The organism is Klebsiella sp. HMSC25G12 (assembly GCF_001807705.1).
GTDB lineage: Bacteria > Pseudomonadota > Gammaproteobacteria > Enterobacterales > Enterobacteriaceae > Klebsiella > Klebsiella variicola.
In genome coordinates, this window is the sequence record NZ_KV789778.1 from 54,649 (window position 1) to 166,618 (window position 111,970).

Sequence of the window (111,970 nt, forward strand, 5' to 3'; positions counted from 1 at the left end):
TAACCTTCCAGATCTTTAATCGTTTCTTCCCGCTGGCAGAGCGCCTTCAGGTCGAGATAGTGCTGGTTTTTGTCTTTATATTGCTCCCGACGTTGCGTCAGGGTGGCATTGAGTTTTGCCTGCTCCGTTTGCGCCTGCTGGATGTTCTCGGCGCTCTGCCGCAGGCGTTTGTGCAACTGCTGATGCTGTTCATGCAGGGAGAGCAGCCGCTGGCGCAGCGGCCGCGATTGCGTTTGCTGCGCCATCGCCGCCGCGACTTCCTCTGCGGACAATGACAGGGAGCTGGCCGGCAGAGCGCTTAGTTTCTGGCGCAGCGCGGCCAGGCGGGTGGTCTGAGCCGTTAGCTGCTGTTTATCGCGCGTCAGTTGCGAGAATTGCGCCCGCCAGCCGGCAATCTCCTGTCCCCATAAGCGGAATCGGTCATGGGCCGCCAGCCACTGCGCCAGGTCCGTCAGTTCAGCCTGACGCTGCTGCTGAGCGTGCAGGGCGCTGCGGCGGATGCGCGCGCGCTGCGCGGTGCAGGCAAGTAAGCGAGCATTTACTTCGTTGATCCGTTGCCGGGTTTGCGCCAGACCTGCCACCTGTTCCTGCTGACGCTCCCACAGGGGGCGCAGTTGGGCGGCCGGCTGGGCCAGCTCAAGCTTCGCCAGCGCCGGGGCGGCGTCGGTCAGCGCCTGGCGGGCCTGCTGCTGCCGGCTAACCGCCTGCTGGTGCTGCTGCGCCAGCTCGTCGCAGCGCGTCAGCCACTGAAGCTGCTGTTGCTGGTTTTGCTGCTGCGTTAGCAGGGTTTTTTCTTCGTCAGTGAGTACCTGCAAACTTTCCTGCAGCGCCTGCTGCTGCGCTTCCGTCAGCAGAACGATGCCCGCCGCCTGGGCTTCGAACTTCTCCAGCGCGTGGCGAGCAGCTTTGTGCTGTTCGTAGACCATGGCCGAAATCTGGCCGTAGATTTCCGTGCCGGTCAGCTCCTCCAGCAGCTCCGCGCGATCGCTCGGCTTCGCGTTCAGGAAGGCGGCAAATTGTCCCTGGGAAAGCAGCATCGAGCGGGTGAAACGGCCATAGTCGAGCCCGGTGAGCGTCGCGGTTTGCTCCAGTTTGTCCGAGACCTTATCGGCGAGGATTTTGCCGTCGGCGCAGCGTGCCAGCTCGACGCGGGGCGCCTGCAGATTGCCATCCGGTTGGTTGCGTGCCCGGTTCTGGCTCCAGAAAGCGCGGTAGGCGGTGCCTTTGACTTCAAACTCGACTTCCGCCAGACATTCGGCGGTATCGCGGGTCATCAGGTCATTTTGCGACTGGGAAACTTTATTCAGGCGCGGCGTCTCGTGATAAAGCGCCAGGCAAATGGCATCGAGCAGGGTGGTTTTGCCGGCGCCGGTGGCGCCGGTAATGGCGAACAGGCCGTTGCTGACGAACGGCTCGGCGGTAAAGTCTATCTTCCATTCACCCTTCAGGGAGTTGAGGTTTTTCAGACGCAGACTGAGGATTTTCATGCGTTTTCGTCCTCCGCGGTGAGCGTATGCAGCGTATGGGTGAACAGCTCGTGCAGCCGGGCGCGCTTGTCATCGTCAATCTCGGTCAGCGCCAGCCGGCGCTCGAACACCTCTTCCACCTTCAGTTCGCTGAGGGTCTCCCGCTGGGCGTTGAGCAATATTTTCTCGCGCTGCTCGCGGCTGCGGCGTACCAGCAACACTTCCACCGGCAGATCCTCCGTCAGCGCCTGAATATGACGCTGAATATCGTGCAGGTAGTCCTCGGTGGTGATTTCGATATCCAGCCACACCGGCGGGTCCTGCTCGACGCCGCGCCACTGCTCCAGCTGGGCGGTGATGGCGGCCAGATCGCCTTTGATCACTGCCAGCGGCTGGGTCACGGGCACCTCCAGGGTTTCCACGGCGCTGAGGCACCCGTCGTTAAAACTCACCAGGTGCACCGATTTGGCTTTGCCGGTTTCATCGAAGCTCAGCGGCAGCGGCGAGCCGCTGTAGCGGATGTGCTCGCAGCCACCGACCACCTGCGCCCGATGAATATGGCCCAGCGCAATGTAGTCGGCAGGCGGGAAGTGTTGCGCCGGAAAGGCATCCAGCGTGCCGATGTAAATGTCGCGGACGGCATCGCTTTTGCTGGCGCCGACGGTGGTCAGGTGGCCGCTGGCAATGATGGGCAGCGGCCGATCGCCGCGCAGCGCGCAGGCCTGCTGATACTGCTCCTGATAATAGTCGCTGATGGCCTGCAGTAGCTGTTGCTGTTTTTCCCGACCGGAGTGGCCGGCCTGACTGGTAACCAGCTCGCGGGGGCGTAAAAACGGCACCGGGCAAAAGATGGCGCCAGGGGTGCCGTCGCGCAACGGCAGCTCAATGGGCGCGTAGCCGGCGTTCGCCACCACGGTGGTGTGCAAAAAGGCGAGAATATCGCGGGACTCATTGAGCATCGCCACTGAATCGTGATTGCCCGCCAGCACCACCAGGCGACAGCCGGTCTGCTGCAACTGGACGACAAAACGGTTATACAGCTCGCGGGCATAGCTCGGCGGCGAGCCGGTATCAAAAATATCGCCAGCCACGATAATGGCGTCGACTTCATGCTCCTGCGCGCGGGCCAGCAGCCAGGTAAGAAAAGCGTCGTGTTCTGCCGCGCGGCTTTTGCTGTAAAAATTCTGGCCCAAATGCCAGTCGGAGGTGTGAAGGAGGCGCATAAATCTTCCCTAGCGAAAAAAGCATGGGCGGCAGTATATCATTTGTCGGCGCGGGGTAAGTCCGCGTCATGCTTCAAATTACCCGATCATCAGACCGTCATTTTTTTCATAAATCTGTCACAAAAGTGACGCATAATGACGCCGCACTTCTATACTGATGGCTAAAAAACACAGGGTAAATAATGGCGAGAAGAATTCTGGTCGTTGAAGATGAAGCTCCAATCCGCGAAATGGTCTGCTTTGTTCTGGAGCAAAATGGCTTTCAGCCCGTCGAGGCGGAAGATTATGACAGCGCGGTGAATCAACTCAATGAACCCTGGCCTGATTTGATTCTCCTTGACTGGATGCTGCCGGGTGGTTCGGGGCTGCAGTTTATTAAGTTGCTCAAGCGCGAGGCGATGACGCGGGATATCCCGGTTGTGATGCTGACCGCGCGTGGAGAAGAAGAGGATCGTGTTCGCGGCCTGGAGACCGGCGCGGACGACTATATTACCAAGCCTTTCTCACCGAAAGAGCTGGTGGCGCGGATCAAAGCGGTGATGCGCCGTATTTCGCCGATGGCGGTGGAAGAGGTGATCGAAATGCAGGGTCTGAGCCTCGACCCTTCGTCGCATCGGGTGATGACCGGCGACAGTCCGCTGGACATGGGGCCGACGGAATTTAAATTATTGCACTTCTTTATGACCCATCCTGAGCGAGTGTACAGCCGCGAGCAGTTGCTGAACCACGTCTGGGGAACCAACGTCTATGTGGAAGACCGCACGGTGGACGTCCATATTCGCCGCCTGCGCAAAGCGCTGGAACACAGTGGCCATGATCGCATGGTGCAAACGGTTCGCGGCACGGGGTATCGTTTCTCCGCCCGTTTCTGAATTTTGACAGGAGTGTGACCCGTGCTGGAACGGCTGTCATGGAAAAGGCTGGCGCTGGAGCTCTTTTTAGCGTGTATTCCGGCCCTGATTCTGGGGGCGTTTGTGGGTCATCTGCCGTGGTTTTTACTGGCGGCAGTGACCGGTTTGCTGATCTGGCATTTCTGGAATTTGATGCGCCTGTCGTGGTGGTTGTGGGTGGATCGGAGCATGACTCCTCCGCCTGGACGCGGCAGCTGGGAGCCGCTGCTGTATGGTCTGCATCAGATGCAGATGCGTAATAAAAAGCGTCGACGCGAGCTGGGAAGCCTGATTAAACGCTTTCGCAGCGGGGCGGAATCGCTGCCGGATGCGGTTGTACTGACCACGGAAGAGGGGGCCATTTTCTGGTGTAATGGCCTGGCGCAGCAGATTTTAAACCTGCGCTGGCCGGACGACAGTGGCCAAAATATTCTCAACCTCCTGCGTTATCCCGAGTTCGCCAACTATCTGAAACAGCGTGATTTTTCTAAGCCACTCAACCTGGTGCTGAATAACGCTCGCCATCTGGAAATTCGCGTGATGCCTTACACCGATAAGCAGTGGCTGATGGTGGCGCGCGACGTGACGCAGATGCATCAGCTGGAAGGGGCGCGGCGGAACTTTTTCGCCAACGTCAGCCATGAACTGCGCACCCCGCTGACGGTGCTGCAGGGCTATCTGGAGATGATGCAGGAGCAGGTACTGGAGGGGGCGACGCGGGAAAAAGCCCTGCACACCATGCGAGAGCAAACTCAGCGTATGGAAGGGCTGGTGAAGCAGTTGCTGACGCTGTCGCGCATTGAAGCCGCGCCGGCGCTGGCGATGAATGACCGCATCGACGTGCCGATGATGCTGCGGGTGGTGGAGCGCGAGGCGCAAACTCTCAGCCAGGAGAAACAGACGCTGATCTTCACCGTTGACGAGCAGCTCAAGGTGCTGGGTAATGAGGAGCAACTGCGCAGCGCCATTTCCAATCTGGTCTATAACGCGGTGAACCACACCCCGCCGGGGACCGAAATTCGCGTCAGCTGGCAGCGGACCCCGCAGGGGGCGCTGTTCAGCGTCGAGGATAATGGGCCAGGCATTGCGCCAGAGCATATTCCCCGTTTGACCGAGCGTTTTTATCGGGTGGATAAAGCTCGCTCCCGGCAAACGGGGGGCAGCGGCCTGGGACTGGCGATCGTCAAACACGCGGTCAACCATCATGACAGCCGGCTGGAGATCGACAGCACGGTGGGCAAGGGAACCCGTTTTAGCTTCCTGCTCCCGGAACGATTAATTGCCAGAAACGACGCCTGATCGGCGTGCTGTCAGCTTATCTTGCCAATGACCAGCCCCGGCTGGTCATTTTCGTTGGCATCCCTTTTTTCCTCGCCTATTTAATGAACGCGTGCTGCTTTTTTGTTCGCATGATAAGCCACGGGTTTTCCATCAATATGGTAAATGATTCTGGTGTGGAACTGATAACCAGCATAATCATCTGCTTTTGCGATCGTGCCTTGCTTTAAAACGTTATAAGCGTTTAAATTGCGCCTGCGCAGTCGATGACAGACTGCTTTTGCGTGGTAATACCAAAAACAATTCTTTCCCACGCCGCTTCGGGAGCATATCTCGCTGAGTTTACCGGCAATGGCCGCTGTATCGTCCCTGAGAGGGGAGCGCGGTATTTTTCCATTTTTTACAACACCACATCCACAGGCAGTAATGAATTTATGACCCATCAGTTAAAATCTCGCGACATCATAGCGTTGGGCTTTATGACCTTCGCGTTGTTTGTTGGCGCAGGCAACATAATTTTCCCTCCGATGGTTGGCTTACAGGCGGGCGAGCACGTCTGGACAGCGGCGATCGGCTTCCTGATCACTGCGGTGGGTCTGCCGGTGCTGACGGTGGTGGCGCTGGCGAAAGTCGGCGGCGGCGTTGAAAGCCTGAGCACCCCAATTGGTAAAGTGGCGGGTATCCTGCTGGCGGTGGTGTGTTATCTCGCGGTGGGACCGCTGTTCGCGACCCCGCGCACCGCGACCGTCTCCTTTGAGGTCGGTATTGCGCCGCTGACCGGCGACGGCCCGCTGCCGCTGCTGATCTACAGCGTTATCTATTTCGCGCTGGTGATTCTGGTCTCCCTCTATCCGGGCAAACTGCTGGACACCGTGGGCAACTTCCTTGCGCCGCTGAAAATTATCGCCCTGATTGTGCTGGCGGTCGCGGCCATCATCTGGCCAGCGGGCCCGATCAGCGACGCGCTGGAAGCGTATCGTACGGCGCCATTCTCCAATGGCTTCGTCAACGGCTACCTGACCATGGATACCCTCGGCGCGATGGTGTTCGGGATCGTGATTGTCAATGCGGCACGCTCCCGCGGCGTCAGCGAAGCGCGTCTGTTGACCCGCTACACCGTCTGGGCTGGCCTGATGGCAGGCGTTGGCCTGACGCTGCTGTACCTGGCGTTGTTCCGTCTGGGTTCTGACAGCGCCACTCTCGTGGACCAGTCCGCCAACGGCGCGGCCATTCTGCACTCCTACGTGCAGCACACCTTCGGCGGGGCGGGCAGCTTCCTGCTGGCGGCGCTGATCTTCATCGCTTGTCTGGTGACGGCGGTGGGCCTGACCTGCGCCTGCGCCGAGTTCTTTGCCCAGTATCTGCCGTTCTCCTATCGCACGCTGGTCTTTATCCTTGGCCTGTTCTCGATGGCGGTCTCCAATCTGGGGCTGAGCCATCTGATTCAGGTGTCAATTCCGGTGCTGACCGCTATCTATCCGCCGTGTATCGCACTGGTTGTATTAAGCTTTACCCGCAGTTGGTGGCATAATTCGTCCCGCGTTATCGCGCCGGCCATGTTTATCAGTCTGATGTTTGGTATCATTGACGGGATTAAGTCATCGGCGTTTGCCGCGATTCTGCCGGCCTGGACCGCGCGTCTGCCGCTGGCGGAGCAGGGCCTGGCCTGGCTGATGCCCACCGCCGTGATGGTGTTCCTCGCGGTGATCTGGGATCGCGCAGCCGGACGTCAGGTGACTTCCAGCGCCCATTAACAGGCGTTAAGGAAAAGCGTTTAACCACGGGACTTCGGGTTCCGTGGTTTTTTATTTTTTGTGTTAAACGGCATTGAAAAACCACGATGGAAAGTAGTAACAAGCTTAAGCGCGGGCTAAGCACCCGGCATATCCGCTTTATGGCCCTGGGTTCCGCCATCGGCACCGGGCTTTTTTACGGCTCAGCCGACGCCATTAAAATGGCCGGACCCAGCGTGCTGTTGGCCTACATTATCGGTGGCGTCGCGGCATATATCATTATGCGGGCGCTCGGTGAGATGTCGGTGCATAACCCTGCCGCCAGCTCATTTTCCCGCTATGCCCAGGAAAACCTCGGCGGACTGGCGGGCTATATCACCGGCTGGACCTACTGCTTCGAAATCCTGATCGTCGCCATCGCCGACGTCACCGCCTTCGGTATCTACATGGGCGTCTGGTTCCCGACGGTGCCGCACTGGATCTGGGTGCTCAGCGTGGTACTGATCATCTGCGCCGTCAACCTGATGAGCGTCAAGGTGTTTGGTGAGCTGGAGTTCTGGTTCTCGTTCTTCAAAGTGGCCACCATTATCATCATGATCCTTGCCGGGTTCGGCATTATTATCTGGGGGATCGGCAACGGCGGCCAGCCGACCGGCATTCATAACCTGTGGAGCAACGGCGGCTTCTTCAGCAACGGTTGGCTGGGGATGGTGATGTCGCTGCAGATGGTGATGTTCGCCTACGGCGGCATCGAAATCATCGGTATTACCGCCGGTGAGGCGAAAGACCCGGAGAAATCCATTCCGCGCGCGATCAACTCGGTGCCGATGCGTATTCTGGTGTTCTACGTCGGCACACTGTTCGTCATTATGTCCATCTATCCGTGGAATCAGGTGGGAACCGACGGCAGCCCCTTTGTCCTGACCTTCCAGCATCTGGGCATTACCTTCGCGGCCAGTATTCTTAACTTCGTGGTCCTGACAGCCTCCCTGTCGGCGATTAACTCCGACGTGTTCGGCGTGGGCCGTATGCTGCACGGTATGGCTGAGCAGGGCAGCGCGCCGAAGGTGTTCGCTAAAACGTCGCGCCGCGGTATTCCGTGGGTGACGGTGATGGTGATGACTATTGCGCTATTGTTTGCGGTGTATCTCAATTACATCATGCCGGAAAACGTCTTCCTGGTGATCGCCTCCCTGGCCACCTTCGCCACGGTGTGGGTGTGGATTATGATCCTGTTGTCACAGATTGCCTTCCGCCGCCGTCTGTCGCCCGAAGAGGTCAAGGCGCTGAAATTCAAAGTGCCCGGCGGAGTGGTGACCACGGTAGTCGGCCTGGTGTTCCTGGCCTTTATTATCGCCCTGATCGGCTATCATCCGGATACCCGTATCTCGCTGTATGTCGGTATGGCGTGGATCGGCCTGCTGCTGCTGGGCTGGGTCTTTAAGACCCGTCGCGATCGCCGCCTGGCGCAGGCACAGTAAATGCACCGCCCCGGTCAGCATCACGCGACCGGGGCGGCTTGCAGTCCCGCGTCCTCCCCCGTTATCCTCCCCCAAAAAATCCTGTGATGATGAGTTCTGCGCCTGACGGCTATGGCAAGGTGTGCCCATTCTGCACAATGAGGATTCACGATGTTGAAGGCATGGCACCTTCCGGTTGCACCCTTTATCAAGGTGCAACAGGACCGACTGTTTATTACCCTGTGGTTAAGCGGTGAGTCGCTGCCGCAGCGGATCACGCTGCGCGCGGAAGAGGATAACGAAGAGCTGTCGCTGCCGATGCAGCGGCTCCGTCAGGCGCCGCAGCCAGGCGTGGTGGCATGGCGCGGTGAAATCTCTCTCGCCAGCGGCCAGCCGCGCCGCCGCTACAGCTTTAAGCTGCTGTGGGCCGACCATCAGCGCTGGTTTACGCCACAAGGTTTCACCCGTTTCCCGCCGGCCAGGCTGGAACAGTTTGCCATTGACCTGCCGGACGCCGGCCCGCAGTGGGTGGCCGATCAGGTGTTCTATCAGATTTTCCCCGATCGCTTTGCCCGCAGCGCCGCGCGTGACGCCGACCAGGATGCGGTCTATTACCATCACGCGGCGGGACGGGAGATTGTGCGCAAGGCATGGGACGAACCGCTAACCGGTGAGGCGGGCGGGTCGACGTTCTACGGCGGCGATCTCGACGGCATCAGCGAAAAACTTCCCTACCTGAAGCAACTCGGCGTCACCGCCCTCTATCTGAACCCGGTTTTCGCCGCCCCCAGCGTGCATAAATACGATACCGAGGATTATCGGCGCGTCGATCCGCAGTTTGGCGGCGACGCGGCGCTGCTCCGGCTGCGCCATAATACGCAGCGGGCGGGGATGCGTATGATCCTCGACGGGGTGTTCAACCATACCGGCGATTCCCATCCCTGGTTCGACCGACACCAGCAGGGCAGCGGCGGCGCCGGCCATTACCCGGATTCTCCGTGGCGCGACTGGTTTACCTTCTCAGAGGAGGGGCAGGCGCACAACTGGCTGGGCTATGCCAGTCTGCCGAAGCTCGACTATCGCTCGACCAGCCTGGTCAACGAGATCTATGCCGGCGAGGACAGTATCGTACGCCACTGGCTGAAAGCGCCGTGGAGCATGGACGGCTGGCGTCTGGATGTGGTGCATATGCTGGGCGAAGGCGGCGGGGCGCGGAATAACCTGCAGCATATCGCCGGCATCACTCAGGCGGCAAAACAAACGCAGCCGGAAGCCTTTGTCTTTGGCGAACATTTTGGCGATGCGCGACAATGGCTGCAGGCGGATGCCGAAGATGCGGCGATGAACTATCGCGGCTTTACCTTCCCGATCTGGGGATTCCTCGCCAATACCGATATCTCTTACGATCCGCAGAAGATAGACGCCCAGACCTGCATGGCGTGGATGGATAATTATCGCGCCGGGCTGTCGCATCAGCAGCAGCTGAGGATGTTCAACCAGCTCGACAGCCATGATACGGCGCGCTTTAAATCTCTCCTTGGTAAAGACGTAGCGCGCCTGCCGCTGGCGGTGGTGTGGCTGTTTAGCTGGCCGGGCGTACCGTGCATCTACTACGGCGACGAGGTGGGCGTGGATGGCAACAACGATCCGTTCTGCCGCAAACCGTTCCCGTGGGATCCGGCGCTGCAGGATACCCAGTTGCTGGCGCTGTATCAGCGGATGGCGAAACTGCGTAAGGCCCAGCAGGCGCTGCGCTACGGCGGCTGTCAGGTGATTTACGCCGAGGATAACGTGGTGGTGTTTGTCCGGGTCTACAAACAGCAGCGCGTGCTGGTGGCGATTAACCGCGGGGAAGCTTGCGAGGTGGTTATCGAGGATTCGCCGCTGCTGAACGTGGCCGGGTGGACGCTGCTGGAAGGCGCCGGCGCCTTTCAGGACGGGGTGCTGACCCTCCCGGCCATCTCCGCCAGCGTCTGGTCCGGCCGTTAACGGTAGAGCTGGCTCAGCAGGTCGCCGCGGAGGAGCGCCTCCCGCCACCAGCGCTGAGCCAGCCCGTCATTCCCGCTGCGCCAGGCCATGTAGGTGATATCTTTTTCCCGCCAGCAGGCGACGCTTTTCTCCACCAGACTGCCTTTTTCCAGCCATGGGCGAGCGATATGGCGCGGCAGAAAGCCGCAGCCCAACCCGGCGCACAGCAGTTCGACTTTACTGGCGAAATCATCGACGCCGATTTGCGGCTGCTCGTCGAGGAGATTGCTGTTTAGCGGATGGCAATAACGGGCGCTGTCGCGGATCACGATGGCCCGATGTTGGCTGAGCTGTTTATTGGTCAGTGGCTCCTTCGCCTGAGCCAGCGGGTGGGCGGGGGCAACCACGAAAATATTATCCAGTGCGCCGAGGGTTTGCCATGACCACTCTGCAGAGGTCGGGGGCTCATTGATGGCGCCGAGGATAATATCCGCGCCATGGTGGGTCAGCTCTTCCCACGAACCGGCGAGGGTGTGATGACTGAAGTTCAGGCGCGTCTGCGGATTTTGCGCATAAAACTCGGCGATCAGCGGCAGCAGGGCAGAAAAGGGAAACGAAGCATCGAGAGCGATCGCCAGCTCTCGCTCCCAGCCCGCGCTCAGCTGCTGCGCCTGCTTTTCCAGATCTCTGGCGGCGCTCAACAGCTGCCGTCCCTTCTCCAGCATCAGCCGGCCGGTATCGGTAAACTTCGCCCGGTGGCCAGAGCGATCCAACAGCACAATATCCAGATCGCTCTCCAGCTTCTGGATCATATAGCTCAGGGCGGCGGGGGTTTTATACAGCGACTCCGCGGCGGTGGCGAAGGACCCGTGTCTGTCCAGGGCATCAAGGATCATAAGTACATCAAAATTCACACGCATGGGGGAGCTATCCATTAATTTATTTTCCCTTGTTGTACCTAAGCACAATAATCAATGCCAGTGAATAAATCAGAACAGTTTGGCGTAAAAATTTGATTAATGCGGATGCGAGCAAATCCTTGCTACGGGCAAAAAAATAAACCACAAAAAAACTTTAATAACTTGTTAGAAATAACTGGCTATACTCACCATGCTTTATCAGTCAGGATCCACACGACGCATTAACCATCATGTCATCTTTTTAACTAATTGATTAAGAAGGTATTTAATGTCTATTCGTGAACTGCTCGATCCCACTAATTCCGCACTTATCTTTATTGACCACCAGCCGCAGATGTCATTTGGCGTGGCGAATATCGATCGCCAGACCCTGAAAAATAACACCGTGGCGCTGGCGAAAGCGGGCAAAATTTTTAATGTGCCGGTGATTTATACCTCCGTAGAGACCAAAAGCTTCAGCGGTTATATCTGGCCGGAATTATTGGCCGTGCATCCTGACGTCAAGCCGATTGAACGTACCTCAATGAACTCCTGGGAAGACGACGCGTTTGTGGCGGCGGTGAAAGCGACCGGCCGTAAAAAGCTGGTGATTTCCGCCCTGTGGACCGAAGTCTGCCTGACCTTCCCGGCGTTGATGGCGCTGGAGGCGGGCTACGAGGTCTATGTGGTGACGGATACCTCCGGCGGCACCTCTGTCGACGCCCATGAGCGGTCTATTGATCGGATGGTGCAGGCGGGGGCGGTGCCGGTGACCTGGCAACAGGTGCTGCTGGAGTACCAGCGCGACTGGTCGCGCAAAGCGACCTACGATGCGGTGATGGACCTCGTACGCGAACACAGCGGCGCCTACGGGATGGGCGTGGATTACGCTTATACCATGGTGCATGGCGCGCCGGAGCGTAAAGCGTAAATCACTTCATCCTTCAGGCTGCCTGATCTTCGGCTGCGTTTACCCGTCCCCGGTCGCTGACTTATCTCCGCTCAGGGGGACGTGCCGGCTTGCCGCCTCGACGTAGCATGAATGATGTTGTGTATGGTCATCTGTGGCTAATGGCGGGAACAATCCCGCCATTCCCCTGAAGCAAGGAACTCTCTATGGCGCAGCAAAAATCGGTGACCCTGGTCATCAGCCATCTGCTCGATCCGCAACACGGCCAGCGCTACGAGGAGTGGCTCGGTAAAATTATGCCCATTGCGGCCGAGTTTCCCGGCCATCTCGGCGCGAATGTGATCCGGCCCGCCGCGGGGCAGAATCTGTGGAGCGTCATAATCCGCTTCGATACCCTGGAGCACCTCTACGCCTGGACGCAGTCGGAAACCCGTCGGCAGCTGGTGGCAGAGATTGCGCCGCTGCTGACGGAAGGCGATCGGACGGAGGTGCGGACCGAGCCGGCCTTCTGGTTTACCCCGCCGACGGCGAACGTGCGCCAGCCGCGGCGCTGGAAACAGTTTCTGATCACCCTGCTGGTGATTTTTCCCAGCACCAACCTGGTGCCTGCGGTCACCGGTATGCTGTTGCCGTCGCTCAAAGGGAGCCTGCTGCTGCACCTGATCAATGATGCCTGCGTGGTTGCGCTGGTGGTCTGGTTCTGGATGCCCATCGTGACCCGCCTGTTTGCTGGCTGGTTAAAGAAAAACTGAGTCAGCCTCCTCAAGGAGTGCGTTATGTCGCAAACTGCCACACTGATTCTGACCCACGGTCAGATTCATACCCTCGATCGCGCGAATCCCCTGGCGGAAGCCGTGGCCATCGCCGACGGAAAAATTGTTGCTACCGGAAGCCACGATCGGATCATGAGCTTTGCCGCCGAGGGGACGCAAATCGTCGATCTCAAAGGGCATACGGTGATCCCGGGCCTCAACGATTCTCACCTGCACCTGATCCGCGGCGGGTTGAACTACAACCTTGAGCTCCGCTGGGAGGGCGTTCCCTCGCTGGCCGATGCCCTGCGAATGCTTAAGGATCAGGCGGATCGCACACCCTCTCCGCAGTGGGTGCGGGTGGTCGGCGGCTGGAGCGAATTTCAGTTCGCTGAGCGGCGGATGCCGACCCTGGAAGAGCTGAACGACGCGGCGCCCGATACGCCGGTGTTTGTGCTGCATCTCTACGATCGCGCGCTGCTGAACCGCGCGGCGCTGAAAGCCGTGGGGTATACCAAAGAGACGCCGGATCCGGTGGGCGGAGAGATCGTCCGCGATAGCCGCGGCAACCCGACCGGGATGCTGATCGCCAAACCGAACGCCATGATCCTTTACGCCACGCTGGCCAAAGGGCCGAAGCTGCCGCTGGATCTGCAGGTGAACTCTACCCGCCAGTTTATGCGCGAGCTGAACCGACTGGGGCTGACCAGCGCCATCGACGTCGGGGGCGGCTTCCAGAACTATCCGGAAGATTACGAAATTATCGAACAGCTGCACGCGAAAGATCAGATGACTGTGCGCATCGCCTACAACCTGTTTACCCAGCGGCCGAAGCAGGAGCTGGAGGATTTCGAACGCTGGACCGATATGCTGAAGCCGGGGCAGGGGACCGACTTCTATCGCGCCAACGGCGCCGGCGAGATGCTGGTGTTCTCGGCGGCGGATTTTGAAGATTTCCTGCAGCCGCGGCCGGATCTGCCGCAAGGCATGGAGGATGAGCTGGAGCGGGTGGTGCGCCATCTGGTGGAGCATCGCTGGCCGTTCCGCCTGCATGCCACCTACGACGAGTCTATCAGCCGAATGCTGGACGTGTTTGAGAAGGTGAACCGCGATATCCCGTTTAATGGCCTGCACTGGTTCTTCGATCATGCCGAGACCATTACCGAGCGTAACATTGAGCGGGTGAAGGCGCTGGGGGGCGGTATTGCGGTGCAGCATCGGATGGCCTTCCAGGGCGAATATTTTGTCGATCGCTACGGTAAAGAGGCGGTGAAACATACCCCGCCGGTAGCGAAAATGCTGGAACTGGACGTGCCGGTGGGGCTGGGTACCGATGCCACCCGCGTCGCCAGCTATAACCCGTGGACTGCGCTGTACTGGCTGGTCTCCGGGCGCACCGTTGGCGGGATGGCGATGTATGACGACGACAACCGCCTGCCGCGCGATGTCGCGCTGGAGCTGTGGACGGCGGGCAGCGCCTGGTTCTCCAGCGAGCAGGGCAAGAAAGGCCGTCTGGCCGCCGGTCAGCTTGCCGATCTGGTGGTGCTGTCGAAAGACTACTTCGGCGTCGCGGAGGAGGAGATCAAAGGCATTGAGTCCGTGTTAACGGTGGTTGATGGCAAAGTGGTGTACGCTGCCGGTCACTTTTCGCCGCTGGCGCCGCCGCCCATTCCGGTGCTACCGGAGTGGTCACCGGTGGTGAAGGTCCCGGGCCATTACCGTTCCGCTCCGCCGGCGGCGGCTAAAATCGGCGCCATGGTGCAGATGCACCAGTGCTGCGGCAGCTGCGGCGTTCACGGCCACCAACATGATATTGCGCGCAGGTCGTCGATTCCGGTCTCCGATGAGCAAGCTTTCTGGGGCGTGCTGGGCTGCTCCTGCTTTGCCTTCTGATACCTTGACGCCTCCGCCCCGGCAGCTTCGGGGCGGAGGTTTCAGCCGCAGGCCCGGCGTCAATAGCGCTGCTGTGAGCCAAAAAGCGCCATGCGGCGGGCAATCATCTCACGTACCGGCTGCAGTCCCTGGGTGATGACTTTCCGCGGATCGTTCACATCGTGCCCGGTATCGGCGGCAAAGATCGCTTTCACCTGCTGGCACCAGGCGTACATGTTTTCGGTATTGACGTTAATCTTGGCGGTGCCGCAGGCAATCGCCCGGCGCATATCCTCATCGGCAATACCGGTGCCGCCATGCAGCACCAGCGGGACCTTCACGCGCTCGGCAATGGCTTTCATCTCAGTAAATCCCAGCCGGGCTTTACCTTTATACAGACCATGGGTGGAACCCAGCGCGGCAGCGAGGCAATCCACCTGCGTTTCTGTCACCAGGGTGTAGCACTCTTCAGGATCGGCGTAAATGACCTCGGAGTTAACGATACCATCTTCACTGCCGGCGATGGTCCCCAGTTCGGCTTCCACGGAGATGCCCTTGCTGTGCGCCAGCGCCACCAGGTGGCGGGTGATGGTCAGGTTTTCGCTGAACGGCAGATGTGAACCATCAAACATAATGGAACTGAAGCCGGCAGCGATCGCGGCTTCGCAGGCCTCCTGGGTAGTGCCGTGATCCAGATGCAGAGCCACCGGAATATCAATATGTAAATAATCTATGGCATTAACCACAATATCATGAATACATTTTAACCCGAGCATATGCTTAACCGTGCCGCCGGACACGCCCAGAATAACCGGTGAGCGGCACTGCTGGGCAGTGCTTAATACAGCGCCGACCCATTCCAGATTATTAATGTTGAACTGACCGACGGCGTAACCGTTCTTTAGGGCATGCTGAAGCATGTCCTTCATCGACACTAACATAGTCACCTCTTGATATGTATTAAACGCAGTTATTCTTCAAAATATTGCTTTAAGTTTCTCTCGTAGCTATTTAACGAGTGATGGACGACCGCCAGATCCGGCATCGATTCCCGTACCCCTTTTTTCTCAATAGAAATAGCGGCAGTCAGGCTGGCAAATAAAATAATATTATCAATATGCCACGAATAATGGACGCCATAGGTAAAGGCGCCGTGAAAAACATCCCCGGCGCCGGTGGTATCAACGGCATTGCACAGCCAGGACGGGACGATCTGCAACATACCGCTCTTTAAGAAGGCGCAGCCTTTTTCGCCAAGGGTAATAAACGCCTCACCGCGGCAAATTTTATTCAGCTCAATCAGGGCCGCTTTAATGTCTGCTTCGGTGTTCAGTGAACGATAGCTCATATAATCGCGGGCAAAATGTTCGCTTACGACAAAATAGTCCGTCCAGGCCGCCAGTTTAATATTGCTGGCACGCAGTGACCCGCCGTCCATCACGACTTTGGCGTGAGGCAGTTTCTTGATTAAATATTCACTGATTTCTGCCTCATGGCCGTCAATTAAAATGGTGACCGGCTCCTCGCTGGCAATCAGCCGCTCGGCGAGGTCGTCCAGTTTGAGCTTTTGATCGTAGGTCAGGGAAGGTGGCGTTTGCATCTTGCGGGTAATAATCGTCCGCGAACCCGTTAAGCGATTGACCAGCACCGAGGCCAGCGGAGTGATCATGTCATCGGAAAAAACCACCTGGCTGGTATCCACGCCCGCTTCGGCAAACTCATCGATAATGCGCTGACCGTAAAGGTCCTGATGCAGATGACCAATGTAATAGACTTCCTCACCCCATAATCCCAGCAGCCATGCCGCATTGGCCGCTGGGCCGCCGCCGCTTTCTATAAAATCATGACAAAAGTTTTTGGTATTCTCCTGAGGCCATTCATTGAGAAAGAAAAACTGATCGAAACAAGCAAATCCAATGGACAAAATAGCCATAACCACTCCTGATTATTGGTCAGCGGCGGGAAGCGTGACCTCCCCGCCGGGAAAAATGACGTCGCTTATTCATTTTTCTGCTTCGCCGTGAGCTCCTCATAGCTGAGCGTATCGCCAACCACCCGTACGTGACGGAAACAGAAAGGCGCCAGCAGCGCGACGAGCAGCACCAGACAAATCAGGTAGATAGTGACCTGGCCAAACTGGCTGAAGGCGTTACCGATAATGATGCCCCATACCGCGAAGTCGAAATCGGCGAAGGTGCTGTTTTCAAACCCGAGGTTGCCGAGCGCCGGCAGCAGCATCGCCGGCAGGAAGGCGAGGAAGATCCCCCCGATAAAGGAGGCGATGATACATCCGCGCTTGCCGCCCAGCTTGTCGGCGAAGACGCCGGACGTGCCGCCGCAGAAGAAGTGCGGCACCATGCCGGGAATAATCAGCGCCATGCCCAGCCCGCCGAGCAAGAGCATCCCGACCAGCCCGCCCACGAAGGAGCTGATGAATCCCACCACCACGGCGGTGGGGCTAAAGGTGAAGAATACCGCGCAGTCAACGGCCGGGATGGAGTCCGGGATCAGCTTCTGGCTGATGCCCTGGAATGCCGGCACCAGATCGCCGAGGATCAGCCGCACACCGTTGTACACAATGGCCACGCCAACGGCGAACTGCAGGCCGGTCAGCACCGAGAAGATCAGCATGTTTTGGTCGGTGATGGTGCTCAGGTATGCCGACCCGGCGACAGCGCTGCAGACAAAGTAGATAACAAACATCACGATACCGGTGGTGACGGTGGTATCGCGCAGAAAGCCCCACTTTTCTGAAATTTCGGTATCCGCGAAGGAATTTGCCGGATTGCCGGTCCGGCTGGCGATCCATGCCGAGAGGTAGTAGCCGAGGGAGCCGAAATGACCCATGGCGATCCCACCGTCTTCCGTGACCTGCCTGGTGTAACGCTGACCAATCGCGGGGGAGATGGCCGACCATGACCCCAGCAGGAATCCGCCGATCAGGATCAACATCCAGCCATGGAACTCCGCCGCCTGCAGGACAGCGGAAAACAGGCAGGCGAGGAAGAACGAGTGATGGCCGGTCAGAAAGATATATTTATACTTGGTACAGCGGGCGATAATCAGGTTGAAAATAAAGCCTAACAGCAAAATACTCATGGTTTCCACGCCCAGCATCTTCTGGGCGACGGAGACAATGGCTTCATTGTTTGGAATAACGCCGCGGATATTAAACCCGGCCTCGATAATACCGCCCAGCGGGTTGAGATTGGCAACGATAACGCCTGCGCCAGCGCTCAACATTAAATAGCCTAGAATCGGTTTTAATGTGCCGGTAAGGAGTTTGTTACCGGGGGAGCGCAGCGCCACTAAACCGACAAAAGCAATCAGCCCCATTAAAAAAGCAGGTTGACTGAATATTTCCGCTAAGAAACTAAGAATAGCCTGCATGGTCGTTCCCTCTATGTTAATTAAGAGTGATTCGCCGCAATTTTGGTCAGCGCGTCGGTAATATCCTCGGCGATTTTCGCTTTATGGACATAGCTGCGAATGATGGCGACATGACAGTGGGCTGGAAATTGATTTGCCAGTTCTTTGATCGTGACGTAAAGGTCGGCTTTTTCGCCGACGGCGTTAGCAAAATCGACCGAGGCGACGTCCGCTTTGATACCTAATTCTTCACAGATCTTTTTGACATTATTCGCAGCCATCAATGAACTGCCAATACCGTTACCACAAACTGTTCTGATAACTAACATAATGACTACTCCATTTGTTTTTGGATGAAATGTAAGACTGAATTCACGTCATTTTCCTGCTGAAGGAAGGTCACAATATCTGACTCGATCAGCGAGGCTATCAGTTGGATCATTTTGATATGACTGTCAGCGTCCGCGCCGGCGATAGCGATGATCACGGTAACCGGATCGAACTCATCGTGGCCGAAGGAGATTGGCGTGGCGGTGGTGACAAGCGAAAATCCGGTTTGCAATGCCCCTTTTTCCGGCCGGGCGTGCGGCATGGCAATCCCGTCGTCTATGACGATAGCGGCGCCGAAATCTTCATATACCGTCAGCATCTCGTTGACATATTCGGCGCTGCAAATCTGACGCCTGGCGAGTAATGAACCCGCCAGTTCGATGGCCTCTTCCGCACGGGAAATATTCTGCTTAAGGGCGATTAACGACGGGTCAAAAATAATTTCCATCCTCAGCTCCTGAACGTATTCCTGTTCCTGAGTAAAATCATGACTAAATACATTGATGAAAATGATGGATGAGATCACATCCGGGGTTTTAAATATTGATGGGGATCACATCGACGGCAAAGTACCGGCAGAAAACGATATAAATAATTTATGTATTTTTCAGTGGGTTATGAAGGCTTTGTATTTTGACGCTGAAATTTGACAGAGAAAAAGTGAGAGGTAGGGCGAATTTTTTCGGCAGAAGTGTATCTCTGGTCACAAATATCGGCGGGTCATTTTCTTAAATTTTGACACTGCTAACAAAAAAGGCCCGCCTGAGCGAGCCTTTTATTAAAACGCCTGCCGATTACAGGCTGGAGACGTTTTCGGTCAGGTATTTTGCTACGCCTTCCGGAGAAGCAGCCATACCTTCTTTTCCTTTTTCCCACTGCGCCGGGCAGACTTCGCCGTGCTCTTCGTGGAACTGCAGGGCGTCTACCATACGCAGCATTTCGTCGATGTTACGGCCCAGCGGCAGGTCGTTAACCACCTGGTGGCGTACCACGCCGTTAGCGTCGATCAGGAAAGAGCCGCGCAGCGCTACGCCTTCGTCCGGATGCTCGATACCGTAAGCTTTCTGGATTTCACGTTTGATGTCAGCAACCATCGCGTATTTAACCGGGCCGATACCGCCCTGGTCTACTGGGGTGTTACGCCATGCGTTGTGAACGAACTCGGAGTCGAAGGAAACGCCAACCACTTCCACGCCGCGTTTCTGGAATTCTTCGTAACGTTTGTCGAACGCGATCAGCTCAGACGGGCACACGAAGGTGAAGTCCATCGGCCAGAAGAACAGAACGGTAGGTTTACCGTTGGTGTGCTGTTTGAAATTGAATTTCTCAACGATCTCACCATTACCCAGCACAGCGGCTGCAGTAAAATCCGGCGCTTGACGAGTGACCAGAACCATTTGATTCTCCTGTAATTACTAAGGTTATTTGGAACGCAACGCGGGCAAGTATAGAGCCTGGCCGTTAATAACACAAAGAGGCGCTGACAATCGTTCAGCCAGCTTTTACCTATCAATCACGTGGCTATTACAGCTGTTTGTTTTCTGCCAGGCGCATCATTTGCGGATAAAAGCGCCAGAACTGCCCCTCCAGCTGGTCGTAGTGGGTATCCAGATCCTGCCAGGAATCGCGTAGGGCGTCGAGACGCGGACGGCGGCTGGCCATGCCGTTAAGCACGCGCTGAATAAAATCCATCTCCTGATAGCGCTCCAGCCAGCGCTCCGACCACAGGTACTGATTCAGATTGACGAAGCGTGGCGGCGAGTCGGGCAGGATGGGGACGATCTGCTGCTCGGCGTAGCGCACGAACTCGTCCAGCGGCAGGTCAGGGGAGAGCTGCGCCCAGTGCTGCGACAGGAAATGATCCCACATGACATCGAGGGTGATGGGGGCGACGCGACGGGTCTGCGGGCGAAACCACTCCCGCGCCTCTTTGACTTCCGCCAGGTTGTCAGTCATCACGTCAATCCGGCGATGCATATAGATGCCGTCGATGATCTCCGCCGGATAGTCGCCCTGCGGGTTGCCGCGCACAAAATCGGCCATCAGGTTGCCGGGCAGCGAGCTGTCGGCGAGATGGGCGAGGTGCAGGTGGGCGAGAAAATTCATAAAACGACATCCTTTAAATACGAGCGGGCAGGTGGAATCACCGATGTTGCGCTGAACGGCGCCTCGGTGTCCGCATGGCATGCTGCCTGGCTGCGCGCGGCACCTTTGCCACCGGTAAGGCATTCGGTTGCCGCATGGCGGCATTCGGAATGATTTGGAATATAGATTATGTCATTCATCCGGAGGGGTAAAGGTTGCAGGCGGAACGCCCCGGCACTAGACTACCCGCCTCTTTATTCAGTCTGAGTTACCGTCATGCGCGTTACCGATTTTGCTTTTGAACTACCCGAATCTCTGATCGCCCACTATCCGATGCCTGAGCGCAGCAGCTGCCGCCTGCTCTCCCTGGACGGGCCGACGGGCGCGCTGACGCATGGCACCTTCACCGACATCCTCGATAAGCTCAATCCCGGCGATCTGCTGGTGTTTAACAACACCCGGGTGATCCCGGCGCGTCTGTTCGGCCGTAAGGCCAGCGGCGGCAAGATTGAAGTGCTGGTGGAGCGGATGCTGGATGATAAGCGCATACTGGCCCATATTCGCGCCTCAAAAGCGCCGAAGCCGGGCGCCGAGCTGCTGCTGGGCGATGACGAGAGCATTAAGGCCACGATGCTGGCGCGTCATGGCGCGCTGTTTGAAGTGGAATTTAACGACGAGCGTCCGGTGCTGGAGATCCTCAACGGGATCGGCCATATGCCGCTGCCGCCCTACATTGACCGCCCGGACGAAGACGCTGATCGCGAACTCTATCAAACCGTCTACGGCACCAGGCCGGGCGCGGTAGCCGCCCCGACCGCCGGTCTGCACTTCGACGAACCGCTGCTGGACAAACTGCGCGCTAAAGGCGTTGAGATGGCGTTTGTCACCCTGCACGTGGGGGCGGGGACTTTCCAGCCGGTGCGCGTCGACAGCATTGAAGAGCACACCATGCACTCTGAATATGCGGAAGTGCCACAGGAGGTGGTCGATGCGGTGCTGGCGGCGAAAGCGCGCGGCAACCGCGTGATTGCGGTAGGCACCACCTCGGTACGCTCGCTGGAGAGCGCGGCGCAGGCGGCGAAAGACGCCCTGATCGCGCCGTTCTTCGACGATACGCAGATTTTCATCTACCCGGGTTATCAGTACCAGGTGATCGATGCGCTGGTAACCAACTTCCATCTCCCTGAATCCACACTGATTATGCTGGTGTCGGCGTTTGCGGGTTATCAGCACACCATGAACGCCTATAAGGTGGCGGTGGAGCAGAAATATCGCTTTTTTAGCTACGGGGATGCGATGTTTATCACGTACAATCCGCAGGCTATTTCTGAGCGTCCCTGACAAGGCCGGCCCGCCGGCGTTTTGGACGCCATGACGCATTTTTTAGCCACGGAATCATTCCGTGGCGAGTATGAAAACGTCGGACTGTTTTTCTGACGCAGGAGCAAGCATGAAATTTGAACTGGATACCACCGACGGTCGCGCCCGCCGCGGTCGCCTGGTGTTTGAGCGCGGCGTGGTGGAAACACCGGCCTTTATGCCCGTTGGCACCTACGGCACCGTCAAAGGGATGACGCCGGAAGAAGTGGAAGCCACCGGCGCGCAGATTATTCTCGGCAACACCTTCCACCTGTGGCTGCGCCCGGGTCAGGAGATCATGAAGCTGCATGGCGATCTGCACGATTTTATGCAGTGGAAAGGACCGATCCTTACCGACTCCGGCGGCTTCCAGGTGTTCAGCCTTGGCGATATCCGTAAGATCACCGAGCAGGGCGTCCATTTCCGCAACCCGATCAACGGCGATCCTATTTTCCTCGATCCGGAAAAATCGATGGAGATTCAATACGATCTCGGTTCCGACATCGTGATGATCTTCGACGAATGTACGCCGTACCCGGCAGACTGGGATTACGCCAAGCGCTCGATGGAAATGTCTCTGCGCTGGGCCAAGCGCAGCCGCGACCGTTTCGATAGCCTTGGCAATAAAAATGCGCTGTTCGGCATCATTCAGGGCAGCGTTTACGAAGATTTACGTGATATCTCGGTGAAAGGTCTGGTAGAGATTGGCTTTGATGGCTACGCTGTCGGCGGTTTGGCGGTCGGTGAGCCGAAGGAAGACATGCACCGTATTCTGGAGCACGTCTGCCCGCAGATCCCGGCCGATAAACCACGATACCTGATGGGCGTCGGGAAGCCGGAAGATCTGGTGGAAGGGGTACGTCGCGGTATCGATATGTTCGACTGCGTCATGCCGACGCGCAACGCGCGTAACGGCCACCTGTTCGTCACCGACGGCGTGGTGAAAATCCGCAACGCGAAGCACAAAAGCGATACCGCACCGCTGGACGCCGAGTGTGATTGCTATACATGTCGCAATTATTCACGCGCTTACTTGCATCACCTCGACCGTTGCAACGAAATATTGGGCGCGCGTCTCAATACCATTCATAACCTGCGCTACTATCAGCGTTTAATGGCTGGTTTACGCAAGGCTATCGAAGAGGGTAAATTAGAGAGCTTCGTGACCGATTTTTACCAACGTCAGGGGCGCACCGTGCCTCCTTTGAACGTTGATTAATTTTAATAATGAGGGAATTTCAATGAGCTTTTTTATTTCTGATGCGGTAGCGGCAACGGGTGCACCGGCGCAGGGCAGCCCGATGTCTCTGATTCTGATGCTGGTGGTGTTCGGTCTGATTTTTTACTTCATGATCCTGCGTCCACAGCAGAAGCGCACCAAGGAACACAAGAACCTGATGAACTCCATCGCCAAAGGTGATGAAGTGCTGACCAACGGCGGTCTGGTCGGTCGCGTGACCAAAGTAGCGGAAACTGGCTACATTGCTATCGCGCTGAACGATACCACTGAAGTGGTTATCAAACGTGACTTCGTTGCTGCCGTTCTGCCGAAAGGCACCATGAAGGCGCTGTAATCTAACTTTTCCCAAAGGGAACTGCCGTGTTAAACCGTTATCCTTTGTGGAAGTACGTCATGCTGGTCGTCGTCATTGTCGTCGGCCTGATCTATGCGCTTCCCAACCTGTATGGTGAGGATCCGGCTGTTCAAATCACTGGCGCGCGCGGCGTCGCCGCCAGTGAGCAAACGCTGATCCAGGTCCAGAAAACTTTACAAGAAGAAAAAATAACCGCGAAGTCTGTGGCACTGGAAGAGGGCGCTATTCTTGCGCGCTTCGACACCACTGATACCCAGCTGCGTGCGCGTGAAGCGCTGCTTACCGTGCTGGGTGACAAATACGTCGTGGCGCTAAACCTTGCTCCGGCAACCCCACGCTGGCTGGCGGCACTCTATGCCGAGCCAATGAAGCTGGGTCTTGATCTGCGCGGCGGCGTGCACTTCCTGATGGAAGTCGACATGGACACCGCGTTAGGCAAACTGCAGGAACAGAACATCGACAGCCTGCGCAGCGAACTGCGTGACAAAGGCATTCCTTACGCGACCGTGCGCAAGGAAGACAACTATGGTCTGAGCATCGTCTTCCGCGACAGCGCGGCGCGCGACCAGGCTATCTCTTATCTCAGCCCTCGCCATCGCGATCTGGTTATTTCCTCTCAGGGTGACAACAGCCTGAAAGCGGTGATGACCGATGAGCGCCTGAAAGAAGCCCGTGAGTACGCGGTTCAGCAGAACATTAACATTCTGCGTAACCGTGTGAACCAGCTGGGCGTCGCCGAACCGCTGGTTCAGCGTCAGGGTGCTGACCGCATCGTGGTTGAGCTGCCGGGTATCCAGGATACCGCGCGGGCGAAAGAGATCCTTGGCGCAACCGCGACCCTCGAGTTCCGTCTGGTCAATACCAACGTGGACCAGTCCGCCGCTGCCTCTGGCCGCGTGCCGGGCGACTCGGAAGTGAAAGAGACGCGTGAAGGCCAGCCGGTGGTGCTGTACAAGCGAGTGATCCTGACCGGTGACCATATCACCGACTCGACCTCCAGCATGGATGAGTACAACCAGCCGCAGGTCAACATCTCGCTGGACAGCGCGGGCGGTAATATCATGTCTAACTTCACCAAGGACAATATCGGTAAGCCGATGGCGACCCTGTTCGTGGAGTATAAAGACAGCGGTAAGAAAGACGCTAACGGTCGCGCTATCCTGGCGAAAGAGGAAGAGGTGATTAACATCGCCAACATCCAGTCGCGTCTGGGTAACAGCTTCCGTATCACCGGTATCAGCAACCCGAACGAAGCACGCCAGCTGTCGCTGCTGCTGCGTGCCGGTGCGCTGATTGCCCCGATTCAGATCGTCGAAGAGCGGACTATCGGCCCAACCCTTGGTATGCAGAACATCAAGCAGGGTCTGGAAGCCTGTCTGGCCGGCCTGGTGGTCTCTATCCTGTTCATGATCCTCTTCTATAAGAAGTTCGGTCTGATTGCGACCTCGGCGCTGATTGCCAACCTGGTGCTGATTGTCGGCATTATGTCCCTGATCCCGGGGGCGACGCTGACCATGCCGGGCATCGCGGGTATCGTGTTAACCCTTGCGGTGGCGGTCGATGCTAACGTTCTGATCAACGAGCGTATCAAAGAAGAGCTGAGCAACGGGCGTACCGTTCAGCAGGCGATTGACGAAGGTTATCGCGGCGCGTTCAGCTCGATCTTCGACGCCAACGTGACGACGCTTATCAAAGTGATCATCCTGTACGCGGTCGGTACCGGTGCCATTAAAGGGTTTGCGATTACCACCGGTATCGGTATCGCGACCTCAATGTTTACCGCTATCGTCGGCACCCGTGCCATCGTGAACCTGCTGTACGGCGGCAAGCGCGTTAAAAAGCTGTCTATCTGAGGAGTGCGTTGTGGCACAGGAATATACTGTTGAACAATTGAACCACGGCCGTAAAGTCTGGGACTTTATGCGCTGGGACTACTGGGCCTTCGGCATTTCAGGTTTTCTGCTGATTGTGTCGATCGCCATCATCGGCGTCCGCGGCTTTAACTGGGGGCTCGATTTCACCGGCGGTACGGTGATCGAGATTACCCTTGAGAAGCCGGTCGATCTGGACCAGATGCGCGACTCCCTGCAGAAAGCGGGCTTTGAAGAGCCGCAGGTGCAGAACTTTGGCAGCAGCCGCGACATCATGGTACGTATGCCGCCGGTGCATGACGCCAACGTCAGCCAGGAACTGGGCAGCAAGGTCGTGACGGTGATTAACGAATCGACCAGCCAGAATGCGGCGGTGAAGCGAATTGAGTTTGTCGGCCCGAGCGTCGGCGCGGACCTCGCGCAAACTGGCGCCCTGGCGCTGATTGCCGCGCTGGTCTGTATCCTGATCTACGTCGGCTTCCGCTTCGAATGGCGTCTGGCTGCCGGGGTGGTTATCGCCCTGGCGCACGATGTGGTGATCACCATGGGCGTACTGTCGCTGTTCCATATCGAGATCGACCTGACCATTGTGGCCTCGTTGATGTCGGTTATCGGCTACTCGCTGAACGACAGTATTGTGGTATCGGACCGTATCCGTGAAAACTTCCGTAAGATCCGCCGCGGTACGCCGTACGAGATCTTCAACGTGTCGTTGACCCAGACGCTGCACCGTACCTTGATCACCTCCGGGACCACCCTGATGGTGATCCTGATGCTGTTCCTGTTCGGCGGCCCGATTCTGGAAGGCTTCTCGCTGACCATGCTGATCGGTGTCTCCATCGGTACGGCTTCCTCTATCTACGTCGCCTCTGCGCTGGCGTTGAAACTGGGTATGAAGCGCGAGCATCTGCTGCAGCAGAAGGTCGAAAAAGAAGGGGCGGACCAGCCGTCTATTCTGCCGTAATCCGGTTCAGTTGAGATAAAGCCATCCCGGCCCAGGCGGCCGGGATTTTTTTTGTCCGCGATAAAACCTGCTGACAGTATGCTGTCAGGAGCCCTCCCATACACTCCTTCTGAACTCACTAACGAGCAGGAGGAAGTATGAATAACGTGATTAACTGGTTTGAAATTCCGGTCGTCGATATGGATCGCGCCGTCGCGTTTTATGAGCCGGTGATGCAGGTGACGCTGCGTCGCGAAACCATGGACTGCGCCGAGCTGGCGGTGTTCCCGCATCAGGATCCGGCCCCTGGCGGCGCGTTGGCCAAATTTGAGGGTATCGCCCCTTCAGCGCAGGGCGCTATTATTTACCTGCATACAGACCATCTTGCCGCCACCCTGGACCGCATTGCCTCGGCGGGTGGGGCGTGTGTTTTCGGGCCGCTGACGCTGCCGAATGATATTGGCACCATCGCGCTGTTTACTGACAGCGAGGGCAACCGCGTCGGCCTGCACCAGCCGGCTTAACCTAAACGTTTTGTGAAGTGAGACATGACCCGACGCGCCGACCGTTTATTTCAGATTGTGCAGATCCTGCGCGGCAGGCGGCTCACTACCGCCGCGCTGCTGGCGGAGCGGTTGGGCGTGTCGGAGCGCACCGTGTATCGCGATATTCGCGATCTCTCCCTCTCCGGCGTGCCGGTGGAGGGCGAGGCGGGGAGTGGTTATCGCCTGCTGGCGGGCTACGATCTGCCGCCGCTGATGCTGACCACCAAAGAATCCGAAGCGCTGATCGCCGCGATTCGGTTGCTGAAAACCTGGGGCGGTGAGGCGCTGTCGCAATCGCTGGAATCCGCCCAGGAGAAGATGCTGGCGATCCTGCCGGAGGCGCGCCGGCGCCAGGCGGAGCAGACCCGCCTGTTTGCCCCCGATCTCGGCGCCCATCGTTATGCCAAAACCTATTTTGACGTCATTCATCAGGCGGTCTCCGGCCAGCAGGTGCTGCAGTTGCGCTATCAGGATGAGTCTGGCCGGGTAACCGAGCGCGACGTGCTGCCGCTGGGGCTGTTTTTCTGGGGGGAGCGCTGGCTGCTGGTGGCCTGGTGCGAGCTGCGTAATGATTATCGTAACTTTCGCCTCGACCGTTGTCTGGCGGTCAGGGCGACCGAGCGTCGATTCAGCGAGTGTGCCGATCGCTCGTTAAGCGATTTTCTGCGCAAAGTGCGGTGCGACGTGTGGGAGAAATAAAAACGCCCGGCTGGCCCGGGCGCTGTCTAGCTGTATCCGCAATTAGAAGTTGTAACCGACCACGAAGTAACCACCCCAGCCGGTCGAGCGGACGCTGAAATCGCCATCGCCGAAGTTCAGCTTGGCATCGTCAGCCCACTGGCCGCCGTTATGGAAGTAACGGGCCACCACCGAGTAGTGCCAGTGCGCGTAGTTCAGCGCCAGGATGTGGCTGGAGGCGATGGAGTTGCTGGTGCGCGCGTGCTTCCCGTTCAGATCGTAGAAGTTGTCATCGCCGAGGTCAGAACCCCAGTCGAAGTTGGTGAAACCGATGTAGCTCAGCGAGCCGCCCCACAGGTCGGTCAGCGGCACGAAGTATTTCACTTTGAAGCGGTAGCCGTCCCACTCGTTTTCGTTGGACGCGCCGTAGTTCTGCCACTGGTATTTGGCGTAGACGTTCAGTGACAGGCTCATCGGCAGGCCGGTATCGATATCGGTACCCAGACCCATATACCAGGTGCTCTGCTCCTGAGAGTCGTTACGGCCCATATCGTAGATATAGTTGTTCGCGAAGTACCACTCTTTGAACGGCCCGAAGCTCAGATCGGTATTGGTCAGCTTATCGATAGAGAAACGCGGTTCGATCTCCATAAACAGCGGCGAGCCGTTGTTCCAGATACCTTTTGCCGTGCTGTTGCCGCCGAAGAATACCGGGGCATCGATATAGCCGTAGAAATCAAACCAGTCTTTTTTGGCGAACGCTTCATATTCCAGGTAGGTATCGTTACGGATCTGCGGTCCAAAACGGGTGTGGTAGCTGCCCACCACGTTAACACTCTGGTGCCACCAGTCAGACAGGTACTGCGGTTTATCGTTTTCTGCCGCGCCCGCAGTAAAAAAAGTGGAGAGCGCCACAACCGCACCCGCTGCCAGTAATGTTTTTTTCATAGTAATGCCACTGTTTAAATTGAGCCTGAAGGCGTTAAAAGAAGTGCCGAAGCGTTTCTAAATATTTCGTCTTTCTGTGGGGGTCTATTATAGGAATCATTGCTCACAAAAATACGTGTTGTTTCACATAACCAGAACATGCGTAATCGATTGCGTTCACGATTCTATGCATTTCTTGACAAAATGCTACTGAAAATCGCCATACAGAACGATTTCTAATGAACTCTTGTGAAAAGTTGTAAGTGGATAAGAAAGACGGAGCTGGAGGTAGCCGGGCGGGGCAAGGCCCGGCGTGAAGATTTACTGTGCGGCGGCGGGCTGGATATCGTGGACGCGAATAAAACCGACTTTGTCGGGCGTCACGTTCAGACGCAACAGGATATCCACATCGCTGGGGGCGAGGATGCTGGCCGGGGCGCTAATCAGCTGATCCTGAACATTGACTTCCTGATAGCTGTGGGTGGTGCCGGTGATCTGCCCGGAGGCGACGGTGGCGGTAAAGGCCGGCAGCGGATCGTTGGATTCACCCTGAATGCGTAAAGTCAGGCGTGACCCGTCGCCGTCCGGCGTAATGCTGCCCACCGACATGCGCAGGGTGCCGATCTGGCTCTCCAGCCGCGCCGGGGTTTTGGCCTCCGGCAGCAGATAGACGCCGCGGGTGGATTTGGCGTTCAGCGCGTTTTGTTGGGTGATTTTGATCGTTTGCTGATTGAGCTGGGTCATCTCCTGGCTCAGGGTACTCACGCTCTGGTGCATCTGGCGGATTTCGCTTTGCTGGGCGCAGGCGGTCAGGGTAAACAGGCTGCCCGCGATGGCGAGTTTCAGGTAACGTCTTGTCATGGTCAGGATTCCGTTTGCAGAGGATGCTTAATGGTAGCCAAACCGCCTGCCTCTCTCATAGATCCTTTGTCTCAAAAGCTCTTTCTTTGTAGTCAGGTCACTTCGCGGTAAACTACCCTTCAGTTTAACTACCTGTCAGGACGCGCTATGCATTGCCCTTTCTGTTTCGCCGTGGATACCAAAGTGATCGACTCTCGTCTGGTGGGGGAAGGCTCTTCCGTGCGTCGCCGTCGGCAGTGCCTGGTCTGTAATGAACGCTTTACCACCTTCGAAGTGGCGGAGCTGGTGATGCCCCGGGTGGTGAAGAGTAACGATGTGCGTGAACCCTTCAACGAAGACAAGCTGCGCAGCGGGATGCTGAAAGCGCTGGAGAAACGTCCGGTTAGCGCCGATGACGTGGAAATGGCGGTCAACCATATCAAAACCCATCTGCGCGGCACCGGCGAGCGCGAAGTGGCCAGCAAAATGATTGGCAATCTGGTGATGGAGCAGCTGAAAAAGCTGGATAAAGTCGCCTATATTCGCTTTGCGTCGGTCTATCGCAGCTTCGAAGACATCAAAGAATTCGGCGAAGAGATCGCCCGCTTACAGGACTAAGCCATGCAGGACGAAATGTACATGGCGCGAGCGCTGAAGCTTGCCGCGCGCGGACGCTTTACCACCCATCCTAACCCTAATGTCGGCTGCGTCATTGTGAAAGACGGCGAAATCGTCGGCGAGGGCTTTCACTATCGCGCCGGCGAGCCGCATGCTGAAGTGCACGCGCTCCGCATGGCCGGCGAAAAGGCGCAGGGCGCCACCGCCTACGTCACCCTTGAACCCTGCAGCCACCATGGCCGTACGCCGCCGTGCTGCGATGCGCTGATCGCCGCCGGCGTTAGCCGCGTGGTCGCTGCGATGCAAGACCCAAACCCGCAGGTGGCGGGGCGCGGTCTGTATCGTCTGCAGCAGGCCGGTATTGACGTCAGCCACGGGCTGATGATGAACGAAGCGGAAGCGCTGAATAAGGGCTTCCTGAAGCGGATGCGCACCGGTTTTCCCTGGGTGCAGCTGAAGCTGGGCGCCTCGCTGGACGGCCGCACGGCGATGGCCAGCGGTGAAAGCCAGTGGATCACCTCCCCGCAGGCGCGACGCGACGTGCAGCGTCTGCGCGCCCAAAGTCATGCCATCCTCACCAGCAGCGCCACCGTGCTGGCGGACGATCCGGCGCTGACCGTGCGCTGGCAGGAGCTGAGCGCTGATACTCAGGCGCTGTATCCCGAAGAGAATTTGCGCCAACCGCTGCGCGTCGTCATCGACAGTCAGAACCGCGTCACGCCTGAGCACCGCATTGTGCAGCAGGCAGGAGAAACGCTGTTTGCTCGCCTGCGTGCGGATGAGCGCCAGTGGCCGGAAAGCGTTCGTACGCTGCTGGTGCCGGAATATAACGGCCATCTCGATCTGGTGTTGCTGATGATGCTGCTTGGCAAACAGCAGGTGAACAGCGTCTGGGTGGAGGCGGGAGCGACGCTTGCCGGGGCGCTGCTGCAGGCTGGCCTTGTCGACGAGCTTATCGTCTATATTGCGCCTAAACTGTTAGGCAATGCGGCGCGTGGATTATGCGCGCTGCCGGGGCTTGAAGAACTGAGCCAGGCACCCCATTTCAAATTCAATGAGATACGTCAGGTTGGCCCGGATGTCTGCCTGCATTTAACCACTGCGTGAGGCTTTCCTGATTATTAGGAAGCAGCGCTCAGAATAATATGATAAAATCCGCCCCCCTTGCGGGGCACATGAACCCGAAGGAAGAGTATGAACATTATTGAAGCTAACGTTGCTACCCCGGACGCTCGCGTCGCCATCACCATTGCGCGTTTCAACAACTTTATCAATGACAGCCTGCTGGAAGGTGCGATTGACGCCCTGAAACGCATTGGTCAGGTAAAAGATGAAAACATCACCGTTGTTTGGGTTCCAGGCGCGTATGAGCTGCCGCTGGCGGCTGGCGCACTGGCGAAAACCGGTAAATATGACGCGGTGATCGCGCTGGGTACGGTGATCCGCGGCGGTACTGCCCACTTTGAATATGTGGCTGGCGGTGCCAGCAATGGCCTGGCGCATGTCGCTCAGGACAGCGAAATCCCGGTAGCCTTTGGTGTTCTGACCACTGAAAGTATTGAACAAGCCATCGAGCGCGCTGGCACCAAAGCCGGTAACAAAGGCGCAGAAGCTGCGCTGACCGCGCTGGAAATGATTAACGTATTGAAAGCCATCAAGGCCTGATTTTTGTAAGGGGAATTCCGTGAAACCTGCTGCTCGTCGCCGCGCCCGTGAGTGTGCCGTCCAGGCGCTCTACTCCTGGCAGTTGTCCCACAACGACATCGCTGATGTCGAATACCAGTTCCTGGCGGAACAGGACGTAAAAGATGTAGATGTTCTGTATTTCCGTGAACTGCTGTCCGGAGTGGCGACTAACAGCGCGTACCTCGACGGCCTGATGAAGCCCTACCTGTCCCGTCAGCTGGAAGAGCTGGGCCAGGTGGAAAAAGCGGTGCTGCGTATCGCGCTGTTTGAGCTGTCCAAACGTGACGACGTACCGTATAAAGTGGCCATCAATGAAGCTATCGAACTGGCGAAAACCTTCGGCGCTGAAGATAGCCATAAGTTCGTCAACGGCGTGCTGGACAAAGCGGCTCCGGTAATTCGTCCCCGCAAAAAGTAAACGCCAGGCCGGGCTTTGCAGGATCTGATCCCGCGAACCCGGCCTTATTTTTTTCTTTGCTGAGGCATAACGTATGGCATGCGGCGAATTTTCCCTGATTGCCCGTTATTTTGATCGCGTTAAAAGCGCCCGCCTTGATGTTGAAACCGGCATCGGCGATGACTGCGCGCTCCTGAATATCCCCGAGAAAAAAACGCTGGCAATCAGCACCGACACCCTGGTGGCGGGCAATCACTTCTTACCCGATATCGACCCTGCCGACCTCGCTTATAAAGCGCTGGCGGTGAACCTGAGCGACCTCGCGGCGATGGGCGCAGAACCGGCGTGGCTCACGCTGGCGCTGACTTTGCCGGAGGTGGATGAAACCTGGCTGGAAGCCTTTAGCGACAGCCTGTTTGTCCAGCTGGACTATTACGATATGCAGCTGATTGGCGGTGATACCACCCGTGGCCCGCTCGCCATGACGCTGGGTATTCACGGCTTTGTGCCGCCAGGGCGCGCCATGAAACGCGCTGGCGCGAAGCCGGGGGACTGGATCTATGTCACCGGCACCCCGGGAGACAGCGCCGCCGGCCTGGCGGTGCTGCAGAACCGGCTGACGGTGGATGAACCGTCTGACGCCGACTACCTGCTGGCTCGTCATCTGCGCCCGATGCCGCGCGTGCTGCAGGGCCAGGCGCTGCGTGACCTGGCGACATCGGCTATCGATCTTTCCGACGGCCTGATCTCCGATCTGGGCCATATTCTTAAAGCCAGCGGCTGCGGCGCGCGCATCGATCTCGATGCCATGCCGTATTCCGACGCGATACTGCGCCAGGTGGAGCCCGAGCAGGCGCTGCGCTGGGCGCTCGCTGGCGGGGAAGATTATGAACTGTGCTTTACCGTACCGGAGCTGAACCGCGGGGCGCTGGACGTGGCCCTTGGCCATCTTGGCGCGCGTTTTACCTGTATCGGACAAATTGCGCCGGAGAGCGAAGGGCTGCAATTTATCCGCGATGGTAAGCCGGTCGCGCTTGATTTAAAGGGATACGATCACTTTGCGTAGTCGAGACGAGGCGTTACGCCGCCTGAGCATGCGTAACCCGTGGCATCTGCTGGCGACTGGCTTTGGCAGCGGCTTAAGCCCGGTGGTACCGGGGACGATGGGGTCGCTGGCGGCGATCCCGTTCTGGTATCTGATGACCTTTCTCCCCTGGCAGCTCTACTCGCTGGTGGTGATGATGAGCATCTGTATTGGCGTCTATCTGTGCCATCGCACGGCCAAAGATATGGGCACCCATGACCACGGCAGTATAGTCTGGGATGAGTTTGTCGGGATGTGGATCACCCTGATGGCGTTGCCGACCCTGGACTGGCAGTGGGTGGCCGCTGGCTTCGTGATTTTCCGTATCTTCGATATGTGGAAGCCGTGGCCGATTCGCTGGTTTGACCGCAATATCCACGGCGGAATGGGGATTATGGTCGACGATATCGTCGCCGGCGTGATCTCGGCCGGCGTGCTGTATGTCATTGGCCATCACTGGCCCATCGGTCTGCTTTAATCGTCTCTCCCCGGTAGCATCATGCTGCCGGGGAAACCACACCTGTTACTTAAATCCCACCACCGGATGCGGCTGATACGGCGCCTCCAGCTTGTCGATCTGTTCCGGAGAAAGCGTCAAATCCACCGCCTGCAGCAGGTCGTCGAGCTGTTCCTGACGCGATGGACCGATAATCGGCGCGGCAACGCCAGGTTTACTTAACAGCCAGGCGAGGGCGACCTGGGCACGGCTGGCGTCGAGTTCTTCCGCCACGTCCGCGAGATTCCCGGCGATCTGCGCGTCGTTTTCTTCGCTGGCGCTGTAAAGCGTTTTGCCGAACTCATCCGAAACCAGCCGGGCGGTGGTCTCTCCCCAGGGGCGGGTCAGTCTGCCGCGCGCCAGCGGGCTCCACGGGATCACCGCCACGCCGTTGTGCTGACACAGTGGCAGCATCTCATTCTCTTCTTCCCGGTAAATCAGATTGTAGTGATCCTGCATGGTGACAAAGCGCGCCCAGCCGTTCTGCTGCTGGAGCGTCAGCGCCTGGGCAAACTGTCGGGCATGCATGGACGAGGCGCCGATATAGCGCGCTTTGCCGGCTTTCACCACCTCGTCCAGCGCTTCGAGGGTCTCTTCAATCGGGGTGGTATAGTCCCAGCGGTGGATCTGCAGCAGGTCGACATAGTCCATCCCAAGACGGCGCAGGCTGTCGTCGATGGAGCGCAGGATCTGCGCCCGGGAAAGCCCTTCCGCCAGATCGCCGACCTGGTGATACACTTTGGTGGCGACAACCACCTCATCACGGCGGGCAAAGTCGCGCAGGGCGCGGCCAACGATCTCTTCACTGCTGCCGTCGGAGTAGCTGTTTGCGGTATCGAAGAAGTTGATGCCGCCTTCAATGGCGTGCTGGATAAGCGGGCGGCTGCTCTCTTCCGGAAGCGTCCAGGCGTGTCTGCCGCGGTCCGGCTCGCCGAAGGTCATGCAGCCGAGGCAGAGTCGGGAAACCCGTAAGGCAGTATCACCGAGGGGGATATAGTGCATAGTGCGCTCCTGCTATTCATCAAGGGTATCCCTTAAGCATAGCAGGAGCGGAAGGGGCAATTATGCCAGCCAGTCGCGGATTTTGGCTTCAATACCGGCGGCATCAAGGCCGAGGTCGGCGCGGATCTCTTCCTGAGTGCCCTGAGGAATAAAATAATCCGGCAGGCCAATATTGAGCACCGGTACCGCCCGGCGATGGGCCATCAGCACTTCGTTCACGCCGCTGCCGGCGCCGCCCATGATGGCGTTCTCTTCCAGCGTCACCAGCGCGTCGTGTTCGCCGGCCAGCTGCAGGATCAGCGCCGTATCCAGCGGCTTCACAAAGCGCATATCCACGAGGGTCGCGTTGAGTTTATCCGCTACCGCCGCGGCTTCCGGCAGCAGGGTGCCAAAGTTGAGGATCGCTATTTTCTCGCCCTGACGTTTCACCACCCCTTTGCCGATCGGCAGCGATGCCAGCGGCTCGAGCGTCGCGCCGGTGCCGCTACCGCGCGGATAGCGCACGGCGCAGGGGCCGTCGCTGTAATGGTAGCCGGTATGCAGCATCTGGCGACATTCATTTTCATCGCTCGGGGTCATCACCACCATATCCGGAATACAGCGCAGGAAGGAGAGATCGAACGCTCCCTGATGCGTCTGGCCGTCTGCGCCGACAATCCCGGCGCGGTCGATAGCAAACAGCACCGGCAGCTTCTGGATAGCCACATCGTGGATCACCTGATCGTAGGCTCGCTGCAGGAAGGTGGAGTAGATCGCCACCACCGGCTTGTAGTCGCCAATCGCCAGCCCGGCGGCGAAGGTGACCGCATGCTGCTCGGCAATGGCGACGTCAAAGTACTGATCGGGGAATTTCTTCGAAAACTCCACCATCCCTGAACCTTCGCGCATCGCCGGCGTGATCGCCATCAGCTTGCTGTCTTTGGCCGCCGTTTCGCACAGCCAGTCGCCGAAGATTTTCGAGTAGGAAGGGAGACCGCCGCTGCTTTTGGGCAGTACGCCGCTGGTATGGTCGAATTTTGGCACCGCATGGAAGGTGATCGGGTCTTTCTCGGCAGGCTCATAGCCGCGGCCCTTTTTGGTCATAATATGCAGGAACTGCGGGCCTTTCAGGTCGCGCATGTTCTTCAGCGTGCTGACCAGACCGAGCACATCGTGGCCATCGACCGGCCCGATGTAGTTAAAGCCCAGCTCTTCAAACAGCGTGCCCGGCACCACCATCCCTTTGATATGTTCTTCGGTTCGTTTAAGCAGCTCTTTAATCGGCGGCACCCCGGAGAAGACCTTTTTACCCCCTTCGCGCAGGGTGGAGTAGAGCTTGCCGGAGAGCAGCTGCGCCAGATGATTGTTCAGCGCGCCAACGTTCTCGGAAATCGACATTTCATTGTCATTCAGCACGACCAGCAGGTCGGGTTTGATATCCCCGGCGTGGTTCATCGCTTCAAACGCCATGCCGGCGGTGATCGCCCCGTCGCCAATCACGCACACTGCGCGCCGCTGCTTATCCTCTTTCGCGGCGGCGATAGCCACCCCGATACCGGCTGAAATGGAGGTCGAGGAGTGGCCGACGCTCAGCACGTCATACTCGCTTTCACCGCGCCACGGGAAGGGGTGCAGGCCGCCTTTCTGGCGAATGGTGCCGATTTTGTCCCGGCGGCCGGTCAGAATTTTATGCGGGTAGGCCTGATGGCCGACGTCCCAGATCAGGCGATCGAACGGCGTGTTATACACGTAGTGCAGCGCCACGGTCAGTTCCACCGTGCCGAGGCCAGAGGCAAAGTGACCGCTGGAGCGGCTGACGCTGTCCAGCAGATAGCGCCGCAGCTCATCACACAGCTTCGGCAGGCTCTCTTTAGGCAACAGGCGCAACTCCTGGGTGGAATCTACCAGCGCCAGGGTCGGGTATTTGGCAATATCAAAACTCATCAGAGACTCATTTATTGTTTATTTATCGCGCTGAATAATGTAATTCGCGAGCGCTTCCAGTGCCGAAGTATCCAGAGATTGTGCGGCCAGCTCATCTAACGACCGGCGGGCATCAGCGATCAGGTCGTGCGCTTTCTTCCGGGCTTGCTCAAGACCCAGGAGGGCGGGATAGGTGCTTTTACCCAATTGCTGGTCGGCACCCTGACGTTTGCCAAGGGTCGCAGTATCCCCTACCACGTCGAGAATGTCATCCTGGACCTGGAAGGCAAGACCGATATTTTCCGCATAGCGATCCAGCGCGGGCAGGGCAGCGCGGCCGCGTTCGCCGGCGCTCAGCGCCCCCATCCGGACGGCGGCGCGGATCAACGCGCCCGTTTTGTGGCGATGGATACGCTCCAGCGCCTGCAGATCCACCTGCTGTCCTTCCGCCTCCAGATCCAGCGCCTGGCCGCCGCACATACCCGCCACGCCGCTGGCCTGCGCCAGTTCGGAGACCATCGCCAGCCGGTCCCGATCAGAGACGTCGGCCATCGGCGCATCACTCAGTATAGAGAACGCCAGCGTTTGCAGGGCATCTCCCGCAAGAATTGCGTTGGCTTCGCCAAATTTAATATGACAAGTCGGCAGTCCGCGACGCAGATCGTCATCATCCATCGCCGGCAAATCATCATGCATCAGGGAATAAGCATGAATACATTCGACCGCCGCGGCGGGGGCATCGAGCGTGGTGCGGCTGACGCCGAACATCGCGCCGGTGGCATAGACAAGGAAGGGGCGCAGGCGTTTACCGCCTAAGAGTGCGCCATAATGCATCGCTTCCACCAGCGGAGTGTTCTGAAAGGGCTGCGGCGCGATAAAACGGCGCAATGCCCCATTAGCCTGTTCCACACAGGCCTGCAATTGTTGCGGGAAATCCATTTTATTCAGCGTCCGGCGTAAAAGGCGTGGTCGGGGAATCTTCACTATCCGCCAGCAGGATCTGCACGCGCTGTTCGGCCTTCTGCAGCTGACTTTGCCCCTGGCGCGCCAGCTGTACGCCGCGCTCAAATTCGCTTAGCGCTTCCTCTAACGGCAAATCGCCGCTTTCCAGACGGTTAACGATCTGCTCCAGTTCGCCCAGAGCAGTTTCAAAGCTGGCCGGGGCCTCATTTTTCTTTGGCATAGTGAATGTAGACTCTTGTTATGTCGCGACGGCAATACCGGGTATGGTAACGAAGTCACGCGTGTAAGCAAATAACGCGCAATGGTGATATACTCCGCGCCCAGGATGCAGGCACCGGTGTGCGCTGCTTTACAACTTTTGCTTATAGCCCCGTCGGGCTTGCCAACGAACTATTGTCGCCATGAAGTTTATCATTAAATTGTTCCCGGAAATCACCATCAAAAGCCAATCTGTGCGGTTGCGCTTCATTAAAATCTTAACCGGGAACATTCGTAACGTTCTCAAAAACTATGACGAGACGCTGGCCGTCGTCCGTCATTGGGATCATATCGAAGTTCGCGCGAAAGATGAAAATCAGCGCCCGGCTATTCGCGATGCGCTGACCCGTATCCCCGGCATCCACCATATTCTGGAAGTCGAAGACGTACCGTTCACCTCGCTGCACGATATTTTTGAAAAGACGCTGCCGCTGTGGCGCGAGGCGCTGGAAGGCAAGACCTTCTGCGTGCGTGTGAAGCGTCGCGGCAAACATGAATTCACCTCCATTGAGGTGGAACGCTACGTCGGCGGCGGTCTGAATCAGCATATTGAAACGGCGCGCGTGAAGCTGACCGACCCGGACGTCACCGTCAATCTCGAGATTGAAAACGATCGCCTGCTGCTGGTGAAAGGCCGCTATGAAGGCATCGGCGGCTTCCCGATCGGCACCCAGGAAGATGTGCTGTCGCTGATCTCCGGCGGCTTTGACTCCGGCGTTTCCAGCTATATGCTGATGCGCCGCGGCTGCCGCGTGCACTACTGCTTCTTTAACCTTGGCGGCGCCGCCCATGAGATTGGCGTTCGCCAGGTCGCGCATTACCTGTGGAACCGCTTCGGCAGCTCGCACCGTGTTCGCTTTGTGGCGATTAACTTTGAGCCCGTGGTCGGCGAAATCCTCGAAAAAGTGGACGACGGTCAGATGGGCGTCGTGCTCAAGCGCATGATGGTCCGCGCCGCGTCAAAAGTCGCGGAACGCTACGGCGTGCAGGCGCTGGTCACCGGCGAAGCGCTGGGCCAGGTTTCCAGTCAGACCCTCACTAACCTGCGCCTGATCGACAACGTCTCCGATACTCTGATCCTGCGTCCGCTGATTTCGCACGATAAAGAGCACATCATCGACCTGGCGCGTGAGATCGGCACGGAAGATTTCGCCCGCACCATGCCGGAATATTGCGGCGTGATCTCGAAGAGCCCGACCGTGAAGGCGGTGAAGGCGAAGATTGAAGCAGAAGAAGAACACTTCGATTTCAGCATCCTCGATAAAGTGGTGGAAGAGGCGAGCAATATCGACATTCGCGATATTGCCCAGCAGACGGAAGCCGCCGTGGTTGAAGTGGAAACCGTGACCGGCTTTGGCGCTAACGACGCGATCCTCGACATCCGCTCCATTGACGAGCAGGAAGACAAGCCGCTGAAGGTCGAGGGCGTTGAAGTCGTTTCGCTGCCGTTCTACAAGCTGAGCACCAAATTTGGCGATCTCGATCAGAGCAAAACCTGGCTGCTGTGGTGCGAGCGCGGGGTGATGAGCCGTCTGCAGGCGCTCTATCTGCGCGAGCAGGGCTTCAGCAACGTGAAAGTTTATCGCCCGTAACGGGTTGCCATCCATATTGAAAAAGGCCTTCCCCGATGGAAGGCCTTTTTGTCATCCCCGGGCCAGCGCATTAGCGCAGGGTCATCGCCAGGTCATTCAACTGATCGATGACGATATTCCAGCCCTCAAAAAATCCCATCTGCTCATGCTGCTCGCGAGTTTCATCATCCGCATGCAGCACCGTGGCCGTATAGCGACATCCGTCTTTTTCGTCGGCAAAGGTGATGATGGCCGTCATGGCAAAAGGGGACACGGCAGGACGATAATCCGCCGTCAGCATCGAGGTCATGACGATTTTTTGTTGCGGGATGACCGCAAGAAAACAGCCGGGATTATCGCTGCGTTCACCGTCAGGGCCGTGCATCACGGTATGAAAAGCCCCGCCAGAGCGAAAATCAAAGGCCAGCACCTCAGTAGACCAGGGCTTCGGGCACCACCAGGTTTTGAGTAATGCCGGGTCGGCCCACGCGCGCCACAGGGCAGAGGCTGGCGCGCTGAGCAGGCGGCTGATGACAAGATCGCGAGAATCGGATGCGCTACGGGACATGCTACGACTCCTCAGGAAAAGGGGAGCCAGTCCGCGGCGCGGACCGGCTATCAGGCTTCGTAGTAATTATAGATGCCGGCGGCCATTACCAGCTGCGAGGCGACCTCATACGCTTTCTCGCGACCCACCAACAGGTCAATCATTTTCAGGGCGAAATCAATCGATGTCCCCGGTCCCTGGCTGGTTAACAGATTCACCCGTGGATCCCAGACCACCCGTTTATCCTGCCACTGATCGGCGGGGATATGTTCCTTCAGCGCCGGAAAACCGGTCATGTTACCGATTGGGAACAGCTGATGGGGCACCAGCACGGTCGCCGGGGCGGCGCAGATGGCGGCCACAATGCGGCCTGAGAGGTGGAACTGTCGGACGGTTTCCACCAATAGCGGGCTGTCGCGGAAGCACTCTGCGCCCTTGATGCCGCCCGGGAGGACGATGATATCGAAATCACCATCGGCCACCTCGACCAGCGGCGCATCCGCCAGCAGTTTGACGCCGCGCGAGCAGACGATGGTCAGGCCGCCGTCGCTGGCGACGCTGGCGGTGGTTACCTTCACTCCGCCGCGGACCAGCAGGTCGATAGTGGTGACCGCTTCGGTCTCTTCGCTACCAGGGGCGAGGCAAATCAGTGCCGACGCGCTCATATTCATTCTCCTTACGCTTGATCAATTCAAATAAGCGGGCGTTTTCCGGTACGGCAACGCCGTGGGCGCGGGCGCGGTTGAGCAGAAAACCGGTGATATAGTCGATCTCCGTGTGCCGCTGGGCGCGGATGTCCTGCAGCATGGATGAGATATTTTCTGCCGTACTTTCAATCACCTGTTCGACATAAAATAGCAGGTTTTCCGCCGAGGTATGAATACCTTCGCGCTCCATCACCGCCGCCACTTCCTGGCAAATGGCGGCAACCTCCTGCGGATAGTGGCGCAGATCGCCGTTTTTACATCCTTTGAGGGCGGTCAGAGGATTAATGACGCAGTTTACCGCCAGCTTGCGCCAGGTGGCCGAGTAGATATGGTTGTGCCAGGCGACATCCGGCAGTACGCTTTGCAGGACTTCCGCGAGATAGCTGTAGTCCTCCTCGTAGCTTTTCGCCGGACCGATATGGGTGGTGCCCTGGGCGACGTGGATGATCACATTCCCGTCGCGACGCGCTGCCTGGGTGGTGGAGGCCAGCAGCAAAGGCTGTTTCACGCCGCGCAGCTCCTCGACGGTGCCCATGCCGTTATGCACCAGCACAATTGGCGTAGTGACAGGCAGGATCCCGGCCAGGTGCTTCACCGCATTCGACACCTGCCAGGCCTTTAAGGTGACGATCAGCAGCTCGCTGCTGGCGAGAAAATCGGGGTCGTTGGCCGTCAGTGACTCGTTGAACACCGAGCCGTCGGTTTCAATGACATTGACGCTACAGAATGGCTGCGGTACGCGTAGCCAGCCCTGGACTTCATGTCCCTGTTTGCACAACGCGGTCAGCCATAGTTGTCCCAGTGCACCGCATCCCAGTACGGTTACTTTCATTGTTCCTCCTCATCTGCCGCTACCCCAGGCGCTGATGGCTAAAGTCTATCTCGTCGCTTTTCGCATTGTCGGACGGAAAGGGGGATTCGGCGTCGTCGGGCAGCACGGGGAAATAGCGCGAGCGTTGCGTAATCAGCTAAGCTTCCGGGATAACAAGTTGAGTTATGCCGCGTTGCAGGTATTATGCAACGCAAAAGAAACGGAAGGAGAGGAAAAGATGCCATCTTTCGATATTGTCTCTGAAGTTGATCTTCAGGAAGCCCGTAACGCGGTGGACAACGCGAGCCGCGAAGTCGAGTCGCGTTTTGATTTTCGTGGCGTTGAAGCCACTTTTGAATTAAACGACGCCAACAAAACCATTAAGGTGCTGAGTGAGTCTGACTTCCAGGTGAACCAGCTGCTGGATATCCTGCGCGCTAAGCTGCTTAAGCGCGGCATTGAAGGTACCTCCCTCGACGTGCCGGAAGATATCGTGCACAGCGGTAAAACCTGGTTTGTTGAAGCGAAGCTGAAGCAGGGCATTGAAAGCGCGGTGCAGAAGAAGATCGTCAAACTGATCAAAGACAGCAAGCTGAAAGTGCAGGCGCAGATTCAGGGCGAAGAGATCCGCGTGACCGGTAAGTCCCGCGACGATCTGCAGTCGGTGATGGCGCTGGTGCGCGGCGGCGATCTGGGGCAGCCGTTCCAGTTCAAAAACTTCCGCGACTAACGCGGCGGCAGACAGCAAAAAGCGGGGAATTCCCCGCTTTTTTTATACCCCTTTGATGAGCTGCTCGATCTCGAAGCGGTTGGTGACCTTGCTGTCGATTTTGATATACACCGAGCGCTCCTCAGGTACCACCAGCGCCTGATGAACCCCGTTGGCGTTCAGCAGACGCGTCTGTAGCGCGCTGTCGACCACCACGCCATCCGGCACCTCCACCCGCAGGCTGCTGACGTACGGCGGCTCGCTCATGGTACTGGCCACCAGCAGCCACAGCATTGCCAGCAGGGCGCCCAGCAAGAACACGGTTTGCGAATCAAAGAAACCATCGACCCAGCCGCCAAGCGCGCCGCCAATCGCCACGCCGAGGAACTGGCTGGTGGAGTAGACGCCCATTGCGGTGCCTTTATAGCCCGCTGGCGACTCCTTGCTAATTAACGATGGCAGCAGCGCTTCCAGCAGGTTAAACGCCAGGAAGAAGAGCTGGACGCCCGCCACCAGTTCCCAGAAGTAGCCTCCAGCGCCCCAGAGGACAATTTCCGCAATCAGCAGGATGGCGACGCAGAGCAGGAAGACGCGCTTCATTTTGCGCTTCACTTCGGCATAGATGATAAACGGCACCACCGAGATGAACGAGATAACCATGGTGACCAGGTAAATCTTCCAGTGCTCGGCGGCCGGAAAGCCAGCAGCCTCCAGTTGGCCGGGCAGCGCGACAAAGGTCGACATCAGCATGATGTGCAGGCACATGATGCCAAAGTTGAGCTTCAGCAGGCGTGGTTCCACCAGTACTTTGCTAAAGCAGCCCTTCACCATCCCGGATTCGCGGTTGAGCACGTGGTTATGGCTGTTGGGCACCACCCACAGGGTGAGCAGGATGCCGATGGTCGCCAGAATGGCGATCATCCAGAACAGCGCGTGCAGACCCAGCTGGTGGGTGACAATCGGCCCCAGCACCATGGCGATGGCGAAGGTGACGCCAAAGCTGACGCCGATAAAGGCCATCGCTTTGGTGCGGTTCTGTTCGCGAGTGAGATCGGATAGCAAAGCCATGACCGCGGCGGCGATAGCGCCGGAGCCCTGCAGGGCGCGGCCAAGAATGATGCCCCAGATAGAGTCGGTGAGCGCGGCGATGACGCTGCCGAGTACAAAGATGAGCAGGCCGCCGACGATCAGCGGCTTACGGCCAATACGGTCAGATAACAGTCCGAAGGGGATTTGGAAAATCGCCTGCGCCAGGCCGTAGATACCGATCGCCAGGCCAATCAGCGCTTCACTGGCGCCCTGCAACGCCATGCCATACGTGGTCAGAACCGGCAGGACCATAAACATGCCAAGCATGCGCAGGGAGAATACCGTCCCCAAACCCCAGGTCGCGCGCAGTTCCCCTGGCGTCATTTTGTTATCGTTCATTACCACCTCAATATAAAAACTGCGCCTAGTGTAGCGGCGGGGGGTAAGAAGCGTAAATAAATGTTTGTTTAACAGATATTACGGGGCTGTTGCGCGATGAGACAAGTTGGTAAAAATCAATAAACCAGTGGAGGGGGACTCCACTGGCGAGGGGAAAAATTAAGGTAAAGTAAAGTCAACCCACTGGCTGCCAGCGTCAGCCGATTTGACGCACTGTTCGACCCAATAGACGCCGTGCAGCCCGGCTTCAACGTCCGGATACCAGAAGTCTTGCAGGAAAGCGCGATCGTCACGGTCCGTGGCGTCAATCGCCTGCGCATAGCGGCGATAGAGGTTGGCCCAGGCTTCGAATAGCCCTTCCGGATGGCCGCCGCCGATGCGGTCATCCGCCAGCGCGTTCGGCGACAGGTAGGGCATCCCGCGCTCCAGAATGCGCGCCGGCTCGCCCTGCACCTCATAGCTGAGCTGGTTAGGATGCTCATCCCACCATTCGATACTCGCTTTTTCGCCGACGATACGCACTTTTTGCGAGTGCATGGCGCCGCTGTTGACCGCGCTGGTCCACATCGAGCCAACCGCGCCGTTGTGATATTCCATCAGGACAAAGGCGTTATCTTCCAGCGGCGCGCGGGAGGGGACAAAGCTCTGGCGGGAGCACATCAGCCGTTTGATATTGAGCTGCGGCGCCATGGTTTCGGCGACAAACAGCGGATGGGTGGCCAGATCGCCCAACACATAGCTGGGCCCGGCAAACTTCGGCGTCACGCGCCAGCGGGTGGATTCAGCCTGCAGCTCGACGGCCTGGTTATGAAAGCCGTGGGCGAACTGCATATTGACGATGCGGATCTCGCCGAGCAGTCCATCGGCAATCATCTGCCGCGCCTGCTGGATCATCTGATAGCCGGCATAGCCGTAGGTGACGCCGACGATTTTGTTCTGTTTTTTGCTCAGGTCCACCAGCTCGCGTGCTTCTTCGGCGCTAAAGCAGAGGGGCTTTTCACAGATGACGTGGAGGCCCGCTTCCAGCGCCGCTTTGGTGATGGCGAAATGGGTATTGTTCGGGGTGGTGACCGAGACGACCTCGATGCCGTCAGGGCGCTGCGCCTCTTCACGAAACAGGGTCTGGTAGTCGGCGTAGCAGCGCTCCGGCGCGATGCCCAGTTGCTCGCCGAACGCGCGTCCGCGCTCGGCATCGACGTCAAGCGCGCCGGCCAGCAGGGTATAAACATTGTCACGCAGCGCCGCACAGCGGTGGCTGTAGCCGATTTGACTGGTTCCCCCGCCGCCGACCATGCCCCAACGCAGGGAGCGGGATAAGGGTTTCAGGCCGTTTAACATGGTGCTCTCCTTTTTGAAATCATTCGCACTCTGAGGCGCTCAATGCCGACGCCTGCGGCAACGCGCATCCGGATAGACTGACCTTAACTTAAGGAAATGTTTGTTCTGTTTCAATTGTGTTGTGGAATTTATTTTCCATATATGCGAGGGGGATCGAATTAGCGAAAGTTTCTTTTGGGCTGCGTTGAAAAGATGAGCGAGGGCTTATCGCCTCCCGGAGCAGAGCAGATTCTTGCGGGTGTTTTTCGTTCCGACCAAATATGAAATAAATTTTCTTTTTAGCCGCTGAGCCGGTGCAATCCGCAGATTGCACCGGGGAGCCGATGCCGCTATGACGCTCCGCGCACAGACGCGGGGGAAGGTGAAGCGGTGGGAGGATTACCGGCCGCAAAGATGCCTTTCGCCGCCAGACCTGCGACGGTGAGGGCTGCCGGGATACCGAGGATCAAAAAGACGCTTTCAAAGGGCAGGTTGAGCGCCATCATCTCGGCACCGGCAAAGGCGCTGAGAATGGCGCCGATACGCCCGACGCCATGCATCCAGCTGGATCCCGTCGCCCGCGCCTGCGTAGGATAGTAGCGGGCGGAGAGGGCGTTCATACCGGTATTCGCGCCGTTCAGACAGGCGCCGCTGATAAACGCCAGCATACAGAGCAAGGCAAAGCTGCCCGCGGCGTAGCCCATCGCCATGGTGAACAGGCCGCCAACGGCGTAGATCATCCCCAGCGCGCGATGAGGGTTGATCCTGTCCATCAGCCAGCCGGCAAACAGCGAGCCGAGGGTGCCGCCCGCCTGGTAGATCGCTGTCATGATGGCCGCCTGGCTAACGGTCATTCCCACCGCTTTAACCAGCGTTGGCAGCCAGCTACCGAGGATATAGACCAGGAACAGCCCCATAAAGTAGACCAGCCATAGCATCAGTGAGCCGAAGCCGTACTGGCGGGAGAGCACAATGCGCATCGCGTTGCCGGCCGCCGGCTGCGCCGGCAGGGTAAACGTCACGTTGTCGCTGATTTGTCCGGGATAGAGACGGTTAAGAATGGCGCGAATGCGTGCGGCGGGCGCTTGTTTGATCACCAGAAAACGAACCGACTCCGGCAGCAGCCAGATAAGCAGCGGGGCAAACAGCAGCGGCAGAATGCCGCCGAGCGCCATCAGCGAGTGCCAGCCAAACTGCGGGATCAGCCACGATGCTGAGAATCCTCCTGCCGCCGCGCCGAAGGTGAAGCCGCAAAAGATGACGGTAATAATAAATGAACGCTGGCGTTCCGGAGCGTACTCCGACACCAGCGTCCCGATGTTCGGCATCGCGGCGCCCAACCCCAGGCCGGTCATAAAGCGGAAAAACATCATCTGTTCAATGTTGTGCGAGAAGGCGGTGGCGATGGTCCAGAAGCCGAAGAAAAAGACGCTATTGATAATGATTTTCTTGCGCCCCAGCCAGTCGGCGAGCGGGCCAGAGAAAATCGCGCCCAGCGCGAGGCCGATCAGCGCGGCGCTGATCACCACGCCTAGCTGGTGGTTGCTTACCCCCCATTCCAGCTTTAGCGTCGGGGCGATAAACCCCATGATCGCGATATCAAAACCATCGAGAGCGATAACGCAAAAACCGAGAAAAATGATCTGCTTTTGAAAGCGGCTCAGCGGGTTACGGTTTATTAACTCTCTGACATCCAGGCGTTGAGTCTGTGTCATAGCGTATTCCTTATGCGCAGGAGCGCAGGTAGGGCTGCGCGGCATTGAACAGTAATTGCGCCCGCTGGAGCGGCGGCAAGGCGCCCTGCTCGCCGTCGAGCGGCACTTCGAGGGAGACCGGCAGCGTTGCCGGCAGGGCCGACATTAGACCGTGCAGATCCAGACCGCCTTCCCCTGGCACGTTGCGCGCCGAGCGGGCCTGGCGGATGAGTTCCTGTTCGCTCTCCGGCCTCTGCGCCGCGCCATCGCAGAGCTGCATATAGTTGAGATGATGCGCGGGCAGGCTGGAGAGGGCGGCGAGCGATTCTCCCGCGCGCCAGAAATGAAGGGCGTCCACCAGGATGCCGATATCCTCCCGCCCGCTGGCGGCGATCATCGCCTGCGCATCGGCGATAGTGCGCAGTTGGGTCCAGGGCATCGGCTCAAGGTTCATGGTCAGCCCATAGGGGCGACCGGCCGCGGCGAGGATAGCCAGGTTGTCGGCGCTGCGCTGAAGGTTGTCATCATTGCCGGCGACTAACACCTGTCCGGCGCCAAGACGCGCCGCAGTCTCCATAAACCGCTGCAGCCGATCGTCGAGAGTAAACCCGGGGGTCAGGCGGACGATCTCCACGTCTGAGACGCGGATGCCGGTTTCCATCAGCGCAGACAGCGTCGCGCGGACGGCGGGGGTATCGCCCAGCATGTCGTAGTCCGGGTCGGCCGGTGTGGCGGGAAGCAGCCGCAGACCAACGTGGGTAAAACCGGTTTTGGCCGCTATCCGCACCTGTTCGGGAGGAGGGACATCGAGCAGGGTCAGCGCGGCGAGCGATAGGGTACGCATGTTCATAAAGGGCTCCGGTACAGTTGCAGGTGAAGATAGTTATGGGTATTGCCGTCCCTGGTCGTTTATTGCTTTGTTTTTATTGTTTTTTCCGCCAGATTTTTACCCACCAGATAGCCGAAGGTCATGGCGGGTCCGAGGGTTATCCCTCCGCTGGGGTAATAGCCGCGCATCACGCTCGACATGTCGTTGCCGATGGCGAACAGGCCCGGTATCGGCTGCTGCTGTCCATCCAGCACCCGGGCGTGTTCGTCGGTTTGCAGTCCGCTGAAGGTGCCCAGCGAGCCGGGTAGAATGCGCACCGCGTAAAACGGCCCTTCGCGCAGCGGTCCGAGCGTCACCTGATGGTCACCCTGAGCGCGGTTATAGGCTGATGCCCCGCGGTGAAAATCGACGTCTTCGCCAGTGCTGGCGAAGTGGTTAAAGCGTTCAACGGTTTCCGCCAGCGCATTGGCGTCGATGGCGCACTGCTTCGCCAGCTCTCCCAGCGTGTTTCCCCGCAGCAGGTAACCGGTACGCAGCCAGGCGGTGGGGGTGAACGGGAACGGTCTGGCATGACCCAGACCGTAGCGACGCAGCGCGCGACGATCGGCCAGCAGCCAGGCCTGCGGCGTGTCGCCCGCGGGTGTGGCCGCCAGCAGGGCGGCGATAAAGTCATGATAAGAGTCTGCCTCGTTAACAAAGCGTTTGCCGTTGGGCAGGACAGCGATCACCCCGGGCTTGGCGCGTTCCACCAGGTGGGGAAACATCAGCTGCTGGCCGCTGGCCAGGGTGACGCGGGACACCGGCGCCCAGGCCAGCGGGTGGCGCAGGCGGGTGTCGAACTGGCCGCCGACGGATTCGCCAAGCCTGATCCCCTCGCCCTGATTGTCCGGCGGTGCGGCGGAAAAATGGCCGTAACCCTCCGCCGCGTGGGGCACCACCTGCGCCAGCCGCTGCCGATCGTGGGGAAAACCGCCGCAGGCCAGCACCACGGCCCCTGCTTCGACGTGAATTTCCCCGCTGTCGCTGCGCAGCACCGCGCCGGACACACCCTGCGGACCCTGCAGCAGCCGGACCACCGGGGCATTGAGCTGAAAGCGCACTCCGGCGTCGAGGGCGGATCGCAGCAGACGGGCGACCAGCGCATTGCCATTGACCAGATGCTGCCCTCGTCCGGCGCGCAGCCGCTGCCAGCCGTGGCGCAGCAGGCGGCGGACGGCATACAGCGCGGAGCGCGGCGAGCGGGTGGCATTGAAAAAATGCGCCATATCCGCGCCGCCGGCGATGCCCATCCCGGCAAGGCTGATGGTCTCCAGCGGCGGACGCAGTCGGTGGAGCCAGTCGCCGAGCTGACGGCCATCGTAGGGCTGAGCGGTGACCGACCGCCCACCGCTCGCCGCACCCGGCGACGCGTGAAAGTCCGGCATGGCACTGCCTGAGAGAAACTGCACTGCCGTCCTGTGATGAAAAAAATCCACCATCTCCGGCCCGTGGCGCAGGAAGGTCTGCAGGCGAACGTCGGCGGCTTCGCCCCCCATCTCATGCTGCAGATAGGTCAGCGGGGCGTCAGCCGCTTCGTCGATGCCCTCCGCCCGCGCCAGCGGGTTGCGGGGGATCCACAGCCAGCCGCCGGACCAGGCGCTGGTCCCGCCGAGCACCGACGCTTTCTCCGCCACCATGACGCTGGCGCCGTGCATGGCCGCGGTGACCGCGGCAGAGAGTCCCGCCGCGCCGGAGCCGACCACCAGCACATCCACCTTCACAGGCCTGCTCATGATGCACTCCTTACTGCAATGGTGAAAAAGCGGTGGGGCGCATCAGCACCGACTCCAGGCGTTCAACGGCGGCCAGTTCGCGATTTTTCCGCGAAAAGGTCTGCCAGCGTTCGTCCTGCGCCATTCGCGCGCGGCGCACCAGGCGATCGTCCAGGCTTTCATAAGCCCAGATGTGCACCACCTGATTGACCACGCCGATCTCGGTAAAAAAGAAACCGATCAGTTTGCCGAGATGGTCGGTCTGCACCGCCAGGGCATCGCTTTGGTACAGCGCCAGCCAGTCGGCCATTTTCAACGGATTGATGGTGTACGTGCGTTTTTCGTAGATCATGATGTTTTCCTGATTAGTGGGGGGAGTGTTGTGCCAGATGGCAGGCGGCGAGGTAGCCAAACGTCAGCCCCGGGCCGAGGGTGATGCCGGGACCCGGGTAGGTGCCGGCCATCAGCGAATCCATGTCATTTCCCACCGCGTACAGCCCCGCGATGGGTTTTCCTTCCACGTTGACGACCTGTGCATCGGCGGTGGTGACCAGGCCCCGCGACGTTCCCAGATCGCCGGTATAGAGTTTGATGGCATAGAACGGCGCGCTGAGCAGGGGGGCGTTACAGGCGTCAGGCTGATGACCCGGATCGCCCATCGCCCGGTTATAGCTGTTGCCGCCTTTAGCAAATTCCCGATCCACGCCCTGCGCGGCGTCGCGGTTGTAGCGGGCAACCGTCTCGCTCAGCGTTTGGGCATCCAGACCAAGCTGTTGCGCCAGCGTCTCCAGGGTGTCGGCTTTGTACAGATAGCCGGCGGCGATCAGGGCGTCATTATTGACCGGCGCCGGGCGTGCCAGCCCGAGGCCGTAACGCTTCATCGCCTGGGCGTCGCAGAGTAAAAAGCAGGGGGCATTTTCCGTAGCGCGCTGCATCGCGCTGGCGAAATGGTGATAGGAGTTAGACTCGTTGACGAAGCGTACCGCCCGCTGATTGACGGCAATCACGCCCGGTTTGGCCCGGTCGGTTACCAGATGGGGGAAGCGCTCCTCGCTGCCGTCGGCCCGGGTCAGCACCGATACTGGCGCCCAGAAAAAGTTGGAGGCCCGATCGGCTCCCTCGCGAGCGTTAAGCGCCGCCGCGAGATGCAGCGCGGCGCCATCGTTGGCCGGCGGCGACATGGTGAAGTGTTCGCGGGTGTGTGGCCGATAGCGCGCCGCCAGCGCGCCCGCGGCAAAGCCGCCTGCGGCCAGCACCACCCCGCGGCGGGCGTGCAGCGTCTCTCTTTGCCCCTGATACTCAATCTCCACCCCGCGGACCGCGCCTTGCGCTTCGCACAGCGCCAGAACATTGACATTCAGCCGCAGGTTCATGCCTTTACGCAGCGCCGTTGTCGCCATGCGGGCTATCAGCGCATTGCCCATCGCCAGGCGGGTGCCGCGAGGGTACTTCACCCGGTCGCGGGCGTAGCGCAGCAGTAGCCGGGTGCAATGGGCCAGGGAGCGTAGCGAGCGCCGCATGTCGAGAAAATGTTGAATGTCGACGCGGTTGACCATCATCCCGCCAAACAGCAACATCCCCGGCGGCGGTGAACGCAGGTCGCGAAACGCGTCCCCCAGTTCACGACCGTCATACTCCACCACCTCCAGCGCACGACCGACGTCGACCGCGCCGGGTTCATCCGGATAGTAATCAGGGGAGAGCGGGCGCAGGCTATATTTCACCGCCCCCTCGCGCTCGAGAAAGGCCAGCGCCTCACGCCCGGCGCTAACAAACGCTTCGGCGAGATCTTCACGGTACTGGCTCTCGCCGATAATGGTCCGCAGGTAGGTTTTCATCGCCTCGGCGCTGCCGCTTTTACCCGCCGCACGCGCCTGATCGGTATCGTGCAGCCACACGGCGCCACCGGAGATAGCCGAGGTGCCGCCGAACTGGCCGGCTTTCTCCAGCATCAGCACCGACAGCCCTTTGCAGCTGGCGGTGACCGCGGCGGCAAAGCCAGCGGCGCCGCTGCCGATGACGATCACATCCCAGCTCTTCATGCTGCCGCTCCCTGCGCCGGCGGGATGGCGCCGATAAACTGGCCCATCAGCGTCATCTGCGCCAGCGCCATTTCCGGCCCGGTCTGCACCCGGCAGCCGCGGGCGGCGGCGAAAGTGAGCAACGGCGTCATCACCGGGGCGGTGACAACATCAGCCACGTGGGTGGCGCTGTCGAGCGTATCCAGCAGCGCCTGCGGCAGGGGCAGCTCATCAAATCCGGCCATGCCGGCCGGCGAGCCATTAACCAATAGATCGACGCCGTGAAGGGTGTCCGGCAGCGCGCTCAGTTGTACCGCCGGGAAGGCCTCAGCCAGAAGGTCATGCAGGCGTTGCCGGGTGGTCGGGTTTTGATCGTGCAGGGCCAGCTGACGGATCCCCGCCTCGCACAGTCCCCAGGCGATGGCGCTGCCGACGCCGCCGCAGCCGGAGAGCAGCGCCTGCTTACCTGCCGGCTGAAAACCCTGCGCCTCGGCGGCGAGCTGAAAGCCGACGCCGTCCAGCATATCGCCCTGCAAACGGCCATCCGCCAATTTGCGGATCACATTGATGGCGTTGAGTCGGCGGGCGCGGGGGGTGAGCTCGTCGACCAGCGCGGCGGCGCGCTGCTTATGCGGCACCGTCACCAGCACGCCGGTCATGTTCTGCCAGCCACGCAGAGCGTTGAGGTAGTCGACTACCGCGTCCGGGGCGATATCCACCGGGATCATGACGCTGTCCATGTGCTGTTCAGCAAAGTAGCGGTTGAAGTTATCCGGTGATTTGACCTGGGCGATCGGATGACCAATCACGGCGACAACCTGGGTAGTTCCACTGACCATTTCAAACCTCATTTGTTAAATTAATGTTGTGAAAGTATTTCAGTGGAAGCTGGGAGCGACAACGCAGAATTCGGACATGTCGGTTGTTAATCGCACGATCGCTGCGATAATCGCAGGAAATCGATAATGATGTTGCAAAAATGTGAGCGAATATGCAAAACACCATTCATCCACGCGATCTGATCGTCGGTTTACAAAAAGGGCTGGCGTTAATCCAGCTTTTTTCCAAAACCTGCCCAAAACTCACCGTCGCCCAGGCGGCGAAAATGAGCGGCCTGACGCAAAGCGCCGCGCGGCGTTTTCTGTTGACGCTGCTGCATGAGCGCTATCTGCAAACCGATGGGCGTTATTACTGGCTTACCCCGAAGACGCTGCGGCTTGGTCAGGCCTACGTCGATTCGGCGCAGTTTCCCCGCATGGTGTGGCCAATTGTCGAATACATCGCCAGCCGGACCGAGGAGCACGCCTCGGTAGGGGTGGTGGATGAAGATGAGCTGGTCTATATCGCCCGCAGCCGGCATACGCCATTTAACTCCACGTCGGTTCGGCTTGGGGAGCGGGTGCCCATCTTCTGTACCGCCGGGGGACGGTTATGGCTGGCTTCGCTGCCGGAAGCTGAGTGCGAGGCAGTTCTGCAGCGTATTACCCGGGAACAACGCACGCCCTATACGGTGACCGACGTCGCGTTGCTGATGGAGAAAATCGCCCAGGTGCGGCGCCAGGGTTATGCCACCATTGAACAGGAGTTTGAGATTGGCATGCTGGTGCTGGCGGTGCCGTTAACTGACAGGGAAGGAACCTGGTGGGGCGCGCTGAGTCTGACCAGCCATCAATCGCGCACATCGCTGGAAGCGTTATGTCACGACCATCTCGATCTGCTCTACAGCGCGCAGGCGATGCTGGTGAGCTAAACAGGGCAGCCGATGCGCTGCCCTCAAAGATGTTGCTTACGCCGACGCGTTGTTCAGGAAGCTGTTCCAGTTGCTGGCGGCGTTATCTACGAAGATGTTCCAGTTTTTGCCAGCGGTGAGGACAAAGTTTCCCCAGTTTTCGCTACCAGTGGTCACAAAGGTTTCCCAGTTTGACTGCCCGGTCAGGAAGGAACCAAACGCCATCGCGCTGTCGCCGACGAAGGAGGCAAACGCGCTGCCGGAGGTGAGAACAAAAGAGGTGAAGCCGACGCCCGAGTTGGCAACAAAGCTGGCGAAGCCGCTGGCCGCGCCGAACAGGTTAAAGCCACCGGAGATGTACTCCATTTCGTTTAGTGTTAACTCTTTCATTGCAATTCCTTGTAGTAATGATTTTCCAAATGGGTGGGTAAACCCGGTGCAAAAGGTAGCACTGCTGTCGTGCACAGCGCGAGTCAGGTCCGCTGTGTATTAGCTCATTTTTTCCTCATTTTTTGGCAGGAGAGCAGCGTAAACGGCCGGAAGAGGGGAGGGGAGTATGAAATGAGAAAGAAAGCGGTGAGGAAGCAGAAAAGAAAAAGCCCCGTAAAAACGGGGCTTTATATCGCACTGGAGTGGGAGATTATCTCACGTAAGCCAGCAGGCTATGTGAATCCGGCACCATAAAGTCAACGGACATCATCACGGACAGCGCGGTGATGGCGACGATGGAAAAGACGAACAGCTTACGCGCCCAGACTTTGTCATCGGCCACTTTATAGCCACGCAGCGCCATGCCCAGCCACCAGACGCTGACCGCTGCCGCCACGACCAGGTATTTATACCCGGCGTAGCCGCCCAACGAGAGCATCAGGGTCGCCACGGCAAAGGCAACGATGTACAGCGTAATATGGTTTTTGGCGACCGAAATGCCTTTCACCACCGGCAGCACCGGAATGTTCGCCGCCTGATAATCCTTAAAGCGGAAAATCGCGATGGCGTAGGAGTGAGGCATCTGCCACAGGCTAAAGATAGCCAGCAGGATCGCCGCACCGCTGTCGAAATCACCGGTGACCGCGCAGTAGCCAATCACCGGCGGCGCGGCGCCGGAGAGTGAGCCAATCAGCGTGCCATAGACGGAGTGGCGTTTCATGTACAGGCTGTAGACGCCGACATAAACCACGAACCCCATCACCCCCAGCCAGCAGGCCAGCGGATTTGCGCCGAACCACAGCAGCATGAAGCCAGCAATACCCAGCAAGGTGGCGTACACCAGCGAAGCTTCTGGCGAGATCAGCCCTTTGACCAGCACCCGGTTTTTCGTCCGTTCCATCTTACGATCGATGTCCCGGTCGATGTAGTTGTTGAATACACAACCCGAGGCGACCACCAGGGATACTCCAAGGAGCGTCCAGACGAACAGCGGATAGTCGATGTGGCCTTTGGAGGCCAACAGGAAACCGCCGATCACGGAGATCAGGTTGCCAAAAATAATGCCTGGTTTCGTTACTTGCAGGTATTGCTTAAACATACTCGCCGCTCTTAGTGCATCATCATGTTGTAGTTCAGGTTCCACATAATCCAGATGGAGCCGACAACCACGATCGCAATGATGATTACGGTGAAGATAAATGCGGTCAGGTTCCAGCCTTCATCGGACTTGCTGTTCATATGCAGGAAGTACACGAGGTGTACCACGATCTGCACCACAGCGGTCACCAGAATGGTGCCAAGGATAACCGCATGCGAGGCGGAGCCACTCATCACCATGGCGAACGGAATGACCGTCAGGATGATGGACAGGATAAATCCTGTCATGTAGCTCTTCACGCTGCCGTGAGAAGCGCCGCTATGATCGGTAGAATGACTCATTACATCGCCCCCATCAGATAGACAACCGAGAACACGCAGATCCACACGACGTCCAGGAAGTGCCAGAACAGGCTCAGGCACAGGATACGCGTGCGGTTAGTGCTAGTCAGGCCACGACGTGAAACCTGGAACATCAGCACCGCCATCCAGATAAGGCCAGAGGTCACGTGCAGACCGTGGGTGCCGACCAGCGCGAAGAACGCCGACAGGAAACCGCTACGATCCGGACCGAAGCCTTCCATGATCAGGTGATGGAATTCATAGATTTCCATCCCGATAAAGCCAGCGCCAAACAACCAGGTCAACGCCAGCCAGGAAACCACCTGGCTCTTGTTGTTTTTGTACATGGCGATAGCCGCCATGCCGTAGGTGATGGAGCTGAACAGCAGCAGTGCGGTTTCAACCAGAACGAACGGCAGTTCGAAAATATCTTTGCCCGTCGGTCCGCCGGCTGTGCCGTTCACCAGAACGGCATAGGTAGCAAACAGCGTAGCGAAGATGATGCAGTCGCTCATCAGGTAGATCCAGAAACCGAATACCTTCATCGGTCCTGTATCATGGTGCCCGTGTTCATGCGCGTGGGCAGTATGCGCAAGAGTATCAGTTGCCATTTTTCAGCCCTGCTTTGTTAATCTCATCGAAATGCTGTTTTTCCAGTTTTTCGACTTCTGCAACCGGTACGTAGTAATCCACGTCCTCGTCAAAGCTCTTAATAATCCAGGTCGCTACGATGCCGATGAAGCTGGCAATCGCCATCCACCAGATATGCCAGATCATGGCGAAACCAAATACCGTAGCGAAGGCGGCAATGACGATGCCGGCGCCGCTGTTTTTCGGCATATGAATTTCTTCATAGTGAGCAGGCTGTTTGTACGCTTCACCTTTCTCTTTCATTTCCCAGAAGGCATCACGCTCGTGAACCTGAGGAACGATAGCGAAGTTATAGAACGGCGGTGGAGAAGAGGTTGCCCACTCCAGCGTACGACCACCCCATGGGTCACCGGTCAGGTCACGGTTCTGATCGCGGTCGCGAATAGACACGTAGAACTGAATCAGCTGGCACAGGATACCGCAGGCGATCAGCGCTGCACCGCAAGCTGCAACAACCAGCATCGGGTGGAACTGCGGATCGATCTGCTGGCTCAGACGACGGGTCATACCCATGAAGCCCAGCACGTACAGCGGCATAAACGCCACGAAGAAGCCGATGATCCAGAACCAGAAAGCGCGTTTGCCCCAGGTTTCGTTCAGGGTGAAGCCAAAGGCTTTCGGCCACCAGTAGGTCAGGCCTGCGAAGCAACCGAATACCACGCCGCCGATGATAACGTTATGGAAGTGCGCGATCAGGAACAGGCTGTTGTGCAGAACGAAGTCCGCGCCCGGTACCGCCAGCAGCACGCCGGTCATCCCACCTACGGAGAAGGTCACGATAAAGCCGATAGTCCACATCATCGCCGAGTTGAAGACGATGCGACCCTGATACATGGTGAACAGCCAGTTGAAGATCTTAACCCCGGTCGGGATCGCGATAATCATGGTAGTAATACCGAAGAAGGCGTTTACGTTCGCGCCGGCACCCATGGTGAAGAAGTGGTGCAGCCAAACGATGAACGACAGAACGGTAATACAGACGGTTGCCCACACCAGAGAGGTGTAACCGAACAGACGCTTACGCGAGAAGGTCGCGGCGATTTCGGAGAAGACCCCGAACACCGGCAGAACCAGGATGTACACTTCCGGGTGACCCCAGGCCCAAATCAGGTTGATGTACATCATCATGTTGCCACCCATATCGTTGGTAAAGAAATGGGTGCCCAGGTAACGATCCAGGGTCAGCAGCGCGATGGTGACGGTCAGAATTGGGAAAGAGGCGATAATCAGGATGTTAGCGCACAGAGATGCCCAGGAGAATACCGGCATCTTGAACATGGTCATGCCCGGGGCGCGCATCTTGATAATGGTCACGAAGAAGTTAATACCGGTCAGGGTAGTACCGATACCGGAGAGCTGCAGCGCCCAAATCCAGTAATCGACCCCTACGCCAGGACTGTATTCAATTCCCGACAGCGGCGGATAGGCCAGCCAACCGGTCTGTGCGAACTCACCGACGCCCAGAGACAGGTTAACCAGAATCACGCCCACAACGGTGAACCAGAAGCTCAGGTTGTTGAGGAACGGGAAGGCCACGTCGCGCGCGCCGAGCTGAAGCGGAACCACCAGGTTCATCAGACCGATAACGAACGGCATCGCCACGAAGAAGATCATGATAACGCCGTGGGCGGTAAAGATCTGATCGTAGTGATGAGGTGGCAGGAAGCCTGCTTCCCCGGCCGAGGCCAGCACCTGCTGGCTACGCATCATAACGGCATCAGCAAAGCCACGCAGCAGCATGACGATTGCCACGATAACGTACATGATACCAAGACGTTTGTGGTCGACAGAAGTCAGCCACTCGTTCCACAGGTAGGACCACTTACCGAAGTAAGTGATGGCAGCCAGAAGCGCCAGTCCCCCAATGATAATCGCAGCCACCGTAACCACGATAATGGGTTCGTGGTAGGGCACTGCATCCAGTGTAAGTTTTCCGAACATCGTTTTCTTCCTCGGCCCCTTAGTGAGCGGTTTCCGCGTGGCTCATGTCCATGCCTTCCATCCCGTCGTGAGCAGCGTGCTCGCCTTCAGGTTTGGACATGTTCATGCTCTCGTGAGACATGAATTTGTTCACAACATCTTTGAACAGATCCGGCTTCACGTTAGAGAAGTATTCCACTTTGTTGTATTCGCTAGGCACAGCCACTTTATCGAACGCGGCCATGGAGTCCATGGAGTTCGGCGACTGTTTGGCTTTTTCAACCCACTGATCGAAGGTTGCACGATCCGGAGTAGCAATCGCTTTGAACTTCATACCTGAGAAGCCCGGGCCACTGTAGCTAGCGGAGATACCGTCATAAGTACCAGCTTCGTCAGCAATGAGGTGCAGTTGAGTCTGCATCCCGGCCATTGCGTAAATCTGGCTACCTAAGCGCGGAATGAAGAACGAGTTCATCACCGAGTTAGAGGTCACTTTGAAGTGTACCGGTACGTTCGCCGGGAAGGCGATTTCGTTAACGGTAGCAATACCCTGTTCCGGATAGATAAAGAACCATTTCCAGTCCATCGAAACGACTTCGATGGTGATTGGTTTCTCGTCGTGGGCAAGCGGTTTGCTTGGCTCCAGTGCGTGAGTGGTTTTCCAGGTCAGAACGGCCAGGAACAGGATGATCAGAATAGGTACCGTCCAGACCACAGCTTCCACTTTGTTGGAGTGTGACCAGTTCGGGCTATACTTCGCATCTTTATTGCTCGCGCGATACTTCCAGGCAAATCCTACTGCCATCAAGACGGCGGGAATAACGACAATCATCATCAGGCCGAAGGCCGTCAGAATCAAAGAGCGTTGCTCCAGTCCAATCTGTCCTTTTGGGTCAAGGAGTGCAGAATCACAACCACTGAGTAATACAGTACTTGCGATTAATGACATCCATCCCAAACTTTTATTGTATTTCCTGAGTCTCATTGAACGACCTCAATTCCACGGGATCTGGTGGCGTTTAAAGTGTACGGGCATTTTACGGTAAGGTTGCATTACTGTAAACATGATTGGATCTCTGTCAGTTCTGTGTTAGCGGCTTCTGCTTGGTTTGTCACATATGTTACGTAGTGTTACGTAATCGCTTGCAAAGCCTGATTTTCGTGGGATTGATAACGAAAGGGATAAGAAAAGGAGTACTTAGCGGCGAATGGGCATAACCACCCAAAAATTAGAACAATTGTTTAACATTTAATTATCAAATAAAAGACATTGTGAAAACCTAAAATAAAATCGCCGTAGCTGAATCGGTTAAATTATTTAAAGAATCGAATGAAAACTGTCAATAATTTCCAGAAATCAAAAACGCACAAAACAACAAATAGCGCGGCGGGCAATATAAAAGCGTTAATAAGCCGTTATAATTACGTTTCGTAATTACAACGGCTAATAATGATGCAGCTTCCTTAAATCAGGCGAGTTTTACGCAGCGCCAGGTAGTCGAGCAGACCGCCGAACAAAATACCGCCCACCGCAGTCAGCGCCGCAACCTCCAGCAGACCGGACAGGAAAGAGAAGGCAGTGTAATCCAGGGCGTTCATGATCAGCAGTACCAGCCATACCGCCAGCAGCAGGCAGCCCAGCGCCAGAATCCTTAACGCCAGCGCATAGGCTTGCGGGTATTCGCTTCGCGGCATAAAGCTTGCTGTGCGTTGGGTATGCTCAAGCGTTTGCCGGCACAGCAGCAGCAGGGCAATCCCCGGCACCGCCGCGACGACCGAGAAGAGATAGAACGTCGACCAGCCGTGGGCCTCGACAAACCAGCCGGCGATCGGCCCAACGTACACGCGGCCGACCGCGGACAGCGCAGAGAGCAGCGCGAACTGGGTAGCGGAAAAGGATTTATTGCACAGCGTCATCAGCAGCGCGACAAACGCCGCCGTCCCCATTCCCCCGCACAGGTTTTCAAAGAACACGGCGGTTGCCATGGAATAGAGGTGCTTATCGGTAATCGACAGCAGCCAGTAGCCAGCGTTGGAGACCCCCTGCAGCACACCGAAGATCAGCAGCGCCCGAAACAGCGTCAGCCGCTGCATCAGGACCCCGCCGTACAGGGCGCCGAGAATGGTGGCAAACAGGCCTAAGGTTTTGTTCACCATCCCCACTTCGCCGGCGTCAAAACCGACGCCGCGGATGAGGAAGGTGGTGGTCAGGCTCATGGCAAACGCATCGCCCAGCTTATAAAGGACGATGAGCAGCAGAATCAGCCAGGCGTTATTGCGACCGAAAAAATCGCGCAGCGGTTCGGCGACCGCCTGCTCCAGCGATCTGGGAACCGGGATAACGTCGCTCGGCTCGGGCGCCAGCAGTGTGGCGATGATGCACGGCACCAGCAGCGCCGCCATCAGCCAGTACATCCCCTGCCAGCCGAGATAGCGGTCGGCAAGCCACAGTGCCAGCCCCCCGGATACCAGCATCCCGAGGCGATAACCCAGCACGCTGATCGCGGCGCCAGCGCCGCGCTCTTCCGCTGGCAGAACGTCGGTTTTCCAGGCGTCGAACACAATATCCTGTGACGCCGAGCAGAAGGCGATCACCACCGCCAGCGCCGCCATCCAGCGGAGCTGGGAGACAGGCTCAAGAAAGCCCATCGCCGCGATAGCCAGCAGGAGCAGGACCTGGGTAGTCAGCAGCCAACCGCGACGACGTCCAAGAAACGGCGGCGTATAGCGGTCCATTAGCGGGGACCAGAGAAATTTAAAGACATAGGCCTGGCCGACGAGTGAGAAAAAACCGATCGTTTTCAGATCGATATTTTCCACTGTCATCCAGGCCTGCAGGGTACCGGAGGTGAGGGCCAGCGGCAGGCCTGAGGCGAAACCGAGGATCAGCAAAATCGCTGATTTCGGCTGTTGAAAAATGCGTAAGTAGTGACTGGACATAGCATAAAGCACGAACCCGGCCGCGGCCGGGTTCGTGGTGGCATTAACGCGCGTTTTGCTTGATGAAATCGTGGATGCTGGTGTCCTGCGCCATATCGGCGATGGTATCGGTCAGGACGCTGTTGACGGCATCAGCGATGTTCTTGTTCGAGGCCTGGAAGGCGCCTTCAACGGAATAGCTGGCGCGGTAGTTTTTGGTCATCTTCGTGCCGTTTGCCGCGGTGGCGATGATGGCGATATCGGCTTTCGTGGCGATGTTGTAGCGCACGTTGCCCTGGGAGACGTCAGCGTAGAGTTTATTGACAATAATCTGCAGATCGACCGCACCGTTCGGGCCAATCATGTAGCCGCGAGCGGTCATCTGTTTCTCCAGCACTTCCTGCAGCAGGAAGCGCAGATCGCGCGAGGCGGTGAGGGTGACCTGCTGATTGTCGCGCGTGACTTTCGCCAGCGCCTGGTCCGGACGCTGATCGGCGCCGTTGATGCTGACGGTCACGCCCATCAGGCTCGGATCCTGCTGCGGCAGCGTGATTTTCGGCGATACTTCAATGGTGGTCGGCGGCGTGGCGCATCCTGCCAGCATAAACATGGCGACCAACGGGAAAAGGATCTTCTTAAGCATGTTCAGGTCTCAACGCATGGTGTTGTTATAAGGAAAATTACCGCCATCATAGCATTGCCAACGGCAAGGGGAAGTGGCAACGCGTGTAAATCCATCGCCCTGGCGGTTTTCTGAGCGTCCCGCCACGGTTAATCGCTCTTTCCCCGGCGGATCTGGCGACCAGAGCCAGTAAACGTGATACTTTTGAATGAAAATATCAGAACAATGCTAATTTTTTGTTGTTTTCTCCTAATGGAAGCGGTAAAAGCGGCTAACATTTAAATGGAGTGGCGGCATCTCAGCGTTGTCGGAGGAGAAAATTCATGATGATACGTGAACAGATCGAAGCAAAACTTAGAGCAGCGTTCGACCCGATGTATCTCGAAGTCGTGGATGAAAGTTATCGTCACAACGTCCCAGCGGGCTCTGAAAGTCATTTTAAAGTGGTGTTAGTGAGCGATCGCTTCACTGGCGAGCGTTTCCTCAATCGCCACCGTATGATCTACGGCACGCTAACCGAGGAGCTGTCGAATACGGTGCATGCCCTGGCGCTGCACACCTACACGATAAAAGAGTGGGAAGCATTACAGGATACGGTTTTCGCCTCGCCGCCTTGCCGCGGTGCGGGGAGTATCGCCTAGAAATCCCATTTGCAACCGCTGGCGCTTTTCCAGTATGTTGCTTGCAGATTTAGCAAAAACGGCCTACGGGCCGTTTTGTTTTGCCTGGAAAATGCGCAAAGTGAGCGCTTTTGCGGACAAATTTGACCGGGAAATGTGAAAAATGCCGCAGCAGTGGGCGACAACCGTTCTCGACTCACAAAAGTGATGCCGCTATAATGCCGCGTCTTATATATGAATGTCTTCGGGATGATTCTGACGACAGGGAATGTGTTTCTGATTTGAAGAGGGCATCCCGGTTCTGCGAAGCCACCTACACGCGCTTCCAGAGTTGACCGAGCACTGTGATTTTTTTGAGGTAACAAGATGCAAGTTTCAGTTGAAACCACTCAGGGCCTTGGGCGCCGTGTAACGATTACTATCGCCGCTGACAGCATCGAGAATGCTGTCAAAAGCGAGCTGGTCAACGTAGCGAAAAAAGTTCGCATTGACGGCTTCCGTAAAGGCAAAGTGCCGATGAATGTTGTTGCTCAGCGTTATGGCGCATCCGTTCGCCAGGACGTGCTGGGCGACCTGATGAGCCGTCATTTCGTTGACGCGATCATCAAAGAGAAAATCAATCCGGCCGGTGCGCCGAACTACGTTCCGGGCGAATACAAACTGGGCGAAGACTTCACCTACGCGGTAGAGTTCGAAGTGTATCCGGAAGTTGAACTGCAGGGTCTGGACGCAATCGAAGTTGAAAAACCGGTTGTTGAAGTGACCGACGCTGACGTTGACACCATGCTGGAAACCCTGCGCAAACAGCAGGCGACCTGGAAAGACAAAGACGGCGCCGTTGACGCTGAAGATCGCGTCACTATCGACTTCACCGGTTCCGTAGACGGCGAAGAGTTCGAAGGCGGCAAAGCCTCTGACTTCGTACTGGCGATGGGCCAGGGTCGCATGATCCCGGGCTTCGAAGATGGTATCAAAGGCCACAAAGCGGGCGAAGAGTTCACCATCGACGTGACCTTCCCGGAAGAATACCACGCAGAAAACCTGAAAGGTAAAGCGGCTAAGTTCGTTATCAACCTGAAAAAAGTTGAAGAGCGTGAACTGCCGGAGCTGACTGAAGAATTCATCAAACGTTTCGGCGTGGAAGATGGTTCCGTCGCTGGCCTGCGCGCTGAAGTGCGTAAAAACATGGAGCGCGAGCTGAAAGGCGCTGTGCGTAACCGCGTGAAGTCTCAGGCTATCGAAGGTCTGGTTAAAGCCAACGAGATCGACGTTCCGGCTGCCCTGATTGACAGCGAAATCGACGTGCTGCGTCGTCAGGCTGCTCAGCGTTTCGGTGGCAACGAGAAACAGGCTCTGGAACTGCCGCGCGAGCTGTTCGAAGAGCAGGCTAAACGCCGCGTTGTTGTCGGTCTGCTGCTGGGCGAAGTGATTCGCACCAATGAGCTGAAAGCTGACGAAGAGCGCGTGAAAGGCCTGATCGAAGAGATGGCTTCTGCGTACGAAGATCCGTCAGAAGTGGTTGAGTTCTACAGCAAGAACAAAGAGCTGATGGACAACATGCGCAACGTGGCGCTGGAAGAGCAGGCTGTTGAAGCTGTGCTGGCGAAAGCCAAAGTGTCTGAAAAAGCCACTTCCTTCAACGAACTGATGAACCAGCAGGCGTAATTTCGCCGCGATTGTTTAAGGTTCGAGCAAAAACCCGTTGCCGAAAGGCGGCGGGTTTTTTTTTAAGATAATGATAGCCTCAGGCACGGTGCTAAAACGCATTTACCATGATAGCGTTACAGCAAAAGCTTGTTATGCTTGAAATATGGCAACACCATCCCCATTACCGGGGGAGGCAACTGCATCCGCTATCGCACGCGTGTTGAAGAGGCGGTGACGCGTTCAGCGGATAGAAACTGTGGCTGATAATCCGTCCGTAAGGTTACAATCAGTGCAGCAGGTATTTTAAAATTACTCCAGGAGACGGAAATGTCATACAGTGGCGAACGAGACAACTTTGCACCCCATATGGCCCTGGTGCCGATGGTCATTGAACAGACCTCACGCGGTGAACGTTCTTTTGATATCTACTCCCGTCTGCTTAAGGAACGCGTCATTTTTCTGACCGGCCAGGTCGAAGACCACATGGCAAACCTGATCGTGGCGCAGATGCTGTTTCTGGAAGCGGAAAACCCGGAAAAAGACATTTACCTGTACATTAACTCTCCGGGCGGGGTGATCACCGCCGGGATGTCGATTTATGACACCATGCAGTTCATCAAGCCGGATGTCAGCACCATTTGTATGGGGCAGGCCGCTTCTATGGGCGCGTTTCTGCTGACCGCCGGGGCGAAAGGCAAGCGCTTCTGCCTGCCGAACTCCCGCGTGATGATCCACCAGCCGCTGGGCGGCTATCAGGGACAGGCGACGGATATTGAGATCCACGCCCGTGAAATCCTGAAGGTGAAAGGACGCATGAATGAGCTGATGGCGCATCATACCGGCCAGTCTCTTGAGCAGATTGAGCGTGACACCGAGCGTGACCGCTTCCTCTCCGCTGCGGAAGCCGTGGAGTACGGGCTGGTCGATTCTATTTTGACCCATCGTAATTGATGCCCGAGGCGTAAGGGTGCCGCTTTACGCTTCATCCTTCTCGCCGCGATTTTTCGGGTGGTTGGTATTTTTTCGGACGCTTGCCGGTCAGGCTTGCGGCCGGAGGCTTTGCCACCGCCTCGATGTAGCGCGAAGGATTTTGTGTATATACTAATGAAGGGCGGCACAACGCTATATGGCGGCTTGCGCCTGAGAATGGCATTTGCGTCGTCGTGTGCGGCACAAAGAACTTAAAAAGAGGTTTGGACTCATGACAGATAAACGCAAAGATGGATCGGGCAAATTGTTGTATTGCTCTTTTTGCGGCAAAAGCCAGCATGAAGTGCGTAAGCTGATCGCCGGGCCATCCGTGTATATCTGCGACGAATGCGTTGATTTATGTAACGACATCATTCGCGAAGAGATTAAAGAAGTTGCGCCGCACCGCGAGCGCAGCGCGTTGCCGACGCCGCACGAGATTCGCCACCACCTTGATGACTATGTCATCGGTCAGGAACAGGCGAAGAAAGTGTTGGCGGTCGCGGTATACAACCACTACAAACGTCTGCGCAATGGCGATACCAGCAATGGCGTAGAGCTGGGTAAAAGTAACATTCTGCTGATCGGGCCGACCGGTTCCGGTAAAACGCTGTTGGCGGAAACGCTGGCGCGCCTGCTGGATGTGCCGTTTACCATGGCAGACGCCACCACCCTGACCGAAGCGGGTTATGTGGGTGAGGACGTCGAAAATATCATTCAGAAACTGCTGCAGAAGTGCGACTACGACGTGCAGAAAGCGCAGCGCGGCATCGTTTATATCGACGAAATCGACAAAATTTCGCGTAAATCCGATAACCCGTCGATTACCCGCGACGTCTCCGGCGAAGGCGTACAGCAGGCGTTGCTGAAGCTTATCGAAGGCACCGTCGCCGCCGTTCCACCGCAGGGCGGGCGTAAACATCCGCAGCAAGAGTTCCTGCAGGTTGATACCTCCAAGATCCTGTTTATCTGCGGCGGCGCGTTCGCCGGCCTGGACAAAGTGATTTCCCACCGTGTTGAAACCGGCTCCGGCATTGGTTTTGGCGCGACGGTAAAAGCGAAGTCCGACAAAGCGAGCGAAGGCGAGCTGCTGGCCCAGGTCGAGCCGGAAGATCTGATCAAGTTTGGTCTGATCCCGGAATTCATTGGCCGTCTGCCGGTGGTGGCGACCCTGAATGAGCTGAGCGAAGAAGCCCTGATCCAGATCCTGAAAGAGCCGAAAAATGCCCTGACCAAGCAGTATCAGGCGCTGTTTAGCCTTGAGGGCGCAGAGCTTGAATTCCGCGACGAAGCGCTGGACGCCATCGCCAAGAAAGCGATGGCGCGTAAAACCGGCGCCCGCGGTCTGCGCTCGATTGTGGAAGCGGCGCTGCTGGATACCATGTATGACCTGCCTTCGATGGATGATGTCGAGAAAGTGGTCATTGATGAGTCGGTTATCGAAGGTCAGAGCAAACCGCTGCTGATCTACGGCAAACCGGAAGCCCAACAGGCATCTGGTGAATAATTAACCATTTCACTCAAGCAGTTAACAAAAAGGGGGGATTTTATCTCCCCTTTTATTTTTCCTGCATTCCCGCCGTTGAATGTGTGGAATACATCCCCATATACTGGATTACATATTAACGACGATGCAGTGGAGTATGGCGTCGTCGGCTACCTGGCGGACTTTAAACTAAGAGAGAGCTCTATGAATCCTGAGCGTTCTGAACGCATTGAAATCCCCGTATTGCCATTGCGCGATGTGGTGGTTTATCCGCACATGGTCATACCCCTGTTCGTAGGGCGGGAAAAATCTATTCGTTGCCTCGAAGCGGCCATGGACCATGATAAAAAAATCATGCTGGTTGCGCAGAAAGAAGCGTCGACGGATGAGCCGGGTGTAAACGATCTTTTCACCGTTGGAACCGTGGCGTCTATTTTGCAGATGCTGAAGCTGCCGGACGGCACCGTGAAGGTGCTGGTCGAAGGGCTGCAGCGTGCACGTATTTCTGCGCTGTCTGATAATGGCGAACATTTCTCGGCGAAAGCGGAGTATCTCGACTCGCCGGCGATTGACGAACGCGAGCAGGAAGTGCTGGTTCGCACCGCTATCAGCCAGTTTGAAGGCTATATCAAGCTGAACAAAAAGATCCCACCGGAAGTGCTGACGTCGCTGAACAGCATCGACGATCCGGCACGCCTGGCGGATACCATCGCGGCGCACATGCCGCTGAAGCTGGCTGACAAGCAGTCTGTGCTTGAGATGTCCGACGTCAACGAACGTCTGGAATATCTGATGGCGATGATGGAATCGGAAATCGATCTGCTGCAGGTTGAGAAGCGCATTCGCAACCGCGTCAAAAAGCAGATGGAGAAATCCCAGCGCGAGTACTATCTGAACGAGCAAATGAAAGCGATTCAGAAAGAACTCGGCGAGATGGACGACGCCCCGGACGAAAACGAAGCGCTGAAGCGTAAGATCGACGCGGCGAAAATGCCGAAAGAGGCGAAAGAAAAAACCGAAGCGGAACTGCAGAAGCTGAAGATGATGTCGCCGATGTCTGCGGAAGCGACCGTCGTGCGTGGCTACATCGACTGGATGGTGCAGGTGCCGTGGAACGCGCGCAGTAAGGTCAAAAAAGACCTGCGCCAGGCCCAGGAGATCCTTGATACCGATCACTATGGCCTGGAGCGCGTGAAGGATCGCATCCTTGAATATCTCGCGGTGCAGAGCCGGGTGAACAAAATCAAGGGGCCAATCCTCTGTCTGGTGGGACCGCCGGGGGTAGGTAAAACCTCGTTAGGTCAATCCATCGCCAAAGCAACCGGACGTAAATACGTACGTATGGCGTTAGGTGGCGTGCGCGATGAAGCGGAAATTCGCGGTCATCGTCGGACCTATATTGGCTCGATGCCGGGCAAACTGATCCAGAAAATGGCGAAAGTGGGGGTGAAAAACCCGTTGTTCCTGCTGGATGAGATTGACAAAATGTCTTCCGACATGCGCGGCGACCCGGCTTCTGCGTTGCTTGAGGTGCTGGATCCGGAACAGAACGTGGCCTTTAACGACCACTATCTGGAAGTGGATTACGATCTCAGCGATGTGATGTTCGTGGCGACGTCTAACTCCATGAACATTCCGGCGCCGCTGCTGGACCGTATGGAAGTGATTCGCCTCTCCGGTTACACCGAAGATGAAAAGCTGAACATCGCCAAGCGTCACCTGCTGCCGAAGCAGATCGAACGTAACGCGCTGAAGAAAGGCGAGCTGACCGTCGACGATAGTGCCATTATCGGCATTATTCGTTACTACACGCGTGAAGCGGGGGTTCGTAGCCTGGAGCGTGAAATCTCAAAGCTGTGCCGTAAAGCCGTTAAACAGCTGCTGCTGGATAAATCGCTGAAACACATCGAGATTAACGGTGAGAATCTGCATGATTATCTCGGCGTGCAGCGCTTTGACTATGGCCGTGCCGATAGCGAGAACCGCGTCGGTCAGGTGACCGGTCTGGCGTGGACGGAGGTGGGGGGCGATCTGCTGACCATCGAAACCGCCTGCGTACCAGGCAAAGGCAAGCTGACCTACACCGGTTCGCTGGGTGAGGTAATGCAGGAATCGATTCAGGCTGCGCTGACCGTGGTGCGTTCGCGGGCGGACAAACTGGGCATTAACGCCGACTTCTACGAGAAGCGTGATATTCACGTCCACGTCCCGGAAGGGGCGACGCCGAAGGATGGTCCTAGCGCGGGTATTGCCATGTGTACGGCGCTGGTCTCCTGCCTGACCGGTAACCCGGTACGCGCTGATGTGGCGATGACCGGTGAAATCACTCTGCGTGGTCAGGTGCTGCCGATCGGCGGTCTGAAGGAAAAACTGCTGGCGGCGCATCGCGGCGGCATTAAGACTGTTCTGATTCCTGATGAGAACAAACGCGACCTTGAAGAAATTCCAGATAACGTTATCGCCGATTTGGATATCCATCCGGTGAAACGAATCGAGGAAGTTCTGACACTTGCGCTGCAGAACGAACCGTTCGGCATGCAGGTTGTGACCGCGAAATAGTGATTCTGCGCAAATTGCGCTAATAAAAATAGGGCTGGTAAGTCATTTCGGACTTGCCAGCCTTTTTTTGTGTAGCTAACTTAGATCGCTGGCAGGGGGGTCATCGACAACTGCTGTTGTAAGGGCATGACAGTCCTGATATAACTGCTGCGCGGTCGCACTATGAAGGACTCAGGTGCGATATAAATTATAAAGAGAGGAAGAGAACAGTGAATAAATCTCAACTGATTGACAAAATTGCTGCGGGTGCGGACATTTCTAAAGCTGCAGCTGGACGTGCGTTAGATGCTTTAATCGCTTCTGTTACTGAATCTCTGCAGGCTGGGGATGACGTTGCGCTGGTAGGTTTTGGTACCTTTGCTGTTAAAGAACGTGCCGCCCGTACTGGTCGCAACCCACAAACAGGTAAAGAAATTACTATCGCTGCCGCAAAAGTGCCGGGCTTCCGTGCTGGTAAAGCGCTGAAAGACGCGGTGAACTGATCGGCTTTCCCGTCAGGGAATGTGACGAAGTACAAGGGCGCATCGTGAGATGTGCCTTTTTTATTGCCTTTTCAGACCACTTTATGTGTGTTTATCGCCACTTGTGGGCTGACAATCACCCTGTTTTCTTGTCAAAATACGTCCTCACGCGCGGCGGCCATCACGTGCTATGCTGCGCGAGCTAAAGTCATCTACAGCGGAGCGTTGTTACACCATGATGGACAACCTACGCACGGCCGCCAACAGCGTCGTGCTCAAGATTATTTTCGGTATCATTATCGTCTCGTTCATTTTGACCGGGGTGAGTGGTTACCTGATTGGCGGTGGCAAAAACTATGCCGCAAAAGTGAATGGCCAGGAGATTGGCCGTGGGCAGTTTGAAAATGCCGTCGCCAGCGAACGTAACCGTATGCAGCAGCAGCTTGGCGACCAGTTCTCCGAGCTGGCGGCGAACGAAAACTACATGAAAACCATGCGCCAGCAGGTGCTGAACCGCCTGATCGATGAATCGCTTCTGGATCAGTATGCCCGCGAGCTGGGCCTCAGCATCAGCGATGAGCAGGTGAAGCAGGCGATCTTCCAGACCCAGGCTTTCCAGACGAACGGTAAGTTCGACAACCAGCGTTTCAGCGGTATTGTCGCCCAGATGGGGATGACCACCGATCAGTACGCTCAGGCGCTGCGTAACCAGCTGACCACACAGCAGCTGATTAACGCCATTGCGGGTACCGACTTCATGCTGCCGGGTGAGTCCGATCAGCTGGCGGCGCTGGTGTCTCAGCAGCGTGTCGTCCGCGAAGCGACCATCAACGTGAATGCCCTGGCGGCAAAACAGACGGCCAGCGATGAGGAAATCAACGCTTTCTGGCAGCAGAATCAGGCCCGTTTTATGGCGCCGGAGCAGTTCCGCGTCAGCTATATCAAAATGGATGCCGCCAGCATGCAGGAGAGCGCCTCTGACGAAGAGATTCAGTCATGGTACGACCAGCATAAGGATCAGTTCACTCAGCCGCAGCGCAACCGCTACAGCGTGATTCAGACCAAAACGGAAGCCGATGCGAAAGCGGTGCTGGCCGAGCTGCAAAAAGGGGCAGATTTCGCCACGCTGGCGAAAGAAAAATCGACCGATATTATCTCTGCCCGCAACGGCGGCGATATGGGGTGGATGGAAGAGGCCTCTACGGTGCCAGAGCTGAAAGATGCCGGGCTGAAAGAGAAAGGCCAGCTGTCTGGCGTGATCAAATCCTCGGTTGGCTTCCTGGTGGCCCGTCTGGACGACGTCCAGCCGGCGCAGGTGAAGCCGCTGGCTGACGTGCGTAATGACATTGCGGCGAAAGTGAAGCAGGAAAAAGCGCTGGATGCTTACTACGCGCTGCAGCAGAAGGTGAGCGATGCGGCCAGCAACGATAATGAATCGCTGGCGGGCGCGGCGCAGGTCGCCGGACTGAAGGTGGTGGAAACCGGCTGGTTTGGCCGCGATAACCTGCCGGAAGAGCTGAACTTTAAACCGGTCGCTGACGCTATCTTCAACGGCGGTCTGGTGGGTGAGAACGGCGCGCCGGGCAGCAACTCCGACATCATTACCGTTGACGGCGATCGCGCATTTGTTCTGCGCATCAGCGAGCACAAAGCCGAGGCGGTGAAGCCGCTGGCTGAAGTGAAGGCGCAGGTTAGCGATATCGTTAAGCACAATAAAGCGGAACAGCAGGCGAAACTGGACGCCGACAAGCTGCTGGCGGCGCTGAAAGACGGCAAAGGCGATGAAGCGATGAAGGCGGCTGGCCTGAGCTTTGGCGCGCCGCAGACGCTTTCCCGTACCGGCCAGGATCCGCTGAGCCAGCTGGCATTCACTCTGCCGCTGCCGCAGCAGGGCAAACCGGTCTACGGCGTTGGCAGCAATATGCAAGGCGATGTGGTGCTGGTGGCGCTGGATGAAGTGAAAGCAGGCAACATGCCGGAAGAGCAGAAGAAGGCCATGGTTCAGGGGATTACCCAGAACAATGCCCAAATCGCTTTCGAAGCGCTGATGAGCAACCTGCGCAAGGCGGCGAAAATTAAGCTGGGCGACAGCATCGACCAGCAGCAGTAATTTCGCGTCGTCTCGCAAAAATGAGCAACATGATGTAATCCTCAAGGGCCGCTTTCGCGGCCCTTTCCATTTCTGTGATTTGCCTTTTGTCGGCCATCCGCACTGACGCTATCGTAACCTTGCTGTCTACACACAAGGAGATATCAGCATGAAATATGGAATAAAAACACTGATGGCCGCGGGCGTTCTGGTTTTCGCGGTAGGCGTACAGGGCGCGCTGGCGGCACCCGCCAGCGGTAAAGCGGCGGTGAATAAAGAAAATGTGCAGGCGACCGCTTCGGCGAAGGCGGAAGCGGTGCCCGGCGACACCGACAACGGGGCGACAAAAGTCAGCATTAACCACGCCAGCGCCGAACAGCTGGCGCAGGCGTTGAATGGCGTAGGGTTGAAAAAAGCCCAGGCCATTGTCAGCTACCGCGAAGAGTACGGGCCGTTCAAAACCCTCGATGATCTGAAGCAGGTCCCGGGAATGGGGAGCGCGTTGGTGGAGCGCAATTTAGCCCATCTGACGCTGTAAATTTTATGCCAGACCTTGCACAGCGGTGATTTTTTGCCAGGATAAAGAGGTTGCATCAAGTGGTGTGACCTCTTACCTCACAAACAACAATAACAGAAAGGCATTAGTGCTATGCAGACACAAATTAAAGTTCGCGGCTATCATCTGGACGTCTACCAGCATGTGAACAACGCACGTTACCTGGAGTTCCTTGAGGAAGCCCGCTGGGACGGCCTGGAAAACAGCCCCGCGTTTCAGTGGATGATGGAGAAAAACATCGCCTTCGTGGTGGTGAATATCAATATTAACTACCGTCGTCCGGCGGTGCTGGGCGATGTGCTGACAGTGAGCAGCAAACTGGAGCAACTCAACGGCAAAAGCGGCACCCTTAGTCAGGTGGTCACCCTCAACCCCAATGGCGAAGTGGTAGCCGATGCGCTGATTACCTTTGTCTGTATCGATTTGAAGACCCAGAAGGCGCTGCCACTGGAAGGGGAGTTGCGTGAGAAACTTGACCAGATGAACTTGCGCTAACAACCGACGTGCGAGTGACGGGCCCACGGCAGGTGATGAACCCGTAGCCCCGGTAAGCGTCGCGCTACCGGGGAATTTGAGTCAAAGCTCCGGTAAATCGCGCCCCGGAGGCTATGCCTGTGCCAGCCCGGTTTTTTGCTTCATCACCGCCATTACGCCAACCTTGTCCCCCAGATACTGGTTGAGTCCGTTTGCGCGCAGGTTACAGGCGGCGCACTGGCCGCAGCCATCGCCCTTAATGCCGTTGTAGCAGGTGAGGGTTTCCTGGCGCACCAGATCCAGCTGACCCCAGAAGTCGGCAAGCGCCCAGGTCTCGGCTTTATTCAGCCACATCAGCGGCGTCTCAAAGCGAATGTCTTTCGCCATCCCAAGGCTGACGGCGTGGTGCAGCGCTTTGACAAACTCATCGCGACAGTCCGGGTAGCCGGAGAAGTCGGTCTCGCACACGCCGGTGATGATGGCTTCGGCTTTCACCTGATAGGCGTAGATTGCCGTCAGGGTTAAAAACAGAATATTGCGCCCGGGGACAAAGGTGTTGGGAATGCCCTCGGCATCAGGCTGATAGTCCGGTACCGGAATGTTATCGCGGGTCAGGCTGCTGACTGCCAGTTCGTTGAGCAGAGTGACGTCCAGCACTTTATGCGCGACGGCGCCCAGTTTCAGGGCGAGTTCGCGCGCAACGTCGATTTCCGCGCGGTGGCGTTGGCCATAATCAAAAGTGACGCAATGCACTTCATCATACTGTTGCAGAGCCTGCACCAGACAGGTGGTTGAATCTTGTCCTCCGCTGAAGACAACTACGGCGCGTTTCATGGCAATTCCTGACTAAATGAGTAAAGGCGCTATGGTAGCGCCAGACGCGCGCGGCGACCAGCTCTCTCACGTCAACGAGGCCGGCAGCCAGGCGCTGGCGAAGTCAAACCAGCCCCGGGCGTTGAGGCGCAGGCCATTAACCCCCGGTGGCGCGCTGATCCGATAGTTATACTTGAACAGCGGCGTCATGATGGCGTCTTCCATCAGACTGTTGAACACGTTGCGCAGCGCATCGTTGCGGCTGCGGGCGTCGGGCTGAGACTGCACGGCGTCTAATGTCGCCTGCAGATGGGCATATTGCGCCCCGGTCAGCAAATTAGGCCACAGCATATCGCAGCGCAGCCACTGCTCCAGGGCGTACTCCGGCGCTTCGCCGATCAGTCGGTCTCCCATCATCAGGTCGGCCTGCCCCAGATGCTGACAGCCTTCCCAGTTTTTGGCGTCATGAAAAATGATCGTCAGTTCGCAGCCCAGCAGAGCCAGCCGTTGCCTCAGTTGCTCGGCCATCGCATGAAGCTCGACCGGCAGATGATAGAGCAGAGTGAGCCTGGCCGGCAGCGGCACCGCGTTGTTTTCCGGTCCCTGCGGGATGGACCATCCCGGCAGCACCTCATGGCTTGGCGTAATCAGATCCTCCTCCAGCGGCAGCGTTTCCAGCAGCGACGAGTGATGGATTATCGACACTAGCCGCTGGGCCTGCGTTTTACTAAGACGCGGGCTGTGGCGCAGGGTCAGATAGCAGAAGCCAAGGCTGATACGGTTGCTGACCTGGCGCAGATTGTGGAGCTCTTCGCGATCGCCGATGGTGATCTGCACCGGGTGGCGGCAGCTGGTGCCGAGATCGCGGTCAAAGAGCTGAGGAGTGATCCAGTATTCCACCGCCTGGATCAGCGGATGCTGCAGGTGATACCGGGGATGGTTCTCCAGGCGGACGAGTTCCGGACTAAACCGCTTCAGGCGGAATGGCCCGCAGCCGATGGCCGGATCGTCGGGATGTGCCAGCACGCTGCAGTAGCTGGCCAGGCGGAACGGCAGCCAGTAGTCAGGACGATGCAGCGTGATGGTGAGACACTGGGCGTGAGTGACATCGATACGGCTGATGCTGGCGAAGAGGGTCCGTAAGGCGGGCAGCTCAAGCAGCAACTGTAACCGCTGCCGTAGCTGTGCGGTTTGCACCGCATCGCCATTGTGCCAGTACAGCGTGGAGCGAATGTAAAAATGCCAGCGCAGGCCGTCCGGCGAGACCTGCCAGTGATGCGCCAGATCGCCGATCGGCATATTGTCGCCTTCATCGAAGCGCGTCAGCCCGGCATAGATCTGCCCGGCCAGATGCTGCTCGGCACGTCCGGGGAGAAAGCCAGGACGCAGCGGCTCCAGTGGGCGATAGTAAGGAATACGCAGCGTCGGAGTATTGTTTTGCCACTGACCGCCGAGGAAGGGATGGAGCAGGGCTTTCAGCTCCACCGGGGCCAGCTGCGCCAGCTCCAGCGCGTTTTGCTGCTGACCGTTGTTCAGCGCCTGCTCCATCATCTCGTTGCGCAGACTTTCCGGGGTTTTGTGAAATGAGAGCTGTCCGCGTTTGCCGCGCCCGGAGCTGGCCTGCCAGCTTAGCCACCCCGCCTCCTGCGCCTGACGCAGCAGAGTGCGGACGTGGCGTTCGCTACAAAAACAGCGCTCCGCCAGTTCGCCGACGGTCACCTGCTGCGGCGCCCCGGCTGAGGGTTGCCACAATCGCTGGTATTGATTTAAACGGTGTAAGAGTCGCATGGGGGCCGTCATCCACCGGGCCGCTGTAAACCCGGAACAATTAATAATATCTATTCACTATTACTTCCGTATATCCCAGGTGATACTGCAACACAAGCGAAGCCCATCACACATCGGGGAATACACCATGGCAAAACTGGCCGCATTTGATATGGACGGCACCCTGCTGATGCCGGACCATCGTCTCGGCGAGCAAACGCTCACCGCGCTGAAACGGCTGCGGGAACGTAATATCACCCTGACGTTCGCTACCGGTCGCCATGTGCTGGAGATGCACCATGTGATTGGCGAATTTTCCCTGGACGCATTTCTGATCACCGGCAACGGGACGCGCATCCATTCGCTGGAAGGGGAGGAGCTTTATCGCCAGGATCTCGCTCCCGAGGCGGCGGAAGCGGTGCTGCACAGCAAATGGGATACTCAGGCCAGCATGCATGTGTTTAACGATGGCGGCTGGTTCACCGGTCAGGCAAGGCCTGAATTGTTGCAAGCGCATGTCTTCAGCGGCTTTCACTATCAACTGTGCGATCCGAAACGCATGTCGGCGCAGCATGTCACCAAGATCTGTTTTTGCGGCGATCATGACGATCTCCGCCGCCTGCGGATCCAACTGAATGAGACGCTGGGCGATCGCGCGTTTCTCTGCTTCTCGGCGATGGACTGTCTGGAAGTGCTGCCGGTCGGGTGTAATAAAGGTGCGGCGCTGGCGGTGCTCAGCCAGCACTTAGGCTTCACCCTGCAGGAGTGCATGGCGTTTGGCGATGCGATGAATGACCGCGAGATGCTGGGCAGCGTTGGGCGGGGTTTTATCATGGGCAACGCGATGCCGCAGCTGAAAGCCGAGCTGCCGCATCTTCCGGTTATCGGAGACTGCCGGCATCAGGCGGTCTCCCACTTTTTAACGCATTGGCTGGATAATCCTGATCTTCCTTATTCCCCCGAATAGAGAGACCCTTCCGGCAAGCCAGATAGTTTTCTATCTGGCTTTTTTTATCGCCTGCCGACCAGCGCGGCGATCTCCGCCTGCCTGGGCGCGATATCGCCGATATTGGCGGCCACCCACTGCGGGTTGTAATAGGTTTCCAGGTAGCGCTCACCGCTGTCGCACAACAGCGTGACGATGGAACCCGTTCGCCCTTCCTCGCGCATCCGCGCGGCCAGCTGCAATACGCCCCACATATTGGTGCCGGTAGAAGCGCCGACCTTGCGCCCAAGCTGTGTTTCCAGCCACAGGGCGGTGGCCACGCTCGCCGCATCCGGTACGCGCAGCATCTCGTCGACGACGTCGGGAATAAATGACGGTTCGACGCGTGGGCGGCCGATGCCTTCAATTTTGCTGCCGACCGGGCTGCGCAGGGTGGCGTCGCGGGTCTGCCAGTATTCGAGGAAGACCGAATTCTGCGGATCAACGACCATCAGCTGCGTCTCATGGCCCTGGCTGCGAATATAGCGGCCAATGGTTGCCGAGGTGCCGCCGGTGCCGGCGCTCATGACGATCCATGACGGCTGCGGGTGCGGTTCATGGCTCATCTGACGGAAAATACTGTCGGCGATATTGTTATTGCCGCGCCAGTCGGTGGCCCGCTCGGCAAAGGTGAATTGATCCATATAATGGCCGTTCAGCTCGCGGGCCAGCGTTTCGGAAGCATCGTAGATTTCGCAGGCGCTCTGCACAAAATGGCAGCGTCCGCCGTAAAACTCGATCTGTTCGATCTTACGTTTGGCGGTGCAGGAAGGCATCACGGCGATAAACGGCAGCCCCAGCAGGCGGGCGAAGTAGGCCTCCGAAACGGCGGTTGAACCCGAGGAGGATTCAATAATCGGCGTACCTTCTTTGATCCAGCCGTTGCACAGGCCATAGAGAAACAGCGACCGCGCCAGGCGATGTTTAAGGCTGCCGGTGGGGTGGGTGCTTTCATCTTTCAGATACAGGTGGATGCCCGGAAAAGCGGGCAGCGCCAGACGGATCAGGTGCGTGTCGGCGGAGCGCTGATAGTCGGCGTTGATTTCGCTAATGGCATGTTTAACCCAGGCGCTATTCATCGTGATTTCCTGTTTGTCATTTTGTGCCTAGCTTAGCGGAAAGCGCAGGAAAAATTGTTGCCATTTAGCCTTTGGATTACCATTATGAGAGCAAAATTTTCTCTTCGGATGCCCTATGCTAGATAAAATTGACCGTAAGCTGCTGGCGCTGCTGCAGGAAGATTGCACCCTCTCTTTGCAGGCGCTGGCCGATGCCGTTAATCTGACCACCACGCCCTGCTGGAAGCGCCTGAAACGGCTCGAAGATGAAGGTATTTTGCGCGGGCGCGTCGCCTTACTGGATGCGGAAAAGGTGGGGCTGGGCCTGACGGCGTTTGTCCTGATCAAGACTCAGCATCACAGCAGCGACTGGTATGGCCATTTTGTGAGCGAAGTGACGCAGATGGCGGAGGTGCTCGGCTTCTGGCGGATGGCAGGAGAGTATGATTACCTGCTGCGGGTGCAGGTGGCCGATATGAAACGCTATGACGATTTTTATAAACGTTTAGTGAACAGCGTGCCGGGGCTGTCGGATGTCACTTCGAGTTTTGCCATGGAACAGATAAAATATACCACCGCCTTGCCTGTCGAATAACGGTATTGCGCCGTAACCCATTACAAATCAGGATTTTACTGCTTGCGATTATTTGCTCAACTCAGCTGGTACTTCCGCCGGGAGTGGCGCCGCTATCTTGGCGCGATTGCCCTGCTGGCCATTATTGCCGTCCTGCAGCTTATTCCGCCGAAGGTGGTGGGCATTGTGGTGGACGGCGTGACGCAACAACATTACACCGCAGAGAAGGTGTGGATGTGGATCGGCGCGCTGGTGCTGGTCGCGGTAATGGTTTACCTGCTGCGCTATGTCTGGCGCGTGCTGCTGTTCGGCGCCTCTTACCAGCTGGCGGTCGAACTGCGGGAAGATTTTTACCGGCAACTGAGCCGCCAGCATCCGGCATTCTATTTGCGCCATCGCACTGGCGATCTGATCGCCCGCGCCACCAACGATGTTGACCGGGTGGTATTTGCCGCCGGTGAAGGGGTGTTAACCCTAGTGGATTCGATGGTGATGGGCTGTGCGGTATTGATTGTGATGTCGACGCAGATTAGCTGGCAGCTCACCCTGCTGGCGCTGTTGCCGATGCCGCTGATGGCGCTGGCGATCAAACGCAACGGCGATGCGCTTCACGAACGTTTTCGCGTGGCCCAGGCGGCCTTTTCCAGCCTTAACGATCGCACACAGGAGAGCCTGACCAGCATCCGCATGATTAAGGCTTTTGGGCTGGAGGATCGCCAGTCGGCGCAGTTTGCCGCCGATGCCGCCGATACCGGCGCGAAAAATATGCGCGTGGCACGCATTGAGGCGCGTTTCGACCCCACCATCTATATCGCCATCGGGGCCGCTAACCTGCTGGCTATCGGCGGCGGCAGCTGGATGGTGATCCACGGCAGCCTGACGCTGGGCCAGCTGACCAGCTTTGTGATGTATCTTGGCCTGATGATCTGGCCGATGCTGGCGCTGGCGTGGATGTTTAACATTGTTGAGCGCGGTAGCGCGGCCTATGGCCGTATCCGCACGATGCTCGAAGAGGCGCCAGCGGTAGACGACGGTACTGAAGCAGTGCCGGCAGGCCGCGGTGTCCTGCAGGTTGCCATCCGCAACTTCATCTATCCGCAGGCGAGTAAACCTTCGCTGGAGCAGGTTAATTTTACCCTCCAGCCGGGGCAAATGCTGGGTATCTGCGGGCCGACGGGCGCCGGTAAAAGTACCATTCTGGCGCTGCTGCAACGTCATTTTGACGTCACCAGCGGCGAGATCCGCTTTCACGATCTGCCGCTGCCGCGTCTGCAGCTCGACAGCTGGCGCGCCCGGCTGGCGGTGGTCAATCAGACGCCATTTTTATTCTCCGACACCGTCGCCAATAATATCGCGCTGGGCAAACCGGATGCGACACCGGCGCAGATTGAACGCGTGGCACGGCTGGCCAGCGTGCATGACGACATTCTGCGCCTGCCCCAGGGGTACGATACCGAGGTGGGCGAGCGCGGCGTGATGCTCTCCGGCGGCCAGAAACAACGCATCTCGATTGCCCGCGCTCTGCTGCTGGAGGCTGAAATTTTGATCCTTGATGATGCTTTGTCGGCGGTAGATGGTCGTACGGAGCACCAGATCCTGCACAACCTGCGCCAGTGGGGGGAGGGGCGGACGGTGATTATCAGCGCCCACCGGCTGTCGGCGCTGACCGAGGCCAGTGAAATTCTGGTGTTACAGCATGGGCATATTGCCCAGCGTGGCCGCCATGAGGCGCTGGCCGTGCAGCCAGGCTGGTACCGCGACATGTATCGTTACCAGCAGCTGGAAGCCGCGCTTGACGAGGTTCCGCAGGCGCAAGAGGAGGCCCTGGATGCGTAGCTTTACCGAACTCTGGCCGACGCTTAAACGCCTGCTGGCCTATGGTTCTCCCTGGCGTAAGCCGCTGGCCATTGCGGTGGGGATGATGTGGATCGCGGCGGCGGCGGAAGTGAGCGGCCCGCTGCTCATCAGCTATTTCATCGATAATATGGTGGCGAAGCATACGCTCCCGCTGAAGCTGGTGGCAGGCCTGGCGGTAGCCTATATCGGCCTGCAGCTGCTGGCGGCGTTACTGCACTATAACCAGTCGCTGCTGTTTAACCGCGCCGCGGTCGGCGTCGTCCAGCAGTTGCGTAGCGATGTAATGGATGCCGCCCTGCATCAGCCGCTCAGCGAGTTTGATACCCAGCCGGTTGGGCAGCTTATCTCGCGGGTGACCAACGATACGGAAGTCATTCGCGATCTGTACGTGACGGTGGTGGCGACGGTGCTGCGCAGCGCGGCGCTGATCGGCGCGATGCTGGTGGCGATGTTTAGCCTCGACTGGCGGATGGCGCTGGTGGCGATCGCGATCTTCCCGGCGGTGCTGATCGTGATGATCATCTATCAGCGCTATAGCACGCCGATCGTGCGCCGGGTGCGCGCCTGGCTTGCTGATATCAACGATGGTTTCAACGAAGTGATCAACGGCATGGGGGTGATCCAGCAGTTCCGCCAGCAGGCGCGCTTTGGCGAACGGATGCGCGAGGCCAGCTATGCCCACTATCTGGCGCGGATGCAGACGTTGCGCCTCGACGGTTTTCTGCTGCGCCCGCTGCTGAGCCTTTTTTCCTCGCTGGTGCTGTGCGGGCTGCTGATGCTGTTTGGCTTTAGCGCGGTGGGCACGATCGAGGTCGGGGTCCTGTACGCGTTTATCAGCTATCTCGGACGCCTTAACGAGCCGCTTATTGAGCTGACCACCCAGCAGTCGATGCTGCAGCAGGCGGTGGTCGCCGGCGAACGCGTTTTTGAGCTGATGGATCGCCCGCGCCAGGCGTGGGGCTCGGATGACGCGCCGCTGAGCAGCGGCCGGGTGGAAATTGACCATCTCTCCTTTGCCTACCGGGGGGATCGACTGGTCCTGCAGGATATCAGTCTGGATATTCCCTCCCGCAGCTTCGTGGCGCTGGTCGGGCATACCGGCAGCGGGAAGAGTACTCTCGCGAGTCTGATGATGGGCTATTACCCGTTAACCCACGGGGAGATCCGCATCGATGGCCGGCCGCTTGCTTCCCTCAGCCACAGCGCGTTGCGTCGGGGCATCGCGATGGTGCAACAGGATCCGGTGGTGCTGGCGGATACCTTCTACGCCAACGTCGCGCTGGGTCGGGATATCAGTGAGACGCAGGTCTGGGAAGCGCTGGAGGCGGTGCAACTGGCGGAGGTGGCGCGCAGCATGAGCGATGGCCTGTACACTCAGCTGGGCGAGCAGGGCAATAACCTCTCCGTTGGGCAGAAACAGCTGTTGGCGCTGGCGCGCGTGCTGGTGGAGACCCCGCAGGTATTGATTCTGGATGAGGCGACGGCAAACATCGACTCCGGCACCGAGCAGGCGATCCAGCAGGCTCTGGCGAAAGTCCGCCAGCATACCACCCTCGTGGTTATCGCCCATCGACTGTCAACCATCGTTGAGGCCGATACCATCCTGGTGCTGCATCGCGGTCAGGCTGTCGAGCGGGGCACCCATCAGCAGCTGCTGGCGGCGAAGGGTCGTTACTGGCAGATGTATCAGCTGCAGCTGGCTGGCGAAGAGCTGGCGGCCAGCGCCCGGGAAGAGTCGCTCAGCGCCTGATGCACCACCAGCAGGCAGCGAACAAAGCGTGGCCTGCTGTGGTGCAAAAACGTTACATCAAATGCACTGTTGTGGTGCATTTTTGCGCTGCAAACGCGTTTCAGCAGGCAATTGTCTGACCTGTCCCCTGTTTTTTACCATCAAAGGGCCGCTCTGCGGCCTTTTTTCATTTCTGGCATAGCCCTTGCTTTATATCCATCGTGTTAGCTGCGGCCATTACCGAATACTGCCTGGAGGGGACTTATGAAGCTGGTTACCGTGGTAATCAAACCATTCAAACTGGAAGACGTGCGTGAAGCCTTGTCTTCCATCGGCATTCAGGGCCTGACGGTCACTGAAGTCAAGGGCTTTGGCCGTCAGAAAGGTCATGCGGAGCTCTACCGCGGCGCCGAGTATAGCGTCAACTTTCTGCCAAAAGTGAAGATTGATGTGGCGATTGCCGACGATCAGCTGGATGAAGTCATCGATGTGATCAGCAAAGCGGCTTACACCGGAAAAATTGGCGACGGCAAAATTTTTGTCGCTGAATTGCAGCGCGTCATTCGCATCCGTACCGGCGAAGCTGACGAAGCGGCACTGTAATTTCCAGACCACACAGTGATGGGGAACGAAACAATGAAAATGGCAACAATGAAATCGGGTCTGGGGGCATTAGCCCTTCTTCCGGGACTGGCAATGGCCGCGCCCGCAGTGGCGGACAAAGCCGATAACGCGTTTATGATGATTTGCACCGCGCTGGTTCTGTTTATGACCATCCCGGGGATCGCGCTGTTTTACGGCGGCCTGATCCGCGGCAAAAACGTCCTTTCCATGCTGACTCAGGTGATTGTGACCTTTGGCCTGGTCTGCGTACTGTGGGTGATTTATGGCTATACCCTGGCCTTCGGCACCGGCGGCAGCTTCTTCGGTAGCTTTGACTGGGTGATGCTGAAAAATATTGAACTGAAAGCGCTGATGGGCACCTTCTATCAGTACATCCACGTGGCCTTCCAGGGCTCGTTCGCCTGTATCACCGTCGGGCTGATCGTGGGGGCGCTGGCTGAGCGTATTCGTTTCTCCGCCGTGCTGATTTTCGTGGTGGTGTGGATGACGCTCTCTTATGTTCCGATTGCGCACATGGTCTGGGGCGGCGGTCTGCTGGCGACCCACGGTGCGCTGGACTTCGCGGGCGGCACCGTTGTACACATCAACGCCGCGGTTGCCGGGCTGGTGGGTGCGTACATGATGGGCAAACGTGTGGGCTTCGGCAAAGAAGCGTTCAAACCGCACAATCTGCCGATGGTGTTCACCGGAACCGCCATCCTCTACGTGGGCTGGTTCGGCTTCAACGCCGGCTCCGCCAGCGCAGCGAACGAAATTGCCGCATTGGCTTTCGTCAACACCGTCGTCGCCACAGCGGCTGCCATCCTGGCGTGGACCTTTGGCGAATGGGCCCTGCGCGGTAAACCTTCACTGCTGGGCGCCTGCTCCGGGGCGATTGCCGGTCTGGTTGGCGTCACACCAGCCTGTGGGTATATCGGTGTCGGTGGGGCGTTGATTGTGGGTATCGCATCTGGTCTGGCGGGCATCTGGGGCGTAACGGCGCTGAAACGCTGGCTGCGGGTTGATGACCCTTGCGACGTCTTCGGCGTCCACGGCGTCTGCGGCATCGTCGGCTGTATCCTGACCGGTATCTTCGCGGCCACCTCTCTGGGCGGCGTGGGTTATGCAGAAGGCGTCACCATGGGCCATCAGCTGCTGGTGCAACTCGAGAGTATCGCGATTACCATCGTCTGGTCGGGCGTTGTCGCTTTCATTGGCTACAAAGTGGCGGACATGACCGTGGGGCTGCGCGTACCAGAAGAGCAGGAGCGCGAAGGACTGGACGTCAACAGCCATGGCGAAAACGCCTACAACGCCTGATAGAAAACCCTTCTCCCTGTAGCAAAAAGCCTCCCGTCAGGGAGGCTTTTTTTATGCGTTGCGGTTACGCATCACCCCTTCCTGGACCGTTGAAGCCACCAGCGTTCCATCCTGAGTGTAGAACTCGCCGCGGACGAAGCCACGGGCGCTGGAGGCCGAGGTGCTTTCAACGCTGTATAACAGCCATTCATTGATATTAAACGGCCGGTGGAACCACATTGAGTGGTCGATAGTGGCGACCTGCATGCCAGGCTCAAGGAAGCCGACGCCGTGCGGCTGCAGCGCCACCGGCAGGAAATTAAAGTCCGAGGCATAGCCCAGCAGATATTGATGAATGCGCAGATCGTCGGGAACAGCGCCATTGGCGCGCAGCCACACCTGGCGCACCGGTTCAGCAATATGCCCTTTCATCGGGTTATGAAATTCGACCGGGCGGATCTCCAGCGGTTTATCACAGAGGAATTTATCTTTTACCTGCGGTGGCAGAAGGTGTGCCAGCTTGCGGGCGATATCGGTTTCCGAGTGCAGGCCGTCAGGAGAGGGGGCCGGCGGCATCGCTTTCTGATGCTCATAGCCGTGCTCTGGCGCCTGGAATGAGGCGGTCATATAGAAGATTGGCTTCCCGTTCTGAATGGCGGCCACTCGCCGGGCGCTAAAGCTGTTGCCGTCGCGCAGTACTTCCACATCGTAGACGATCGGTTTCTGGCTGTCGCCGGGGCGCAGAAAGTAGCTGTGAAACGAATGTACCAGACGTTCAACGGGCACGGTCTCTTTTGCCGCATACAGCGCCTGGCCCACCACCTGGCCGCCAAAAACCTGGCGCAATCCCAGGTCTTCGCTCTGTCCGCGGAATAACCCTTCCTCAATTTTTTCCAGATCTAATAATGCCAGCAGGTTAGAGAGTGCCTGACTCATACTTATCCTCAATTAATGATAGCGGCGCAGCGCGGTGCGCGTGATGTGGCAAAGTATAACCTGGAATCGCAAGTGGTCCGATGGGTGTAATAATCTGAATAACGAGGGGGCAACAGGAACAAATCTGAGATCTGTGCCACACTTATTGACGACACGAAAGTTCCTGCCGGCGAAGCGGCGGAACATCCTCCTGGGTATTAAGGGATGATAAGGAGAACATCATGAAATTTGCCTATATGTTTAGTGCCTTAGCCGTCGCCGCGACGCTAACCGCCTGTGCTAATCACCACTCTACCAGTTCTTCGACTCAGGCAGCCGCGCCCGACCCTTATGGCATCGCGACGCTGAGCGTGGCACAGCAGCAGCCGAGCGTTACGGGGACGATTAATATCCGCCAGAGAATCGCTTTACCGCCGGATGCGGTACTGACGGTGACCCTGTCGGATGCTTCTCTGGCAGATGCGCCAGCCCGCGTGTTGTCGCAAAAAGCGGTGCGTACCGAAGGCAAACAGGCGCCATTTAACTTTGCCCTGCCTTACAATCCGGCAGACATTCAGCCGAACGCCCGTATTCTGCTGAGTGCCGCGATCGCGGTGAACGGCCAGCTAATGTTCATTACCGATACCGTGCAGACGGTGATAAACCAGGGTGGGACGCATGCCGACCTGACGCTGGTTCCGGTCACGCAGACCGCCGTCCCCGTTGCGCAATAAGCTCGCCGAGCCCCCTGACGGGGGCTTTTTTTTGTCTTCAGTAAACCCAGCGATAATGCTGGAGATCGATATGGCCGCTGCCGGAGACCTGAACCCCTTCGGCCAGCAACGCCTGGCGCTGTCGCTGAAGATCGGGCCCGGTGAGGGAGATATCGCCATGGCGATTGACCACCCGATGCCAGGGCAGGGTTGACCCTTCCGGCAGGCGCTTCAGTACGCCACCTACCTGGCGCGCGGCGCGCGGTGAACCGGCCAGGCGGGCGACATCGCCGTAGGTGGCGACATAGCCTTCCGGTATCGACGCCACGATATGCCAGACGCGTTGGGGGAATGTGTCGTGCGGATCCATGTTCAGCCCTGTTAACCGGAAAATGCCAGCATAAGCGCTGAGGCGCAGGCTGTACAGCCTGCCTCGGTTCAGGCGGGTTGTTCGACAGTGAAGGTCAGGGCCAGGCCGAGGATCTGCATGCCATGGACATTGTCAGACAGTGAACTGGCGATGAGGCTCTCGAGAAATTTCAACCGCTGCGAAGTGGCGTTAATGATCAGTTTCGCGCGCAGGCCCGGCATGGTCAGCGACGAAATGGGGTACACCACCCGGCCGCTGATGTAGACGGGCAGTTTGCGCAGTTCCACCTGGCGCAGCACGCCGACGGTGGAATAGAGCAGCGCCAGCGGCGTGACCGCCCGCACGGGGGTCTGGCTGATGGTCGCGAAGTCGAGCATTTTTTCCGGGCGCAGATAGTTCACGCCATGAAAGGCGATGGTCATCCCTTCAATAGCGGGTAAAGGCAGAGTGATGGTCTGTGGTGATGAGTCAGTCATTCGATTACCGTCGAGACAAGGTGCTGATGATTAAAGGTGACGTAAGAGGGCTAAGTATGGTGGATAACCCGGCAATGTGCTGAGCGCGTGCTCCCAATCTCACAGCCTGGCCGTGAGTTGTTGGTTTTATTGGCGTATTGTGCAATAAACCAGCAGGCGATCGGGGTGAGCTTGCAATTCACCAGGTCAGCAGGGATAATGCGCCAGCGCGTTGGGTAACTAACGCTCTCAATGGGGGCTCTGTTGGTTCTCCCGCAACGCTACTCTGTTTACCAGGTCAGGTCCGGAAGGAAGCAGCCAGAGCAGACGACGTGTGTGCCGGGATGTAGCTGGCAGGGCCCCCACCCATTTCGCCCTCCTGATATCTCCCTTGTATTTGTCCGGTCTTTATCCCTGCTATAATTAATATCTGATACGGATCACATATTATTTTTTGTTGCTAAAACAACCCGTTTTTATTCCATAATATTTACTTGTCATAAATCTGAAATGCTACTGAAATATTAATGTCATTTGCATGTCATAAATAAAAGGCATCTTATTGATGGGAATTTGTTGCCAGAGCCATGCTATAAAATATATCTCTGGATCAGCATGTTAACTTCGTGTATTAATTATGATGATTTTATTGCACGGGAAGCGTAGCTATGACCACAGTGGTTTTGAATGTAAAAATTGACGCCGAGTTAAAAGAGAAGCTGCGTCATTATGCGGAAGTGAATAACGAGAACCTGGGAACGGCAACGGAAAAGCTGCTGCAGCTGGCTTTTCAGCTGGAGGAATCAGCAGGTGAGGCGGGGGTGACGGAAGAGGACATTGACAGCCAGCATACCGAAGAGGAAGCGACCCCATTAACCCCTAAAGAAATCAAAGCATTAAGAAAACTTCTGAAGAAGAAAAAATGAAACAACAATTCTCTACAGCCAGCAACTATAGCGAAGCCTGCGATATGTTGCGCTCAGGATACGTAAAACACGTGCGCCTGAACTGGAATATCGGTAGTGATGAGTTCTTTCGCATTGCCTCCGACTGGTGTGACACCGGCGCTAAAATTAAAAAAGATGAAGATGGCTTTATTATTTCCCTGAAAGGGTTTCCTATTCCGCGTCAGCATTAATGAAATTGCCTTATTTCTGTCACCGGGATGCCATAACCAGAGGGCAGGATACTCAGGCAATTTTATAAAAACATCTCATATACCTCATGGATGATGGTCATTTGACGGGCTGATGCCAGCCCGTCGATATTTTCTTATATTATTTTCCGCAAACGCGTATTTTCCTTCTGTTCTGCAAGGCTTTGCCACAGCGGTTGTAGCGTGGAGAAGGCCTGGCGCAATGCTTCGTCTGGCAGTGTAAATGGCAGACGCAAATAGCGATCAAAGGCTCCCTCAAGACCAAAGCGCGTGCCGGTGCCGATATGGATCCCCTGACTTTCCGCACGCGCAGAGAACAGCGTGGCCAGCATGTCAGGGAGTTCCACCCAAAAAGAGAGCCCACCTTCCGGCGGCGTAAAGCGCCAGCGGGGAAAATATTCCGCCATTAACGTTTCGCACATGTCCCGGCGCGCCTTCAGCATTTCCCGCCGCGGCGGTAGCAGCGTGGCGGCATTGGCCAGCAGCCAGCTGCAGGCCAGTTGCTCCAGCAGAGGCGTACCCAAATCCAGGGAATCGCGAGCCTGAATAAGGGAGGCGATGGTTCGCGTACTGGCGCGGATCCAGCCGATGCGCAGTCCCCCCCAGAAACTTTTCCCGGCCGAACCAATAGTGATCACCGCGGCATCGGGATTAAAGCAGGCCAGCGGCGGAGGCGGTGGCGCGTTATACCAGAGATCAACCATGGTCTCGTCGATCACCAGCGTCGTCCGCGTCCTGGCGGCGATATCCGCGACCCGCTGGCGGGTGGGAGCATCCATACAGCGCCCGGTGGGATTGTGAAAATCCGGCATCAGCCACGCCAGACGCGGCGCGGTCTGCGCAATAGTCGCCGCGAGTCCATCACAGTCCCATCCCTGCTGTGGAAGCGCGACGCCGACCGGGCGGCAGGAGGCGCCCTGAATGGCGCTAATCGCCATCGGATAGGTGGGGGCGTCGATGACCACCCGGTCACCCGGGCCGGTAAACAGGCGGAGGATCAATGCGAAGGCGCTGAGGGCGCCGTTGACCACAATCACTTCATCGGGCCGCGTCGGCAGACCGCGTTCGCTGTAGCGACGGGCAATCGCCTCCCGCAGTACCGGCAGCCCTTGTTGATCGTAGCCGGTCTGGCCCAGGTAGGGCGGCAGCAGCGTCATGGCATGCTGGAAGGCCTGATGGACTTCCGGCCCGGCGCTGAGGGCGGCGGTAGAGAGATTCAGCGAGGAGGGGATGCCTGAGGGGGGCGGCAGGTCGGCGGGACGCTCTGGCAAGACAATGCGCGAACCGCTTCCCTGACGGCTGTAGAGAAAACCCTCCTCCCGTAACTGGCCGAGCGCGCTGGCGATGGTGGTCCGGCTGACGTTCAGCGCCGCCGCCAGCTCGCGCTCGCCTGGCAGGCGCGTTTGCAGCGTCAGGCGACCGTCGAGGATCAGCAGGCGGAGCGCTTCCGCTAGCTGACGCCATAGCGGCGTGCGTGAAGTGGACTCCTGCCAGTTGCCGAGCAGGCGTACCAGCGATTGTGTTCCAAAGCGTCGGGTTGACATAGCGATCCACTTTTCCAAAACTGGCCATTAATTATCAGTCCATTTTTGCTGATGATAAGGGCATTCGCAATGATGTAGAGGAAAAAATATGCTTCGTCGCCTGCTGCAGTTATATATCGGCCTGGTACTTTATGGCGTGTCCACGGCGCTCTTCGTGCATGCCAATCTTGGCGCCGATCCGTGGGATGTTTTCCATCTCGGGGTGGCTAAACAGCTGGGTATCAGTTTCGGTACGGTGATTATCCTGACCGGCGCGGCGGTGCTGCTGCTGTGGATCCCGATCCGGCAAATGCCGGGGCTCGGCACGGTGAGCAACGTTATCGTGCTGGGGCTGGCGGCGGATGCCACGCTGGCCGTCCTGCCGCCGCTGGAGTCGCTGGTGGCTCGCAGTGTGCTGCTGGTGGGGGCGATTGTGCTGAATGCTATCGCCACCGGGATGTATATCGGCGCGGGCTTTGGCCCCGGGCCGCGTGATGGCCTGATGACTGGTCTGCACGCTCGTACCGGCTGGTCATTACGCGGTATCCGTACGGCTATTGAGCTTACCGTGCTGGTGATTGGCTGGCTGCTGGGCGGTAAGTTTGGCGTCGGCACCGTGATTTACGCGCTGTCGATTGGGCCGCTGATCCAGCTGTGCCTGCCGTGGTTTCGCCAGCCCGTCAGCCGCAAAGCGGTCAGCACTCCGCAGGAGATAGTCTCCTGAATTAACGACTCGCCCTCTCTATCCGCAAGAGGGCGAGCCGACGCTTACAGGCCGCTCAGACCGTGAACCATCATGTAGATCCCCACCACGATAATCAGTAAACCTGAGAACCAGGGCGCCTTGCGCGAGATATCATTAAGCCAGGGCCAGCGGCGGGTGGCCTGTTTAAGACTCAGCGCGGCGATAGCCCCGGAAGCCACCAGCGTCAGCGCCAGACCAACGCTAAAGCCCAGTACCAGCGTGGCGCCAAGCGAAAATTTCTTCAGCTGTAAACAGATAAGCAGCACAGTAATGGACGCCGGACAGGGGATCAGCCCGCCGGTCAGGCCAAACAGTACGATCTGCCCGGTCGTCACCTGACGGCCATCAAAGCGCCGGTTGATCTCCTGAGCATGAGCCCGCTGATGCGCGTCCTGCCACTCCTCCGCCACCAGCGGCGCGGCGGATGAGGACGCATGTTCATAGTAGTGATTATGTTCATGGTGGTGATCATGTTCGTGGTGATGATCATGTTCGTGGTGGTGCTCATGTTCATGGTGGTGATCATGGTGCGTATGGGGCTGCGATTCGCGCCAGGTGCGCCAGAGCATCCAGCAGGCAATCAGTACAATCGCTATCCCCGAGATCAGTTGAAACCAGGGTTCGGAGGTCTGCGCGTTCCAGCCGCGGCCAAACCACAGGCCGGCCATGGCGATCAGCCAGACGACTGCCGTATGGGAAACCGTCGCCGCCAGCCCCAGCAGCACCGCCTGTTTTAACGTTCCCCGTACCGCCACGATAAAGGCGGCCATCATGGTTTTTGAATGGCCCGGTTCAAGGCCGTGCAGGGCACCGAGCAGTATCGCGCTGGGAATAAACAGCCAGGCATTACCTTGCTGCAGAAGGGAAGTGAAATCGTTCATATCGGGATCCTTGCCAAAAGTGCGTTTATCCTACTCCCCCCCAGTAGTAAAATACTACCCCCCAGTAGAAAAAGCGGCTGACAAAAGGGATCATGCTATGCTGGCAGGCGTTACTGATGATGAAGGTCGGTAATCACGGACAGAATGAAACGGTGGATCGTGCAATGTCACATACAGTTCGACACAAAAAAATGTTACTGACCCGACTGAAAAAAATTCAGGGGCAGAGTTCCGCGTTAGAGAAAATGCTCAATCGCGAGCATGAGTGCGCTGAGGTGCTACAGCAGCTGGCGGCGATTCGCGGCGCGGTCAACGGTATGATGCTGCAGGTTATTCAGGGGCATCTGACCGACCATGTGGTGAAAGAGCCTGAAGAGACACAGCGTGAAGCGGATCTGGAGACGGTGATGCAGGTGATCAAATCTTATCTGAAGTAGCGCCCTGGCGCGGGCGGCGAAGTGGCCACACCCGCTGGCATTCTGCTTATTGCTCCTGTTGCTTAATGCACATGGAGGTTATTTTCCGCCCACAGAATAAACTGCTCTTTTGGCAGCGCTTTGCTGTACAGCCATCCCTGGGCGTACTGGACGCCATGCTGTCGTAGCCAGTCGCGCTGGCTTTCGGTTTCCACCCCTTCGGCGACGGTGGCCAGATTGAGCGCCTTGGCCATTTCAATAATGTGCGGCGTCAGCGGCCGGTACTCGAGGGTATCGACAAAAGATTTATCGATTTTCAGCGTATCGACGTCCAGTTTCTGCAGATAGCTCAGGCTGGAGTAGCCGGTGCCAAAGTCATCAATCGAGATACGATGCCCGGCCTGACGGTAGTGAGCGATCACCGGCATGGTGGTCTCCGGATCGACAAATCCGCGCTCGGTGATTTCAAGGATGATCTGTTCGGCGGCGATCCCCCAGTGCTGCAGCTGATCGTGTAACAACTTCGGTAGGGTGGGCGAGCGTAAATCATCTACCGACAGGTTGATGGAGATGTGCACTTCCGGCCGCTGCCGCAGCCAGGGACCGAGATCGGTAAAAATTTTCCTGACGATATCTTCCGTCAACTGCGTAATCAGCCCGGTCTGCTCGGCCAGAGGAATAAAAATATCCGGCGATAAAAAGGTGCCGTCGGGTTGCTGCCAGCGGGCCAGCGCCTCGGCCCCGGCGATTTTCTCATCCTGCAACGAGATTATCGGCTGATAGTAAACCTGAATCGCTTCGGAGTTGAGGGCGTCCAGCATACTGTTGCGTGGTGATCGCAGGTGTCTCAGCAGGCGCAGCAGCAGCCAGGTAGCAAGCAGGCTGGTGAAGATGCCGACAGGGAGCCAGAAGATTAGCTGCTGGCGAATACGCTGCTGCAGCGGCAGCGTCGACGACCAGGTCACGATGCCGGAGCCCAGCTCGGGAATGCGCTGGATCCGATAGACCGTGTTATCCAGCGTCAGCATATTAACATGTGGATCTTTAATACGCTGCCAGACCGTATCCGGCAGCGGTTGGCTGCTGATCACCATTTTCAGGTGATCCAAACCAAACAGCATGGTATGGATCTTCTCCTCGCTGGCAGGAACCACATCGATAAAAGAGATGGGATCGATCATCACCATATGCTGTTGACTGCCCATGGCCGTCATCTGGTGATTAAGGCCGAGATCGTTTATTGAGGTCAGCCAGGTGCGATAGCCGTCAGGGGCAATGTGATCCGGCGGGGGAAAGGTGACCGCGACGCTATGGTCTTCCAGGGAGGAACATTGCGGCACGGACTCACGCAGCCAGAGCACTTCCTGAATGTAGCGATGGGTGTAGGCGATGCGGCGGAGCGTGAGCAGGTGCTCAGGGCTACAGGAGGCGGCGGTGTGTGAGTCGGCCTCACGTAGCGCTTCCCTGGCCTGATCGGCAACCTGCAGCGTGCGGACGACGATACGGTTGGAATAGTCATCCAGTTCACGATAGAACTGCAGCTTGGCCTGCCGCGCTGCCTGCCAGATGCTGAGTGAGATGGGCAGGATGATGGCCAGTATCAGCACCCCTGTAAACAGCGCCACCAGATGCCGGGTCCTCATGCCTGTGTCCTTATCGTTCGCCGGGTGTCATCAGTATATGCGAAAGATAAATCAGGCGCAGCGAGAGAAGTGAGCTGAGGTCGCGAAAAAACCGGCATCGCGAGAGGCTGCGATGCCGGGAGAGAAGGATGATTCCGATGCAGCAGAATAAAAATGAGGGTGTGAATGCCGGGCAGGGTGTATTCCGGCATTCAGTCGCAGCATACACGGCGCAGATGACAGCAATATGTTAGCTAGTGCGCATCCGGCGCCGGGATATCAGCGCTGATACGCAGGTCATTCTCATCAAATACCATGCAGAAGCGCTCATCGAAGGCCAGATTTATTTTCTGCCACGGGCGGAAATGGACGTCGCCGGGCAGCAGGACCTTGACGTTATCGTGGCCGTAGCACTGGCCGAACAGATAGGTATTGTTACCCAGACGCTCCACCACTTCACATTGAAACTCCACCACGGTACCGGTAGTGACGTCGGGCGTGAGATGCTCTGGCCGGATCCCCAGCGTCACCGCGGCGCCGGGCTTCAGCGGCTGGGTAGCGATATTGAGGACCAACTGATGGTCCTGCGCGAGGGTGACCGTTAAGCGTTCCGGCTGCCAGTCGCTGACGATGGCCGGCAAAAAGTTCATCTTCGGCGAGCCGATAAAGCCGGCGACGAATTTGTTGACCGGATTGTAATACAGCGCCATCGGCGAACCCATTTGTTCGACCTTCCCGTAGTTCATGACCACGATTTTATCGGCCAGCGTCATCGCCTCTACCTGATCGTGGGTGACATACACCATGGTGGTCTTCAGCTCCTGGTGCAGACGGGCAATATGCAGGCGCATATCGACGCGCAGCTCCGCATCGAGGTTAGAGAGCGGCTCATCGAACATAAACACCCGGGGATTACGCACGATCGCCCGGCCAATGGCCACGCGCTGCCGCTGGCCGCCAGAGAGCTGCTTCGGTTTACGATCCAGCAGGTGCGAGAGCTGCAGCGTTTTAGCCACCATTTCCACCTGGCGACGGATCTCCGTTTTCGGCACTTTATTCACCTTCAACCCGTAGCCCATGTTCTCTGCCACCGTCATGTGCGGGTAGAGCGCATAGGACTGGAAGACCATCGCCACGCCGCGGCGGGCGGGCACGACATCATTCATCACCTCATCGCCGATCAGCACTTCACCCTCGCTGACCTCTTCCAGACCGGCAATCATGCGCAGCAGCGTCGATTTTCCGCAGCCGGAAGGACCGACGAAAACGGCAAACTCGCCATCTTCAATATCGAGATTGACCTGGTGCAGCGTCACCGTGCTGCCGAACCTTTTGGTGACATTCCTCAGTCGTATATTGGACATCCACATTCCCCGAAGTGAGTAGCTGTTGTTTGCCGTTGCTTTGCCGCTGTGTTTAGTGTGAATTGTATTACGTGTAACAATTCAGCGTGGCGATGTTCAACAGCAGTAAAATCATGTCCTGACTATAACTTCCGCGGTTTTAGCGCCATACAGCGGCGTTTCATTTCTGCAAGGATGATCACACAACTGGCAGTTTATGGTAGTTTTGTCAGCAATCTACGGGTAGCGTATAACAAAAGAGAGCTGGAGCCTTTTTCTCATATAACTCGGCAGTTTGAAGTGATTTATTTTTCTGACTGGCAGAGATAAGCCCAATAAAAACCATTAAATTGTTATACCTTCACATGAGGTTGATAATGAAAAAGAACACGCTTGCTGCACTGATCCTTACCACCCTGGCGGCGGGGCAACTCACCAGCCTGCAGGCGCACGCCGCCGGGCAGCTCAACGTCTGGGAAGACATTAAAAAATCCGCCGGCATCAAAACCGCGGTTAGCGATTTTGAAAAGCAGTACAACGTGAAGGTCAATCTCCAGGAGATGCCTTATGCCCAGCAGCTGGAAAAGCTGCGCCTCGACGGCCCGGCGGGCATTGGGCCGGACGTGCTGGTGATCCCGAATGACCAGCTCGGCGGCGCCGTGGTTCAGGGACTACTCTCGCCGCTCAGTGTCGATCAGGCGAAACAGGATGCCTTTACGCCAGCCTCCATCAATGCCTTCCGCATGGACAACGCGCTGTACGGGATCCCGAAAGCAGTGGAAACCCTGGTGCTTATCTATAACAAGGACCTGATCGACAAGCCACTGGACAGCCTGCAGGCCTGGCTGGACTACTCGAAAACCCAGCGCGAGCAGAACAAATACGGCCTGCTCGCCAAGTTTGACCAGATCTATTACAGCTGGGGGGCGATTGGCCCGATGGGCGGCTATATCTTTGCTAAAAACGACAGCGGTGGCTTTAACCCGCAGCAAGTGGGCCTCAATACCCCCGGCGCCGTCGAAGCCGTCACCTTCCTGAAAAAATTCTATGCCGAGAAGGTCTTTCCAGCGGGGATCCTCGGCGATAACGGGCTGAATGCCATCGATTCCCTGTTTACCGAGAAAAAAGCGGCGGCGGTGATCAACGGCCCCTGGGCCTTCCAGCCGTATGAAGCCGCTGGCATTAACTATGGCGTGGCGCCCCTGCCGACCCTGCCGGACGGCAAGCCGATGAGCTCCTTCCTGGGCGTCAAAGGCTATGTGGTATCGACCTGGAGTAAAGACAAAGCGCTGGCGCAACAATTTATCGAGTTCATCAACCAGCCGCAGTATGTGAAAGCCCGCTATGTCGCCACCGGCGAAATTCCGCCGCTGAAGGCGATGATTGACGATCCGGTGATTAAAAACGACCAAAAGGCCAGTGCCGTCGCCATCCAGTCGGCGCGAGCGGTGGCGATGCCGGGCATTCCGGAGATGGGGGAAGTGTGGGGGCCGGCCAACGCCGCGCTTGAACTGAGCCTCACCGGTAAGCAGGCGCCGCAGGCCGCGCTCGATAACGCGGTGAAACAGATCACGATGCAGATCGAAGCAATGCAGGCCAGCAATCAGTAATTCACCGTCACGTGAAGTCACCGAGCGGGAGGGGGACCTCCCGTTTGTAGAAGGAGTCGAGTGTGAGCATCCATTCCAGCGAAAATTTTAGCGACGCACGCGGGCCCGGCCGCCATGCATGGTGCGGCCTGCTGCTGGCAATCGTGCCGGGTTTCGGTCAGTTTTATCATCGCCAGTGGCTGAAAGGGCTGGTCTTCCTGGTGCTGCTGAGCAGCTTTCTGGGGATTTTTTATGATTTCCTGCGTGAGGGGTTGTGGGGGTTATATACCCTGGGTGAAGAGGTACCGCGGGATAACTCTATCTTCCTGTTAGCGGAGGGGATTATCAGTGTGCTGATCGTCGCCTTTGGCGTGCTGATCTATTTTCTCTCGCTGCGGGATGCGTGGCTGAACGGCAAAAAACGCGATGAGGGGATCGCCCTGAACAGCGTGCGTAAGCAGTACCAGATGCTGCTGAGCGACGGCTTCCCGTACCTGATGATCACCCCGGGCTTTATTCTGCTGGTGTTTGTGGTGATCTTTCCCATTCTGTTCGGTTTCGCCATCGCCTTCACCAACTACAACCTGTACCACACGCCGCCGGCGAAGCTGGTGGACTGGGTGGGGCTGAAAAACTTCGTCAATATTTTCACCCTCTCTATCTGGCGCTCCACCTTCCTGGATGTGCTGCAGTGGACCGTGGTGTGGACGCTGCTGGCGACCACCCTGCAGTGTACGGTGGGCGTGCTGCTGGCGATTCTGGTGAATCAAAAAGATCTGCGCTTTAAGCCGCTGATCCGCACCATCTTTATTTTGCCGTGGGCGGTGCCGGGGTTTGTCACCATCCTCGTCTTTGCCGGTATGTTCAACGATTCATTCGGGGTCATCAACAACGCGATCCTGTCGTTCTTCGGTATCAGCCCGAAGGCATGGCTGACCGACCCGTTCTGGACTAAAACGGCGCTGATCATGATGCAGACCTGGCTTGGCTTCCCGTTTGTCTTTGCCATGACCACCGGCGTGCTGCAGGCGATCCCGGACGATCTGTATGAAGCGGCGACGATGGACGGCGCCAGCGCCTTTACCCGTCTGCGCACCATCACTCTGCCGCTGGTGCTGTACGCGATCGCGCCGATCATCATCACTCAGTACACTTTCAACTTTAATAACTTCAACATCATTTATCTGTTTAACAACGGCGGTCCTGCGGTGGCAGGCTCCAACGCCGGTGGGACGGATATTCTGGTGTCGTGGATCTATAAGCTGACGATGTCCTCGTCGCAGTACGCCATCGCGGCGACCATCACGATCCTGCTGTCGATCTTTGTCGTCGGCCTGGCGCTGTGGCAGTTCCGCGCCACCAAATCCTTCAAAAATGACGACATGGCGTAAGGGAAGCAACATGGCTCAATCACCCAGTATTAAACGCGAAAAGTGGATCCGACTCTCTCTCACCTGGCTGGTGGTTATTCTGGTCTCGGTGGTGATCATCTATCCGCTGGTCTGGACGGTCGGGGCGTCGCTGAACGCCGGCAATAGTCTGCTCAGTACCTCGATCATTCCGGAAAACCTGTCGTTCCAGCACTATGCCGATCTGTTCAATGGCAATGTGAATTACCTCACCTGGTACTGGAACTCGATGAAAATCAGCTTCCTGACCATGGTGCTGACCCTGATTAGCGTCAGCTTTACCGCTTACGCCTTCTCCCGCTTCCGCTTTAAAGGGCGGCAGAACGGGCTGATGCTGTTCCTGCTGCTGCAGATGATCCCGCAGTTTTCCGCGCTGATTGCGATCTTTGTGCTATCGCAACTGCTTGGCCTGATTAATAGCCATCTGGCGCTGGTGCTGATCTACGTCGGGGGGATGATCCCTATGAATACCTGGCTGATGAAGGGGTATCTCGACGCGATCCCCAAAGATCTGGATGAGTCCGCTCGCATGGACGGCGCCAGCAGCTTTCGCATCTTTATCGAGATCATCATGCCGTTGTCGAGGCCGATCCTCGCGGTGGTGGCGCTGTTCTCTTTCACCGGTCCGCTGGGGGATTTCATCCTCTCCAGCACCATCCTGCGTACCCCGGATAAATACACGCTGCCTATTGGTCTGTATAACCTGGTGGCGCAAAAAATGGGTGCCAGCTACACCACCTACGCGGCGGGGGCGGTGCTGATTGCCGTACCGGTGGCGATCCTCTACCTGGCGTTACAAAAATACTTTGTCTCCGGCCTGACCTCGGGCAGTACTAAAGGATAAGCACATGAAAAGATTCACCCCCGCATGGCTTGCGGTTTGTCTGGCATGCAGTTTCTCCACCCCTTCTCTGGCCGCGGACGCGCTTGAAACCCGCGCGTTTCAGGGCATGCCGGCGGACTTTATCAAAGGCGCGGATATCTCCACGCTGCTGGATGCCGAAAAGCACGGGGCGACGTTCTACGACCAGAATAATCAGCGCAAGGATCCGATCGCGATTCTGAAAGAGAACGGCGTCAACTATGTTCGCCTCCGTCTGTGGGTGGATCCGCAATCGGCGAGCGGTGAGGGCTATGGCGGCGGAAATAACGACCTGGCCACCACCCTGACCCTCGCGAAACGGGCGAAAGCCCAGGGGATGAAGCTGCTGCTCGATTTTCATTACAGCGATTTCTGGACCGATCCCGGCAAGCAGTTCAAGCCGAAAGCCTGGGAAAAGATGGATTATCCGCAGCTGAAAACGGCGATTCATGACTATACCCGCGATACCATCGCCCGCTTTAAGCAGGCAGGCGTCCTGCCGGATATGGTGCAGATCGGCAATGAGATCAACGGCGGCATCCTGTGGCCGGAAGGGAAAAGCTGGGGGCAGGGGGGCGGCGAGTTCGACCGGCTGGCCGGGTTGCTGAACGCGGCCATTGATGGCCTGAAGGAGAATCTACGTAACGGCGAGCAAGTGAAAATCATGCTGCATCTGGCCGAAGGGACCAAGAACGATACCTTCCGCTGGTGGTTTGATGAGATTGATAAACGCCATGTACCGTATGACGTGATTGGTCTGTCGATGTACACCTACTGGAATGGCCCGATCAGCGCCCTGAAGGCTAACATGGATGACATCAGCAAACGCTATAACAAAGACGTTATCGTCGTCGAGGCGGCCTATGCCTATACCCTGGCCAACTGCGACAACGCGGAAAATAGTTTCCAGGCGAAAGAGGAAAAGGACGGGGGTTATCCCGCCACCGTGCAGGGGCAATATCACTATATTCACGATCTGATGCAGGCCGTCATAGATGTTCCCGACCAGCGCGGCAAAGGTATTTTTTACTGGGAGCCCACGTGGATTGCCGTGCCGGGAAATACCTGGGCCACCCCGGCGGGGATGAAATATATCCACGACGAGTGGAAAGAAGGCAATGCACGTGAAAATCAGGCGCTATTTGATTGCCAGGGAAAAGTATTGCCGTCGGTAAAAGTTTTTAATTAATTTTTTGTCGTTTTTTTCAGGAAGTTTATTATGAATAAATTTGCACCTTTACATCCGAAGGTTAGTACGCTGCTGCATGGCGCGGATTATAATCCGGAGCAATGGGATAATGCCCCCGATATTATTGATAAAGACATTGCCATGATGCAGCAGGCAAAATGCAATGTGATGTCGGTGGGAATATTTAGCTGGGCGAAACTGGAGCCACGCGAAGGGGTATTTAATTTCGCCTGGCTGGATACTATCCTCGATAAACTGTATGCCGCCGGCATTCATGTTTTTCTGGCCACGCCGAGCGGCGCGCGTCCGGCGTGGATGTCTCAGCGCTATCCGCAGGTTCTGCGGGTGGGACGCGATCGGGTGCCGGCCCTGCACGGCGGCCGTCACAACCACTGTATGTCGTCACCGGTCTATCGCGAGAAAACCCTGGAAATCAATACCCTGCTTGCAGAGCGTTATTCTTCACACCCGGCGGTACTGGGCTGGCATATTTCCAATGAATATGGCGGTGAATGCCATTGCGATCTCTGCCAGAACCGTTTTCGCGACTGGCTGAAGGCGCGTTACCAGACCCTGGAGAACCTCAACCAGGCCTGGTGGAGCACCTTCTGGAGTCATACCTATACCGACTGGTCGCAAATTGAATCACCTGCGCCACAGGGCGAGGTGTCAATTCACGGTCTCAATCTTGACTGGCATCGCTTTAACACCGCTCAGGTGACCGATTTCTGCCGCCATGAAATTGCCCCGCTGAAGGCGGCTAACGCCTCCCTGCCGGTGACCACTAACTTTATGGAGTATTTCTACGATTACGACTACTGGCAACTGGCAGAGGCGCTGGACTTTATCTCGTGGGACAGCTATCCGATGTGGCACCGCGATAAAGACGAAACCGCACTGGCCTGCTACACCGCGATGTATCACGACATGATGCGCAGCCTGAAGGGCGGCAAACCGTTTGTGCTGATGGAGTCCACACCAGGCGCCACCAACTGGCAGCCGACCAGCAAACTGAAGAAGCCGGGAATGCATATTCTCTCCTCGCTGCAGGCGGTGGCGCATGGCGCCGACTCGGTGCAGTATTTCCAGTGGCGGAAAAGCCGCGGTTCGGTTGAGAAATTTCACGGCGCGGTGGTTGACCACGTCGGGCACATTGATACCCGTATTGGTCGTGAAGTCAGCCAGCTCGGCGAGATACTGAGCAAGCTACCGGAGGTCCGGGGTTGTCGCACCGAGGCGAAAGTAGCGATTATCTTCGACCAGCAAAACCGCTGGGCGCTTGATGACGCCCAGGGGCCGCGCAATCTGGGTATGGAGTATGAGAAGACGGTCAACGAACACTACCGTCCGTTCTGGGAACAGGGCATTGCCGTCGATGTGATTGACGCTGATGTCGATTTAACGCCATACCGGTTAGTGATTGCCCCGATGTTATATATGGTGCGCGACGGCTTTGCCGCGCGGGCAGAGGCGTTTGTCGCCAGCGGCGGCCACCTGGTGACCACCTACTGGACCGGCATCGTCAATGAGTCCGATCTCTGCTATCTCGGCGGCTTCCCGGGCCCGCTGCGCAATCTGCTGGGGATCTGGGCGGAAGAGATCGACTGTCTGAATGACGGCGAGTTTAATCTTGTGCAGGGGCTTGCCGGGAATCAGTGCGGTCTGCAGGGTCCCTATCAGGTGCGCCATCTCTGTGAACTAATCCATACCGAGAGCGCTCAGACGCTGGCCACCTACCGGGATGATTTCTATGCCGGACGGCCGGCGGTGACGGTGAACGGTTTCGGGAAAGGTAAAGCCTGGCATGTCGCCTCCCGCAACGATTTAGCCTTCCAGCGCGATTTCTTTGCTGCCCTGAGCAGGGAGCTGGATCTGCCACGAGCGATAGCGGCGGATTTACCGCCTGGCGTAGTGGCTACCGCGCGCACCGACGGTGAGAGCACGTTTGTCTTCCTGCAGAACTACAGCGCGCAAAGTCATACTCTGACTCTGCCGCCGGGGTATTGGGATTGCCTGACCGACGCGGCGGTGTCAGACCCGCTGACACTCTCAGCATGGGATTGCCGTATTCTTCGTCGCCACGCGTAATTTCTTCTTCTCCATGCCTGCTCTGACGAGCAGGCTTTTTTTTATCTTAAACCTGGAGCTTATGATGGTGAGTTTAAAATCCTTTCTGCACTATTTCTCTCCTGCACGTCCGGCACAGCCGTTAAGCGAGGCGGAAAAACAGCAAATCGAGGCGCTTATTCAGGCCTTTGGTGGCGAAGCGAATATTACGCAAGTGGATGCCTGTATTACTCGTCTGCGGGTGACGGTTCGTCACCTTGCGGCCGTGGATACTGACGCATTACAGCAGCAGGGCGCGCTGGGCGTCATTATTCTCGGCCAGCAGGTGCATGCTATTTTCGGTAAGCAGTCCGATGCGCTGCGTCAATTGCTGGATGAGCATTTTGCTACCAGGAAATAAATAAAACGGGATAACCTGAAAACAGGTTATCCCGAAAATAAGACAAAGACAGCAGTGGCAATAATGATTACCGGAGGGTAATTAATGACCTTACAGTTGGAGATATAAATAACGTTTTTGTCTTACCAGCGCGATATTACCACCAGGCCTCAACCTGCACGCCGAAATTCCAGGTATTATTCGCCGTCTGGTCTTCAAACGGTTTACCATCTTCAGAATCATTCAGGTATGAAGCAAAAATGCGTAATTCCGGGCGTGACATAAAGTCCGGCCCGTCCGCGAGGCCCAGCGCAATGGTATATTTCTCACCGGCCTGTTTGTAGCTGGTGCCATTGTTATAGCTGTCTTTCTGATAGAAACCGCCGACTTCGCCAATCAGGCGGACGTAGTCGGTGAACTGATACTGCCCACGGGCAACCAGCGACAGCATCCGCGTTTTGTCGGTGTAGTCGGTAATATCATCCGCCGAGCCCCAGGTCAGGACGTGGTTGATGGAGAACTTTTCGGTAATCGGGATCAGGCCGGTGTTAATCACGCGATAGCCGGTGGCGTCGTTCACGTAGTTCCACATATCGTACCAGCCGCCGCCCTGGGAGACCATGTTCTGCGCCAGCCCTTTGTTGGCATACTGCAGCACGGTTTTGTTATAGCCGCCCAGCATATCCTGACTGATTTCACCGGTCAGCATCACACCATTATCGGCATCGTACAGCCCGCCGTAGCTGTCCTGTTTTTTGGTGGTGTTCGGCATGGCGTAGTCGATGCCGAATTCGGTCCACGAACCCGACCACGGCTTCCAGCCTGCATAGCGTAAATCGATATAGTTAATATTGACGTTGCTGTCGCCATCGACACGATAGTCAACGTCGTTGGCATCGCCGCGGATCCAGGCCAGCGAGACGGCGCCAGGGCCGAGGGTGTAGTTTTCCACCCCGGCCCCGGAGCCGGATATGTTCCAGTATTTGGTATCGATGATGTGCAGATCGTGGCGCTGGTAGTAACGTTTACCCCCCCAAATCACCGCATTCGGATCGCCGGGGATCAGCCCTTTGATCTGCAGGTTCAGCTGACGTAAACCGAACTGTGCATCATCATTCAGCGTGGTTTCATTATCGTTAGAGCCGTCGGAGACCATGCTGACCATGCTGTCGAGATAGAAGCTGACGTCATCTTTCTTGTAGACCTCGGAGCCCAGCTCCAGCTCACCATAGGTATCCGATTCATTACCCAACCGGCCCAGCTTGTTCTTTTGCCATTCCGCTTCACTACCATCGCCGGAGACCCCAACCCCGGCGCGCATATAGCCATGGAAATCGATACTCGGGATTGCGGCGGTCGCCGCAAACGCGGAAGGGGCGATTAGCGCAGCGGCTAACGCGGCGGAAAGGGCGCGCAGTGTCGTATTCATCTCTATCCTCTTATTGTTTTGTATTACGTTCACATAACTGATGTCATAAAATGCCTAAATGTAACTTCAGGCAAACGAGATATGATTATTGTGTGACTAAGTGCAAATAATCATGCTGGTTTTTGTTGTGATGGGTGAGGTGATTCACAATTAACTGTGTTGTGAACGTAATACTTTTTGTGGTGTAATTTTGCGATGAAAGGTGGCGGTGAGCGTTTTTTCAAATGGCCCCTGTTACAATCATGGGATAACAACATAAGGAACCGGACCATGAAGTCTAAAAGCGCTACTCTGGAAGACGTCGCACGCCATGCGGGCGTCTCTTACCAGACCGTGTCCAGGGTACTCAATAAATCTGCCAATGTATCCGAAGCGACGCGCCGCAAGGTGGAGAAATCGATAGAGGCCTTACGCTATGTGCCAAACCGGCTGGCGCAGCAGCTGGTGGGGAAGGAGAGTCAGACGGTCGGGCTGGTGACGATTTCGCTGGCCTGGCATGCGCCTTCCCAGGTGGCGGCGGCGGTAAAACGCTATGCCAATCTGGAAGGTTACCAGGTCCTGATTTCGATGATCGATGAGAGCGTCAACCAAAGTATCCAGGATTCCATCAATGAGCTGAAATCTCAGCGGGTGGATAAAGTCATTATCAACGTGCCGCTGGAGACCGAGCAGGCGCAGAAAATCGCCGCTGACAACGATGATATCGTCTGCCTTTTTCTCGATGTCGACCCCTACAGTTCCGTGTTTAACGTTTCGTTTAATCCGGCAGATGGCACCCGGGCCAGCGTCAAATATCTTTATGAGATGGGGCATCGGGAGATCGCGCTGCTGGCGGGGCCGGACAGCTCCGTCTCGGCCAAACTCCGGCTGAAAAGCTGGCTGGAGACTCTGGAGGGCTACGGCCTGAAGCCGGTGACCGTTCTGCACGGCAACTGGGATGCGCAAAGCGGCTATGCCGGCGCGCTGCAGATGCTGCGCGAAACGCCCAATTTCAGCGCCGTGCTGGTGGGCAATGACCAGATGGCGCTGGGGGTGCTCAGCGCTTTCCATCAGCACCAGGTGGCGGTGCCGGGGGAGAAGTCCGTCATTGGCTATGACGATACCTACGAAAGCTCCTTTTTCTATCCGGCGCTGAGTACGGTGTCGCTGGACCTCGATCTGCAGGGGAAAGAAGCGGTGCGGCGGATCCTCGCCAGCACCAGCGGTGCGCCACATACTTCATCCATCCTGCCGGCGCGCCTGGTGATACGTCATTCCAGCGGCGCCAGAACTGAGCAAGGCAAAGATCTGCAGGCCATCGCGGAACAGCTACGCGCCATCGCCCACCGTCTGGCGCCCTGAAACCTAAGGCGGGGAAACTCGCCTTAGGCCCATTACCCTTAATTTGAAATGGTTGATCTTTGTCGTGGAACGGCGTAATTTAAATGTTATGTTATAACATAATGACGAGGTCATCATGAAAGCCCATATCCATCCCCCCTATCGCACGGTGGTGTTTCACGACACCAGCGTTAATGAGTATTTTAAAGTCGGTTCCACCATCCGCACCGATCGCGTGATTGAACTCGACGGCGAAACTTTTCCGTATGTGACGATCGACGTCTCCTCGAAATCGCATCCGTACTACACCGGCAAACAAAAAACCTTCGCCAGCGAGGGCAGCGCGGCCCGGTTCCGTCAGCGCTTCGGCGGCTTTATTGATGCGAAAAGGAAGGCATGATGCAGGTCGTTAACTCATTACGCAGCGCCAAACAGCGCCACCCGGATTGTCAGCTGGTCAAGCGCAAAGGGCGGCTGTACGTTATCTGTAAGAGCAACCCCCGCTTTAAAGCGGTGCAGGGGCGCAAAAAACGTCGTTAACGGAAACTCTCCAGAGTGCGGCGCTGCTGGCCGTCGGCGGTAAAATTGTCGGCGGCCAGCCATTGCCGCATGGCGTTATCCAGCTGCGGCCATTCGCCGTCTATCACCGAAAACCAGTCCGTATCCCGGTTATGTCCTTTGCTCACCAGTGCCTGACGAAAACGTCCTTCGTACTGAAAACCCAGCCGTCTTGCCGCCCGGCCCGACGGCATATTGAGACTATTACATTTCCATTCATAGCGACGATAACCGAGCGTATCAAACACATACTGCATCAACAGCCAGTGCGCTTCGGTGGCCATAGCCGTTCGGCTCAGCAACGGTGAAAAATGCACATGTCCCACCTCTACCACGCCGTGGGTGGCGTCGATGCGCATTAATGCCAGCGAGCCAACCGCCTTCCCTTGCCGCTGGTCAACGACGGCAAAATGGATCGGGTCTGCCAGCGTGGCGACCTGCTCCACCCAGGCACTGAATTCTGCAAGGTTGCTCTCAGGTTCACGCAGCAGCCACGTCCAGCTGCGGGCGTCTGGCGCCAGCTGGTGAGCAGCAAACAGGTCGCTGGCATGCGCGAGAGTCAGTGGTTCGAGCCGACAGCGGCTGCCCTGTAATACCTGCCGTGCTGGCCATGGACGCGGTTGCCAGTCAGGCAGCGCGGCGCCGAGTTCCTGTCCAAACTGATTGTATTCACGCATTGCGGTTTCCTTAGCGGGGTTTTTCAGGCAGCGTACGCGCTCACTGGTTCCATAAAAAGTGCCACAGGCGTATGTTTTTATAGGGCCACGAGGAGATGAGATGAACATACCGGACGATGGTTTTTTTACGCTGGTGACGCAGGGGATACAGCACCGATCGGATGAAACCCTGCAGCGGGCCCTTTACCACACATTGCGCCATGCCATCCTGCAGGGAACTCTGGCGGCCAACTGCCGTTTGCCCGGATCGCGGGTGATGGCCGGACGGCTGCAGCTGTCGCGAAATACGGTCAATGCTGCCCTGGAGCAGCTGGCGCTGGAGGGATACCTGATGCGGAGCCGTCAGGGAACGCAGGTGGTACCGCTCGCCGCCTGCCGCGAAGAGCCCGTGAAGGTGCCGCCCGTCGTACTGCCTGAACGGCTGCAAGGGCTGCCAGCCGCGATGCGCCGCGACTCTCCGGCGCTGCTGTTTACCCCTGGCATGCCGGCGGTGAACTATTTCCCGTTGCCGCTGTGGCGGCGGCTGATGGATAACGTCTTACGCGACGAGGGCAGCGCACTGCTGGGCTATGGCGAGGCGGCAGGCGACCCCTTGCTGCGGGAGGCTATCGCTCGTCATCTGGCGCTCTCCCGGGGGATCCGTTGCGATATTCGGCAGATTGTCATTACCGAAGGGGCCCTGGAAGGGGTGAACTTATGCGCTTCGCTGTTGACGGATCCTGGCGACAGCGTGTGGGTGGAAGAGCCGGGTTACCTGGGGGCCAGGAGCAGCTTCCAGCGGGCAGGGCTGCGGGTCAGCGGGATGGCGGTCGATGACGAAGGGATGGGGATTGCCAACGGCGTCGCGGAGCCGCCCCGGCTGATCTTCACCTCTCCCTCTCATCAGTATCCCCTCGGGAGCGTCATGAGCGCCGCGCGACGTCTGGCGCTGGTGGAGTACGCCCGCCTGCACGGGGCGTGGATTGTGGAGGATGACTACGACAGCGAGTTTCGCCATAGCGGAGAGCCGATCCCGGCGATGCTGGGGACGGTGCCGGATGCCCCGGTGGTGTATCTCGGTACCTTCAGCAAAACACTCTTTCCGGCGCTGCGTATTGGCTTCATGGTGATGCCGCCTGCGCTGGCGGATGCCGTTCAGTATGTGATTGGCACGTTGCTGCGTGGAGGACACCGCACGGAACAGCGGGCGCTGGCCAGGTTTATTGAGAAGGGGCACTATGCTCGCCATCTGGCGGCCATGCGTCGCCTGTACCGCAAGCGCCAACAACAGCTGCGTGAGGCACTGGCGCAAGAGATAACCGTGCCATGCGAGGTCCTTGGCGGGGAAGGGGGGCTCCATTTGACAGTCGCAATGGAAGGGTTCGATGACCAGGCGATTGCGCAGCAGGCGCGTCAGTTTCAACTGGCGCCTGCCGCGTTACGTCATTTCTATCTCGACCCGCAGCGGGGGCGGAGCGGGCTGGTGCTGGGATATGGTAATACTTCTGCTTCCCGCTATCCGCTGGCGCTGCGGACGCTAAATCGTCTTATTGTGCAGCACCGGCGCGGGTCAGCGTAAAAACGTCGTAGAAGGAGAGCTCGCCTTTGGTGGCGACCATCTTTTTGAGCTGCGCCTTCTGCTCGCTATCGACATCCGGCGACTGAAGAATACGCTCGATCAGCTGCCGGGGAACAAAGCGGGTGTTATACCATTCCCCGTTGTAGCACACGCGAAAGTCGAGGACATCGATATCTTCATAACGATAGCGCGGATAGACGTCAAAGAAGAAAAAGGCGTTGAACAGGATGAACAGCACCACCAGCAACCAGACCGAGTCTACCAGCGTTTCAGAGCGCAGCATGACCACCAGCGTCGCCAGAAACGCGGCATACATGGCAACAAACAGCCCCGGATGGTTGCGGATAAAACTGATGCTAAAACGCGGGCGATTATCGCGTTTTTCCTGAACGTTGAGTTCGTCAATGGTATGAGTTAGCAGGCGTTGTATTTCTGTCATCTTGGTCCCCGAATTCTGCAATGAGCCAGCCGTGCACGCCCGGCGGACCAGGCGTGGCAGGCTTAGCCTGAAGGCTATTTTATGTTGCAATATTCCACGGCGAAAGTAACAGATCAGTTACAGAAAACCATAACAGTTACGGATTTGGTAGCGGAAGGCGCTTAATGATCTGCGCCGGGTTGCCGCCGACAACGGCCCCGGCCGGTACATCTTTGGTGACGACTGCACCGGACGCAATGACCGCATTATCACCAATGGTCACCCCGGGATTGATTACCGCCCGCCCACCAATCCACACATTGTGGCCGATGGTCACTGGTTTGCCATATTCCTGGCCGCTGTTACGCGCTTCGGCATCCAGCGGATGGGTGGCGGTATAAATATGGACGCCCGGCGCCAGCATGCAGTTATCGCCAATATGAATAGGGCAGACGTCCAGCATCACGCAGTCAAAATTGGCGTAAAACGCGTTGCCGAGAAAGATATTGTAGCCGTAGTCGCAGCGAAAGCTTGGCTCGATATACGCATCGCCGGCGCGACCGAACAGCTCGGCCAGAATATGCTGACGTTCTTCCTGCGCATCCGGGGAGGAATGATTATAACGGTGTAACAACTGTCTGGCGCGCAGGCGATCGGCGCGAAGCGTTGGGTCGCCAGATAAATAGAGCTCACCGGCGATCATTTTACGTTTTTCTTCACTCATGGGTCTTCCTTATACCTGACTTTAGATGGCCGTAGCAGTATAAAAAAGAAACCGGTTACAGGGTTGCTGTTAGCTGAATGATGTGATGACTATCACAAAGATACCCTGCGGCGGCTGACGCGTATCGTCCGGTCAGCAGACCACGTTGTGCGCGTCGATTAGCGGATAAACTTCCAGACTGAGGTCGGGATCTTATCGTACAGCTTATTCATGGTCAGTTCAGCCAGACGATGATCGGCGGCTGAGTAAAATACCGCCAGTTCATTATCAGACAGTTCATATTTATTTTTTTCAATGACGCGCTCCAGCGTGTCAATTGTCTGGCAACGACGTAAGCGCATCAAATAGTCTGTTTTAGTTAATGGCTTATCAGACATAATTCCACCTTTTGATTGTAATAATTCTAACACGAGAGACTGGCCGGGTTTTCCCGGCTGGCGTTGACAAAGCAACGAAATAGTCGATTACCGGATTTTTTCCACTTTTGCAAATCCGTTGAGTTAATGCCGTAGTTACTGAACAAGGTAAAAGTATCGTCCAGATATTCGTCAACCTGAGCGACCAGTTTATTATCCTCAGTGTACTTAATTTTATAATTAAGCGCGAATGTGGCAATGTGCTCGATCAATTCATTTAACTGAAGATTGACAGCCGAAGTCGGGTCGTTGACCCAGCCATGGTTGCTCTCTTCCAGGTTTGCAAGGCAGTCATGATACAGCGTTTCGCAGAGAAAGCGTAGCTGTGCAATATCATGTCTTTTTGGCGAGTATTCGTCCATAACGCATCCCCTTTTGAGTGGTTTAAACGACGACTAACAAACACCGTTGTGGGATGAACACGACTAACCGACCTGACACTAACTGAGTAATCCTGCTGATTTAACTATAATCCACTCTCCAACAGATTTCATCGTGCTATTACGAAAAATTACAATTATCAGAGAGAAATTATCTTAAAAATAGACGAATTAATTTCGCAGGCCCTGGCGCACAGCCCGAGAAATAGAGAAGTCTTATCAATCATCGGCTTAAGGCAGGCAGCTGTCGCGTTCAGAAACCGCCGGCCGCGGGCGTTGGTATTAGGATTATTCCTGGTAAATGAGTGTGTAAAGATCATAAGTACCAGGCAATGTGAAAAAATAGCCAGGACCATATCAATATATATTAAATGCAGTGTGAAAAATAAACAATGGCAATATGTGCCCTGTTGCGACGGACAAAAAAAGGGCCGCGAAGGCGGCCCTTTGTTCAAGTGTGACGATTAATGATGCTCAACCTGATGGCTGTGCTCAATATCTTCCGATTTCTTGCTAAAGCGGCGACGAACCACCACGAAGAACACTGGCACGAAGAAGATGGCCAGAATCGTCGCGGTCACCATCCCGCCCATTACGCCAGTACCGACGGCGTTCTGCGCGCCGGAGCCGGCACCCGAGCTGATCACCAGCGGCATAACGCCGAGGATAAACGCCAGGGAGGTCATCAGGATCGGACGCAGACGCATACGCACTGCTTCAAGCGTTGCCTCAATTAGCCCTTTACCCTCTTTCTCCATCAGGTCTTTGGCGAATTCAACGATCAATATCGCGTTCTTCGCCGACAGGCCGATGGTGGTCAACAGGCCCACCTGGAAGTAAACGTCGTTGGTTAAACCGCGGAAGGTAGCGGCTAACAGCGCACCGACCACACCCAGCGGAACGACCAGCATGACCGAGAACGGAATTGACCAGCTCTCATACAGCGCTGCCAGACACAGGAAGACGACAATCAGCGAAATGGCATACAGGGCAGGGGCCTGGTTGCCGGACAGTCGTTCCTGATAAGACATCCCGGTCCAGTCGTAGCCGATACCGGAAGGCAGTTTACCCGCCAGCTCTTCCATCAGGCTCATCGCCTCACCGGTACTCTTGCCTGGCGCTGCCTGGCCGAGAATTTCCAGGGACGGCAGGCCGTTGTAGCGTTCCAGACGCGGCGAACCGTATTCCCAACGCGAAGTAGAGAAGGCGGAGAACGGCACCATCTGACCATCGCTGCCGCGAACATACCACTTGCCGATGTCTTCCGGCAGCATACGGTATTTCGCTTCAGACATGATGTACACTTTCTTCACGCGGCCGCGGTCGATAAAGTCGTTGACATAGCTCCCGCCCCAGGCTGCGCCCAGCGTGGTGTTAATGTCGCTGATGGAGACGCCCAGCGCCTGGGCTTTTTCCTGATCGATATCGACTTTGAACTGCGGTGTATCTTCCAGACCGTTAGGACGCACGCCGGTTAACACGTCAGGATGCTGCGCCACCATGCCAAACAGCTGATTTCGCGCTTGCGTCAGTTTTTCGTGGCCCAGACCGCCCTGGTCAATGAGCTGGAAGTCAAAGCCGGTCGCGGTACCCAGTTCAACGATAGCTGGCAGGTTAAAGGCGAACACCATCGCATCTTTAATCTGCGAGAAGTAGCCCATCGCCCGGCCGGTGATCGCTTCAACTTTGTTTTCCTCACCCGGACGCTGGCTCCAGTCTTTCAGCGAGACGAACGCGATGCCGGTGTTCTGGCCACGACCGGCGAAACCGAAGCCGTTAACCGCAAACACGGATTCCACGTTGTTTTTCTCTTTGGTGAGATAGTAGTCCGTCATCTCATCCAGCACTTTCTGCGTACGCTCCTGGGTGGCGCCGGCAGGCAGCTGCGCCATGCTCAGGAATACCCCCTGGTCCTCGTCCGGCAGGAACGAGCTCGGCAGACGGACGAACAGCCACGCCATGCCCACCACGATGATCAGATACAGCACCAGATAACGACCGGTGCTGCGCAGAATGTTGCCTACGCTGTCGGTGTAGTGGTGCGTGCTCTTATCGAACATGCGGTTAAACCAGCCGAAGAAACCGGTGGTCGCGCCATGGCTGCCTTTCTGAATAGGCTTCAGCATCGTGGCGCACAGCGCTGGCGTCAGGATCAACGCCACCAGTACCGACAGCGCCATCGCAGAAACGATGGTGATGGAGAACTGGCGATAGATGGCCCCGGTTGAACCGCCGAAGAACGCCATCGGGATAAATACCGCCGACAGCACCATGGCGATACCGACCAGCGCGCCCTGAATCTGTCCCATCGATTTACGCGTCGCTTCTTTCGGCGGCAGACCCTCTTCCGCCATCACGCGTTCGACGTTCTCAACTACCACGATGGCGTCATCCACCAACAGGCCGATGGCGAGCACCATCCCGAACATCGTCAGGGTGTTTATCGAGAAGCCAAACGCTGCCAGTACCGCAAAGGTGCCTAACAGGACTACGGGTACGGCGATGGTCGGGATCAGCGTGGCGCGGAAGTTCTGCAGGAACAGATACATAACCAGGAACACCAGGATGATCGCTTCCACCAGCGTTTTAACCACTTCGTGAATAGAGATTTTCACGAACGGGGTGGTGTCATATGGGTAAACGATTTTCAGGCCCGACGGGAAAAACGGCTCCATCTTCGCCAGTTCTGCACGGATAGCGTTGGCGGTATCCAGCGCGTTCGCGCCGGTAGCCAGTTTAATACCCAGACCGGATGCCGGCTGGCCGTTAAACTTCGCCACCACGTCATAGCTTTCGCCGCCCAGTTCAATTTTGGCGACATCGCGCAGACGAACCTGGGAACCGTCCTGGTTCACCTTCAGCAGAATGTTGCCAAACTCTTCGGTATTGGTCAGACGGGTTTGCGCGATGATCGAGGCGTTAAGCTGCTGGCCTTTCACCGGCGGCGTACCGCCTAACTGACCCGCGGCCACCTGGGCGTTCTGCGCTTTCAGGGCGCTGATCACGTCCACCGGCGTCAGCTGGAAGTTGTTCAGTTTGTTCGGATCCATCCAGATACGCATCGCGTACTGGGAACCGAACAGCTGAACGTCGCCGACACCGCTGGTACGGCTGATCGGGTCCTTCATGTTGGCCGCCACGTAGTCCGAAATATCGTCCTGGTTCATGGTGCCGTTGGTGTTAATAACGCCGACAACCATCAGGAAGCTGCTGGACGCTTTCTCAACGCTAATCCCTTGCTGCTGTACTTCTTGCGGCAGCAGAGGCGTCGCCAGCGCCAGCTTGTTCTGAACCTGAACCTGGGCAATATCCGGATCGGTACCGGATTCGAAGGTCAGGGTGATGGTCGCCGTACCGGTGGAGTCGCCATTGGAGGACATGTACATCAGGTGGTCGATACCGTTCATATTCTGTTCGATAACCTGAGTCACGGTGTTCTGCACAGTTTCAGCGTCAGCACCGGGGTACATGGCGGTAATGGAAATTGCTGGCGGCGCAATCGTCGGATATTGCGCTACCGGCAATTTGAGGATCGATAATCCCCCAGCCAGCATGATGATGATGGCGATCACCCATGCAAATATGGGGCGATCGATAAAGAAATTAGGCATGTCTTAACGGCTCCTGTTTAAGTTAAGACTTGGTTTGTTCTGATGGCGCGTTGCCTGTGGCTTGCTGTTTATCATCAGAAGCTACTTCCTGCGCTTTTACCTGCACGCCTGGTTTGATTTTTTGCAGGCCGGTGACGATAACGCGATCGCCAGTTTTCAGACCGTCAGTGACCAGCCATTTATCGCCAATCGCCTGAGAAGCAGTGACCTGGCGGACTTCGACTTTATCGCCTTCCCCGACCACCATGACGCTGGCGTCGCCGCGCGGCGTACGGGTAACACCCTGTTGCGGTACCAGCAGGGCGTCAGGGTTAACCCCTTCTTCCAGACGGGCACGCACAAACATCCCCGGTAGCAGGGTGTGGTCCGGGTTCGGGAAAATCGCGCGCAGCGTGATAGAGCCGGTGGTCTGATCGACGGTGACATCCGAAAATTCCAGCGTGCCGGCCTGCGGATACTTAAGACCGTCATTCGTCACCAGCTCCACTTTCGCTTTGCCGTTTTCCTGTTTCAGGCGGCCATCGGCCAGCTCCTGTTTCAGGCGCAGGAAATCATTGCTCGACTGGGTGACGTCAACATAGATCGGATCCAGCTGCTGAACAGTTGCCAGGGCAGTCGTTTGACCATTCTGCACCAGCGCCCCTTCGGTCACCGCGGATTTACCAATCCGGCCGCTGATCGGCGAGGTGACTTTGGTGTAGGCCAGATTGATGCGCGCGGTTTCCACGGCCGCTTTCGCTGCGACCACGGCCGCATTGCTCTGCTGTGCCGTCGCGACGGCGGTATCGTAGTCTTGTTGACTAATATATTTAGTGCCTAACAGTTTCTGATAACGCTTGACCGTCAGTTGATCCATGTTCGCTGCCGCCTGGGCTTTTGCCAGGTCGCCTTTGGCGCTGTCATAGCTGGCCTGATAGGTGGCGGGATCGATCTGATACAGGGAAACGCCGGCCTGGATGTCGCTACCTTCCACGAAGTTACGTTTTAAAATAATGCCACTGACCTGAGGACGGACTTCCGCAATGCGATAGGCGCTGGTGCGGCCTGGCAGTTCGGTGGTTATTTGTAGAGGTGCGGATTTGAGCGTCACAATACCGACTTCCGGCATGTGCTGGGCTCCTTGTTGAGCCGGTTTATCGTCACATCCTGTTAGCGCTAAGCTGCCTGAGAGCATCAGAACGACCGCCAGAGGCGTTAACCCTCTG

At 57.3% G+C, this 111,970-nt stretch carries 110 protein-coding genes, 1 other RNA gene and 1 pseudogene (2 of these 112 running past the window's edge); 58 read left to right on the forward strand and 54 right to left on the reverse strand.

Annotation, left to right across the window (positions count from 1 at the left end; all coding sequences use genetic code 11):
• Together sbcC and sbcD are read right to left on the reverse strand one after the other, a co-directional pair.
• Nucleotides 1–1,487: the beginning of an exonuclease subunit SbcC gene (sbcC, locus tag HMPREF3096_RS00270; protein ID WP_032729423.1), read on the reverse strand. 1,651 nt of this gene lie to the left of the window's left edge; only the first 1,487 of its 3,138 coding nucleotides appear in the window; it begins with the start codon at nt 1,485–1,487; its stop codon lies off the left edge, out of view.
• Nucleotides 1,484–2,689, reverse strand: coding sequence for an exonuclease subunit SbcD (sbcD, locus tag HMPREF3096_RS00275; RefSeq protein WP_032729425.1), 1,206 nt, complete (start codon nt 2,687–2,689; stop codon nt 1,484–1,486). The genes sbcC and sbcD overlap by 4 nt, the downstream gene beginning before the upstream one ends.
• 182 nt (nt 2,690–2,871) lie before the next feature.
• On the opposite strand from sbcD, the gene phoB reads away from it, so the two are divergent.
• Both phoB and phoR read left to right on the forward strand, forming a co-directional pair.
• A complete protein-coding gene (phoB, locus tag HMPREF3096_RS00280; protein ID WP_002890343.1) occupies nt 2,872–3,561 on the forward strand; it encodes a phosphate response regulator transcription factor PhoB in 690 nt (229 codons plus the stop codon).
• A gap of 21 nt (nt 3,562–3,582) precedes the next feature.
• Complete coding sequence (gene phoR, locus HMPREF3096_RS00285; protein ID WP_012968845.1) at nt 3,583–4,878, forward strand: phosphate regulon sensor histidine kinase PhoR; 1,296 nt, start codon at nt 3,583–3,585, stop codon at nt 4,876–4,878.
• Nucleotides 4,879–4,958: 80 nt separating this feature from the next.
• Here the strand turns inward: phoR and HMPREF3096_RS30695 are convergent, their stop codons facing one another.
• Nucleotides 4,959–5,300: a hypothetical protein gene (locus tag HMPREF3096_RS30695; protein ID WP_153242733.1), complete on the reverse strand. Its 342-nt coding sequence runs from the start codon at nt 5,298–5,300 to the stop codon at nt 4,959–4,961.
• Between HMPREF3096_RS30695 and brnQ the strand changes: the two genes are divergently transcribed.
• From brnQ to malZ, 3 genes are all read left to right on the forward strand, one after another.
• A complete protein-coding gene (gene brnQ, locus HMPREF3096_RS00290; RefSeq protein ID WP_008805357.1) occupies nt 5,292–6,611 on the forward strand; it encodes a branched-chain amino acid transporter carrier protein BrnQ in 1,320 nt (439 codons plus the stop codon). The two genes, HMPREF3096_RS30695 and brnQ, sit on opposite strands and share 9 nt — an antisense overlap.
• An 86-nt stretch (nt 6,612–6,697) precedes the next feature.
• Nucleotides 6,698–8,071 carry a proline-specific permease ProY gene (gene proY / locus HMPREF3096_RS00295; protein ID WP_008805358.1) on the forward strand — a complete coding sequence of 458 codons (1,374 nt, stop codon included), beginning with the start codon at nt 6,698–6,700 and terminating at the stop codon, nt 8,069–8,071.
• Nucleotides 8,072–8,221: 150 nt separating this feature from the next.
• The gene (gene malZ / locus HMPREF3096_RS00300; RefSeq protein ID WP_008805359.1) at nt 8,222–10,039 is read left to right on the forward strand and encodes a maltodextrin glucosidase; all 1,818 of its coding nucleotides are present in this window, start codon (nt 8,222–8,224) and stop codon (nt 10,037–10,039) included.
• Here malZ and HMPREF3096_RS00305 read toward each other — a convergent pair.
• Entirely contained in the window at nt 10,036–10,938 is a 903-nt protein-coding gene (locus HMPREF3096_RS00305) for a LysR substrate-binding domain-containing protein (RefSeq protein ID WP_012968843.1), read from the reverse strand. The genes malZ and HMPREF3096_RS00305 overlap by 4 nt on opposite strands.
• 268 nt (nt 10,939–11,206) lie before the next feature.
• Here HMPREF3096_RS00305 and HMPREF3096_RS00310 point away from each other — a divergent pair, with 268 nt between their 5' ends.
• From HMPREF3096_RS00310 to HMPREF3096_RS00320, 3 genes are all read left to right on the forward strand, one after another.
• A complete protein-coding gene (locus HMPREF3096_RS00310) occupies nt 11,207–11,848 on the forward strand; it encodes a hydrolase (RefSeq protein WP_002890357.1) in 642 nt (213 codons plus the stop codon).
• A gap of 185 nt (nt 11,849–12,033) precedes the next feature.
• Entirely contained in the window at nt 12,034–12,579 is a 546-nt protein-coding gene (locus HMPREF3096_RS00315; protein WP_008805362.1) for an antibiotic biosynthesis monooxygenase, read from the forward strand.
• A 24-nt stretch (nt 12,580–12,603) separates the two neighbouring features.
• Entirely contained in the window at nt 12,604–14,472 is a 1,869-nt protein-coding gene (locus HMPREF3096_RS00320; RefSeq protein ID WP_070544216.1) for an amidohydrolase, read from the forward strand.
• Between the two features lie 59 nt (nt 14,473–14,531).
• On the opposite strand, the gene fba is transcribed toward HMPREF3096_RS00320, so the two are convergent.
• The 5 genes from fba to HMPREF3096_RS00345 form a co-directional block, all read right to left on the reverse strand.
• Nucleotides 14,532–15,386 carry a class II fructose-1,6-bisphosphate aldolase gene (gene fba / locus HMPREF3096_RS00325; protein WP_162822760.1) on the reverse strand — a complete coding sequence of 285 codons (855 nt, stop codon included), beginning with the start codon at nt 15,384–15,386 and terminating at the stop codon, nt 14,532–14,534.
• A 35-nt stretch (nt 15,387–15,421) separates the two neighbouring features.
• On the reverse strand, nt 15,422–16,384 hold the full coding sequence (locus HMPREF3096_RS00330) for a carbohydrate kinase family protein (protein WP_032729427.1): 963 nt from the start codon (nt 16,382–16,384) through the stop codon (nt 15,422–15,424).
• A 65-nt stretch (nt 16,385–16,449) separates the two neighbouring features.
• Nucleotides 16,450–17,841 (reverse strand): PTS ascorbate transporter subunit IIC, encoded by a 1,392-nt coding sequence (locus tag HMPREF3096_RS00335; protein WP_032729429.1) that lies wholly within the window; start codon nt 17,839–17,841, stop codon nt 16,450–16,452.
• Nucleotides 17,842–17,861: 20 nt separating this feature from the next.
• A complete protein-coding gene (locus HMPREF3096_RS00340) occupies nt 17,862–18,149 on the reverse strand; it encodes a PTS sugar transporter subunit IIB (protein WP_012968839.1) in 288 nt (95 codons plus the stop codon).
• Between the two features lie 5 nt (nt 18,150–18,154).
• The gene (locus HMPREF3096_RS00345; RefSeq protein ID WP_012542703.1) at nt 18,155–18,598 is read right to left on the reverse strand and encodes a PTS sugar transporter subunit IIA; all 444 of its coding nucleotides are present in this window, start codon (nt 18,596–18,598) and stop codon (nt 18,155–18,157) included.
• A gap of 55 nt (nt 18,599–18,653) precedes the next feature.
• Here HMPREF3096_RS00345 and HMPREF3096_RS30700 point away from each other — a divergent pair, with 55 nt between their 5' ends.
• A complete protein-coding gene (locus tag HMPREF3096_RS30700; RefSeq protein WP_012542702.1) occupies nt 18,654–18,800 on the forward strand; it encodes a hypothetical protein in 147 nt (48 codons plus the stop codon).
• A 144-nt stretch (nt 18,801–18,944) separates the two neighbouring features.
• On the opposite strand, the gene HMPREF3096_RS00350 is transcribed toward HMPREF3096_RS30700, so the two are convergent.
• Nucleotides 18,945–19,547, reverse strand: a complete 603-nt coding sequence (locus HMPREF3096_RS00350) for a peroxiredoxin (protein ID WP_004178733.1) — start codon at nt 19,545–19,547, stop codon at nt 18,945–18,947.
• Between the two features lie 127 nt (nt 19,548–19,674).
• Nucleotides 19,675–20,256 (reverse strand): ACP phosphodiesterase, encoded by a 582-nt coding sequence (gene acpH / locus HMPREF3096_RS00355; protein ID WP_008805369.1) that lies wholly within the window; start codon nt 20,254–20,256, stop codon nt 19,675–19,677.
• Nucleotides 20,257–20,330: 74 nt separating this feature from the next.
• On the opposite strand from acpH, the gene HMPREF3096_RS30705 reads away from it, so the two are divergent.
• From HMPREF3096_RS30705 to HMPREF3096_RS00390, 8 genes are all read left to right on the forward strand, one after another.
• Nucleotides 20,331–20,447 carry a hypothetical protein gene (locus HMPREF3096_RS30705; protein ID WP_004218831.1) on the forward strand — a complete coding sequence of 39 codons (117 nt, stop codon included), beginning with the start codon at nt 20,331–20,333 and terminating at the stop codon, nt 20,445–20,447.
• Between the two features lie 64 nt (nt 20,448–20,511).
• Entirely contained in the window at nt 20,512–21,576 is a 1,065-nt protein-coding gene (gene queA, locus HMPREF3096_RS00360; protein WP_002890390.1) for a tRNA preQ1(34) S-adenosylmethionine ribosyltransferase-isomerase QueA, read from the forward strand.
• Nucleotides 21,577–21,685: 109 nt separating this feature from the next.
• The gene (gene tgt, locus HMPREF3096_RS00365; RefSeq protein ID WP_002890395.1) at nt 21,686–22,813 is read left to right on the forward strand and encodes a tRNA guanosine(34) transglycosylase Tgt; all 1,128 of its coding nucleotides are present in this window, start codon (nt 21,686–21,688) and stop codon (nt 22,811–22,813) included.
• 22 nt (nt 22,814–22,835) lie between these two features.
• Nucleotides 22,836–23,168, forward strand: coding sequence for a preprotein translocase subunit YajC (gene yajC, locus HMPREF3096_RS00370; protein ID WP_002890398.1), 333 nt, complete (start codon nt 22,836–22,838; stop codon nt 23,166–23,168).
• Between the two features lie 26 nt (nt 23,169–23,194).
• Nucleotides 23,195–25,042, forward strand: a complete 1,848-nt coding sequence (gene secD / locus HMPREF3096_RS00375; protein ID WP_008805370.1) for a protein translocase subunit SecD — start codon at nt 23,195–23,197, stop codon at nt 25,040–25,042.
• Between the two features lie 10 nt (nt 25,043–25,052).
• Nucleotides 25,053–26,024, forward strand: coding sequence for a protein translocase subunit SecF (gene secF, locus HMPREF3096_RS00380; protein ID WP_008805371.1), 972 nt, complete (start codon nt 25,053–25,055; stop codon nt 26,022–26,024).
• Between the two features lie 137 nt (nt 26,025–26,161).
• A complete protein-coding gene (locus tag HMPREF3096_RS00385) occupies nt 26,162–26,527 on the forward strand; it encodes a VOC family protein (protein ID WP_008805372.1) in 366 nt (121 codons plus the stop codon).
• A 24-nt stretch (nt 26,528–26,551) separates the two neighbouring features.
• Nucleotides 26,552–27,247 carry a helix-turn-helix transcriptional regulator gene (locus HMPREF3096_RS00390; RefSeq protein WP_008805373.1) on the forward strand — a complete coding sequence of 232 codons (696 nt, stop codon included), beginning with the start codon at nt 26,552–26,554 and terminating at the stop codon, nt 27,245–27,247.
• Nucleotides 27,248–27,289: 42 nt separating this feature from the next.
• Here the strand turns inward: HMPREF3096_RS00390 and HMPREF3096_RS00395 are convergent, their stop codons facing one another.
• A complete protein-coding gene (locus HMPREF3096_RS00395; RefSeq protein WP_032729431.1) occupies nt 27,290–28,174 on the reverse strand; it encodes a nucleoside-specific channel-forming protein Tsx in 885 nt (294 codons plus the stop codon).
• Nucleotides 28,175–28,474: 300 nt separating this feature from the next.
• Nucleotides 28,475–29,014, reverse strand: coding sequence for a SadB/YajI family lipoprotein (locus HMPREF3096_RS00400; protein ID WP_032729432.1), 540 nt, complete (start codon nt 29,012–29,014; stop codon nt 28,475–28,477).
• A gap of 147 nt (nt 29,015–29,161) precedes the next feature.
• On the opposite strand from HMPREF3096_RS00400, the gene nrdR reads away from it, so the two are divergent.
• From nrdR to pgpA, 6 genes are all read left to right on the forward strand, one after another.
• A complete protein-coding gene (gene nrdR, locus HMPREF3096_RS00405) occupies nt 29,162–29,611 on the forward strand; it encodes a transcriptional regulator NrdR (protein ID WP_002890417.1) in 450 nt (149 codons plus the stop codon).
• A 3-nt stretch (nt 29,612–29,614) separates the two neighbouring features.
• Nucleotides 29,615–30,718 carry a bifunctional diaminohydroxyphosphoribosylaminopyrimidine deaminase/5-amino-6-(5-phosphoribosylamino)uracil reductase RibD gene (gene ribD / locus HMPREF3096_RS00410; RefSeq protein WP_008805375.1) on the forward strand — a complete coding sequence of 368 codons (1,104 nt, stop codon included), beginning with the start codon at nt 29,615–29,617 and terminating at the stop codon, nt 30,716–30,718.
• 87 nt (nt 30,719–30,805) lie between these two features.
• Entirely contained in the window at nt 30,806–31,276 is a 471-nt protein-coding gene (gene ribE / locus HMPREF3096_RS00415; RefSeq protein ID WP_001021161.1) for a 6,7-dimethyl-8-ribityllumazine synthase, read from the forward strand.
• Nucleotides 31,277–31,295: 19 nt separating this feature from the next.
• Complete coding sequence (gene nusB, locus HMPREF3096_RS00420; RefSeq protein WP_008805376.1) at nt 31,296–31,715, forward strand: transcription antitermination factor NusB; 420 nt, start codon at nt 31,296–31,298, stop codon at nt 31,713–31,715.
• A gap of 73 nt (nt 31,716–31,788) precedes the next feature.
• A complete protein-coding gene (thiL, locus tag HMPREF3096_RS00425) occupies nt 31,789–32,760 on the forward strand; it encodes a thiamine-phosphate kinase (RefSeq protein WP_012542699.1) in 972 nt (323 codons plus the stop codon).
• Nucleotides 32,753–33,256 (forward strand): phosphatidylglycerophosphatase A, encoded by a 504-nt coding sequence (gene pgpA / locus HMPREF3096_RS00430; RefSeq protein ID WP_008805378.1) that lies wholly within the window; start codon nt 32,753–32,755, stop codon nt 33,254–33,256. The genes thiL and pgpA overlap by 8 nt, the downstream gene beginning before the upstream one ends.
• 45 nt (nt 33,257–33,301) lie before the next feature.
• Here the strand turns inward: pgpA and HMPREF3096_RS00435 are convergent, their stop codons facing one another.
• From HMPREF3096_RS00435 to xseB, 4 genes are read right to left on the reverse strand one after another with little or no spacing between them, the layout of a single operon-like run.
• Nucleotides 33,302–34,276 (reverse strand): aldo/keto reductase, encoded by a 975-nt coding sequence (locus HMPREF3096_RS00435; protein WP_032729433.1) that lies wholly within the window; start codon nt 34,274–34,276, stop codon nt 33,302–33,304.
• A 60-nt stretch (nt 34,277–34,336) separates the two neighbouring features.
• A complete protein-coding gene (dxs, locus tag HMPREF3096_RS00440; RefSeq protein ID WP_016160374.1) occupies nt 34,337–36,199 on the reverse strand; it encodes a 1-deoxy-D-xylulose-5-phosphate synthase in 1,863 nt (620 codons plus the stop codon).
• Nucleotides 36,200–36,217: 18 nt separating this feature from the next.
• A complete protein-coding gene (ispA, locus tag HMPREF3096_RS00445; RefSeq protein ID WP_008805381.1) occupies nt 36,218–37,117 on the reverse strand; it encodes a (2E,6E)-farnesyl diphosphate synthase in 900 nt (299 codons plus the stop codon).
• Between the two features lies 1 nt (nt 37,118).
• On the reverse strand, nt 37,119–37,361 hold the full coding sequence (xseB, locus tag HMPREF3096_RS00450; protein WP_002891398.1) for an exodeoxyribonuclease VII small subunit: 243 nt from the start codon (nt 37,359–37,361) through the stop codon (nt 37,119–37,121).
• 181 nt (nt 37,362–37,542) lie between these two features.
• Between xseB and thiI the strand changes: the two genes are divergently transcribed.
• Nucleotides 37,543–38,991: a tRNA uracil 4-sulfurtransferase ThiI gene (gene thiI / locus HMPREF3096_RS00455; RefSeq protein ID WP_008805382.1), complete on the forward strand. Its 1,449-nt coding sequence runs from the start codon at nt 37,543–37,545 to the stop codon at nt 38,989–38,991.
• A 70-nt stretch (nt 38,992–39,061) separates the two neighbouring features.
• On the opposite strand, the gene HMPREF3096_RS00460 is transcribed toward thiI, so the two are convergent.
• Genes HMPREF3096_RS00460 through panE form a run of 3 tightly spaced genes read right to left on the reverse strand, consistent with a single transcriptional unit; the run spans nt 39,062 to nt 41,056 of the window.
• Nucleotides 39,062–39,538: an SRPBCC family protein gene (locus HMPREF3096_RS00460; protein ID WP_022066303.1), complete on the reverse strand. Its 477-nt coding sequence runs from the start codon at nt 39,536–39,538 to the stop codon at nt 39,062–39,064.
• 50 nt (nt 39,539–39,588) lie between these two features.
• Nucleotides 39,589–40,182 carry a protein deglycase YajL gene (yajL, locus tag HMPREF3096_RS00465; protein WP_008805384.1) on the reverse strand — a complete coding sequence of 198 codons (594 nt, stop codon included), beginning with the start codon at nt 40,180–40,182 and terminating at the stop codon, nt 39,589–39,591.
• On the reverse strand, nt 40,145–41,056 hold the full coding sequence (gene panE, locus HMPREF3096_RS00470) for a 2-dehydropantoate 2-reductase (RefSeq protein WP_008805385.1): 912 nt from the start codon (nt 41,054–41,056) through the stop codon (nt 40,145–40,147). The genes yajL and panE overlap by 38 nt, the downstream gene beginning before the upstream one ends.
• A gap of 217 nt (nt 41,057–41,273) precedes the next feature.
• Between panE and HMPREF3096_RS00475 the strand changes: the two genes are divergently transcribed.
• Complete coding sequence (locus HMPREF3096_RS00475; RefSeq protein ID WP_002891465.1) at nt 41,274–41,765, forward strand: YajQ family cyclic di-GMP-binding protein; 492 nt, start codon at nt 41,274–41,276, stop codon at nt 41,763–41,765.
• Nucleotides 41,766–41,807: 42 nt separating this feature from the next.
• Here HMPREF3096_RS00475 and HMPREF3096_RS00480 read toward each other — a convergent pair whose 3' ends face one another.
• From HMPREF3096_RS00480 to HMPREF3096_RS00515, 8 genes are all read right to left on the reverse strand, one after another.
• A complete protein-coding gene (locus HMPREF3096_RS00480) occupies nt 41,808–43,172 on the reverse strand; it encodes an MFS transporter (protein ID WP_012542696.1) in 1,365 nt (454 codons plus the stop codon).
• A 159-nt stretch (nt 43,173–43,331) separates the two neighbouring features.
• The gene (locus HMPREF3096_RS00485; protein WP_032729435.1) at nt 43,332–44,510 is read right to left on the reverse strand and encodes a Gfo/Idh/MocA family protein; all 1,179 of its coding nucleotides are present in this window, start codon (nt 44,508–44,510) and stop codon (nt 43,332–43,334) included.
• Between the two features lie 329 nt (nt 44,511–44,839).
• Nucleotides 44,840–46,204, reverse strand: coding sequence for an MFS transporter (locus HMPREF3096_RS00490; protein ID WP_032729437.1), 1,365 nt, complete (start codon nt 46,202–46,204; stop codon nt 44,840–44,842).
• Nucleotides 46,205–46,214: 10 nt separating this feature from the next.
• On the reverse strand, nt 46,215–47,033 hold the full coding sequence (locus HMPREF3096_RS00495) for a sugar phosphate isomerase/epimerase family protein (RefSeq protein ID WP_032729438.1): 819 nt from the start codon (nt 47,031–47,033) through the stop codon (nt 46,215–46,217).
• A 59-nt stretch (nt 47,034–47,092) separates the two neighbouring features.
• Nucleotides 47,093–48,784 carry an FAD-dependent oxidoreductase gene (locus HMPREF3096_RS00500; protein ID WP_032729439.1) on the reverse strand — a complete coding sequence of 564 codons (1,692 nt, stop codon included), beginning with the start codon at nt 48,782–48,784 and terminating at the stop codon, nt 47,093–47,095.
• A gap of 10 nt (nt 48,785–48,794) precedes the next feature.
• Nucleotides 48,795–49,115 (reverse strand): NIPSNAP family protein, encoded by a 321-nt coding sequence (locus HMPREF3096_RS00505; RefSeq protein ID WP_004204812.1) that lies wholly within the window; start codon nt 49,113–49,115, stop codon nt 48,795–48,797.
• A gap of 13 nt (nt 49,116–49,128) precedes the next feature.
• On the reverse strand, nt 49,129–50,805 hold the full coding sequence (locus HMPREF3096_RS00510) for an FAD-dependent oxidoreductase (protein WP_032729440.1): 1,677 nt from the start codon (nt 50,803–50,805) through the stop codon (nt 49,129–49,131).
• Nucleotides 50,802–51,623, reverse strand: a complete 822-nt coding sequence (locus HMPREF3096_RS00515; protein ID WP_012542692.1) for a shikimate dehydrogenase family protein — start codon at nt 51,621–51,623, stop codon at nt 50,802–50,804. The genes HMPREF3096_RS00510 and HMPREF3096_RS00515 overlap by 4 nt, the downstream gene beginning before the upstream one ends.
• A gap of 152 nt (nt 51,624–51,775) precedes the next feature.
• Here HMPREF3096_RS00515 and HMPREF3096_RS00520 point away from each other — a divergent pair, with 152 nt between their 5' ends.
• Nucleotides 51,776–52,534: an IclR family transcriptional regulator domain-containing protein gene (locus tag HMPREF3096_RS00520; protein ID WP_032729441.1), complete on the forward strand. Its 759-nt coding sequence runs from the start codon at nt 51,776–51,778 to the stop codon at nt 52,532–52,534.
• Between the two features lie 36 nt (nt 52,535–52,570).
• Here the strand turns inward: HMPREF3096_RS00520 and HMPREF3096_RS00525 are convergent, their stop codons facing one another.
• From HMPREF3096_RS00525 to HMPREF3096_RS00560, 8 genes are all read right to left on the reverse strand, one after another.
• Complete coding sequence (locus HMPREF3096_RS00525) at nt 52,571–52,903, reverse strand: hypothetical protein (protein WP_004177255.1); 333 nt, start codon at nt 52,901–52,903, stop codon at nt 52,571–52,573.
• 250 nt (nt 52,904–53,153) lie between these two features.
• On the reverse strand, nt 53,154–54,041 hold the full coding sequence (cyoE, locus tag HMPREF3096_RS00530; RefSeq protein WP_002891629.1) for a heme o synthase: 888 nt from the start codon (nt 54,039–54,041) through the stop codon (nt 53,154–53,156).
• 11 nt (nt 54,042–54,052) lie between these two features.
• Nucleotides 54,053–54,382: a cytochrome o ubiquinol oxidase subunit IV gene (locus HMPREF3096_RS00535; RefSeq protein WP_002891634.1), complete on the reverse strand. Its 330-nt coding sequence runs from the start codon at nt 54,380–54,382 to the stop codon at nt 54,053–54,055.
• Nucleotides 54,382–54,993 carry a cytochrome o ubiquinol oxidase subunit III gene (locus HMPREF3096_RS00540; RefSeq protein ID WP_002891635.1) on the reverse strand — a complete coding sequence of 204 codons (612 nt, stop codon included), beginning with the start codon at nt 54,991–54,993 and terminating at the stop codon, nt 54,382–54,384. The genes HMPREF3096_RS00535 and HMPREF3096_RS00540 overlap by 1 nt, the downstream gene beginning before the upstream one ends.
• Nucleotides 54,983–56,974: a cytochrome o ubiquinol oxidase subunit I gene (gene cyoB / locus HMPREF3096_RS00545; RefSeq protein WP_012542690.1), complete on the reverse strand. Its 1,992-nt coding sequence runs from the start codon at nt 56,972–56,974 to the stop codon at nt 54,983–54,985. The genes HMPREF3096_RS00540 and cyoB overlap by 11 nt, the downstream gene beginning before the upstream one ends.
• Nucleotides 56,975–56,993: 19 nt before the next feature.
• The gene (gene cyoA, locus HMPREF3096_RS00550; RefSeq protein ID WP_008805398.1) at nt 56,994–57,938 is read right to left on the reverse strand and encodes a cytochrome o ubiquinol oxidase subunit II; all 945 of its coding nucleotides are present in this window, start codon (nt 57,936–57,938) and stop codon (nt 56,994–56,996) included.
• Between the two features lie 479 nt (nt 57,939–58,417).
• Nucleotides 58,418–59,893 carry a muropeptide MFS transporter AmpG gene (gene ampG, locus HMPREF3096_RS00555; RefSeq protein ID WP_012542689.1) on the reverse strand — a complete coding sequence of 492 codons (1,476 nt, stop codon included), beginning with the start codon at nt 59,891–59,893 and terminating at the stop codon, nt 58,418–58,420.
• 43 nt (nt 59,894–59,936) lie between these two features.
• Nucleotides 59,937–60,515: a lipoprotein gene (locus tag HMPREF3096_RS00560; protein WP_004204800.1), complete on the reverse strand. Its 579-nt coding sequence runs from the start codon at nt 60,513–60,515 to the stop codon at nt 59,937–59,939.
• A gap of 302 nt (nt 60,516–60,817) precedes the next feature.
• Here HMPREF3096_RS00560 and bolA point away from each other — a divergent pair, with 302 nt between their 5' ends.
• From bolA to HMPREF3096_RS00605, 9 genes are all read left to right on the forward strand, one after another.
• The gene (bolA, locus tag HMPREF3096_RS00565) at nt 60,818–61,135 is read left to right on the forward strand and encodes a transcriptional regulator BolA (RefSeq protein WP_002891649.1); all 318 of its coding nucleotides are present in this window, start codon (nt 60,818–60,820) and stop codon (nt 61,133–61,135) included.
• Nucleotides 61,136–61,480: 345 nt separating this feature from the next.
• Nucleotides 61,481–62,779 (forward strand): trigger factor, encoded by a 1,299-nt coding sequence (tig, locus tag HMPREF3096_RS00570; RefSeq protein ID WP_008805401.1) that lies wholly within the window; start codon nt 61,481–61,483, stop codon nt 62,777–62,779.
• A 309-nt stretch (nt 62,780–63,088) separates the two neighbouring features.
• Nucleotides 63,089–63,712, forward strand: coding sequence for an ATP-dependent Clp endopeptidase proteolytic subunit ClpP (clpP, locus tag HMPREF3096_RS00575; RefSeq protein WP_002891804.1), 624 nt, complete (start codon nt 63,089–63,091; stop codon nt 63,710–63,712).
• Between the two features lie 250 nt (nt 63,713–63,962).
• A complete protein-coding gene (gene clpX / locus HMPREF3096_RS00580) occupies nt 63,963–65,237 on the forward strand; it encodes an ATP-dependent protease ATP-binding subunit ClpX (RefSeq protein ID WP_008805402.1) in 1,275 nt (424 codons plus the stop codon).
• A gap of 183 nt (nt 65,238–65,420) precedes the next feature.
• Nucleotides 65,421–67,775 (forward strand): endopeptidase La, encoded by a 2,355-nt coding sequence (gene lon, locus HMPREF3096_RS00585; protein ID WP_004151336.1) that lies wholly within the window; start codon nt 65,421–65,423, stop codon nt 67,773–67,775.
• 209 nt (nt 67,776–67,984) lie between these two features.
• Nucleotides 67,985–68,257 carry a nucleoid-associated protein HU-beta gene (hupB, locus tag HMPREF3096_RS00590; RefSeq protein ID WP_002444653.1) on the forward strand — a complete coding sequence of 91 codons (273 nt, stop codon included), beginning with the start codon at nt 67,985–67,987 and terminating at the stop codon, nt 68,255–68,257.
• Nucleotides 68,258–68,471: 214 nt separating this feature from the next.
• Nucleotides 68,472–70,346, forward strand: coding sequence for a peptidylprolyl isomerase (ppiD, locus tag HMPREF3096_RS00595; RefSeq protein WP_012968827.1), 1,875 nt, complete (start codon nt 68,472–68,474; stop codon nt 70,344–70,346).
• 148 nt (nt 70,347–70,494) lie between these two features.
• A complete protein-coding gene (locus HMPREF3096_RS00600) occupies nt 70,495–70,863 on the forward strand; it encodes a helix-hairpin-helix domain-containing protein (RefSeq protein ID WP_008805404.1) in 369 nt (122 codons plus the stop codon).
• Between the two features lie 111 nt (nt 70,864–70,974).
• On the forward strand, nt 70,975–71,376 hold the full coding sequence (locus HMPREF3096_RS00605) for a YbgC/FadM family acyl-CoA thioesterase (protein WP_008805405.1): 402 nt from the start codon (nt 70,975–70,977) through the stop codon (nt 71,374–71,376).
• Between the two features lie 111 nt (nt 71,377–71,487).
• Here the strand turns inward: HMPREF3096_RS00605 and queC are convergent, their stop codons facing one another.
• A complete protein-coding gene (queC, locus tag HMPREF3096_RS00610) occupies nt 71,488–72,189 on the reverse strand; it encodes a 7-cyano-7-deazaguanine synthase QueC (protein WP_008805406.1) in 702 nt (233 codons plus the stop codon).
• A gap of 66 nt (nt 72,190–72,255) precedes the next feature.
• Nucleotides 72,256–73,956, reverse strand: a complete 1,701-nt coding sequence (locus HMPREF3096_RS00615; protein ID WP_022066294.1) for an SgrR family transcriptional regulator — start codon at nt 73,954–73,956, stop codon at nt 72,256–72,258.
• Between the two features lie 127 nt (nt 73,957–74,083).
• Here HMPREF3096_RS00615 and cof point away from each other — a divergent pair, with 127 nt between their 5' ends.
• On the forward strand, nt 74,084–74,902 hold the full coding sequence (gene cof / locus HMPREF3096_RS00620) for an HMP-PP phosphatase (RefSeq protein ID WP_016160381.1): 819 nt from the start codon (nt 74,084–74,086) through the stop codon (nt 74,900–74,902).
• A gap of 44 nt (nt 74,903–74,946) precedes the next feature.
• On the opposite strand, the gene HMPREF3096_RS00625 is transcribed toward cof, so the two are convergent.
• Entirely contained in the window at nt 74,947–75,999 is a 1,053-nt protein-coding gene (locus HMPREF3096_RS00625; RefSeq protein ID WP_032729445.1) for a PLP-dependent cysteine synthase family protein, read from the reverse strand.
• 115 nt (nt 76,000–76,114) lie between these two features.
• Here HMPREF3096_RS00625 and HMPREF3096_RS00630 point away from each other — a divergent pair, with 115 nt between their 5' ends.
• The 5 genes from HMPREF3096_RS00630 (at nt 76,115) to amtB (ending at nt 82,061) form a co-directional block, all read left to right on the forward strand.
• Nucleotides 76,115–76,573 carry an Lrp/AsnC family transcriptional regulator gene (locus tag HMPREF3096_RS00630; protein WP_008805409.1) on the forward strand — a complete coding sequence of 153 codons (459 nt, stop codon included), beginning with the start codon at nt 76,115–76,117 and terminating at the stop codon, nt 76,571–76,573.
• Nucleotides 76,574–76,615: 42 nt separating this feature from the next.
• Nucleotides 76,616–78,388, forward strand: coding sequence for a SmdA family multidrug ABC transporter permease/ATP-binding protein (locus HMPREF3096_RS00635; RefSeq protein WP_070544218.1), 1,773 nt, complete (start codon nt 76,616–76,618; stop codon nt 78,386–78,388).
• Nucleotides 78,381–80,159, forward strand: a complete 1,779-nt coding sequence (locus tag HMPREF3096_RS00640) for a SmdB family multidrug efflux ABC transporter permease/ATP-binding protein (protein WP_008805412.1) — start codon at nt 78,381–78,383, stop codon at nt 80,157–80,159. The genes HMPREF3096_RS00635 and HMPREF3096_RS00640 overlap by 8 nt, the downstream gene beginning before the upstream one ends.
• Nucleotides 80,160–80,402: 243 nt before the next feature.
• The gene (glnK, locus tag HMPREF3096_RS00645; RefSeq protein WP_002891893.1) at nt 80,403–80,741 is read left to right on the forward strand and encodes a P-II family nitrogen regulator; all 339 of its coding nucleotides are present in this window, start codon (nt 80,403–80,405) and stop codon (nt 80,739–80,741) included.
• A 33-nt stretch (nt 80,742–80,774) separates the two neighbouring features.
• Nucleotides 80,775–82,061 carry an ammonium transporter AmtB gene (gene amtB / locus HMPREF3096_RS00650; RefSeq protein ID WP_012542680.1) on the forward strand — a complete coding sequence of 429 codons (1,287 nt, stop codon included), beginning with the start codon at nt 80,775–80,777 and terminating at the stop codon, nt 82,059–82,061.
• Between the two features lie 51 nt (nt 82,062–82,112).
• Here the strand turns inward: amtB and tesB are convergent, their stop codons facing one another.
• Nucleotides 82,113–82,976 carry an acyl-CoA thioesterase II gene (gene tesB, locus HMPREF3096_RS00655; protein WP_008805414.1) on the reverse strand — a complete coding sequence of 288 codons (864 nt, stop codon included), beginning with the start codon at nt 82,974–82,976 and terminating at the stop codon, nt 82,113–82,115.
• Between the two features lie 221 nt (nt 82,977–83,197).
• Here tesB and HMPREF3096_RS00660 point away from each other — a divergent pair, with 221 nt between their 5' ends.
• A complete protein-coding gene (locus HMPREF3096_RS00660; RefSeq protein WP_008805415.1) occupies nt 83,198–83,689 on the forward strand; it encodes a YbaY family lipoprotein in 492 nt (163 codons plus the stop codon).
• Nucleotides 83,690–83,726: 37 nt separating this feature from the next.
• Here the strand turns inward: HMPREF3096_RS00660 and HMPREF3096_RS00665 are convergent, their stop codons facing one another.
• Both HMPREF3096_RS00665 and HMPREF3096_RS00670 read right to left on the reverse strand, forming a co-directional pair.
• The gene (locus tag HMPREF3096_RS00665; RefSeq protein ID WP_008805416.1) at nt 83,727–84,038 is read right to left on the reverse strand and encodes an MGMT family protein; all 312 of its coding nucleotides are present in this window, start codon (nt 84,036–84,038) and stop codon (nt 83,727–83,729) included.
• Between the two features lie 68 nt (nt 84,039–84,106).
• Nucleotides 84,107–84,514 (reverse strand): hypothetical protein, encoded by a 408-nt coding sequence (locus HMPREF3096_RS00670; RefSeq protein ID WP_032729446.1) that lies wholly within the window; start codon nt 84,512–84,514, stop codon nt 84,107–84,109.
• Between the two features lie 241 nt (nt 84,515–84,755).
• Here HMPREF3096_RS00670 and ffs point away from each other — a divergent pair.
• The 3 genes from ffs to HMPREF3096_RS00685 all read left to right on the forward strand — a co-directional run bounded on the left by ffs (nt 84,756) and on the right by HMPREF3096_RS00685 (nt 85,631).
• An RNA gene (ffs, locus tag HMPREF3096_RS00675) (signal recognition particle sRNA small type) lies at nt 84,756–84,852 on the forward strand.
• 309 nt (nt 84,853–85,161) lie between these two features.
• A complete protein-coding gene (locus HMPREF3096_RS00680; protein ID WP_002891977.1) occupies nt 85,162–85,419 on the forward strand; it encodes a hypothetical protein in 258 nt (85 codons plus the stop codon).
• Nucleotides 85,416–85,631, forward strand: a complete 216-nt coding sequence (locus tag HMPREF3096_RS00685) for a hypothetical protein (RefSeq protein WP_004142688.1) — start codon at nt 85,416–85,418, stop codon at nt 85,629–85,631. The genes HMPREF3096_RS00680 and HMPREF3096_RS00685 overlap by 4 nt, the downstream gene beginning before the upstream one ends.
• A gap of 134 nt (nt 85,632–85,765) precedes the next feature.
• Here HMPREF3096_RS00685 and HMPREF3096_RS00690 read toward each other — a convergent pair whose 3' ends face one another.
• Entirely contained in the window at nt 85,766–87,193 is a 1,428-nt protein-coding gene (locus HMPREF3096_RS00690) for a MocR-like transcription factor YczR (RefSeq protein WP_032729448.1), read from the reverse strand.
• Between the two features lie 88 nt (nt 87,194–87,281).
• On the opposite strand from HMPREF3096_RS00690, the gene HMPREF3096_RS00695 reads away from it, so the two are divergent.
• Nucleotides 87,282–87,896 carry a membrane protein YczE gene (locus tag HMPREF3096_RS00695; RefSeq protein WP_008805419.1) on the forward strand — a complete coding sequence of 205 codons (615 nt, stop codon included), beginning with the start codon at nt 87,282–87,284 and terminating at the stop codon, nt 87,894–87,896.
• A 44-nt stretch (nt 87,897–87,940) separates the two neighbouring features.
• Here the strand turns inward: HMPREF3096_RS00695 and HMPREF3096_RS00700 are convergent, their stop codons facing one another.
• Nucleotides 87,941–88,798, reverse strand: a complete 858-nt coding sequence (locus HMPREF3096_RS00700) for a nickel/cobalt efflux protein RcnA (RefSeq protein ID WP_032729449.1) — start codon at nt 88,796–88,798, stop codon at nt 87,941–87,943.
• A 164-nt stretch (nt 88,799–88,962) separates the two neighbouring features.
• Here HMPREF3096_RS00700 and HMPREF3096_RS00705 point away from each other — a divergent pair, with 164 nt between their 5' ends.
• On the forward strand, nt 88,963–89,235 hold the full coding sequence (locus HMPREF3096_RS00705) for a metal/formaldehyde-sensitive transcriptional repressor (RefSeq protein WP_012542675.1): 273 nt from the start codon (nt 88,963–88,965) through the stop codon (nt 89,233–89,235).
• 62 nt (nt 89,236–89,297) lie between these two features.
• Here the strand turns inward: HMPREF3096_RS00705 and HMPREF3096_RS00710 are convergent, their stop codons facing one another.
• Both HMPREF3096_RS00710 and HMPREF3096_RS00715 read right to left on the reverse strand, forming a co-directional pair.
• Entirely contained in the window at nt 89,298–90,857 is a 1,560-nt protein-coding gene (locus tag HMPREF3096_RS00710; protein WP_032729450.1) for an EAL domain-containing protein, read from the reverse strand.
• Between the two features lie 233 nt (nt 90,858–91,090).
• Entirely contained in the window at nt 91,091–92,200 is a 1,110-nt protein-coding gene (locus HMPREF3096_RS00715; protein WP_008805423.1) for an ABC transporter ATP-binding protein, read from the reverse strand.
• Between the two features lie 356 nt (nt 92,201–92,556).
• Between HMPREF3096_RS00715 and HMPREF3096_RS00720 the strand changes: the two genes are divergently transcribed.
• From HMPREF3096_RS00720 to HMPREF3096_RS00745, 6 genes are all read left to right on the forward strand, one after another.
• The gene (locus HMPREF3096_RS00720; protein WP_012542673.1) at nt 92,557–93,789 is read left to right on the forward strand and encodes a maltodextrin ABC transporter substrate-binding protein; all 1,233 of its coding nucleotides are present in this window, start codon (nt 92,557–92,559) and stop codon (nt 93,787–93,789) included.
• 62 nt (nt 93,790–93,851) lie between these two features.
• A complete protein-coding gene (locus HMPREF3096_RS00725) occupies nt 93,852–95,159 on the forward strand; it encodes a carbohydrate ABC transporter permease (RefSeq protein ID WP_008805425.1) in 1,308 nt (435 codons plus the stop codon).
• Nucleotides 95,160–95,169: 10 nt separating this feature from the next.
• Complete coding sequence (locus HMPREF3096_RS00730) at nt 95,170–96,021, forward strand: sugar ABC transporter permease (RefSeq protein ID WP_004204761.1); 852 nt, start codon at nt 95,170–95,172, stop codon at nt 96,019–96,021.
• A 4-nt stretch (nt 96,022–96,025) separates the two neighbouring features.
• Nucleotides 96,026–97,228 (forward strand): glycoside hydrolase family 53 protein, encoded by a 1,203-nt coding sequence (locus HMPREF3096_RS00735; RefSeq protein WP_023322150.1) that lies wholly within the window; start codon nt 96,026–96,028, stop codon nt 97,226–97,228.
• A 30-nt stretch (nt 97,229–97,258) separates the two neighbouring features.
• A complete protein-coding gene (locus HMPREF3096_RS00740) occupies nt 97,259–99,316 on the forward strand; it encodes a beta-galactosidase (RefSeq protein ID WP_032729453.1) in 2,058 nt (685 codons plus the stop codon).
• A 64-nt stretch (nt 99,317–99,380) separates the two neighbouring features.
• Nucleotides 99,381–99,695: a glucose PTS transporter subunit EIIB gene (locus HMPREF3096_RS00745; RefSeq protein WP_012542670.1), complete on the forward strand. Its 315-nt coding sequence runs from the start codon at nt 99,381–99,383 to the stop codon at nt 99,693–99,695.
• Nucleotides 99,696–99,831: 136 nt separating this feature from the next.
• On the opposite strand, the gene HMPREF3096_RS00750 is transcribed toward HMPREF3096_RS00745, so the two are convergent.
• Nucleotides 99,832–101,103, reverse strand: coding sequence for a maltoporin (locus HMPREF3096_RS00750; protein ID WP_008805429.1), 1,272 nt, complete (start codon nt 101,101–101,103; stop codon nt 99,832–99,834).
• Nucleotides 101,104–101,373: 270 nt separating this feature from the next.
• Here HMPREF3096_RS00750 and HMPREF3096_RS00755 point away from each other — a divergent pair, with 270 nt between their 5' ends.
• The 3 genes from HMPREF3096_RS00755 to ykgO all read left to right on the forward strand — a co-directional run bounded on the left by HMPREF3096_RS00755 (nt 101,374) and on the right by ykgO (nt 102,963).
• Nucleotides 101,374–102,444, forward strand: a complete 1,071-nt coding sequence (locus tag HMPREF3096_RS00755) for a LacI family DNA-binding transcriptional regulator (protein ID WP_008805430.1) — start codon at nt 101,374–101,376, stop codon at nt 102,442–102,444.
• 115 nt (nt 102,445–102,559) lie between these two features.
• Nucleotides 102,560–102,823 carry a type B 50S ribosomal protein L31 gene (locus tag HMPREF3096_RS00760; RefSeq protein ID WP_008805431.1) on the forward strand — a complete coding sequence of 88 codons (264 nt, stop codon included), beginning with the start codon at nt 102,560–102,562 and terminating at the stop codon, nt 102,821–102,823.
• Nucleotides 102,823–102,963, forward strand: coding sequence for a type B 50S ribosomal protein L36 (gene ykgO, locus HMPREF3096_RS00765; RefSeq protein ID WP_002892018.1), 141 nt, complete (start codon nt 102,823–102,825; stop codon nt 102,961–102,963). Before HMPREF3096_RS00760 ends, ykgO begins: the two co-directional genes overlap by 1 nt.
• On the opposite strand, the gene HMPREF3096_RS00770 is transcribed toward ykgO, so the two are convergent.
• Nucleotides 102,960–103,658 (reverse strand): GNAT family N-acetyltransferase, encoded by a 699-nt coding sequence (locus HMPREF3096_RS00770; RefSeq protein ID WP_016160391.1) that lies wholly within the window; start codon nt 103,656–103,658, stop codon nt 102,960–102,962. The genes ykgO and HMPREF3096_RS00770 overlap by 4 nt on opposite strands.
• Before the next feature lie 100 nt (nt 103,659–103,758).
• Here HMPREF3096_RS00770 and HMPREF3096_RS00775 point away from each other — a divergent pair, with 100 nt between their 5' ends.
• A complete protein-coding gene (locus HMPREF3096_RS00775; protein WP_032729454.1) occupies nt 103,759–105,216 on the forward strand; it encodes a MocR-like pyridoxine biosynthesis transcription factor PdxR in 1,458 nt (485 codons plus the stop codon).
• On the opposite strand, the gene HMPREF3096_RS00780 is transcribed toward HMPREF3096_RS00775, so the two are convergent.
• Nucleotides 105,185–105,655, reverse strand: coding sequence for a YlaC family protein (locus HMPREF3096_RS00780; protein WP_008805434.1), 471 nt, complete (start codon nt 105,653–105,655; stop codon nt 105,185–105,187). The genes HMPREF3096_RS00775 and HMPREF3096_RS00780 overlap by 32 nt on opposite strands.
• Before the next feature lie 27 nt (nt 105,656–105,682).
• On the opposite strand from HMPREF3096_RS00780, the pseudogene HMPREF3096_RS30710 reads away from it, so the two are divergent.
• Nucleotides 105,683–105,820, forward strand: a pseudogene (locus HMPREF3096_RS30710) (hypothetical protein); the annotation flags it as partial.
• On the opposite strand, the gene maa reads toward HMPREF3096_RS30710, so the two are convergent.
• The 5 genes from maa to acrA form a co-directional block, all read right to left on the reverse strand.
• Entirely contained in the window at nt 105,792–106,358 is a 567-nt protein-coding gene (gene maa, locus HMPREF3096_RS00785; RefSeq protein WP_008805435.1) for a maltose O-acetyltransferase, read from the reverse strand. The pseudogene HMPREF3096_RS30710 and the gene maa overlap by 29 nt on opposite strands.
• Nucleotides 106,359–106,516: 158 nt before the next feature.
• Nucleotides 106,517–106,735 carry an HHA domain-containing protein gene (locus HMPREF3096_RS00790; RefSeq protein ID WP_002892050.1) on the reverse strand — a complete coding sequence of 73 codons (219 nt, stop codon included), beginning with the start codon at nt 106,733–106,735 and terminating at the stop codon, nt 106,517–106,519.
• A gap of 26 nt (nt 106,736–106,761) precedes the next feature.
• Entirely contained in the window at nt 106,762–107,136 is a 375-nt protein-coding gene (gene tomB, locus HMPREF3096_RS00795; protein ID WP_008805436.1) for an Hha toxicity modulator TomB, read from the reverse strand.
• A 482-nt stretch (nt 107,137–107,618) separates the two neighbouring features.
• Nucleotides 107,619–110,765: a multidrug efflux RND transporter permease subunit AcrB gene (acrB, locus tag HMPREF3096_RS00800; RefSeq protein WP_032729455.1), complete on the reverse strand. Its 3,147-nt coding sequence runs from the start codon at nt 110,763–110,765 to the stop codon at nt 107,619–107,621.
• Nucleotides 110,766–110,787: 22 nt separating this feature from the next.
• Nucleotides 110,788–111,970, reverse strand: partial view of a multidrug efflux RND transporter periplasmic adaptor subunit AcrA gene (gene acrA / locus HMPREF3096_RS00805; RefSeq protein ID WP_012542667.1) — the 3' portion only. 11 nt of this gene lie beyond the right edge of the window; 1,183 of the gene's 1,194 nt are visible here — the last part of the coding sequence; the start codon falls outside the window, past its right edge; it ends in the stop codon at nt 110,788–110,790.

Bases quoted from the DNA above. Each gene is read 5' to 3' on its own strand.
- yajL (WP_008805384.1), bottom strand. From the start codon at position 40,182: ATGAGCGCGTCGGCACTGATTTGCCTCGCCCCTGGTAGCGAAGAGACC.
- HMPREF3096_RS00670 (WP_032729446.1), bottom strand. From the start codon at position 84,514: ATGACTGACTCATCACCACAGACCATCACTCTGCCTTTACCCGCTATT.
- HMPREF3096_RS00615 (WP_022066294.1), bottom strand. From the start codon at position 73,956: ATGCGACTCTTACACCGTTTAAATCAATACCAGCGATTGTGGCAACCC.
- HMPREF3096_RS00640 (WP_008805412.1), top strand. From the start codon at position 78,381: ATGCGTAGCTTTACCGAACTCTGGCCGACGCTTAAACGCCTGCTGGCC.
- HMPREF3096_RS00505 (WP_004204812.1), bottom strand. From the start codon at position 49,115: ATGATCTACGAAAAACGCACGTACACCATCAATCCGTTGAAAATGGCC.
- bolA (WP_002891649.1), top strand. From the start codon at position 60,818: ATGATGATACGTGAACAGATCGAAGCAAAACTTAGAGCAGCGTTCGAC.
- cyoA (WP_008805398.1), bottom strand. From the start codon at position 57,938: ATGAGACTCAGGAAATACAATAAAAGTTTGGGATGGATGTCATTAATC.
- HMPREF3096_RS30705 (WP_004218831.1), top strand. From the start codon at position 20,331: ATGGCATGCTGCCTGGCTGCGCGCGGCACCTTTGCCACCGGTAAGGCA.
- maa (WP_008805435.1), bottom strand. From the start codon at position 106,358: ATGAGTGAAGAAAAACGTAAAATGATCGCCGGTGAGCTCTATTTATCT.
- sbcD (WP_032729425.1), bottom strand. From the start codon at position 2,689: ATGCGCCTCCTTCACACCTCCGACTGGCATTTGGGCCAGAATTTTTAC.
- thiI (WP_008805382.1), top strand. From the start codon at position 37,543: ATGAAGTTTATCATTAAATTGTTCCCGGAAATCACCATCAAAAGCCAA.
- acpH (WP_008805369.1), bottom strand. From the start codon at position 20,256: ATGAATTTTCTCGCCCACCTGCACCTCGCCCATCTCGCCGACAGCTCG.
- HMPREF3096_RS00480 (WP_012542696.1), bottom strand. From the start codon at position 43,172: ATGAACGATAACAAAATGACGCCAGGGGAACTGCGCGCGACCTGGGGT.
- HMPREF3096_RS00310 (WP_002890357.1), top strand. From the start codon at position 11,207: ATGTCTATTCGTGAACTGCTCGATCCCACTAATTCCGCACTTATCTTT.
- proY (WP_008805358.1), top strand. From the start codon at position 6,698: ATGGAAAGTAGTAACAAGCTTAAGCGCGGGCTAAGCACCCGGCATATC.
- acrB (WP_032729455.1), bottom strand. From the start codon at position 110,765: ATGCCTAATTTCTTTATCGATCGCCCCATATTTGCATGGGTGATCGCC.
- HMPREF3096_RS00755 (WP_008805430.1), top strand. From the start codon at position 101,374: ATGAAGTCTAAAAGCGCTACTCTGGAAGACGTCGCACGCCATGCGGGC.
- ampG (WP_012542689.1), bottom strand. From the start codon at position 59,893: ATGTCCAGTCACTACTTACGCATTTTTCAACAGCCGAAATCAGCGATT.
- HMPREF3096_RS00400 (WP_032729432.1), bottom strand. From the start codon at position 29,014: ATGACAAGACGTTACCTGAAACTCGCCATCGCGGGCAGCCTGTTTACC.
- HMPREF3096_RS00540 (WP_002891635.1), bottom strand. From the start codon at position 54,993: ATGGCAACTGATACTCTTGCGCATACTGCCCACGCGCATGAACACGGG.
- HMPREF3096_RS00345 (WP_012542703.1), bottom strand. From the start codon at position 18,598: ATGGAAATTATTTTTGACCCGTCGTTAATCGCCCTTAAGCAGAATATT.
- HMPREF3096_RS00560 (WP_004204800.1), bottom strand. From the start codon at position 60,515: ATGCTTAAGAAGATCCTTTTCCCGTTGGTCGCCATGTTTATGCTGGCA.
- HMPREF3096_RS00305 (WP_012968843.1), bottom strand. From the start codon at position 10,938: ATGCGTGTGAATTTTGATGTACTTATGATCCTTGATGCCCTGGACAGA.
- HMPREF3096_RS00745 (WP_012542670.1), top strand. From the start codon at position 99,381: ATGGTGAGTTTAAAATCCTTTCTGCACTATTTCTCTCCTGCACGTCCG.
- HMPREF3096_RS00780 (WP_008805434.1), bottom strand. From the start codon at position 105,655: ATGACAGAAATACAACGCCTGCTAACTCATACCATTGACGAACTCAAC.
- HMPREF3096_RS00660 (WP_008805415.1), top strand. From the start codon at position 83,198: ATGAAATTTGCCTATATGTTTAGTGCCTTAGCCGTCGCCGCGACGCTA.
- xseB (WP_002891398.1), bottom strand. From the start codon at position 37,361: ATGCCAAAGAAAAATGAGGCCCCGGCCAGCTTTGAAACTGCTCTGGGC.
- HMPREF3096_RS00350 (WP_004178733.1), bottom strand. From the start codon at position 19,547: ATGGTTCTGGTCACTCGTCAAGCGCCGGATTTTACTGCAGCCGCTGTG.
- HMPREF3096_RS00690 (WP_032729448.1), bottom strand. From the start codon at position 87,193: ATGTCAACCCGACGCTTTGGAACACAATCGCTGGTACGCCTGCTCGGC.
- HMPREF3096_RS00525 (WP_004177255.1), bottom strand. From the start codon at position 52,903: ATGAAAGAGTTAACACTAAACGAAATGGAGTACATCTCCGGTGGCTTT.
- HMPREF3096_RS00710 (WP_032729450.1), bottom strand. From the start codon at position 90,857: ATGAGGACCCGGCATCTGGTGGCGCTGTTTACAGGGGTGCTGATACTG.
- lon (WP_004151336.1), top strand. From the start codon at position 65,421: ATGAATCCTGAGCGTTCTGAACGCATTGAAATCCCCGTATTGCCATTG.
- phoB (WP_002890343.1), top strand. From the start codon at position 2,872: ATGGCGAGAAGAATTCTGGTCGTTGAAGATGAAGCTCCAATCCGCGAA.
- malZ (WP_008805359.1), top strand. From the start codon at position 8,222: ATGTTGAAGGCATGGCACCTTCCGGTTGCACCCTTTATCAAGGTGCAA.
- HMPREF3096_RS00775 (WP_032729454.1), top strand. From the start codon at position 103,759: ATGAACATACCGGACGATGGTTTTTTTACGCTGGTGACGCAGGGGATA.
- clpP (WP_002891804.1), top strand. From the start codon at position 63,089: ATGTCATACAGTGGCGAACGAGACAACTTTGCACCCCATATGGCCCTG.
- HMPREF3096_RS00740 (WP_032729453.1), top strand. From the start codon at position 97,259: ATGAATAAATTTGCACCTTTACATCCGAAGGTTAGTACGCTGCTGCAT.
- ribE (WP_001021161.1), top strand. From the start codon at position 30,806: ATGAACATTATTGAAGCTAACGTTGCTACCCCGGACGCTCGCGTCGCC.
- HMPREF3096_RS00625 (WP_032729445.1), bottom strand. From the start codon at position 75,999: ATGAATAGCGCCTGGGTTAAACATGCCATTAGCGAAATCAACGCCGAC.
- tgt (WP_002890395.1), top strand. From the start codon at position 21,686: ATGAAATTTGAACTGGATACCACCGACGGTCGCGCCCGCCGCGGTCGC.
- HMPREF3096_RS00695 (WP_008805419.1), top strand. From the start codon at position 87,282: ATGCTTCGTCGCCTGCTGCAGTTATATATCGGCCTGGTACTTTATGGC.
- HMPREF3096_RS00485 (WP_032729435.1), bottom strand. From the start codon at position 44,510: ATGTTAAACGGCCTGAAACCCTTATCCCGCTCCCTGCGTTGGGGCATG.
- HMPREF3096_RS00390 (WP_008805373.1), top strand. From the start codon at position 26,552: ATGACCCGACGCGCCGACCGTTTATTTCAGATTGTGCAGATCCTGCGC.
- ppiD (WP_012968827.1), top strand. From the start codon at position 68,472: ATGATGGACAACCTACGCACGGCCGCCAACAGCGTCGTGCTCAAGATT.
- HMPREF3096_RS00535 (WP_002891634.1), bottom strand. From the start codon at position 54,382: ATGAGTCATTCTACCGATCATAGCGGCGCTTCTCACGGCAGCGTGAAG.
- HMPREF3096_RS00315 (WP_008805362.1), top strand. From the start codon at position 12,034: ATGGCGCAGCAAAAATCGGTGACCCTGGTCATCAGCCATCTGCTCGAT.
- tesB (WP_008805414.1), bottom strand. From the start codon at position 82,976: ATGAGTCAGGCACTCTCTAACCTGCTGGCATTATTAGATCTGGAAAAA.
- dxs (WP_016160374.1), bottom strand. From the start codon at position 36,199: ATGAGTTTTGATATTGCCAAATACCCGACCCTGGCGCTGGTAGATTCC.
- tig (WP_008805401.1), top strand. From the start codon at position 61,481: ATGCAAGTTTCAGTTGAAACCACTCAGGGCCTTGGGCGCCGTGTAACG.
- HMPREF3096_RS00475 (WP_002891465.1), top strand. From the start codon at position 41,274: ATGCCATCTTTCGATATTGTCTCTGAAGTTGATCTTCAGGAAGCCCGT.
- HMPREF3096_RS00770 (WP_016160391.1), bottom strand. From the start codon at position 103,658: ATGCGTGAATACAATCAGTTTGGACAGGAACTCGGCGCCGCGCTGCCT.
- ispA (WP_008805381.1), bottom strand. From the start codon at position 37,117: ATGGATTTCCCGCAACAATTGCAGGCCTGTGTGGAACAGGCTAATGGG.
- HMPREF3096_RS00385 (WP_008805372.1), top strand. From the start codon at position 26,162: ATGAATAACGTGATTAACTGGTTTGAAATTCCGGTCGTCGATATGGAT.
- panE (WP_008805385.1), bottom strand. From the start codon at position 41,056: ATGAAAGTAACCGTACTGGGATGCGGTGCACTGGGACAACTATGGCTG.
- HMPREF3096_RS00335 (WP_032729429.1), bottom strand. From the start codon at position 17,841: ATGCAGGCTATTCTTAGTTTCTTAGCGGAAATATTCAGTCAACCTGCT.
- cof (WP_016160381.1), top strand. From the start codon at position 74,084: ATGGCAAAACTGGCCGCATTTGATATGGACGGCACCCTGCTGATGCCG.
- HMPREF3096_RS00500 (WP_032729439.1), bottom strand. From the start codon at position 48,784: ATGAGCAGGCCTGTGAAGGTGGATGTGCTGGTGGTCGGCTCCGGCGCG.
- HMPREF3096_RS00680 (WP_002891977.1), top strand. From the start codon at position 85,162: ATGACCACAGTGGTTTTGAATGTAAAAATTGACGCCGAGTTAAAAGAG.
- amtB (WP_012542680.1), top strand. From the start codon at position 80,775: ATGAAAATGGCAACAATGAAATCGGGTCTGGGGGCATTAGCCCTTCTT.
- ribD (WP_008805375.1), top strand. From the start codon at position 29,615: ATGCAGGACGAAATGTACATGGCGCGAGCGCTGAAGCTTGCCGCGCGC.
- HMPREF3096_RS00790 (WP_002892050.1), bottom strand. From the start codon at position 106,735: ATGTCTGATAAGCCATTAACTAAAACAGACTATTTGATGCGCTTACGT.
- queA (WP_002890390.1), top strand. From the start codon at position 20,512: ATGCGCGTTACCGATTTTGCTTTTGAACTACCCGAATCTCTGATCGCC.
- HMPREF3096_RS00340 (WP_012968839.1), bottom strand. From the start codon at position 18,149: ATGTTAGTTATCAGAACAGTTTGTGGTAACGGTATTGGCAGTTCATTG.
- HMPREF3096_RS30700 (WP_012542702.1), top strand. From the start codon at position 18,654: ATGAAAATGATGGATGAGATCACATCCGGGGTTTTAAATATTGATGGG.
- HMPREF3096_RS00320 (WP_070544216.1), top strand. From the start codon at position 12,604: ATGTCGCAAACTGCCACACTGATTCTGACCCACGGTCAGATTCATACC.
- HMPREF3096_RS00510 (WP_032729440.1), bottom strand. From the start codon at position 50,805: ATGAAGAGCTGGGATGTGATCGTCATCGGCAGCGGCGCCGCTGGCTTT.
- HMPREF3096_RS00515 (WP_012542692.1), bottom strand. From the start codon at position 51,623: ATGGTCAGTGGAACTACCCAGGTTGTCGCCGTGATTGGTCATCCGATC.
- ykgO (WP_002892018.1), top strand. From the start codon at position 102,823: ATGCAGGTCGTTAACTCATTACGCAGCGCCAAACAGCGCCACCCGGAT.
- HMPREF3096_RS00665 (WP_008805416.1), bottom strand. From the start codon at position 84,038: ATGGATCCGCACGACACATTCCCCCAACGCGTCTGGCATATCGTGGCG.
- HMPREF3096_RS00715 (WP_008805423.1), bottom strand. From the start codon at position 92,200: ATGTCCAATATACGACTGAGGAATGTCACCAAAAGGTTCGGCAGCACG.
- HMPREF3096_RS00460 (WP_022066303.1), bottom strand. From the start codon at position 39,538: ATGTCCCGTAGCGCATCCGATTCTCGCGATCTTGTCATCAGCCGCCTG.
- HMPREF3096_RS00685 (WP_004142688.1), top strand. From the start codon at position 85,416: ATGAAACAACAATTCTCTACAGCCAGCAACTATAGCGAAGCCTGCGAT.
- glnK (WP_002891893.1), top strand. From the start codon at position 80,403: ATGAAGCTGGTTACCGTGGTAATCAAACCATTCAAACTGGAAGACGTG.
- HMPREF3096_RS00600 (WP_008805404.1), top strand. From the start codon at position 70,495: ATGAAATATGGAATAAAAACACTGATGGCCGCGGGCGTTCTGGTTTTC.
- HMPREF3096_RS00730 (WP_004204761.1), top strand. From the start codon at position 95,170: ATGGCTCAATCACCCAGTATTAAACGCGAAAAGTGGATCCGACTCTCT.
- clpX (WP_008805402.1), top strand. From the start codon at position 63,963: ATGACAGATAAACGCAAAGATGGATCGGGCAAATTGTTGTATTGCTCT.
- HMPREF3096_RS30695 (WP_153242733.1), bottom strand. From the start codon at position 5,300: ATGGGTCATAAATTCATTACTGCCTGTGGATGTGGTGTTGTAAAAAAT.
- HMPREF3096_RS00700 (WP_032729449.1), bottom strand. From the start codon at position 88,798: ATGAACGATTTCACTTCCCTTCTGCAGCAAGGTAATGCCTGGCTGTTT.
- HMPREF3096_RS00735 (WP_023322150.1), top strand. From the start codon at position 96,026: ATGAAAAGATTCACCCCCGCATGGCTTGCGGTTTGTCTGGCATGCAGT.
- thiL (WP_012542699.1), top strand. From the start codon at position 31,789: ATGGCATGCGGCGAATTTTCCCTGATTGCCCGTTATTTTGATCGCGTT.
- HMPREF3096_RS00395 (WP_032729431.1), bottom strand. From the start codon at position 28,174: ATGAAAAAAACATTACTGGCAGCGGGTGCGGTTGTGGCGCTCTCCACT.
- HMPREF3096_RS00330 (WP_032729427.1), bottom strand. From the start codon at position 16,384: ATGGCTATTTTGTCCATTGGATTTGCTTGTTTCGATCAGTTTTTCTTT.
- tomB (WP_008805436.1), bottom strand. From the start codon at position 107,136: ATGGACGAATACTCGCCAAAAAGACATGATATTGCACAGCTACGCTTT.
- HMPREF3096_RS00490 (WP_032729437.1), bottom strand. From the start codon at position 46,204: ATGACACAGACTCAACGCCTGGATGTCAGAGAGTTAATAAACCGTAAC.
- HMPREF3096_RS00435 (WP_032729433.1), bottom strand. From the start codon at position 34,276: ATGCACTATATCCCCCTCGGTGATACTGCCTTACGGGTTTCCCGACTC.
- HMPREF3096_RS00520 (WP_032729441.1), top strand. From the start codon at position 51,776: ATGCAAAACACCATTCATCCACGCGATCTGATCGTCGGTTTACAAAAA.
- HMPREF3096_RS00605 (WP_008805405.1), top strand. From the start codon at position 70,975: ATGCAGACACAAATTAAAGTTCGCGGCTATCATCTGGACGTCTACCAG.
- yajC (WP_002890398.1), top strand. From the start codon at position 22,836: ATGAGCTTTTTTATTTCTGATGCGGTAGCGGCAACGGGTGCACCGGCG.
- queC (WP_008805406.1), bottom strand. From the start codon at position 72,189: ATGAAACGCGCCGTAGTTGTCTTCAGCGGAGGACAAGATTCAACCACC.
- HMPREF3096_RS00495 (WP_032729438.1), bottom strand. From the start codon at position 47,033: ATGAACATGCGTACCCTATCGCTCGCCGCGCTGACCCTGCTCGATGTC.
- cyoB (WP_012542690.1), bottom strand. From the start codon at position 56,974: ATGTTCGGAAAACTTACACTGGATGCAGTGCCCTACCACGAACCCATT.
- HMPREF3096_RS00750 (WP_008805429.1), bottom strand. From the start codon at position 101,103: ATGAATACGACACTGCGCGCCCTTTCCGCCGCGTTAGCCGCTGCGCTA.
- cyoE (WP_002891629.1), bottom strand. From the start codon at position 54,041: ATGTTTAAGCAATACCTGCAAGTAACGAAACCAGGCATTATTTTTGGC.
- HMPREF3096_RS00705 (WP_012542675.1), top strand. From the start codon at position 88,963: ATGTCACATACAGTTCGACACAAAAAAATGTTACTGACCCGACTGAAA.
- HMPREF3096_RS00630 (WP_008805409.1), top strand. From the start codon at position 76,115: ATGCTAGATAAAATTGACCGTAAGCTGCTGGCGCTGCTGCAGGAAGAT.
- HMPREF3096_RS00720 (WP_012542673.1), top strand. From the start codon at position 92,557: ATGAAAAAGAACACGCTTGCTGCACTGATCCTTACCACCCTGGCGGCG.
- HMPREF3096_RS00760 (WP_008805431.1), top strand. From the start codon at position 102,560: ATGAAAGCCCATATCCATCCCCCCTATCGCACGGTGGTGTTTCACGAC.
- nrdR (WP_002890417.1), top strand. From the start codon at position 29,162: ATGCATTGCCCTTTCTGTTTCGCCGTGGATACCAAAGTGATCGACTCT.
- brnQ (WP_008805357.1), top strand. From the start codon at position 5,292: ATGACCCATCAGTTAAAATCTCGCGACATCATAGCGTTGGGCTTTATG.